The sequence below is a fragment of the Yersinia sp. 2466 StPb PI genome (genome assembly GCF_041538325.1).
GTDB lineage: Bacteria > Pseudomonadota > Gammaproteobacteria > Enterobacterales > Enterobacteriaceae > Yersinia > Yersinia enterocolitica_E.
In genome coordinates, this window is record NZ_JAULSL010000001.1 from 173015 (window position 1) to 288357 (window position 115343).

Consider the following 115343-nt stretch of genomic DNA (forward strand, 5'->3'; position numbering starts at 1 on the left):
GGGTCAACGCTTCAGGGAGTTGAAACATTGCGACGACTGAATAAAGGTCAATTTGATATTTGGCTACGCCGTGACGAGCCTGAACGTCGAGTGCGGGAAAGATCCGCCTTTATGAATCGGCTCTTTCATATTGAGGCGGTTTTAGCTTAATTATCCCGCTCATCTATCAGTAAAATCACCGACACTCATTATTTGCAACAAGCCCCCTAGGCCAGATAAACCTGTTTCCCTGTACGATAATGACTGGGGCCACTCCCCGGATAGATGCAGATAATTTGGGTTGAAAAACGCGATAACTGCAGATTTTTCCATTTATAAATGCAGGCTGTTACAGGTAGCGAAAGTGACAGCAGTGTTCATTCAAGCCTGCTTTTTTTGAAAATCCGAGAAAATAATAACTCAAAAGTTCCCAATCACTCGATTAGTGTACAAACTTTAATATACCGAGTCGGACTTATGTACAAACTTTATTTTTCCAACACAGCGGTTATGCAGAAACAATAAAGTCTGTTCAGTGACGCTAGAATTCGAATAGACTCGATTTTAATGACATTAAAGTTTGTTTTTTAGCTTTATATCAATAAATTGGATTTATTTTCCACCATGCTAATTTGACGTGGCTAGAACGCTGATTGCAGTATTGAAGACAATATTAATTGTTTGTAGTTAGGGTTTATGGTTAGGAAGTTGGTGTAATAAGGATCACTCCAAGTGATCCTTAACTGATTAGCATTACGCCTAATGGGGGTGTTTTTTATTGTTCCCCCCTATATTCCCGAACAAAACTCGGAAAGGTCTACCCCGACACAGATTAACGCCTAAATCCTCCCTCGGCCGAATTTTTTAAAAGACAATAAAACATTTAGAAAGTATCTTGATTAAGGTGCTCATTATTCTGCGTTATCTATCATTAATAACATCATGATAAGAATCGTTATTCACTTCTGGAGAGATTTATGAAGGCGCTTTTACTGAAACAGTTACCACGGTGTAAAGCATTACTGGCTCTGATGGTTGTTGGAGCCTGCGCTCTGCCTCTTGGCTTCCCGACGATCAGTATGGCTGCCGCACCCACGCAGCAACAGACGCAGGTTCCCGGTTACTATCGTATGGCATTAGGTGATTTTGAAGTCACAGCCATCTATGACGGTTATGTAAAGCTGGGTACCAATCTGCTGAAGGATATCAATGAGAAAGATATCCAGACGCTGCTGTCCAGTATGTTTATTGATAGCACCAACGGGGTACAGACTGCGGTAAATGCCTTCTTGATCAATACCGGAACCAACCTAGTCTTAGTTGATGCAGGCACCGCACAATGTTTCGGGCCGACACTGGGTGCTGTGGTCGATAATATTCGTGCTGCGGGTTATCAGCCTGAGCAAATTGATACTGTATTGCTGACCCATCTACATCCCGATCATGCCTGTGGTATTAACAATCAGGGTAAAGCCGCATTCCCTAATGCTACTGTGTATGTGTCAAAAGGGGATGCCGATTTCTGGCTGAATAAAGACGTCGCCAGTAAAGCTACGCCAGAACTGCGCCCAATGTTTGAAAAATCAATGGAATCGGTTGCCCCTTATGCGGCAAACAATAAATTAAAAATTTACACTGCTGGTGACACCTTATTACCAGGCGTCAAAGTGGTGCCAACGCCGGGCCATACCCCAGGGCATACTTCATATCTTTTTACCTCAAAAGGCGACAACTTGCTGGTGTGGGGCGATATTGTACACAGTCATTCCATCCAATTTGCGCGCCCGAATGTCTCTTTAGAATTTGATACGGATAGCAAACAGGCAGTGGCCACGCGCAAAGCTATCTTTGCCACCGCCGCTAAAGACAAACTGTGGGTGGCGGGCGCTCATCTTCCGTTCCCTGGTTTGGGCCATGTCCGGGCAAATAAAGTTGGCTACACTTGGGTGCCGATAGAATACAGCCCGATGATTGAGAAGAAATAAGGCAATAACACTAAACTGACCATAGTGAAATCTATGGTCAGTCTTATTTTATCTGATCTATCATGGAGTTAGTGCGGCATGACTATCAACGCAATGCCTGAAGAATATTATAGGCAGCTTGCACGCGAACAGGATTAGGGTAATTCTTGTTAGCTAACATCACTATGCCAATATTTTCCTCTGGGATGAAGACAATATAAGCCCCAAAGCCATTGGTAGCACCGGTCTTATGCACCCAGGATGCCCGTGTTGCCGGGTGTGCTGGCAGCAATTCCTCAACTTTACGCGGTTTCAACGCGATATCATTGCCACTGTCGGCGATAACCTCCTGTGGGTTGATAGGCCAGTTATACATTTCCCATCCCAACCCCTGGAACATCTCCCCCGCCTGGAAATAGCGAGACTGAGCCGCGATGATGGCTTTCTTTAACTTATCGTTTTCGGCAGGTAGGCTGTCTGGGTCCATATTGGCCTGCATATATCTCACCATATCTTTCGTGGTGGTTTTTACCCCATAAGCTTCCTCACCCAGCATGCCCAATGTAACGCGTACTGGCTGGCCATCCTTATATCCCCATGCATAGCTTGACTGCATCGATTCAGGGACAGTGATAAAAGTATGTGTCAGTTTTAAGGGCTGGAATACATACTTTTTCATGTAGTTTTCGAAGGTTAATTGGCTTCTTTTCACCGCCAACGCCCCGAATAAACCAATACTGGCATTGGAGTAATTGCGCATCACTCCAGGTGCCCATTGTGGCTGCCATTGCTGATAATATTGCCATAATGATTTTTGGTCTGTAACCGAATCGGGCAGTTGAAGAGGTAGCCCCCCCGCAGTGTAGGTTGCCAGATGCAGCATTTTCACATCTTGCCACTGACTACCCGTTAGCTCAGGAGCATATTCCGTCACTGGATCATTAAGGTTCATAATGCCGGTTTGCATGGCATATTCCCCAGCTATTCCGGTAAAGGTCTTACTTACTGAACCGAGTTCAAACAGCGTATTCTCAGTGACTGGGATATCTGCTTTTATATCCGCTACGCCATAGTTAAAAAACTGTGGCTTTCCGTCATAAAATACAGCGACGGCCATGCCGGGGATATTCTGTTGTTCGATCAACGGCTTAAGGGTGTTATTGACGATAGCCGCAACCTGTTGCTCCGTAAGTATGGTTTGTGCCGAGGTATAAAATGGCGAAGTTGCGATAGCGGTAAAGACCAAGGTATTGATTACAGACTTTTTCAACATTAGAAAATCTTCCTTAGATTGATAAACAACAAGCAGTGTGTCTCCTTCTGCGTCGCTGATTTTGCGATGATTGACTATGGATAACAATCGATTATATTTAGTGTTTGATAATAGAAAATCTAACAGATAATCCTATGGTACGCAGTTATATTCCCCTAAATTCACTTCGCGCCTTCGAAGCCGCAGCCAGACAGTTAAGTTTTACTAAGGCTGCTATCGAATTAAACGTTACCCATGCAGCAATAAGCCAGCAGGTCAAAGCGCTGGAACAACGCCTCAATTGCCGTCTGTTTATTCGTATTTCACGCGGATTAGTGTTAACAACCGAAGGTGAGAATCTCCTACCGATCCTTAATGATTCCTTTGATCGTATCGCTGACACGCTAGACCGTTTTTCCGCTGGGGTAATGCGTGAGAAAGTCAGAGTAGGTGTGGTTGGGACCTTTGCAACCGGCTATCTCCTGCCGCGCCTGAGGGATTTTCAACAACGTTATCCACATGTGGATGTTTCACTTTCAACGCATAACAACCGTGTTGATGTGGTGGCTGAAGGGCTGGATTATGCTATTCGCTATGGCAATGGTGCCTGGCATGATACTGAGTCGCAATTTTTATGCGATGCGCCACTTGCACCTTTGTGTGCTCCCTCGTTAGCGGGATGTTTACACCAGCCTGATGACCTGCAAAAATTTACGCTGCTTCGTTCCTATCGTCGCGATGAGTGGTCGGCATGGTTTAGTGCGGCTGGAGGATGTGTCCCTTCACCTTCTCAGCAAATAATGGTGTTCGATTCGTCGGTGAGCATGCTGGAAGCGGCGCAGGCAGAGATAGGCATTGCGCTGGCTCCACCGTCCATGTTTACGCATCTGTTACTCAGAGAACGTATCATTCAGCCCTTTAGCACCACGATTAGCCTGGGTGGGTATTGGTTAACTCGGCTACAATCGCGCACAGAAACTGCCGCGATGCGGGATTTTTCTCTGTGGTTATTATCTGAGATGAAATCTGAACTCAGCCTTGGCAGACCACTAATTTAGCAACCACTGATTCTATTCAGAAACCAGTATACCAACGCTACATTTTGGCAGCGAAGAATATAGGTTTCTGTTATTTCCTCCCTCTAGCACAAATTTCCCTCAGTATTTGTGCCGAATTCAGCATGAAGAGTAAATAGACTATAACGTGGCTGGTATATAGAGAATTGTTACAGATAAAATACATGCATGACTGATAAAATCCCCACCTTAATGATTAGTAATAAAGGCGGGGATTTTACTTTGTTGTTTAAATAGTTATTTATAGGTTACTTGAGTAATCGCGAAAGTTTTTCTTTAATGCAGCAAAAACATAAATTCAAAAATATTTTCCTTTGAGTGCATCCAAAATGATCACCTGAACGTCTCTATCAGAGTAATCAAACACACAACAAGGATATCAACGATGAAACTCCGCTTGCTACCTGCAATGATCGGCTTACTGGCATTCTCGGCTCTGGCTTCTGATGTCGCAGTAAAAGAGACTACGTTAGGACAAGTTTATACCGACAGTAAAGGTATGACCCTGTATACCTTCGATAATGACAAGCAAGACTTGTCCAATTGCTATAAGGATTGTGCCAAGGCTTGGCCACCGTTGTTGGTAAAAGATAATGCCACTCAACTCCCTGGGCTGGATAAAATTAAACGTGCGGATGGTAGTCTGCAATGGGCACTGAACCATCGCCCACTTTATCTCTGGCATAAAGATCTACAGCCTGGGGATATTACCGGAGCGGGCTTTAAGAATATATGGTCACTTGCCCGTGCAGATAGGGCGCCGGTCAAGGTTTACACCACCGATTCCGGCAAGATTTTAGCCAATAAAGACAATATGTCGCTCTATACCTTCTCTAAAGACAGCAAAGGGATATCGGTATGCTATGAAGATTGCGCCGCAAATTGGCCGCCATTAGCAGCCCAAAAAGATGACAAAGCCAGTGCGCCGTTCAGCGTTGTTGCACGTAAAGATGGTACCTATCAGTGGGCCTATCAGGACCAGCCTTTATATTCTTGGATTAAAGATAAACAACCCGGTGATATCACGGGTGATCAGATAAAAGATGTCTGGCATCTGGTTCATCTTTAAATAACGCGTTTGAGGTTATTGTGGTCACAGCAAATGAAGAACTACAGAAACTTTTCTCTCGGGTCAAGCTGAGAGACAGGCAGGCTTTTGAAACCTTATATAGCCAAACTAATCGCAAGTTATACGGCTTGATCATGAAAATTGTGGCTGATCGAGATATTGCCGCCGAGCTATTACAAGAGGGGTATCTCAAAGTCTGGTTTGCTGCTGACCGCAGCCCAACGACTTATCCCTGGGCCTGGATGTGTCAATTAATGCGTAATCTGGCTATTGACCATGTCCGACAGCATGGCCGTCATCATCCTATTTTTGAAGAGGCAGACATGTTATCGGAAGTGGGGAAAGAAGATGAAACCGATACCGCAGCTCACCTTGCCATTTTAAATCGCTGTATTTTTTCGCTGACACAAGAAAAAAGGCAAGCGATAAGGTTGGCTTATATCCATGGTTACTCCCATGAGGAAATTGTTGAACGATTGGCGCGTCCGTTGGGCACGGTCAAATCGTGGATACGGCGCGGTCTAAAGGAGTTAAAACAATGCATGGACACTTAACTCCGGGTCGATATCGCAATTTAGTCATCCGGGAACATCTGGTGAGTCAGTATTTACTTGGCACATTATCCCCCAAAACCAGAAAACGTCTTGAATCTCTGATGGCGGAAGATGAAAGCTGGTATGAGCTGGTTATGCAGTGGCATTCACGTTTAAGTGGACTGGAACCAATGACATCAGATAAGCCCCCTTCATGGGTATGGAAAAATATTCAGACCACATTGGGACAACCAGTAAAACCGGGGTTGTGGGCATGGTTGGGGCCAAGAAAGTGGCCAACATTGTCGCTTGCTTGCGTGGCACTGTTATTGCTATTTTCCAGCACTATGTTGTTTATGGCCAAGCCGCAAGTCGCCATGCCCAGCTATATCGCAGTTATGTCGTCCGCAGAAAAGGCCGACCACTTTGTCCTGATGGCTTACAAAGGTGACAAACCAGGGGAATCAAGTATTCGCTTGAAATGGAATGCCCGTCATCAGTCAACCGATGCAGGAATGGAAACAGCCATGTTATGGGCACGAAATAAAGATACCGGTCAGACGGTGTTATTAGGGCGATTTACTGATTTAACTGTCCCTAAATTACTCACGCCAACGGAATGGAATACTGTCAAAAACAGCAGTGAGCTTTTCATTACGGCAAATAATAATCCTGCAAGCAAGGTTCTGTTCAAAGGTACCTGTATTGAACTGTCTGCTTCAACGGTATAACGATGAGAATAGTTGATGAAAATTAGAAAGTTAATCATTGGCACACTGAGTATCATGGCATCGGCGCTGTCCTACGCCAGCGGCCAATTTCTCGATACTAATATCATCCATCAACCCAACGATGGCGTGGTTCGCGTCTATGGGCCGGGCGGACCTCACACCGCGTTGATAAAAGCCGCAGAGAGTTTTCAGCAACAGACCGGACAACGTGTGGAAATAATCTACGGGCCAGAGAAGAAATGGTCAAAAGATGCCCAGCAACGTGCTGATATTATTTTCAGTGCTTCAGAGCAATCGATGACGGCGTATCTGGAGAATTATCCTTTTGTGGCCAGCAAGGATGTTGTGCCGATGTTTATTCATCCGGCAGTGATTGCAGTAGCAAAAGGTAATCCTAAAAATATTAAGAGTTTTGAGGATCTGATCAAACAACCGGTCAAAATTGTGGTGACCGAAGGTAAAGGAACCTACAACACCTCAGGTACCGGTTTGTGGGAAGATATTGCCGGGCGTTTGGGCCGGCTGGAAGATATCAAACAAGTACGGTCACATATCGTGGCCTATGAGCAGGGGAGTGGTGCTGCATTTAAGGCCTTCCAACGGTTAAAAGCAGATGCCTGGATCACCTGGAGTGACTGGCCGATTGCTAACGCGGATAAAGTCGATATGGTGACTATTGAGCCGGAAAGACGAATTTACCGCGACTTCAATATGGCAATTTCACCGAAAGCAGATATAGGTGCGGCGCAATTCATGGCTTATTTGACTACAACGGAAGGCGCTAAGTTTTTCACCAATGAAGGATGGCTGCGATAGAATTAATTGCTTTATCTGCACAATCCTTAAAAGGCATCTGTCATTATCAAGAACCAGTCCTCGGGCTGGTTTTTCTATTTTTGCGCTGGGGGTTGCGTGCCAGCCAGACTCGGCATGGCGTGGCGCATAATATCTAAAAATGCCCGTAATCTTGCTGGGTAAAAACTGGCATGGGGATAAACCAGATAGATGGGCAAAGGTAATCCGTGCCAATCGGGAGTTAGATGTACTAACCGCCCTTGTGCAAGATCTTCGCTTACCACCCACGTTGAGGCGATTCCTACCCCGACCCCCGCGAGTGCGGCATTACGTAAGGCATACAGACTGTCGGTACTCAATTGTGGCTGGATAGAAAATCGATGTATGTCACCACTCGTCTGATGATTTAGGACGACTTCATTACGGTAAAAGGAGCTTAATGCCAGCCAGCGTAAATCCTGCAATTGGTCAGGATGTAGCGGTAGCGGCTTATCATTGAGCAATTCAGGCGCGGCGACGACAATACGCGGCACCTCGGCCAGCAGAATCGCAATCACCGAAGGATCGGTGACGGCTCCAACTTGAATGGCGCAATCAATACCTTCCACGATGAAATCCGGGCGGCGATCATTTAGCATCCATTCCACAGACATTTTCGGATAACGGCCTAAATAGTCTTTAAGCGGTTTGATTAATTGATCTTGCCCGAACGCGTGCGGCACTAAAACTCGCAGTACTCCTCTGGGCTCGTCCGTGGCCCCGCGCAGGTCATCCTCCATCCTATGCCAGTTTTCAACCAGTGCTTTAGCATGGGAATAGCAGCGTTCGCCATCGTCGGTGAGCTTCATAACATGCGTAGTGCGCTGCAATAATTTCAGACCAAGCAGGCGTTCCAGTGTCTGTAACCGCCGGCTAATCGTCGGCTGGCTTGTACCCAGGCGTACTGCTGCTGCCGATAAACTACCAGCCTCAACGATGCGGATAAATGTCTGCATTAACTCTATACGATCAATGCCAGTCAAACCGAGTTCTATCATACGTTAAGCGTATAACAGTTTTACTCTTTAGGCGACTACCAACACATGTCTACTCAGGCAAAAATACTGACTCAATATCATTATAGGTAGCCGCCATGTCAGCCATTCAAACCATACCAAGTACTTTAGATAGTCCTGAGAAAACCCTTTCCGGCCGGACAGTTCTTATGTTGGCAACCGGCGCTGGGCTTAGCGTTGCCTCAATTTATTATAGTCAGCCATTATTGGGGGTTATGGGTACCGACCTGCATGCCAGTGTAGGTACGGTTGGTATGGTGCCGACACTGACACAGATTGGTTATGCTTTAGGTATCTTGTTGCTCGCCCCGCTAGGTGATCGCCACGATCGTCGGATTGTTATTTTATTGAAAGGTCTTTTGCTTACCGCAGCGTTGCTGTGCAGTGGTTTTATCTCTGGTATCAATGGGTTGTTAGTCACCAGCTTTGTGGTCGGGATTGCCGCAACCATGGCACAGGACATTGTTCCTGCATCAGCGACGTTGGCTTCAGCAGCACAACGGGGCAAGACCGTCGGAACTGTAATGACGGGCTTATTGCTGGGGATTCTACTGTCGCGGGTGCTGAGTGGTTTTGTCGCCGAATATTTTAGTTGGCGGGTGCTGTATATCGGTGCGGCGCTGTCAGTTATTTTTATAACGCTGGTGATATGGCGCGGTTTACCTCGGGTTCCCGCCGCTTCAACACTGAGTTATCCAGCACTACTTATGTCGATGATTCACTTGTGGCTTCAGTTTAAAACCTTGCGCCGTGCGGCGCTATCACAAGGGTTGTTATCGGTCGGATTCAGTGCTTTTTGGTCAACACTAGCAGTGATGTTACAAGATACTTATCATCTTGGTAGTGCTGTTGCCGGTGCATTTGGCCTTGCCGGTGCCGCAGGTGCTTTGGCGGCCCCTCTTGCTGGAGCATTGGCGGATCGCCGTGGACCACATAGGGTTACTTTGATTGGTACAAGTGTGGCAACCCTCTCATTTGCAGCGTTATTTCTTCTGCCGCTATTGCCACTTCAATATCAGATTGGGCTTATGGTCATCAGCGCGATTGGTTTTGATTTCGGCGTTCAGGCGACACTGATAGCACACCAAACCATTATTTACAGCCTGGAACCTGCAGCTCGTAGCCGGCTCAATGCCTTGTTATTTACCGGTGTGTTTGTTGGGATGGCGGTTGGTTCAGCTTTAGGCAGCCTGATGCTGGAAAAAATGGGATGGACTGCTGTAGTTAGTCTGATTACCCTCGCGGGTGCAGCTAGCCTGGTCGTACGCTGGAGCAATCGTAGCGCCAGGTAGCCGTGATTCTGCTCATAATGAGCAGAGAGGATAGTAATTTTGCCAATACAGTTAGCATGTCGGGATGTCTAAGAAAACAGGCACCCCGAGCCGATGTCTTGAGTTCCGTTTTAAAGTGTTAAGCCCAATAGTCAGTTATCAGCCCCAATATCAGTAGGGCTGATTAGCTTTGTAAATAAGCCATGCTCTGGCGAATTTCTCTTTCTATATCAGCTTCAGACCAAATATTTAGTTGTGACGAAAACGGTTCAAAAGCATAAATTCCCTGATAACCCAGACCTTCAAGATTTGCGACTTGTTGCTTACTGTTCAACTTATCTTGCTCGCTGAGCATAATGCGGTCTTCATCAGTCAGTGTGGATTTCAACCTGTTCTCTTCGACGCCGGAAAGGTGTACTAAGCCAATTATATTAACGTCAATATGTGCATCAAACTCGGCCTGAACGATATCACTCAGGTAGTAATGGAAAGTATCCAACACCATTTGGTAGGGGGCAGCCGATGTGCGGATCAGTGATTGTGTTACCAGATGAGAACGCAATGAACTGATTCCAAAGCCTAAAGGCTCAACTAATCCAGTGACTTGATATTTCTTAAACAGGGGGGCAAGTAGCCGCAGTGCATCCAGGGTGTCATGCTCTTTTTGCTCGGCTGAACGTTTGTCACTGGCACTACAGTTTGGGCACAGAATGACTCCGTGACAGTTGATATCCCGTGCCAACTTGAGCATGTTTTCCGCTTCTTGTAGTAGCTCGCCTCGCTGCTCTGGCAGATTGAAATATTGCAATGCATTGATAGTAACAATCTCAATTTGATGTTCATCAGCCAGTGCATTGAGTTGGGCTGTGCTTAGCTCGTCAGTCACTTTTCCACCGGGCATATCATTGCGTAGCTCAACCTTATTTAAGCCACATCTCTTAACCAGACGGAAAAAATTCTCAATACTGAGATTCGGGGCGATTTTGCGATTAATACAGAAACGATCTTGCGCGATGGACATGGTGCTCTGCTCCTGCTGTGGTAAATGCTATATATAGCTCAAGATAAGAACATTTATTTCATTTTAATTAAATAACGAAACATTAATTTTTAGATGTAGTTCAAAAATTAAGCTAAAAAAACGATTCAGCTTTCATTAAGAACTAATAAAATCGAGTTATTGCCGTTGTTTTTTTAACCTTAACAATTTATTTATCGCAAAAGAACGAGATTTTTTAGCCTTTTTGGCACGTTGCGTGGGCTATCTGGCTTTTTTGATGGTGGTGTTAAAGCCTTGCAGGAACTTGCGATACATCGCACAAAACAAAATTTCTAAAAGAAGTTATTTGAAACTTTTTTTTCAATGGAATAGAGTCTGCATGTCGGCTGGTTTTTCGCCTCTCTGGTGGCAGGTCGCCTTGCTGGCTATTTTGGTCCCACCACAAGATAGCCTTTACTGATTGAGCGTATGGTCCGTTAGGAATGAGTGTCAGGTTAAAGCCACTTTGAGCGAACCTTGCGGTAGCAGCTATTGAGAAGAGGGTTAGACATGAAAATCGTGAGTAACTTTATTGGCGGGAAGAATTCCCTGAGTTCCAGCAATCAGACTGCCGAGATTCATAATCCAGCCACCGGTAAAGTCGAAAGCCAGGTTACGCAAAGTACTGCCGAGGAAGTTAATCAGGCTATCGGCGTGGCTCATCAAGCATTTGCCGATTGGTCACGGACTACCCCACTGCGTCGCGCCCGTATTATGTTTAACTTTAAAGCACTGATTGAGCAACATCGTGATGAGTTGGCTGAGTTGATTGTCCGTGAGCACGGCAAGGTTTATTCCGATGCGTTGGGTGAGATCACCCGTGGGCTGGAAGTCGTCGAGTTTGCCTGTGGCATTCCACATCTCTTGAAAGGTGAATATTCCGCAGATGTTGGTACGGGGGTGGATTGTTTTTCCATGATGCAGCCGTTAGGTGTGGTCGCAGGTATAACACCGTTTAACTTCCCTGCTATGGTCCCGATGTGGATGTTCCCCATCGCCTTAACTTGCGGCAATACCTTTATCCTGAAACCACCGGCATTAGACCCGTCAGCTTCTGTTCGTCTGGCGGAATTGTTGACTGAAGCTGGGTTACCGGATGGTGTATTCAATGTTATTCACTGTTCAAATGAGAGTGCAGCCCAACTCTGCACTGACCCACGAATTCAGGCCGTCAGTTTTGTTGGATCTTCTACCGTAGCTGAACATATTTATGCTACTGCCAGTGCACACGGTAAGCGCGTACAAGCATTTGGTGCTGCTAAAAATCAGGCAATTATCATGCCTGATGCTGATTTGGATGCCACAGTAAATGCATTGATGGGTGGTGCATTTGGTTCGGCGGGTGAACGTTGTATGGCTTTGCCGATTGCGGTTGTCGTGGGTGATGACACCGCGGACAAATTAATTGAGAAGTTAAAACCACTCATCACTCACTTGCGAGTCGGCCCTGGCTTGCAGCAAGGTGGTGAAGAAAATGAGATGGGGCCGCTAATCTCAGCCACCCATCAGAAAAAAGTGCTCGGTTATATCGATCAAGGTGTGAAAGAGGGCGCAACGTTAGTCACCGATGGCCGCAATTATAAAGTTGCAGGTTATGAGCAGGGATATTATGTAGGCGGCACTCTGTTTGACCATGTCACGCCACAGATGAAAATCTATCGGGAAGAGATTTTTGGGCCGGTACTGGGTATTGTCAGAGTCCCTGATTACCAAACAGCCATTGATACAGTTAATAGCCATGAGTTTGGCAACGGCAGCGCTATTTTTACCAGTAGCGGCCATTATGCGCGGCTATTTGTGCATGAAGTTCAGGCCGGAATGGTTGGCGTCAATGTTCCAGTACCTGTCCCAATGGCATTCCATAGCTTTGGTGGCTGGAAGCGCTCGGTATTCGGTGCGTTAAATGTTCACGGTACCGATGGCGTGCGTTTTTATACCCGGATGAAAACAACCACTGCCCGTTGGCCTACCGGCCAGCAAACGGTTTCAGAGTACAGTATGCCAACACTTGGCTAATGCTAGTGGGTGTGCCTTGGGTTAATTTCAGTGTTAACAGGAGAGTTATTATGTCTTCACTGCTTGCCAAATGTCAGTTACCGGATGCGGATGGACGTATTCAACACATTTCACCGCAAAATGCGGGTTGGCGTTTTGTTGGATTTGATGTCTATCGTCTTACTGCGGGTAAAGCATTAGTTCTGGACAGTGGTGACAATGAACTCTGTCTGGTATTGGTTGCTGGTGTTGCTTCAGTTTCAACTCTGCACGCTGAATACCCACATATTGGTAAACGTATGAGTCCGTTCGAACGAACACCGCCTTATTCTGTTTATGTCCCACATCATGATCATGTGAAAGTGGTGGCAGAAACTGACTTGGAATTGGCGGTATGCCGTGCCCCTGCACAGGGGCATTTGCCTTCCCGCCTGATTACGCCGGCTGATGTCGGGGTCGAACGGCGCGGTAAGGGGCGCAACCAGCGGTTAGTGCATAATATTCTGCCTGACAGTGAGCCTGCGGACAGTTTGTTGGTGGTAGAGGTCTACACAGACGAAGGGAACACTAGCTCATATCCAAGTCATAAACACGATCAGGAAAATTCTACCGACGAAACTTATCTTGAAGAAACCTATTATCACCAGTTGAACCCTGAACAGGGTTTCTGTATGCAGCGTGTTTATACTGACGACCGTTCACTGGATGAGTGTATGCCTGTTTATAACCGTGATGTGGTGAAAGTCCCCAAAGGTTATCACCCGGTGGCAACGTTAGCAGGCTACGACAGCTATTATTTGAATGTGATGGCAGGGCCGGTACGGTTATGGAAATTTACCTGGGAGAAAGACCACGCATGGATCAACAGCAATAACTATCCGGTTAATAACAGCTAACTTACTCTGGCTAAAGCATATAATAATGGGGCAGGAGGAATCCTACCCATTCTAGGTGTGAGCAGAAATGACGAAAAACAAACAGAGTCTCCTATTGGAGTGTTTACTCTTTCGCGTTATTCAGTGCCAGTGAAACTGCCAATGTTTGTGCCAGACACATAGAGGCTACTTGCGAACGGAAACCGTCAACTTGAGCTTCTCGCACGACAAAACATACATCGCTAAAAGCCGCTAATGGGCTGACCTGGCTATCTGTAATCGCAATCTGCTGTGCACCACTCTTCGCCCCTAATTCCACCAGTTCTAACGCCTCTTGCGCATAAGGTGAATAACTAATGGCGATCACTACGTCTTTGGGTTTCACCATGCTCAGTTGTTCAGAGAACATTCCCCCTAGCCCATCGATCAGAAAAGCACGACGTTCCAGATGGCGTAACGCATAGGTGAGATAAGAAGCAACACTAAAAGAGCGACGTAGACCAATCACATAGATATTTTCAGCATTTTTCAACAAGTTAACTGCTCTCTCCAACTGTTCTGCGCTGGTTTGTACGGCCAGTTGTTGCAGCGCTTGTGCATTTACCATGGTAAATACATTCAGTATTTCTGCCGGACTTTCTGGTGCCGTGCTGCCATCTGTCGATATTTGGCGGAATAACCGTGCTCGCTCAGTATAGTTAACGGTTTCTTCCATCAAATGCTGGCGGAATACCTGTTTCATTTCGTTGAAGCCGCTGAAATTAAAGGCATTAGCAAATCGGATCAATGTTGAAGGTGGTACGTCGGCTTGAGCCGCAATAGAAGCAACCGTATCAAATGCAATGCTATTACTGTTATCCAATATATAACGGGCAACTTGTTTTAAGCGTTTGCTTAACGTCTCATAGCGATGACGAATTTGGTCTTGTAACAATGAAAGTTGAGTAGGGTTATTCATCCATTCGGCCCACGGCAGAGGAAATTTCAGGGGTTATTCCCTTCGTACTTAAAGCTGCAAGGTTGTTAGCTAAGGTTATTCACCCGAATGACTGACATGTGTCAGCTCGTCGAGATGTGTTCGCTTTGGCTGGCTGCAACCCCAAGTTCTTTGAGTCTATCTGACAGTATTCTAACAGGTGGTTGGAAAATTTCATTTATTGATGTCAGTATTTGCTTTTATTTCATCGAAACTTAAATAAATTCACCAAACTATATTAATAGAAATGAATGAAATCTAAAGATATTCCTTTATTAACTTTGATGGAAATCAGGATTTTTTTGGCTTTATGGGGAATAAACAGCGTAGATAGCGGCATAATAGTGGCGCTGAGGCAGTATCACTTCAGCGCCGATAGAGTCGTTTTTAATTCAAATCGCAGGGCGATAGTCACGCCAATAACCGATCAGGGTTTGGTAATTTTGTTTCACTTGTGTCATTAACTCGGCATCATTCAATTCACCTTGTAACCAGTGGCGCGATGCCAGGCCAAAAATGGTCCGGCCGACAGCAAAACCTTTAACCCACGGGGCGTGTGCAGCAGCGGCAAACCCTGCTTTTAATACGGCCTCTGTCGAGTCCAGCCCAAGAATTAATACACCTCGGCAATAGGGATCTTCAGTTTCAATCAGTTTGCCAACCAGTTGCCAGTTTTCTGCCGTTAGCGGCGGCAGCTTCCACCAATCTGGCTGAATGCCTAGTTGATAGAAATGAGCCATAGTTTCAATATAATAGCGCTCATCCTTATCCTTATTATCTTCAGGTAAAATCACTTCCAGTAGCAATTCATGTCCTGATTTACAGCATCCACGATATACATCCACAATCAGCTCATCCTGCTGTTGGCGCAGTTCTGCACGGTCTTGGGGATGATAAAAAACCAGACACTTAACAACATGTTCCAGTGGCCAATCTATTAGCTGGGAACCAATATTACCGTGTTCAAGCCGTAATGGCCTGGAACTAGGTAATTCTATGGGGCGGCCTATCCACCATCCCTGGCCGGTAATGATATTGAGCGCCTCCTGACCATATGTCGTATCAGCCAGAATGCCACTTTTATGCTCCAATCCAGACTCCAAAGCGGCTTGTTGCGCTGCTTGTAGCAACAATGTCTTAAGTTTTGGGATGCGCTCTTCACCAACACCGGCTTCACGGGCCATATCAGCCAATTGTTTGCGGTGGTCAAAGGCAAAAACACAAAGTTCAGGCCACTGTTGCTTACGGGTAGTCACCCGATGTAAATGATTAAGGCGGCTATCCTTGTCAGGGCGTGACACGGAATATTCGCGGCTAAGATAATCATCCAGTTCAATTTTTGTCGGCATCGCTGGAGCACAACCATGACGTGAAACAACTAGCGCCCCACAGGCATTGGCGTAGCGGCAGGCTTGCTCCCAGCCTTCATCATTCAGATAACCGCGCAGCAGGCCAGACATGAAGGCATCGCCAGCCCCTAATACGTTGAGAACCTCGACGCGCACACCAGAATGCAGTTTGATTGACTCCCAACGGGTGGGAATATCCCCTTCAAAAACAGAGCAACCTTGTGCTCCGCGCTTGCAAACCAGTGTCGCTGGCGTGGTTTTACGCACATTTTGCAGGGCTGTCAGCGTATCTGTGCTCCCCCCCGCAATGTGAAATTCTTCTTCTGTACCAACGATTAAATTGAAATGATGCAGTACTTCCTGCAATTCCTGCGTTACTTTTTGCGACTCTATGAAACGCGTTTCACCGTCTCCAAGTGAGGTCAGGCCCCATAATACCGGACGATAATCAATATCGAGCGCTGTGCGCAACCCATACTTATGGGCATATTCCAATGCTTTTAGCACTGCTGCTCGGGTATTCGGATGCGAAAGATGTGTACCCGTGATTGCCAGCGCGCGTGATGAAGCAATATATGTCTCGTCAATATCATCTGGCGTCAGGGCCATATCAGCGCAGTTTTCACGGTAAAAGATCAGTGGAAAAGTCTCTTGATCTTTAATACCCAGAATAACCAGACCTGTCAGCCGTTGTTTATCAGTAATAAGAAAACGGGTATCAGACCCAACACGCTGTAATTCCTCGCGTAGGAAACGGCCCATATGTTCATCGCCAACACGTGCCAGCATGCCTGACTTCAAGCCCTGAATTGCCGTGCCATAAGCAACATTACCTGATGACCCGCCTAAATATTTGGCAAATGTACTGGTATCTTCCAGCCGGGCACCAATCTGCTGCCCATAAAAATCGACGGCAATACGACCGATACATATGACATCCAGTACTTTGTGTTGTGTACCCATCCCCATTTCCTTCTGTATTAAACCAAGCCCCGACAGTGACCGATAAAATAAACCTGTAATGACATTTCTAAAACCAGTATGAGGAATAAAAATTTCAAGTTCAAGATTAAATGAAATTTATTCCCCAGTTGTGTGACGAAGATAAAAGCCTCATATCAGGTCTGAAAATGGGACTTACACCAAAAGCTTAGGCCGGTTATTGGCAGGGTTTTCGAGGTGTAATAAAGAAGAGTTAAAATCAAAATAGTATATTAATATCAATTAATTATGCGTTTTTATTGACGATTGGAAATGAACGGTCGATTGCATGGTAAGAGGGGGACGCGTTATTTCAGTGTTTCTGAGAATATTTGATCTTCATCGCAGAATGAAATGTTTCTTCTGTAATTTGATTTTATGAAAAAAATATTTGTTTATAATCCCTGCTATGTTTCCCCTTACTGTCGTCAGCCAGGCGAAAGCTAACAAGTCTGCTGCTTCTCTCCGGCATATGTATCTTCAGGGGCTGAACGTCACTTGGTCACCATGATGTAGCGCAACAGAGCAAAGGATGGGTAAATGAATAAGATTCGGCTAACCACTGCACAGGCATTAGTCCGGTTTTTGGACAACCAATACCTGCAAGTTGATGGTCAGGAAATCAAATTTATCAAAGGGATTTTTGCTATTTTTGGCCACGGTAATGTGCTGGGAATGGGGCAGGCGTTGGAACAAAACTGTGGCGATTTAGTGGTTCATCAGGGGCGGAATGAGCAAGGGATGGCCCATGCCGCTACCGGTTTTGCCAAACAAAAACTGCGCCAGCAAATTTATGCCTGCACCTCATCCGTCGGGCCGGGCAGCGCTAATATGATTACCGCCGCTGCAACGGCAACGGCCAATCGTATTCCCCTACTATTGCTCCCAGGCGACGTATTTGCATCCCGCCAACCGGACCCAGTGTTACAACAAATAGAACAATCTCATGACCTTAGCATCAGCACTAATGATGCATTCAAACCGGTTAGTAAATACTGGGATCGCATTACGCGGCCAGAGCAACTGATGAGCGCCTGTATTAATGCGATGCGGGTTCTGACTGATCCGGCAGAAACGGGGGCTGTGACACTGAGCTTGCCACAAGATGTGCAGGCTGAAGCCTATGACTATCCTGACTATTTCTTCCACAAGCGAGTTCATCACCTTGACAGACGCCCTGCCAGTGCCGCTATGCTGGCTGATGCCATTGCGTTACTGACCGCCAAACGTAAGCCCATTTTGGTATGTGGGGGAGGGGTGAAATACTCACAAGCCGGCCAGGCATTGCAACGATTTGCTGAATGTTTTGGTTTGCCGTGGGTAGAAACGCAAGCCGGTAAAGGCACTATCAGCTCAGAACATGAATTAAATCTTGGTGGTATTGGTGAAACCGGCTGCCTGGCTGCTAACACATTAGCAAAACAGGCGGATCTGGTGATCGGCGTTGGCACTCGCTATAGCGATTTCACCACGTCCTCTAAATGGTTATTCCAGAATCCAGACGTTTCATTCCTGAATATTAATGTCAGTGCCTTTGATGCCGGCAAATTGGATGGTTTGCAATTGTTGGCTGATGCGCGTGAGGCATTATCAGCATTGCATCAACAGCTTGGCACTACCGGTTATCAAGCCGGATGGGGGGATGAAATTGCTCGCATGCGCGCGGAACAATTAGCTGAAACGCGGCGGGTTTATCAAGTGCAATACCGCGCCGACGATTTCGTTCCTGAAATTAATGACCATTTGGACCGTGAACAGGTTTTTGCTGAATTTATCAATAAAACCGGCTCTTTCTTGACGCAAAGCCAAGTGCTGGGAGTACTGAATAACACATTACCTCCTGATGCCATCATTGTTGCGGCTGCGGGTAGTTTGCCCGGCGATTTACAGCGGGTGTGGCGTACCAAAGGGAGTAACGACTATCACGTCGAATACGGTTATTCGTGCATGGGTTATGAGGTGGGTGCCGCACTGGGTGTGAAGTTAGCTGAACCAGACAGGGAGGTCTACTCATTGGTTGGGGACGGCGCATTTATGATGCTGCATTCCGAACTGGTTACCTCTATTCAAGAGCGTAAAAAAATTAACGTTGTGCTGTTCGATAACATGACGAATGGCTGCATCAACAACCTGCAAATGGAACATGGCATGGACAGCTATGCCACAGAATTCCGCTTTCGTAATGAGGACACAGGCCAATTAGATGGCGGTCTTGTTCCGGTTGATTTTGCCATGCTGGCTGCCGCCTATGGCTGTAAAACATATCGTGTTTCTACCGAGCAACAGCTGATCGATGCATTAACCGATGCCCATTCGCAGGCAATTTCTACCTTGATTGACATAAAAGTGCTGCCAAAGACCATGGTACATAAATACCTGAGTTGGTGGCGGGTAGGGGTTGCTCAGGTTTCTGAAAGTGAACGAACCGATGCAGTGGTTCGTGAGCTGGAAAAAAATATCGCCAAAGCCCGTGATTACTAAGGCTAATTAAGCAGGCAATCAATGCGTTATACCCAATAGCTTTCAACACACAAAATGGCGGTACAGGGATGTGCCGAGTCATGAGGGCTGCCAACGCACCTGCAACTTGCAAGTTGAGCTGGATGTGAAGTCGTAAAACGAGCAGGTATCACCTGCAAACCGAAACTTCATGAGGAAAATAATATGTCGTTAAATATTGGTGTCATCGGAACAGGTGCTATCGGCCAGGATCATATTCGTCGTTGCAGTAAAGTTTTACAGGGCGCTCGTGTGGTTGCTGTAACGGATATCAATCAGCAGCATGCCACTAAAGTTATTCGTGATCTGGGTATTGAGGCGAATATCTATGCCGATGGGCATGAAGTGATTAATGCAAAAGAGGTGGATGCGGTATTAGTCACATCTTGGGGGCCGAGTCACGAAGAGTTTGTTCTGGCAGCCATTGCTGCGGGTAAATATGTATTTTGTGAAAAGCCGTTGGCGGTGACAGCTGAAGGGTGTAAGCGAATTGTAGAGGCTGAAGCCGCCAAGGGTAAGCGCTTGGTTCAGGTTGGGTTTATGCGCCCTTATGATCAGGGTTATCGCGCACTGAAAGATGTGATTACTCGTGGGGAAATCGGTGAACCCTTGATGCTGCATTGTGCTCACCGTAACCCGAGAGTCGGCGAGAATTACACCACCAATATGGCTATTACTGACACATTGATCCATGAGATTGATGTACTGCGCTGGCTGCTGGATGATGATTATGTCTCCGTTCAGGTTGTTTTCCCACGTAAAGCCAAACACGCTAAAGCGCATCTGAAAGACCCGCAGGTGGTGTTATTTGAAACGGCGAAAGGAACGCGTATAGATGTTGAAATCTTTGTGAACTGTCAATATGGCTATGATATTCAATGTGAAGTGGTAGGTGATACCGGTATTGCAAAATTACCAGAACCCTCATCCGTGCTGATGCGCAGCCAGGCACGGCTATCGCATGAAATACTGACTGATTGGAAAGACCGCTTTATTGATGCTTATGATGTTGAGTTACAAGCATTTATCAATGACGTTTTAGCTGAAAAACTCACCGGTCCTTCTGCCTGGGATGGTTTTGCTGCCGCCGTTACTGCGGATGCCTGTATTGCGGCACAGAATAGCGGTGAAATTGTTCCTGTGAGTTTGCCGCCACGACCTGATTTTTATAATAAATAACATCAAACTCTGCTGCCTGTGCGCTAGCTAGCCTGCTGCCGCATAGTCAGGTTTTTTGTTGCAAATGGAGTTTATCTCAAGCTTGCATGTATCTTGCGTGAAACGGGGGAGCGATGAAGATTGCATTTGATGTTGATGTCATTAAAGGCCTTGGTATCAGCAATATGGTTCGTCAAGTGGCAGAATGGGGATATGACTATATTGAACAATCACCGCATCCGCAGTTAAACCCATTTTATAAACACCCAAAAGCGGGCCGCGAAGTTGTTGCTGAATATAAGAAAGTACTAAAAGAAACCGGGGTGCAAATATCTTCCTTTATTGTGGTTTATCGTTGGGCTGGGCCACTCGAGGCAAGGCGGCAGGCTGCGGTGACCAACTGGAAGAGAATGATTGAAATTGCAGTTGAAATGGGTGTCTCTGTAATTAATACCGAACTTTCTGGCGATCCAAATGAGCCAGAAGTTTGCGAAGAGATGTGGTATCGCTCAATGGAAGAGTTATTGCCGATTATTGAGCGGGAAGGGATTCGGGTAGAGATTCAATCTCATCCGTGGGATTTTTGTGAAGAAAATAATGAAACCGCAGATTTAGTGAAATCACTCCGCAGCGATAATGTGAAGTATCTGTATAGCGTGCCCCATACCTTTTTCTACGATAAGGGCAAAGGAGACGTTGCCAGCATGCTGAAATATGCGGGTGTTGACCTTTCTCATGTATTGATTGCAGACACCATGAATCACACCAAGCATTGCCGTTATATTGTGAATCCACCAGGTGTTGATGCGGTTATTCATCAACATGTTGGTATTGGTGAAGGGGAAGTCGATTTCTCTGCCTTATTTCAAACTCTGCGCGATATGGATTTCGCTAATCGCACCTTTAAAGTCGGTGGTGAGTCAATTATTGCGACTTCTCTTTTTGGTTATCCAGAAAAAATGGTGCATCAGGCGGTGGCTACTCGCGAACGTATTGAGCGCGAATTGTTGGGGAAATAAAGTCGCCCGGCGGCCTCAGTTGCAAGTTCTCTTTAAGATTTTAAATAAAAACTTAGCCCAACGTTATTGACGTTGCAGTGAACAACGCCGCAGCTTCAAGCGCCAAAGGTATATTTTCCTGCATTAAAGACGGGCAATTAATCACATTTTAATTGTATTCATCTCTATAAATTGGATGTATCGCAGAGGTTTATTATGAATAAAGAACGTGTGAAGTTAGCAATCGCGCCAATTGGCTGGACCAATGATGATATGCCTGACTTAGGCAAAGAAAATACCTTCCAACAATGTATCAGTGAAATGGCTCTTGCCGGATTTACTGGTTGCGAGGTTGGTAGTAAATACCCGCGAGATCCTAACGTACTTAAACCTATGCTTGAGCTGCGCGGTATGCAGATTTGTAATGCATGGTTTAGCACTTTCTTTGCCGATGACCAGCGGACCAAGACCATTGATGAATTTATTAATCATATGAATTTCCTCCATATAATGGGCGCAAAAGTGATTGGTTGCTCAGAACAAAGTAAGAGCATTCAAGGGACGACGAAGGCAGTATTTGAAGAAAAACCACACTTCACTGATGTGCAATGGCAGCGAGTTGCTGATGGTTATAACGAATTAGCCAAGATTGCGGCAACCAAAGGTATGCAAGTCTGTTTGCACCACCATATGGGGACGGGGATCCAAACTACCGAAGAAATAGATCGTTATATGAGTATGGTTAACGACGATGTATATCTGCTCTTTGATACAGGTCATGCCTATGTTTCTGAGGGCAGCCAGGCGGCGATGCTGGCTATTTTGGAGAAATACCTGCCGCGTATTAATCATGTTCATTTAAAAGATGTGCGGGATGAAATAGTGGCTGATGTGAAAGCGAATAAACTCAGTTTCCTCGATGGGGTGAAAAAAGGCATGTTCACTGTACCGGGCGATGGGGTAATTGATTTCCGTCCGGTATTTAAATTGCTGGATGAAAAAGGCTATCAGGGCTGGATGGTAGTAGAGGCAGAGCAGGATCCGGCTATCGCTAATCCATTTGAGTATGCAGTAAAAGCCCGCCACTATATTAAAGAAACCGCGAGCATTTAGTCATATTCAGTTATGGCAGGGGATAGGCTGATACACTATCCCCTGAGGATTAGGCGGATATCTTGATTCGCCCCATATGATACGCATCGATATATTGGCCCTCGCGAAAAGCAAAGCGTGGGCTGGTACCTTCAATTTCAAAGCCAAACTTGCGGTAAAGCGCGATAGCCGCCAGATTATCGACAAACACTGTTAGCTCAATACGTTGTATATTCAACCAGTTATCACATAAATCAATCATGGCAGTCATTAATACACTGCCGATGCCTTGTCCACAGTAATTTGCATCAACGGCAATACCAAAAGTGGCGACATGCTTACGCCGTGCCCGTTGGTTGGCTTCGACAGTCAATTGCCCAACGATCTCCTCGTCAATACATGCCACCAGGCTATGCATCCCGGCGGGAAAATCTTTAATTCTTTTGGCCCACATCTCTTCAGAAGGTAGGGGAAGCTGTAACGTGTCGCGATAAACCTGTGGATGAGAAAATAACTGCCGCAAAGCGGGATAGTCGGTGAACTCCACATGGCGTATCTGCACATTTTCCATAAACATACCCTTACTCTTACTATTTGAATTACCTAATAAAATAGCGTTTTATTTACCTGAGTCAATAATATTGCAGGTGGTTAGAAAAAACACTTTACAAGTGAGAGTGATAATGATTATCATTGTCGTGCTTTCAGATGAGGCCATCAGTGTTTAGGTGTTCACATTACGAAGGCACGACATTGCTCACATTGCTTCCAGTGTTTACTTAGCCAGCCGGGTGCTGGCTTTTTTTTTGCCTATTTCGCACTGTTTGTTCGCTGCATCATTGGTTCGTAGGCAGTCATATCTCAAGTTCTCTCAACGTTTTCTTTCGCTAATTACTTCAAATTCAAATCATTTGTCTTTCAACTTATTAATCAGTCGAATTTTTTGAACAGAGGAGTGAGTTTTTTACGCTTTCATATTCTCCCGCGACATCTAGACTAAAGAAAACGTTGAGGAGAACTGAACATGATCTATTTACGCAAAGCAGAAGAACGTGGCCATGCTAATCACGGTTGGTTGGACAGTTGGCATACCTTCTCATTCGCTGATTATTACGATCCAGAATTTATGGGGTTTTCAGCACTGCGAGTGATTAACGAAGATGTGATCGATGCAGGTCAGGGGTTTGGTACCCATCCGCATAAAGATATGGAAATTCTGACTTATGTGCTGTCTGGTACTGTCGAGCACAAAGACAGTATGGGTAATAAAGAGCAGATCCATGCCGGTGAATTCCAGATTATGAGCGCAGGTACCGGTATCCGCCATTCAGAATATAATGGCCGTGACGACCAACCGCTGCATTTATACCAGATTTGGATTATCCCCAATAAGACAGGTTTGGAGCCGCGTTATGAACAGCAGATGTTTGATATCCCGCAAGGGCGGCAGTTGGTGTTATCACCGGATGCCCGCGATGGCTCGCTGAAAGTATTCCAGGACATGACACTCTGGCGCTGGGCACTGAAACGCGAGGAGCAGTCCATTTATCAGATTCAAGCAGAGCGCCGCATCTGGATACAGGTAGTCCGTGGTAAGGTCTCTATCAATGGGCATCATGCTGCGGCCAGCGATGCATTCGCTATCTGGGATGAAGCTGCACTTTCTATTCATGCTGATGAAGACAGTGAAATTTTGTTGTTTGATTTACCGCCAGTTTAAGTTTGACCATCTCATACCCTAATAATTCGAGTTGCAGGAAGGCGGCAATTGAGTGAATCCCGATGAGCTTACTCAGGTAAGTGATTCGGGTGAAAGAAAGCAGCCAACGCATATGCAGCTTGAAGTATGACGGGTATATGTAAAAAAGGGTATGTGCATCGCGCCATACCCTTTTCTTTGCTAGAATAGCATCCCATTTACCCAGCCTCAGTTCATTGATAATGAAGAAAAAAAGGCCAGTGCTCCAAGACGTCGCCGATATGGTTGGGGTGACAAAAATGACCGTCAGCCGGTATTTGCGTAATCCAGAACAAGTTTCTGCGCTTTTGCAGAAAAAAATCGCGCTGGCATTAGACGAACTGGGCTATATCCCCAACCGCGCCCCCGATATCCTGTCCAACGCGACCAGTCATGCCATCGGTGTATTGTTGCCGTCATTGACCAACCAGGTTTTTGCCGAGGTTTTGCGCGGCATTGAGAGTGTGACGGATGCACATGGCTATCAGACTATGCTAGCGCACTATGGCTATCAGAAAGAGCGTGAGGAGCAACGGTTAACCTCGTTACTCTCTTATAATATTGACGGCCTAATCCTCTCCGAACGTCACCATACCGCCCGTACATTGAAAATGATTGAGGTCGCGGGGATTCCAGTCATTGAGCTGATGGATTGTATTTCACCGTGTATTGATTTGGCTGTGGGCTTTAATAACTTTGAAGCGGCAAGGCAGATGACGCAGCAAGTTATCGCCAAAGGCCATCGCCATGTTGTCTATTTTGGTGCACGTCAGGATGAGCGTACCGTCATTAAGCAGCAAGGCTATGAGCAGGCGATGCGTGAATCCGGTTTGGTGCCGATGAGCGTGATGACCAGCCGTTCATCGTCATATTCGGCAGGTGCTGAGTTGTTGCGTGAAGCGCAAGCCAGTTATCCACTGATTGACAGTATTTTTTGTACCAATGATGACCTGGCAATTGGTGCTGTATTTGAGTGTCAGCGTCAGGGGTTATCTATCCCTTATGATATGGCAATAGCGGGTTTCCATGGTCACGATATTGGCCAGTCGATGGTACCTAAGCTGGCCAGTGTGCTTACCCCGCGTGAAAGAATGGGGCAAATTGGTGCCGAGCGTTTGCTGGCAAAACTGCGCGGAGAGGCGGTAGCGCCGAGGATGGTTGATGTCGGTTTCACCATCCTCCCCGGCGGCAGTATTTAAATCACAATGGTTTAGCTAAATAACTATTGCTGCCAGATGCTATATCACCATGGCTAATAACAGGCAACCGACCAGGCCGCAGACCGAAATAATGGTTTCCAGCACTGACCATGACTTAAAGGTTTCCACAATGGTCAGGTTAAAGTACTCCTTGAACAACCAAAAGCCCGGGTCGTTGACGTGAGAGAAAATCACGCTACCCGAACCGACGGCAATAACCATTAATTCAGGGCTGGCACCGGTGGTGGCAATGAGCGGTGCCACGATACCGCCAGCCGTAATCGCCGCCACTGTCGCAGAACCTAGCGCAATACGCAGTACGGCTGCGATTGACCATGCCATCAGAATTGGTGATAAACCGCTGCTATTCATCATGTTGGCAATATAATGATCGACGCCACTGTCGACTAAAACCTGTTTGAAAGCACCACCGCCGCCGATAACCAATAGCATCATTGCAATGATTTTGATGGAGTCGGTCACGGTATCCATCACTGATTCCATTGACCGGCCACGGTTTAAGCCAAAGGTGAAAATCGCTATCAATACAGCAATTAAGGTGGCGATCACCGGGTCACCGAAGAACTCCGCATAAGAGAGCACTGGGTGGCCTTTTGGCAAAATCATCTCTGCCACTGCCCGCAATGCCATCAAAATCACCGGAACCAGCGCTGTACAGACACTGACGCCAAAGCTTGGCATCTCTTCATCGGTGAAGGTTTTCGGGTTATACAATCCTTCTGGTACCGGTTTATCAATTCCTTTTAGGAAGCGCGCAAACACCGGGCCGGCCAGAATAACGGTCGGAATTGCCAGTAAAGTCCCGTACAGCAGCGTTTTACCCATATCCGCGTGGAAAATGGTCGCAATAGCCGTTGGGCCGGGGTGAGGAGGTAGAAAACCGTGGGTTACCGACAAGGCCGCGGCCATCGGCACACCGACATACAGCAGTGGGATTCGGGCGGACGCGGCGATACTGAATACCAGTGGCAGCAATAGCACAAAACCCACTTCATAAAACAGCGCAAAACCGACAGTAAAACCGGTCAGCACGACCGCCCACTGAATGTGTTTTTTGCCAAATTTATCAATCAGCGTGGTCGCAATTCGTTGAGCGCCCCCACAATCAGCCAGTAATTTACCGAGCATGGCACCAAAGCCCATAATCAGCGCCAGACTGCCTAACGTTCCGCCAACCCCAGCTTTGATTGAGCCGACGACTTTATCGACTGGCATCCCTTGCATGATACCTACCGCTAGCGCGACCAGTATCAGCGAGATAAATCCGTTCAGTTTGAAACGGATCATCAGTAACAGCAGCATGGCAACGCCAACCGCGACAATGACTAATGGCATAGTATTTCTCCAATAACTTTGGGTATTTCGTTTTTTGTTATGATTTGCGGTCAGCTTCTTTTTATCGTCAGTAGGGTCGGAAGATGGCCTTTGTGATAAAAATCACATCTTCATTTGTTACCGGTATCATGATACCGGTAACATGGTAAAATACGGAACCATAGAGAGCAGTAAAATTCCCATTCTGAGATAGAGATCAACATTATGGCAGGACATAGCATTATCGTGATGGGTGTATCGGGTAGCGGCAAAACCACGGTAGGAGAGGCTGTAGCCCGCCAAATCCATGCCAAATTTATTGATGGTGACGATCTGCATCCTCGTGCCAATATTCAGAAAATGGGCAGTGGGCATCCACTGAATGATGAAGATCGTATGCCGTGGCTGGAGCGTTTGAGTGATGCTGCCTACAGCCTGAATCATAAAAATGAAACCGGTATTATTGTCTGCTCAGCGCTGAAGCGCCGTTATCGTGATCGTCTGCGGGAAGGTAATCCGGGGATGGTGTTTATATATCTAAAAGGCAGTTTCGACGTCATCATGGAGCGATTAAAAGCCCGCTCCGGCCATTTTATGCCAACTGATCTGCTGAAAAGCCAGTTTGACGCGTTGGAAGAGCCAGGTTCAGATGAGCCAGATGTTCTCTGCGTCGATATTGATGCGGATATTGATAACGTGGTGCAGCGTTGTGTATTAGCACTGAAAAGTCGTAACTAAAGTGAGTTTATACCCAAGAGGGCGCGCCCCTCTTGGATTGCGCAATTGAGGCCAACCCTATTTGGTCAAATATGCCCGCACACCATCTAAAAACATCTGCGTAGATAGCATCACCAAAATTAACCCCATCAACCGTTCCAGCGCACTGACGCCTTTATTACCCAGCAGGCGCAGGAACAGATTCGACATCAGCAAAATCGCCGCAGACAACCCCCACGCAATCATCAACGCCAACACTAAATGGCTAATTTGATTAGGATATTGATGCGACAGTAGCATCAGCGTTGCCAGAATCGACGGACCCGCGACTAAGGGAATAGCCAGTGGTACTAAGAATGGCTCTTCCCCAGCCGATAACCCGGTAACGTTACTTTCTGGGGTGGGGAAAATCATCTTAATTGCGATTAAAAACAGAATAATACCACCCGATATCGACACCGTTTCAGTTCGCAGATTTAGGAACGCCAGAATCTTCTCGCCAGCGAATAGGAAAATCAGCATTAATATCAGCGCAATGAGCAATTCTCGAATCAATACGACTCGCCGGCGCTTAGGTTCCAGATGCTTGAGTACCGACATAAAAATCGGCAGATTTCCCAGTGGGTCCATAATCAAAAACAGCAGCACTGTTGCCGCAATCATCTCAGTCATTATTACCTCTAGGGACTGGCGTTTCCCGCCAATCAAAGCCACATATTAGGAAGATTGCTTTGAATCATTCTGGTATCGAATAAATTCACTTGCCACTTTGTCCATATTTTGTAAGGTGGTATCAGGTCTATCTTAGTCAGTCTGCCGTACCCTTACAGCGCGCAGTTATACAAGACAGGCATCCATTAATCGGTGTCACCTTCCAAGGCAGGACAGTAAACATGAAAAATGTTGGTTTTATCGGCTGGCGCGGTATGGTCGGCTCAGTACTCATGCAACGCATGATTGAAGAACGCGACTTTGACGGTATTCGCCCGGTCTTTTTCTCCACCTCGCAACATGGCCAGGCCGCGCCGACATTTACCGGCCAGCAAGGTACGTTGCAAGATGCTTATGATATTGATGCGCTGAGTGCATTGGATATTATCATCACCTGCCAAGGAGGAGATTATACCAACGAAGTTTATCCAAAGCTGCGAGAAATCGGCTGGAAAGGCTATTGGATCGACGCCGCTTCTTCTCTTCGTATGCAAGATGACGCAATTATTATTCTGGATCCGGTTAACCATAGTGTCATTCAACAGGGTTTAGATAAAGGTATCAAGACCTTTGCGGGGGGTAACTGTACCGTTAGCCTGATGCTGATGTCTTTGGGTGGTTTGTTTGCTAATAATTTGGTTGAGTGGGCATCAGTTGCCACTTATCAGGCAGCATCCGGTGGTGGCGCGCGCCATATGCGTGAGTTGCTGACTCAGATGGGTATGCTACATGCTGGCGTGGCTAAAGAGTTGCAAGACCCGGCCTCTGCCATTTTGGATATTGAACGTAAGGTCACTGCTGCAACCCGTAGTGGTACCTTGCCGACTGATAACTTTGGCGTACCGCTGGCAGGTAGCCTGATCCCGTGGATCGACAAACAACTGGATAATGGTCAGAGCCGCGAAGAGTGGAAAGGCCAGGCTGAAACTAACAAAATTCTGAACACCAGCAGCGTCATTCCAGTAGATGGTCTGTGCGTGCGCATCGGTGCGCTGCGTTGCCATAGCCAAGCCTTTACGCTGAAACTGAAAAAAGACGTGCCATTGCCAGAAATTGAGCAAATGTTGGCAACGCACAATGACTGGGTTCGTGTTATCCCGAACGACCGCGAGCTGAGCATGCGTGAACTGACTCCGGCTGCGGTAACCGGTACATTGAATACCCCGGTTGGCCGCCTGCGTAAATTGAATATGGGGCCGGAGTATCTCTCCGCCTTTACTGTAGGTGACCAGTTGCTATGGGGCGCGGCAGAACCATTGCGCCGTATGCTGCGCATCTTGATGTGATTGGTTATTAAGAGTAATAACCATAAAGCCCTGATCTTATGGTCAGGGTTTTTTTATATGATTAACACGGCTTTTTTGTATCCCTCGATGTGTCAGCAACTACGTTGCACGCCACCCGATACGGGCTTCGCACTACAGCAATTGGCTGATATTCAGCTCTTCCATTAAACGATAGTTATCTGAATAATCCACTGGGATGGCAATGACTGCCGGGCCTAATACATCCATAGCTTGATGCAATTTATGGGATAATTCGTCAGCAGATTCTACGGCAAAACCTTTCGCACCAAAGGATTCGGCGTACATTTTGAAATCAATCGGGCCAAAGCTAACTCCCGATGGCCGATGGTATTTTTTCTGCTGCTGTATTTCCACCATGTTGTAACCGTTATCGACCCAAATAATATGCAGTAAATTGCTTTTCAGGCGCACCGCAGTTTCTAGCTCCATACTCGATTGCATAAAACCGCCGTCACCTGATACGGATACGACCTTTTGATGTGGGTTCACCAGTGCGGCGGCAATGGCCCATGGCAGTGCAACACCCATAGTCTGTTGACCGTTTGACATCAAAATTTGACGGGTGCGGAAGCTGTAAAGATAGCGGGCAATCCAGATGTGAAAGCTCCCCATATCGACACATAGGGTCACGTCACTATTAACAATATTCTGCATTGCCCGGACTAAACGCAGCGGATGAATAGCGAAACCACTCATATGGTCAGCCCGGAGGGCCAAGTCTCGTCGTTGGCGGCAGCGCTCTTCCAATACCGCCTGTGTTGCCAATGTTAATATTAACGGGCCATGTATCCGGGGGGCTAATGCATCTATGGTAGCGGCAATATCGCCCAATAACTCTTTTTCCGGTTGATAGGCTGCATCTATTTCGGCGGGTAAAATATCCAGATGTATCAGTGTTGCCTGGCCGTTGTTCCATAGCGCTGGGTCATATTCCACAGGGCTATAACCGATGGTGATAATCACATCGGCTTGTTGTAGTAACTTGTCGCCAGCCTGATTATTAAACAAGCCCACCCGCCCGGCAAAATGATCAAAGTGCGCCTGATCAACCACCCCTGCGGCTTGATAGGTGCTGGTGACCGGTATTTTGCTATGGTGAAGTAAACGCCGAATGGCTTGAGCGTTTGCCGGCTGACTGGCCATCAATCCAAGGAGCAAAATGGGATTTTTAGCGTTGTTAATCAACTTAGCCACGGCAGTAATCTCATCCAAGGGTGCACCGCCATTGTGTGGACATGGTTGATGAATCAATGCCTGGCTGGTCACAGGGTTATTGAGGATATCTTGCGGCAGGCTAACAAAGGCCGCGCCCGGCCGACCAAATTCAGCGGTTCTAAAGGCATTACCCAGGACTTCTGACAGCGCCGCAGAGGCCGTCACCTCCGCACTAAACTTAGTTATCGGGCGAAAAATACTCACAGTATCCATACTCTGGTGAGTTATTTTCAGGCTATCGGCTCGTTTTACCGCGCCGCCCAGTGCCACCACTGGATCCCCTTCAGAGGTTGCTGTTGCCAGCCCGGTGACTAAGTTGGCGCAACCCGGCCCTGAGGTTACCAATGCCACGCCTGCTTTACCGGTTAGCCGGCCGATGGCCGCAGCCATGAAAGCCGCATTCGCTTCGTGGCGCACCACAATCGTTTGAATGCTGGAATCTTCCAGTGAATTAAATACTCGATCAATTTTAGCGCCGGGAATACCGAACACCTGCTTTACACCTTGCTGCTCTAAATGATTAACCACCAGATCAGCCCCGCACTGCCAAGCCTGAGTATGCGTTTCATTGGTCATGATGTGTTGTCCTCTATGGTTGATTTAGCCGCTATTAATTGATGTTTTACCGCCGGTTAACTTTCTACCGCGCGGATGGCGTTATTGAGATTTTGCGGGGAGAGATTGGCCTGGAGAAAATCAGCTTCCTGCGGCAGATCGATTACCAGTTTGGCCACGGTGCCGAAGGTCAGAACACCCTTTTCCAATTGGTAGTCGAGCACATGGCCACCGCCATTGCGGGTGTCAGTAATAAAATGCTCGTGGTAGCCAGCAACATTTATTCCTTGGGTATAGTCTGGGCTGCGAAAACCGATGATCACGCCATTTTGATGGGTGAAATCAAACGTCGGTTGCTCGGAGATGGCTTCAAGCATGGGTTTATAGGGGCGCTGTTGGCAGGGAACGGTGCGGGTTTCAACGTGGCTGAAGGTGCCATCAATACGCAGAGCACAAAACAGATTATCTGTTTTGGTAAGGTCATCAATCACATTATGGAGCTGCTTTCTGCTTATTTTATGTTCGAAACTGCGTTTTTCTGTCGGCTGAAAAAACGTCATTACTGCGAAAGGTGTCTTCTGTTCTGGTTGTGCTGAACGGGCGCTGCCATCGGATCGTAATTGATAAATTTTACTGTTTAGTGCGACTAATTCACCATCAAGATTGTTAAATGTTCCTAATCCAAAATCACCGTGTTTCAGTAGTTCTGCCATGGTGATTTGGCCTTCATAAACCCCACTAATTAGCGCGCTCATTAGTGATGTTTGATAAATAATGCACTCAGAATGCTTTTCTCTATAGGCAATAAAGCTTTTTACAATCTCTTGAGTACATGAACAATGCGATGTTATTGATTTAGTCATCTCTCTCTCCGTCTTACCTGTAACATAAATTATATTTATATTTACGTATAAGGTTGACGCTGAAAGAACATAAGTACCAATATAGGAATCCCACTTTTTTGATATCAATAATATATGGAACTACGTTATCTACGATATTTTGCTGCGGTTGCTTCAGCCCGCCATTTCACCCGGGCGGCTGAAAAGCTGGGTATCTCTCAGCCACCACTAAGTCAGCAAATTCAAAAGCTAGAGCGGGAGATCGGGACACCACTGCTACGTCGGCTCACGCGCGGTGTTGAACTGACTGATGCAGGGAAAGCGTTCTATGTGGATGCCTGTCATATATTGACGCTTACGGATGAAGCGATAGAGCGAGCTAAAAGTATCGCGCGCGGGGAGACGGGTAAGTTGCGGGTAGGTTTTGCCAGCTCGACAGCCTTCCAGCCCTTGGTATTGCGCCTACTCCACGCCTATCGGGATAAATATCCTGAGGTGATATTGTCACCCAGTGAAAAGACCATGCCGGTGTTAATGAATGATTTGCATAACGAACGCATTGATGTGGCTTTTATCCGTCAGCCATGTGATGCCAGTAATGAATTCACCTGTAAGGTGCTGGTGGAGGAAGATATGTTGCTGGTACTGCCCCATAACCATCAGTTGCATCGCTGCCCACAAATCAATCTGCAAGCGATACAGCATGAAAAGCTGATTACTTTCCCTCGCGAAGTGGCTCCCGGATTGTTTGATACCATTATCAGCGCTTGCTACCGTGCCGGATTTAAGCCGGAGCTGGGGCAACAATCCCCCCAGTTGGTGTCTGCCATAGGGATGGTGTCGGCAGGCTTTGGTTTTACTATCGTGCCTCGCTCACTGACAACTATTCAGACGAATAATATTACTTATCATGAGATTGACGATAGTTTGCTAAAAACCAAGATTACACTGGCATGGCGGCGGCATGAGCGCTCTGCCGCGGTACTTAATATGGTGAGTATCATTGCCCGCACGGGTAAGTAATTAACCGTTGTTAACCCTCACTCGCGGTGATAAAGGGCAATTTAAGTGTAATGCGCGTGAATTTATCTGCCTCGCTTAGGGCGGTGACACCATATTCGTTGCCATAGCGGACTTTAATTCGCCGGTCTACCAGATTCATCCCCAGCCCATCGCCGTTTGGTTGCGGTTGATACAAACCAGCATTGTCTTCCACTTCCAGTATCAACGTATTGCCCTCGAGCTTACCGTGCAAGGTGATGCGCCCGTTATTGAACATCTGCGCTATGCCGTGTTTGATGGCATTTTCGACCACGGGTTGCAGGGAAAAAGCCGGTAAACGCGCTTCCATCAATTCATCAGGTAATGAGATCTCAACGGAGAGGCGGTCGGCAAAACGTGCCTTTTCTATTTCCAGATAAGCATTCACATGTTCAATTTCATCGCTCAGCGTGACCACATCATGGCTGCGCTTGAGGTTCTTACGGAAAAATGTCGACAAAGAAAGCACTAGCTTGCGGGCATGGTCTGGATTACGGCGGATTACTACTGACAGGGTATTCAGTGCGTTAAAGAGGAAGTGAGGATTTACTTGCGCGTGCAGTAGCTTGATTTCTGATTGTGCCAATAGCTGTTTCTGTTGTTCAAATTCACCCGCCAGAATCTGGGCGGACAGCAGGTGAGCAATACCTTCACCCAATGTGCGGTTGATACTGGAGAACAATTTACTTTTTGGTTCATACAGCTTGATGCTGCCAATCACCCGATGCTCTTCACCGCGTAGTGGGATAACTAACGTGGAACCCAGTTTGCAATTAGGTGAAATAGAGCAGGTATAAGGGACGGCATTGCCATCGGCATAAACCACCTGATTCAACTCAATCGCCCGGTGGGTATGGTCTGAGGTGATAGCACTCCCCACAAGGTGATGGTCGGCGCCAGTACCGATAAATGCCAGCAGCTTCTCGCGGTCGGTAATTGCCACCGCGCCAACGCCCAGCTCCTCATACAAGATACGCGCCACCCGCATACTGTTTTGTTGGTCAAAACCATGGCGTAGTTGCCCCTCCGCCCGTGCGGCAATTTGTAATGCTTTGGCTGAGAAGGCGGTGGTGTATTTTTCGAAAATAGCCCGCCGGTCCAATAAGATACGCATAAACATGGCAGCACCAATGGTATTGGTGATCATCATCGGCAGGGCAATGTTTCCGACCAACTCGACAGCTTCATGGAATGGGCGAGCAACGGCCAAAATAATTAACATTTGCAGGACTTCAGCGACCAGCGTAATGCCTGCAACCACCAGCGGCTGGAACAGCAAGTCAAGGCGGTTTTTACGTATCAAATAGCTGTGGAGGAAGCCACCCAATAGCCCTTCAGCGACGGTAGACAACATACAGGCGGTGGCGGTCATCCCACCCATGGAGTAACGGTGCAACCCACCCGTCAGCCCTACCAGAAAACCGACCGATGGCCCCCCCAAAACACCACCTAACACAGCGCCGATAGCACGGGTATTGGCGATGGAGTCCTCAATATGCAGACCAAAATAGGTGCCCATGATGCAAAACATGGAAAACGTGAGATAGCACACCAGTTTGTGGGGCAGCCGAATGGTAACCTGCATTAACGGAATAAACAGCGGTGTTTTACTTAACAGATAGGCGATCACCAGATACACACACATCTGTTGTAGCAGGGAGAAAATCAGTTCGGCTTGGCTTACGCCCATATTGATAACCACAAATGCTAATTCTTGCCGCTATTGTAACCACATTTAGCCGCAGAAAGTTTTAACCGTCACCCCTTTTAAGCAAAAAGGGCCTTATATGGGCAAACGTCAGCTCAGTTCCCTGTTTTGGGCATTTCTACTGGCCGATGTTATCCGCACTGTTTTTACGTCTTAACTTAGGGTTTTACGTCATTCACGCACGCCTTACGCCGTTTAAACACTGTTTTTTTTGCTAATTCATATGAGAAAAAATTTCATTAATAGTAAGCCGATTTTTTTGGCGGCCTTTGACTATGCTTATAGTTTGGGTAAGAAAAGTTAACTGACGAGCTTTTACTGTCAGAAAATGAGTATTAGGGCATTAAATCAACTAATTGGTTAATCATTGACCTTAGTCACTCTTTAAACGCTAAATGGATTGCATGATGAAAAGGTCGGTTCTGCTGTCAGAGTTCAGAATTTGGCTCAAAATCATGCCGTTAATCATAGGAAGAAATCATGCCAGTACTTCCCGATCGTCAGGTGATTAATCAGATTATTTCCGGCCATTATGCCGATCCCTTTTCCATTTTGGGTATGCACCAAACTGCGCAAGGGTTACAGATATGCGCTTTGCTGCCAGATGCAAAAGAAGTCTGGCTGGTCGAAACGGAAAGTGGGCGTAACATTGCTCAGTTGACCAGTGAAGACCCGCGCGGTTTTTTCATTGCGAAGCTTCCTCGTCGTAAAAGCCCGTTTCGTTATCAATTAGCGGTTACTTGGCAAGACAGTCCCCAAATCATCGAAGATCCTTATCGATTCGGGACGTTATTGCAGGATATTGACAGTTGGTTATTGGCCGAAGGCACCCATCTACGCCCTTATGAACGTCTGGGCGGGCATTTAATGAGCCTTGATGGAGTCGCGGGGGTCAGTTTTGCCGTTTGGGCACCTAATGCCAAACGAGTGTCTGTGGTGGGGGAGTTTAACTTTTGGGATGGTCGCCGCCACCCGATGCGGTTACGGCGCGAAAATGGTATTTGGGAGCTATTCCTGCCCGGTGTACAAGCCGGCCAGTTGTATAAATTTGAGATAATAGACAGTAATGATCAGGTGCGCTTAAAAGCGGACCCTTATGCATTTGAAGCTCAGATGCGGCCAGAAACCGCCTCGTTGGTCAGCCCGTTACCTGAAGTGGTACAAAATACGCCAGCAAGACAGAAAGCCAATGATTTGCGCTCACCGGTTTCTATCTATGAAGTCCATCTCGGTTCATGGCGCCGCCATACCGATAATAACTATTGGCTCAGTTATGGCGAGTTGGCTGAGCAATTGGTTGAATACGTTAAATACATGGGGTTTACCCATGTCGAGCTGCTGCCGATTAACGAACATCCATTTGATGGCAGCTGGGGTTATCAGCCGCTCGGGTTATATGCACCGACCCGCCGCTTTGGTACTCCGCAGGATTTCAAAGATTTTGTTGCCGCATTCCATACCGCGGGGATTAACGTCATCCTTGATTGGGTTCCCGGCCACTTCCCGAGTGATGAACACGGGCTCATGCAGTTTGATGGCACCTCGTTGTATGAATATGCCGATCCGCGCGAAGGCTATCACCAGGATTGGAATACCCTGATTTATAACTATGGTCGTAATGAGGTCCGTAATTATTTGGCTGGCAATGCGTTTTACTGGATGGAACGTTTTGGTATCGATGCATTGCGTATTGATGCCGTGGCTTCGATGATTTATCGCGATTATAGCCGTGCTGAAGGGCAGTGGGTGCCTAACTATTATGGCGGGCGTGAAAATCTGGAAGCGATTGCTTTCCTGCGTTACACCAATCACACCATCGGCGTTGAGCGCCCTGGCGGTGTGACGATGGCGGAGGAATCGACCGATTTTCCTGGCGTGACATTACCGCCCGATGCCGGTGGATTAGGGTTTAACTATAAATGGAATATGGGTTGGATGCATGACACGCTCAATTACATGCAGTGTGATCCGATTCATCGCAAGTACCACCATAATCTGATGACTTTCGGGATGTTGTACGCCTATACCGAGAACTTTATCTTGCCTATCTCCCACGATGAAGTGGTGCACGGTAAGCGCTCGGTGCTCGATCGTATGCCGGGGGATGCCTGGCAGAAATTCGCCAACCTGCGTGCCTATTACGCGTTTATGTGGGCGCATCCCGGTAAAAAACTGCTGTTTATGGGCTGCGAGTTTGCGCAGGGGCGCGAGTGGAATTTCGATACCAGCCTGGACTGGCATTTACTGGATGATGAAAATGGCTGGCACCGTGGCGTGCAGCGTTTTGTTCGTGACCTGAACCACTGCTATCAACAACATGCGCCACTCTATGAATTGGATTATCAGCCCGATGGCTTTGAATGGCTGGTGGTAGATGACCACGAAAACTCAGTGTTTGCTTTCTTGCGCCGTGATGCGAATGGTGGCGAACTGATTGCCATCAGTAATTTCACACCGGTGCCGCGTTATGACTACCGTGTGGGCATTCCGCAGGCAGGGCATTATCGGGAAGTACTTAATTCTGACTCTGAGTTTTACCGTGGCAGCAATCTGGGTAATCAGGGGGGGATCCATAGCCAGCATGTCGGTAGCCATAACCACGCGCACTCATTGTTGTTAACACTACCGCCACTGTCGACTATTTACCTGTTACGGGAGGGGTAGGATGACTGGCCTTACCCGTGGTTCCCCGACACCGATTGGTGCCCATTTTGATGGGGCTGGGATAAATTTCACGCTGTTTTCAGCCCATGCTGAACAGGTCGAACTGTGTCTGTTTGATGACAATAACCAAGAGTTGAGGATTGCCTTGCCCGCCCGCAGTGGTGATATCTGGCATGGTTATCTGCCTGGAGGTAAACCGGGGCAGCGCTATGGTTATCGGGTCAGCGGGCCATTTGACCCACAACAAGGACATCGTTTTAACCCACATAAATTATTGATAGACCCCGGTGCCCATGCATTAGATCGCAAAGTGGCGGATGATCCAAGCTTGGAGGGGGGGGTTAATCAGCCCGATGAGCGCGACAGTGCTGCCGCCTTACCTAAGTGCATTGTGGTACATGAAGAATATGACTGGCAGGAGGATAAGTCACCGGCTATTCCTTGGGGCAATACCGTGATTTATGAAGCCCATGTACGCGGCTTAACCAAACTGCACCCTGATATTCCGGCTGACCTGCGTGGTAGCTATGCGGCGTTAGCTCATCCCGTCATGATTACCTATTTGCAAGACATGGGCATTACCACACTGGAGTTGTTACCGGTGCAATTCCACGTCGATGAACCTCGTTTACAGAAGATGGGACTGGGTAATTATTGGGGCTATAACGTGCTAGCGTCTTATGCCGTTGATCCTGATTATGCCTCGGGCCGTGACGGCATATCTCCGCTGCGAGAGCTACGGGATGCGGTCAAAGCGTTACATAAAGCGGGTATCGAAGTGATTCTCGATGTGGTGTTCAATCACAGCGCCGAATTGGATATTTTTGGCCCAACCCTGTGCCAGCGCGGTATCGACAATGCTAGCTATTACTGGCTCACTCCTGACGGTGAATACGACAACATGACTGGCTGCGGCAATACGCTGCGGCTTAATCATCCTAATGTCATGCAGTGGGTTATCGACTGCCTGCATCATTGGCTCGATAGCTGCCATGTTGACGGCTTCCGCTTTGATCTTGGTACCGTTCTGGGCCGCACGCCGGCTTTTGACCAACATGCCCCTTTATTTACCGCGCTGGCTGCCGATGAGCGGCTGCGTGCCTGCAAAATGATTGCCGAGCCTTGGGATATTGGTCTGGGAGGCTATCAACTGGGTAACTTCCCTACCGGTTTTAGTGAATGGAATGACCAGTATCGTGATGCGATGCGCCGTTTCTGGTTAAGGGATGACTTACCGCTGGGACTATTTGCTCAGCACTTTGCCGCTTCAAGCAATCTTTTCCAACAGCGGGGGCGTTTGCCTTCCGCCAGTATCAATCAAATTACCGCCCATGATGGTTTTACTTTGCAGGATTTGCTGTGTTTTAACCAAAAGCACAATCAAATCAATGGTGAGGAAAACCGTGATGGCAGTGATAACAATCTTAGTAATAATTTTGGTAGCGAAGGGTTGGTGGCTGATGAGGCTATCTGGCAACGGCGTAAGTCTTGTCAGCGGGCATTGTTGGCCAGCTTATTACTCTCGCAGGGAACGCCAATGTTACTGGCCGGTGACGAGCATGGTCACAGCCAGCAAGGTAATAACAATGCATATTGTCAGAACAACATCCTCACCTGGCTCGACTGGGGCAGTGCGGATCGTTCATTAATGACATTTACCGCCGATCTTATCCGGTTACGCCAGCAAATTCCGGCCCTGATTAAGGACGCATGGTGGCAGGAGGGTGATGGCAATGTGCAATGGCTGGATAGTCAGGGGCAAGTGCTGAGTGATGCAGCTTGGGAACATGGCTGCCAGAAACAGCTGCAAATTCTGTTGTCTCAGCGCTGGCTGGTGGTGATTAACGCCACTGGTCAAGAATGTGAAATACAGTTACCTACGGGGGAATGGGAGGTTATCCCTCCTTTTGGGCCGTCAGATCAGATGGAATCATTCACCGTATGGAACGGAGCCGCGCATGACATTTGCGTGCTCGTACTGAAATCTTAAGGAGTCAGCCATGGTTAAATTCGAAAATAAAGACCCATTGATGTTAGCCAGACAATTACCGAATAAATCTGTAGCGCTGATTCTGGCCGGAGGTCGTGGTTCTCGTCTGAAAGATTTGACCGCCACCCGTGCCAAACCGGCGGTACATTTTGGCGGCAAGTTCCGTATCATCGATTTTGCGCTATCTAACTGCCTGAATTCAGGTATCCGCCGTATCGGTGTCATCACCCAGTACCAGTCTCATACTCTGGTGCAGCATATTCAACGTGGCTGGTCATTCCTCAACGAGGAGATGAACGAGTTTGTTGATTTATTGCCTGCCCAACAACGTTTGAGCACCGAGCATTGGTACAAAGGTACTGCGGATGCGGTTTATCAAAACCTGGATATTATCCGCCGCTATGAGGCGGAATATGTGGTCATTCTGGCCGGTGACCACATCTACAAGATGGATTACTCGCGCATGCTCATCGACCACGTAGAGAAAGGCGCTGAGTGCACCGTTGCTTGTATCCCGGTACCCATTAACGAGGCCAATGAATTTGGGGTAATGGAGGTGGACGAGGATTACCAGATAACGGCTTTCTTTGAAAAACCTGCGAACCCGCCTTCAATGCCTGGACGGCCTGATATGGCGTTAGCCAGTATGGGGATCTATATTTTTAATGCCAATTATCTGTTCAAGTTATTAGAAGAAGATATGAATACCCCTGGCTCTACCCATGATTTTGGTAAAGATTTGATTCCCAAACTTACCGAACAGAAGGCGGCTTGGGCACATCCGTTTGATCTCTCCTGCGTGACCTCCAATGCCGAATTGCCACCTTATTGGCGTGATGTTGGGACATTGGATGCCTACTGGCGGGCCAACCTGGATTTGGCATCGGTTACACCAGAGCTGGATATGTATGACCGTGCCTGGCCAATCCGTACCCATATGGAGCCGTTGCCGCCGGCTAAGTTTGTTCAGGATCGCTCCGGTAGCCATGGCATGACCATGAACTCGCTGGTCTCCGGTGGCTGTATTGTTTCTGGCTCGGTAGTGGTGCATTCGGTGTTGTTCCCTCGGGTTCGGGTGAACTCGTTCTGTACCATTGATTCCACGGTATTGCTGCCTGATGTCAATGTTGGTCGCTCGTGCCGTTTACGCCGCTGCATTATTGATCGCGCCTGTCACATACCTGAAGGGATGGTTATCGGGGAGAACGCCGATGAAGATAGCGCCCGTTTTTATCGTTCGGAGGGCGGGGTGGTGCTAGTGACCCGTGCGATGCTGGCGAAATTAGCCGTCAACGTCAAATAGGGCTATTTTATTTATCCGATAGGTGTCAGGAGTCACGATGCGGGTCTTACACGTATGTTCTGAGCTATTTCCTTTGTTGAAAACAGGGGGATTGGCTGATGTTGTTGGCGCTTTACCTGCCGCACAAATTGCTGAAGGGGCCGATGTTCGGGTCATGCTACCGGGCTTCCCTGATTTGCGTCGTGGAATACCAGACACCGTGCTGGTTAGGGAGATAGACACCTTTGCCGGACGGGTTTCTCTGCGCTACGGCCATTATCAGGGCATTGGTATCTATCTTATTGATGCTCCGGGGTTATATGACCGCGCTGGCAGCCCTTATCACGACCAGTCGTTGCATGCTTACGCCGATAACTATCGCCGCTTTGCCTTGCTGGGATGGATGGCGTGTGAGCTGGCCTGCGGGCTGGATGGTTTCTGGCGTCCCGATGTGGTGCATGCCCATGATTGGCACGCTGGGCTGGCCTGTGCTTATCTGGCGGCGCGTGGTAGACCGGCACGATCAGTATTTACCGTCCATAATCTGGCCTATCAGGGGCTATTTGCCGGGTACCATTTGGCTGAGTTACAACTCCCCGCCGCATTTTTCCAAATGTACGGGTTGGAGTTCTACGGTCAAATTTCCTATCTGAAAGCTGGGCTGTTCTTTGCTGATCATGTCACTACTGTCAGCCCGACCTATGCCAAAGAAATTACCCAACCTGCTTTTGGTTACGGCATGCAAGGGCTGCTGCAAGAACGAGCCAGTCAGGGGCGTTTGACCGGCATCCTCAATGGGGTGGATAGCGCCATTTGGGACCCACAGAGCGATACCTTGCTGCACGCCTGCTATGACATAGAGAACCTGCAGCAGAAAGCGGTGAATAAAGTGCATCTGCAAACCACGATGGGGTTGGAGGTGACGGATAAGAAACCTATTTTTGCCGTGGTCAGTAGATTGACCGAGCAAAAAGGGTTGGATTTGGTGCTGGAGGCTTTGCCTGAATTACTGAAACTAGGTGGGCAACTGGCGGTCTTGGGGGCGGGGGATGCCATTCTACAAGAGGAGTTTTTGGCGGCAGCGGCAGACTATTCCGGCCAGGTTGGGGTACAAATTGGTTATCACGAGGCATTTTCTCACCGAATTATTGCCGGTGCGGATGTGATTCTGGTGCCTAGCCGTTTTGAACCTTGTGGGTTAACGCAGTTGTATGGTTTGAAATATGGCACTTTGCCACTGGTCCGGCATACGGGCGGGTTGGCAGATACCGTGGTGGATTGCGCGCTGGAAAATCTGGCGGATGGCAGCGCCTCGGGGTTTGTGTTTGATGAATGCGATGCGCAGGTATTGGTGCGGGCAATTCGCCGTGCTTTTGTTCTGTGGAGCCGGCCAAAACATTGGCGTCATGTTCAGCGCCATGCAATGGGGTTGGACTTTGGTTGGCAAGTAGCTGCTGGTCAATATCTGTCACTTTATCGGCGTCTCTAGTTGTCGATTTGTTGTAACCACGAATTGGGAAAACCGTTATGACATCACCGTTCAGTTATACCTCACCCGTTGTCAGTGTGGATGCGCTGAAACACTCGATTGCCTACAAATTGATGTTTATTGTCGGCAAAGATCCCTCGATTGCGACTCAGCACGATTGGCTGAATGCGACATTATTTGCGGTACGGGATCGGATGGTAGAACGCTGGCTACGCTCTAACCGCGCACAATTATCACAAGACGTTCGTCAGGTTTACTATCTGTCGATGGAGTTTTTATTGGGGCGAACCCTCTCTAATGCACTGTTATCTATGGGTATTTATGAAGATATCGAACAGGCGCTGGATGAGATGGGCCTCAATCTGTCAGAGCTGTTGCAAGAAGAAAACGACCCTGGGCTTGGCAATGGTGGCTTAGGCCGTCTGGCGGCGTGTTTTCTGGACTCACTGGCAACACTGGCACTACCGGGCCGTGGCTACGGCATCCGCTACGAATATGGCATGTTCAGCCAGAAAATAGTGGATGGCCAACAGATGGAGTCGCCAGATAACTGGCTGGAATATGGTAATGCCTGGGAATTCCCACGCCATAATACCCGCTATAAAGTGCGCTTCGGTGGCCGAATTCAGCAGGAAGGCAGCAAAACTCGCTGGCTGGAAACCGAAGAAATCCTCGCCTGTGCTTATGATCAAATCATCCCTGGCTTTGATACGGATGCAACTAATACACTGCGCTTATGGTCTGCGCAGGCCAGTAATGAAATCAATTTGGGCAAATTCAATCAGGGTGATTACTTTGCTGCGGTTGAAGATAAAAACCATTCAGAAAACGTATCACGAGTGTTGTATCCCGATGATTCTACCTATTCCGGCCGTGAATTACGTTTGCGACAAGAGTACTTTTTAGTGTCGGCGACGGTACAGGATATCCTCAGCCGCCACTGGACCATGCATCAGACGTTCGATAATCTGGCAGATAAGATTGCTATTCATCTCAATGATACTCACCCGGTCCTTTCCATTCCTGAAATGATGCGTCTGTTGATCGACGAACATAAGTTCAATTGGATGGATGCGTGGGACGTGGTGCAGCAGGTGTTCTCATACACCAATCACACGCTGATGACCGAAGCGCTGGAAACTTGGCCAATTGACATGATTGGCAAAATCTTACCGCGCCATCTGCAAATCATTTTTGATATCAATGATCACTTCCTCAAACTGGTGCAGGAACAATATCCGTCTGAACCAGAACTGTTGCCACGAGTCTCTATTATTGATGAAACCCATGGGCGGAAGGTCCGTATGGCATGGCTTGCGGTGATCGCCAGCCATAAAGTTAACGGTGTGTCTGCTTTGCACTCTGAACTCATGGTGCAGTCACTGTTTGCCGATTTCGCTCACATTTTCCCTAATCGCTTCTGCAATAAAACCAATGGGGTGACGCCACGGCGCTGGCTGGGGTTGGCTAACCGACCACTGGCTACGGTATTGGATGAGAGTATTGGTCACAATTGGCGGACTGATCTGAGCCAACTCAGTGAGCTGGAAAAAAACCTCGATTACCCCAGCTTCTTGCAGGCATTGCAAAAGGCCAAGCTGGAGAACAAAAAACGGCTGGCGGCTTATATTGCTGAAAAATTGAATATTGTGGTCAATCCGGGCGCGTTGTTTGATGTGCAAATCAAACGTATTCATGAGTACAAACGACAATTGCTGAATGTGTTGCATGTTATCACCCGCTATAACCGTATTCTCGAAGCACCGAATGAGAAGTGGGTGCCGCGCGTGGTAATTTTTGCCGGTAAAGCGGCATCAGCGTATTACAATGCTAAGCAAATCATTCGATTGATCAACGACGTAGCGAAGGTAATCAACAATGACCCTCGGATTAATAACCTACTGAAAGTAGTATTTATTCCAAACTATAGCGTGAGTCTGGCGCAGTTGATCATTCCGGCGGCTGACCTATCGGAACAGATTTCTCTGGCGGGAACCGAGGCTTCGGGTACCAGTAATATGAAGTTTGCCCTGAACGGGGCGCTGACCATTGGCACATTGGATGGGGCTAACGTCGAGATCCGCGAACATGTGGGTGAGGAGAATATCTTTATCTTCGGCAATACCACCGAACAGGTCGAGGTGCTGCGTAACAATGGTTATAACCCACGGAAATATTACGATGAAGATCCTGAATTGCACCTGGCATTGACGCAAATGGCGACGGGCACCTTTAGTCCCGAAGACCCTAAACGCTATACCAGCCTGTTCGATTCACTGGTTAATTTTGGTGATCACTACCAGCTATTGGCTGATTATCGCAGCTATGTGGATACTCAGGAGCAGGTTGATACGCTATATCGCCATTCGGACGAATGGACGCGCAAGACGTTACTCAATATTGCCAATATGGGTTACTTCTCTTCAGATCGTACCATTGAAGAATATGCCGACGAGATTTGGCATATTAAACCTATCCGGCTGTAGTTATATCCACTGAGCTAATAATAAAAACCCTCTTCAACAGTCAACTGTGAAGAGGGTTTTTTTAAGCAGATCGATGAACTGGATGGGTTATCAGGAAACCAGCGATAATGTCTGTTGTTTCCCGGCCTGCACCTGTGCCAACCATTCGGCAACGCGCTGTTTCTGCGCATCGTCCAGAGCCATACCTAACTTGGTACGACGCCAAATCGCATCATCTAGTTCTACAACCCATTCTTTTTCAACCAGATAGCGTAATTCTGCTTCGTACAAACCATGGCCGAAATGTTCACCCAAGCTTTCGATACTGGTCGCTTCTGCCAAAATTATCTCGCTATGGCTACCATAAGTACGGGTATAGCGGCGGGCCAGCCCTTCAGGTAACCAGTTATAGCGATGGCGCAACTGAACAGTATAGTTATCACGGCTGCCGCCAATATCACCACCCGGCAATGCGCCAGTCTTGGTCCATGCTGGGCCGACATTCTGATAGTAGCCAGACAGTTTTTCCAGCGCGTGTTCTGCCAGTTTGCGATAGGTGGTCAGTTTGCCGCCAAATACAGAAAGCAGTGGTGCTTTACCGTCTTCATCGGCTACATCCAACGTGTAGTCGCGGGTAACAGCTTGCGGTGAATCTGATTCGTCGTCACATAGCGGACGTACACCAGAGTAGGTCCACACGATATCGTCGCGACCCAACTGTTTTTTAAAGTGATCGTTATACACTTTCAGCAGGTAATCGATCTCTTGTGAGTCGATCTTCACCTCTTTCGGATCGCCGTGGTACTCCACGTCAGTAGTGCCGATGATGGAATATTCATCCAACCACGGAATGACGAAAACAATACGATGGTCTTCGTTTTGCAGAATATAGGCTTGTGGCTGATTATGAACCCGTGGCACGACGATATGGCTGCCTTTAATCAAGCGGATGCCATAAGGCGATTTCAGCTTCAGGCCGTCGTCGAAGAATTGCTTAACCCATGGTCCGGTCGCATTTACCAAGCCTTTGGCACGCCAGGTAAAGGTTTTGCCGGTATTCACATCAATGGCTTCAACCATCCATAGACCTTGTTCACGCCAGGCACGGGTTACTTTGGTACGGGTGCGGACTTCACCACCGCGCTCGACCACTTCTTGGGCATTCAGCACCACCAGGCGAGCATCATCGACCCAGCAGTCAGAATATTCGAAACCGCGCACCAATTCTGGTTTCAATACCGATTCTGGTCCAAAACGCAACCCTTTACTGGCAGGCAGACTGGTACGTTTGCCCAAGTGATCGTACAGGAACAAACCAGTGCGGATCATCCAGGCTGGGCGCAGGTGGGGTTGATGCGGCAGACGAAAACGCATTGGGAATGCGATATGCGGTGCCAGTTTCAATAATACTTCACGTTCGGCCAGTGCTTCACTTACCAGACGGAATTCATAGTGTTCCAGATAGCGCAGGCCACCGTGGATAAGTTTGGAGCTGGCGGAAGACGTAGCACAGGCCAAGTCTTGCGCTTCCAGCAGCAGAACGGACAGGCCACGCCCTGCCGCATCCGCAGCGATACCGGCACCATTAATGCCGCCACCGATCACGATCAAGTCTTTGGTTTCCATGCTTCCTCTCTCCAGATGTTCGAAACAGCTCTTTAATGTTCGTTTTCGCTCATGATTGTAATCAAAAACCAACAAACAAGCCAAGAGTTAACCAAAAAAAAACATTCCCCCGTGATGGAGGTAACAGTTTTGTTATCAAAATGTGGGGAAAGTTTGGATTTGGATTTGGATTTGGATTTGGATTTGGATTTGGATTTGGATTTGGATTTGGATTTGGTGATTAGGTTTGGTTGTTCGGTGTTCTGTGGTCCGATTCGGTTGTTAGAGCACTTGAGTTGACTTAACAACCGCACCGGATCACCAAAACTAAAATTTAACGACTAACACAACTCCAATTGAACCTGATGCTGCTCAATAATCTTCATCACACTGGGAGGAGGCATCTGATCGGTAAACAGATAATCAATCAAATTCATATTCCCCAAATTCACCATTGCGTTACGACCAAACTTCGAGTGGTCGGTTACCAGCATCACACAACGGGAGTTCTCGATAATTGCTCGCTTGGTGCGCACTTCATGGTAATCAAACTCTAATAGTGAGCCGTCCATATCAATACCACTGATACCAAGGATGCCGTAATCAAGACGGAACTGAGAAATGAAATCCAGTGTGGCCTCACCAATAATCCCACCATCGCGGGTGCGAACTTCACCACCAGCCAGAATCAGCCGGAAATCCTCTTTAGCCGTCAGCAAGGTAGCAACGTTAAGATTATTGGTCACCACCCGCAGCCCCTTATGGTTCATCAGCGCGTGGGCGACAGCTTCTGGCGTGGTACCTATATCGATAAACAGTGTTGCACCATCGGGGATCTGGCTGGCAACACGCTGTGCAATACGGGCCTTTTCTTCCGACCACATCACTTTACGATCGTTATAGGCGGCGTTAACTGAGCTGGAAGGGAGTGCTGCACCACCATGATGACGATGAATTTTGTTTTGGTCAGCCAAATCATTCAAATCACGCCGGATGGTTTGCGGGCTAACGGCAAAATGTTCTACTAACTCTTCAGTGCTGACGTAGCCTTGTTGGCGTACCAATTCAATAATCGCATCATGCCGCTGCGTTTGCTTCACTATAATCCCCTAATGCGCCTGGTTGCTCAGGCAGTTATTGTGTGGTTCTTTCGCTGTTGCGCGTATCCCAAAATGCCATTAATAACCCAATAATCAAACCTGAAACGTGAGCCGCATTGGCAATCGACAAACCTAAAACATCGAAATAACCGGCAATCAGCCAGAGGACAGAAAAAGCCATTAAACCTCGGGGCAACGAGATACCGCGCTCGGGTGCGCGCTCGCCGGTCAGCCAGACATAACCCATTAAGGCATACACCACACCAGACAGACCACCAAAATTCACACCGCTAAATAGCGATTGCCCCCAGCCACTGAACAGGGCAGATACCACAGTTAATACCAGCAATTTACCGGTGCCAAGCCGTTTTTCCATTTGTCCTGCCAGATACCACCACCACATCAGGTTAAATAAGATATGCAGTAGCGAAAAGTGTAAAAAGCCATGGCTGACCCAGCGCCAGAGTTGTAGATATTGGCTCTCGTCGCGGGGCCAGGCAAGCCATGACATAACGGCCGCATCGCCGACAATTTGCATCAGAATATAGATGGCGATGCACAGTACCATGACACTCAATGTCAGTGGGCCGGCCTGACTGCGCAGCGTCTGCAGGTAGGAAAAGCGCTGATAGGATAAATTTGAGTGTAAATTACCCGATTGCCAACTTGCGGCCTGATAGCGTGGATTGAGGGGATCGAGCAAAAACTGTTCCAGCTCCTGCTGCACCAAGGGCAATTGCTCATCATCGGCAAGCCAGATCTCTGCACCCTGAGTATCAGGCCGAACTTCCAGTACCACATTGCGAGTGGCCATATAATCCACAAAGGCCTGTGCCAGACGCGGATTAGAGATTGCTATTACACGAATCATATTGCCCATTACCGTCTATACCTTTTGTATTTGAGGCCGCAGGGTTGTGAGCTGCCTACCTGCAACGCCAATGATTTTGAGTATAGATATTATGAATGTGATTAAAGTGCTTAAAAATATCACAATCTGGTCGGTTGTGGCGAATGACAAGCTACAAACGGGTAACAAAGTCAGACATTTTCACGAATGATTTCTTGTGGATAGCTTTTGGCCCATGCCTCAAAACCACCATCAATGCTGTAAACCGCCTCAAAGCCCTGCTGGAGCAAATACTGCGCCGCCCCTTTGCTGCTATTGCCGTGGTAGCACATCACCATGACGGGCTGTTCAAAATCTGTTTGCTGCATAAAGGTATGCAGGCTGCTATTGGTCAAATGGAACGCGATGGGTGCATGGCCCGCTTCATAACTCTGTGGATCGCGGATATCGACCAATACGGCGGTATTCTCTTTCAGGCGGCTATGAGCCTGCTCAACACTGATTGTTTCAAACTGTTCCATCTTGCTCTACCTTACAAAAATGCATTTAGAGAGAAAATGCCAAAACACGATTATAATCATTTTTTAGCTGATAAATACCAGACTAACTGTAATGTTATTTTTGTCTCTGATTCCAATTTAATATGTTGTTTTTTTATAGAATTAATAAATTAAATCTATCGTTATTAATATAGGGCGCATGGTTGGTTTAAAATAAAGGCATTATCTATGCTTAACCGCTTATCAAGTGCATAATATCAATCTCAGGCTACTATTTATAATGATAATATTAAGGTGGAGAAAAGGAATGCCAGTTTGAATGCTAATCCGACATTAAAGTCATTGCTGGAATTCGTTAAATATTTCAATGAAGTGGGAATTTTACAGTAAAAACGAAATGAAAAAATTATATAGGCTATATAGTTGTACTTAACTTGTCTTTTCAATCAGTAGGATTGTTGCTTCAATCCCCCAAAGATATTAAAGAGCTAACAGTTATAGCCGATAATATTATTAATATAAAAATATTATCGCCAAAGACCACTGACTGCAATAACATTGGTTTAATGTAAATTGCAGTACAGTGGTAACTTATTGCCATAACAATAAAAATAATCAAACATAACCCATCATCTGTAATAAACGCTGTGCCTGTTGTACGGCTTCCTGGCGGTGAGCAACCCCCAGTTTTTGATATAAATTACGGATATGGGTTTTAATCGTAGTGGCCGCCACTTCCAGCTCACCGGCGATCTGTTCATTACTGTAGCCGGAGTAAATCAGCCCCAATACCTGCCATTCGCGCTGGGTTAGCGGGCTGGTACGGATCAGTTCTGGTACTTGCGGGTGAGTTAGCAGTTTATCGACAAATATCTCATCAAAATGGGCGAATTTATGCCGATGGTGCTGGTTAATATCCTTCAGTATTCGCTGAGCACGATGCTGTTCCAATTCCGGTAACGCGTTAAGTTGAATCAGTTGGCGCAACTGCTGTGCCATAGCTTCACCTTCAATCACGAAATGGCTGATAAAACCGGTGCGGTTAGCCAATGACAGTGATTCAATCAGCGCTTTCTGGGCCTCACTTTTACGTTCGGTTTGCCAATAAAGGATATTACTTAACAACAGATTACGGTTGAGGTCACTGGTTAAACGAAGGCGGCGGGCATTTTCGTTCAGTTCGTCCAATACCACTTCGGCTTCATTAAACCGCCCTAGCATGATCTGTATCCGCGCGATATTACGCCACTGCCCCTGTAAAAAGTGATTATCCGCCATCCCCGGTTTTTCTGCCTGGCGCAGCCAACTTGCGGCGGCGACTTTATCCCCGGTCATCTGCCAGTGAATAACCCGTGGCTTATCGGCATTGGTTATCCAGTCGAGATGATATTGGCTGCCGTGTTGCAGGGCCTCACAACGCTGAATATACATATTGGCGTTATCCAGATCACCACGCGCCAGTGAGCATTTTGCCAGCATCGCCAAACACTGCAATTGCTGTTGGGGTTGGTAATTGACCAGAATCTCAATGCCTTTGCGTGCCGCTTCTTCCGCTTCATCCAGCCGTGACCACGACCATAAAATTTGGGAGCGAATACGCAGCAGGAATTCATGCAACGGCAACTGCTCAAGATGTTGTTCATGAATTAAATCAAAGGCTTTATCTTGCGTTTCATAAGCGGCTTGCAAGAAACCTTGTGCAATCAGGATTTCGCTCTGTTGTAGCAATGCCCATAAGGCATAGTGATAGGCTTCGTGGCGACGTGCCATTTGCTCGGTTTGCTGCATCATGGGCAGCGCACGGCTTAGCTCCCCTTTACAATGATGAACTTCACCAGTTACGGAGGTTGCCACAATACGGCTATAAAAGTTCGCCATCGGCAGATATTTCAGCGCATCAGTTGCCAGTTTTTCGGCTTCATCTGGCTTACCATCATTGATAGCCACCTGAGCACGCAGGGCATCAAATTCAGCGCGTAAAATCTCATCAACAGGGATTTTGCGTTCTTGCATTGCCGATTCAGCGCGCTCGAGCAAGGTATTCACCTCACCATAACGGTGTTGGCTTTGCGCCAGCCAGGCTTGTAGCAGTGCCAGTTCTGGATTCTGCACCAATAAAGAGTAAGGCAGGGCGACTAGACATTGTTCCAGCAGCGCCAACTCACTGTGGTTAAACAGAGTCCAGGCATGTTGCAGCAAGATATCACGTAACATGCCAACATCACCTGCGGCCAATGCATGGTGGATTGCTTCAGCCGGGTAGCCCAACGCCATCCAACCTTCAGCGGCTGCGTGATGCAATTCCGGTAACTCCAACGCCAATTCCCACTGGCAGCGCTGGCGCAAGAAGGTGGCAAATAGCGGGTGGAAGCAGAACCATTCACCACTGTCATCCATACGATGAATAAATAACCCTTGGCGCTCCAACTCTTCCAGCCGTTGCTGACCGTTATCTTCCCCAGTCAGGCGCACAATCAGGGCATCATTCATGGAACGTAATACTGAGCAACGCAGCAGAAAAACGCGGGAATTGCTATCCACCTGATCTAATACTTCATCCACCAGATAGTCTGACAAATGGCTGGCATTTAACCCTGCCAGGCGTTTTGCCGATTTTTGCGCGGATGAGTTTGGCTGACGCGATGACAGTGCTATCAGTTGCAGCGCGGTAGCCCAGCCTTCAACTTCATCACACAAGCGGCTGCTATCACCTTGTTCCAGTGGCACTGACAGGCGGCAATCAAAAAATTGCTGTGCTTCCTGATGATTAAATGCCAGTTGCTGCATGCCTAATTCCAGCAACTGATCACGCACCCGCAGGTTAGCAATTCCCAGCGGTGGCAAGGTGCGGGATAGCAGGATCAGCGTCATATTTTCCGGCTGGTGACGCAGAAAGAAGCGCACAGCTTCATGAACAGCGTCATTGGTAATCAGATGATAGTCATCGATGACCAGATAAAGCGGGCCGTCCCAATCGGACAACTCGATAAATAATTGAGCAAACAGCGCTGAAAGGCTGGCGTATTGATGCTTTTGGCTGAGCGCTTCACTTTTACTGCAATGGCCGCCAGTCGCCAACTGTACCGCAGCAATCAGATAAGAGGCGAAACGCTCTGGTTGATTGTCACTTTCATCCAGTGAATACCACCCGAGATTGGATTGGTCGGCAGCCCATTGGGCGATCAACGTGGTCTTACCATAACCGGCTGGGCAATTGATCAAAGTCAGGCGATAGTTTGCTACACCTGATAACTTAACCAATAGACGGTCGCGTATCACGGTATTTTGCAGCCGTACCGGGCGGCTCAGTTTTGAGGGGATCAGCATGCTGTGTCCGGTTTAACCAATATCCGGTGAGAAGACGTCCTGGCGAGTGATATGTCCATTTGTAATGAAATGTTACAGGCATTCATAAGAGTAATTATTTTTAGCCTCGTAATTAATCAGCACTGCTAAGGTCTGATAACGGCCATGTTATTGCAATAGAGTTAATGTTTCATATGGCTGTAAGTTGCACCGGATCACAATTTTAGCTACGCCCTGCGACTCATCCCCAGCTAATCCCCCGGCAGGATGATGCCCTTGTCAGTTCTCATTGGCAGGATAAGGGTAAAATTACCCCACTCACAGGATAGAGACCCCCTATGTCACAGCCTACGCTTAAAAAGGACGATTTCCTGGCCGCACTGACCCGCCAGTGGCAGCGCTTTGGCCTAACCTCCGCTCAGCAAATGACTCAACACCAATGGTGGGAAGCTGTCAGCGCGGCGTTAGCCGAACAATTGGCGGCTCAGCCTGCACCAGGTAAAACCCAAAAAGTCCAACGGCATGTTAACTACATTTCAATGGAGTTTTTGATTGGTCGTTTAACGGCAAACAACCTGATTAATCTGGGTTGGTATGACCAAGTGGAGGCGTTGCTGGCCGAGCAGCAAATTAACCTGTGTGATTTGCTGGAGCAGGAGACTGACCCTGCATTGGGTAATGGCGGTCTTGGGCGTTTGGCGGCCTGTTTCCTTGATTCGATGGCAACCGTTGAGCAACCCGCCACCGGTTATGGTCTGAATTATCAATATGGTCTGTTCCGTCAATCTTTCAGTGAATGTAAACAACAGGAAGCCCCGGACAACTGGCAGCGCGAGAGTTATCCGTGGTTTCGCCATAATGCGGCGTTGGCGGTTGATGTCGGCTTTGCTGGCAAGTTAGAAAAACTCGCTGATGGCCGCCAGGTGTGGCGTCCGGCCTTCACCTTGCGCGGTGAAGCTTGGGATTTACCGGTGCTGGGTTTTCGCAATGGTGTAACACAGCCGTTGCGCCTGTGGCAGGCTACTCATCAACATCCATTTGATTTAACTAATTTTAATGATGGGAAGTTCCTGCTGGCAGAACAAAATGGCGTTGAAGCAGAAAAACTGACCAAAGTATTGTATCCAAACGATAACCATCTGGCCGGCAAACGTCTGCGCCTGATGCAGCAATACTTCCAATGCGCCTGCTCGGTGGCGGATATTTTACGTAAGCATCATCTGGCTGGTCGTAAACTGGCTGAATTGCCTGACTATGAAGTTATTCAACTGAATGATACCCACCCGACTATCGCTATTCCTGAAATGCTGCGAGTACTGCTGGATGAGCATCAGCTAAGCTGGGATGCGGCGTGGGCGATCACCAGTAAAACCTTCGCCTATACCAACCACACGTTGATGCCTGAAGCACTTGAATGTTGGGATGAAAAATTGGTGCGTAGTTTGTTGCCACGCCATTTTGTCATCATCAAGCAGATCAATGCGCAGTTTAAAAAGGTGGTGGATAAGCAATGGCCTGGGGATGAAGCGGTGTGGGCCAAGCTGGCGGTTCATCATAATAAGCAAGTGAGAATGGCCAATCTGTGTGTGGTCAGCGGCTTTGCCGTCAACGGCGTAGCGCAACTGCATTCTGATCTGGTTATCAAAGACTTATTCCCTGAATACTATCAATTATGGCCAAATAAATTCCATAATGTTACTAATGGTATTACGCCACGCCGTTGGTTGAAGCAATGTAATCCGGCATTATCTGGCCTGATTGATGAAACGCTGAAAGTGGAATGGGCGAATAATCTGGATGCATTAGCTGGGCTTGAGTCTTATGCCGAAGATAAGGCTTTTAGGGGCCGTTATCAGCAGATCAAATATGACAACAAAGTTAAGTTAGCTGAATACGTTAAGCGAACTATGGGGTTGGTGATTAATCCAGACGCCATCTTCGATGTGCAGATTAAGCGGTTGCATGAATATAAGCGTCAGCATTTGAATCTGTTACATATTCTGTCGCTCTACCGCCAGATCCGTGACAACCCGAATCTGGATATTGCGCCGCGGGTGTTCTTGTTTGGTGCCAAAGCTGCACCTGGTTATTATTTAGCTAAGAATATTATTTATGCAATCAATCAGGCCGCCGATAAGATCAACAATGATCCGATCGTCAAAGATCGCCTAAAAGTGGTCTTTATCCCCGATTATCGGGTTTCAGTCGCGGAATTGATGATTCCTGCGGCGGATGTATCGGAGCAGATTTCAACTGCCGGTAAAGAAGCCTCTGGTACTGGCAACATGAAACTGGCACTGAATGGTGCATTGACTGTGGGCACTCTCGATGGGGCTAACGTTGAGATTGCCGAGCAGGTGGGTGACGAGAATATCTTTATTTTCGGTAACACCGTGGAGCAGGTAAAAGCCATTTTGGCGAAAGGCTATAAGCCGCAGAAGTATCTTAAAGCTGACTCGCACCTGAAAAGCATTCTGGATGAGCTGGCCAGTGGTGCGTTCAGCCAAGGTGATAAGCACGCATTTGACATGATGTTGCATAGCCTGTTGGAAGGGGGTGACCCTTATCTGGTATTGGCTGATTTTGCCTCATACTGTCAGGCACAGAAGCAAATTGATGCCCTGTACCGCGATAAGGATGAATGGACCCGCCGTACCATTCTTAACACTGCCCGGGTAGGGATGTTCAGTTCTGACCGTTCAATTCGTGATTACCAATCACGGATTTGGCAAGCCAAACGTTAAGGAGAAGACTGCATGGATCGTAAATCGCTCGATCAAGCAGCGACACTGGCAGGGATAGCCGCCAGCTACATTAATGCTCATGGTAAGCCGCAGGCTATTTTGCCGGAAACCAAGCAGCAGTTGTTGGCGGCCATGGGGCGCACTCAGGTGCCTCAGGACACCTCGACAGAAAATACACCACTACCGGTGGTGAAAGTATTTACTTTTGGTAGCCCAATGCAGCTACCAATGGCGGGTTCAGGCGATTATCACTGGCAATTGCAGACAGAAAAAGGTGAGTTGCACCAGGGGCGTATCAGTGCAAAAAAGACGCTGACATTGCCATCTTCTCTGCCGCAGGGTTATCACCGTTTGATTCTCGAACAAGGGTTACAGCAGTGGCAGTGTTCAATTATTGTGGCACCGAAACGTTGCTATGAGCCAGATGCGTTGCTGGCAGGGAAAAAGTTGTGGGGCGCTTGTGTACAGCTCTATACCCTGCGTTCCGAACGCAACTGGGGGATTGGTGATTTTGGTGATCTCAGCCAAATGTTGGAACAGGTGGGCGAGCGTGGTGGTGCCTTTATCGGTTTGAATCCAATTCATGCGCTGTATCCGGCTAACCCACAGAGTGCTAGCCCCTATAGCCCCTCTTCAAGACGCTGGTTGAATGTGGTTTATATCGACGTGAACCGCGTGGATGAGTTTCAGCACAGTGAAGCGGCGCAGCTCTGGTGGCATCAACCAGCAACGCAACAGACGCTGGCTGAAATTCGGGCTAATGAGTGGGTTGATTATCCGCAAGTTATGCAACTGAAATTGATGGCGCTGCGTTTGGCCTTCCCGTTGTTTACTGCTCGTAAAGTAAAAGATGCGCGGATGCAGGCGTTCCACCAGTTTGTGGAACAAGGCGGTCGTAGTCTGCATCAACAAGCAGCTTTTGATGCGCTACATGCTCATTTAAGTGCGCAAGACCCAATGATGTGGGGCTGGCCGGTGTGGCCAGAAAAATATCGTGATGGGCACAGCAGTGCTGTAGCTGATTTTTGCCGCGAATACGCGAGTGATGTGACCTTCTATCTATGGTTACAGTGGTTGGCCGCCACTCAGTTTGATAACTGTTTTCGCAACAGCCAGACACGAAAAATGCCGATTGGTTTGTACCGTGATTTAGCTGTTGGTGTGGCTGAAGGTGGCGCTGAAACCTGGTGTGACCGCGAGTTATATTGTCTGAAAGCTTCAGTAGGGGCTCCGCCTGATATTTTAGGGCCGCTGGGCCAGAACTGGGGGTTGCCACCAATGGACCCGCACGTCATGGTTGCGCGTGCCTACCAGCCTTTTATCGATTTGCTGCGCGCTAATATGACCAGTTGTGGTGCTCTGCGTATTGATCATGTGATGGCCTTATTGCGTCTGTGGTGGATTCCCTACGGGCAGACTGCCGCCCAGGGGGCTTATGTTAAATATCCGGTCGATGATCTATTGGCGATATTGGCGCTGGAAAGTCAGCGTCATCACTGCATGGTGATTGGCGAGGATTTAGGCACGGTACCGGTAGAGATTGTGGCTAAGCTGCGTGACAGCGGGGTGTATTCCTATAAGGTGCTCTATTTTGAGCATGACAGTGAGAATACCTTCCGTGCGCCACAATCTTATCCGGCACAGGCGATGGCCACCATTACGACCCATGACTTGCCGACCTTACGGGGCTATTGGCAAAGTGACGATCTGACGTTGGGGAATAAGCTGGGGTTATATCCAGACCAACAGATATTGAAGCAGCTTTATCTTGATCGGGAACGGGCCAAGCAAGGATTATTGGAAGGGTTACATCACTATGACTGTGTGCCAAAGAAGGTAGGCCATAAAGCGTCACTCCTCTCGATGAGCCCAGTCCTTAACCGGGGATTACAGCGTTATGTTGCTGACAGCGCCAGCGCATTACTGGGTTTGCAACCGGAAGATTGGTTAGATATGGCGACACCGGTAAACATCCCCGGAACCAGTGAGGAATATCCGAACTGGCGGCGTAAATTGACCTCGACCTTGGAAGAGATGTTTGCTGACAGTCAGGTTAATCGTTTATTGAAGGATTTGGATAAGCGGCGCAAGAATGTGTCGGCGGGATGATAAGGGAGGGAATCTCTCAGTAGGCTGCCAATAAAGTGCTCGTGGCGGAGAGAACAGGCAGATCGTAAAGACTCCATCAATACGTCGATGTAGGCTCGTGCCGCGCCATCCCTGGCGCGGACGCTTTACTCTTCTACCTATCCTCGCCGCTCCAGATTGAGTCATCTGGTTTTGTCAGCATTAAGAACAATATTATTCATTGGTGTTACAGCAAGGCAGCAAGCGAACAAATCCCGATGAGCTGACATCAGTCAGTGATTCGGGTGAGCGAGCGAAGCTAACACCGCTGTAGCACCAAGGACGCAGGACAATTAGTAATAGCAATGCTCAATTATTAGCCAAAGTTATTGGTGTTACAGCAAGGCAGCAAGCGAACACCGCTGTAGCACTAAGGACGCAGGACAATTAGTAATAGCAATGCTCAATTATTAGCCAAAGTTATTAGCCAAAGTCATTGGTGTTACAGCAAGGCAGCCAGCGAACAAATCCCGATGAGCTGACATCAGTCAGTGATTCGGGTGGGAGAGCGAAGCTAACACCGCTGTAGCGCCAAGGACGCAGGATAATTAGTAATAGGAATGCTCGCCGCGCTGATGCTCGGTCAAATCCCTCACGCCTTTCAATTCTGGGAATTTCTGCAACAGCTCTTTTTCGATGCCTTCTTTCAATGTGACATCAACCATAGAGCACCCGTTACAGCCACCGCCGAATTGCAGGATAGCCAATGCATCTGGTGTGATCTCCATCAATGTTACACGGCCACCATGCCCGGCCAGTTGCGGGTTAATCTGCGATTGCAGAACATATTCAACCCGCTCCATCAATGGTGCAGTATCATCAACTTTACGCATTTTGGCATTAGGCGCTTTCAGGGTAAGTTGAGAGCCTAGTTGGTCAGTGACGAAATCGATTTCAGCGTCGTCCAAATAAGGCTTGCTCATTTCATCAACATAGGCAGATAACTGCTCAAATTTCAGTACAGTATCTGTTGCTTCGACCGCATCCGGTGGGCAGTAAGACACGCCGCATTCAGCGGTGGGTGTTCCGGGGTTGATAACAAATACCCGGATTTGGGTGCCTTCTTCTTGATTTGCCAACAGTTTGGCAAAATGAGATTGTGCTGCGTCTGTTATTGTGATCATGGCATCTGCTCAATAGTTGACTATTCTTGTCGGTTATAATACGCCCATTGCTAGGGTGACTACAAGGTTCGGCAGATACACCACACCTGTAATGAGGCAATCCCCTCGGACCAGAGTAGATCGGCAATCTCATTCAGTGTACTGCCCGTTGTTACGACATCATCCAGCAGAGCAATATGTTGGCCGCGAAGAGACTGTGTACAACGAAATATCCCCCGCATATTTTTACGTCGCGCGGTAGCTTTCAATCGCTGCTGCGGTGGTGTAGCCCGTACTCGCTGTAACGTCATATTACTGTAGTGGCAGCCAAGCCAGTGTGCCAATGGCCGTGCTAACAGGTCTGTTTGGTTATAGCCGCGCCGCCAACAGCGCCTGCGGTGTAAAGGCACACTAATGATTCTTTCTGGCCTGATAACCTTACCCTGACGGTAGGCATCAAGCCAGCGTAACAATAATAAACGGGCCAGTACCGGAGCCAACGGTGTGACGCCGTTAAATTTGAACTTTTTTATCAGCCCGTTCAAGGGCGGAATATAATCACTGACAAAGGTCATACTCGCCCAGCGGGGTGGTGCGTTAAGGCAGCGGCCACAAGGTAATGCCGGGTTAGTGCAGGGCAAGCCGCAGCGAGGGCAACAGGGCGGTAATTTAGGTAAATGCTGGTTGCAATAACAACAAATGCCATGCCTGGGATGATATAACCGCTGCCGGCATAGCCAACACTGGCTGACGATTGTTAGCATGTTTATCTTCCTTGATAAGTGATGTATGACGCGGCTAAGGCAACAGGATATTAACGTATGAAACAACTGTATTGGAACATCTGCGGTGAAGGTGATTGCGATCTTGTGCTGCTGCACGGATGGGGGCTGAACGCCGAAGTCTGGCATTGCATAATTGATAGACTCGCGCCGCATTTTCGTCTGCATTTGGTGGACCTCCCCGGTTATGGGCGCAGCAAAGATTTTGGTGCGATGCCACTGTCTGATATGGCGGCAATTGTCTTACAACAAGCACCACCGCGCGCCTTGTGGCTCGGTTGGTCGATGGGCGGGCTGGTGGCCAGTCAGATAGCTTTGACTCAACCAGAGCGCGTGCGTGGGCTGATAACTGTCTCCTCCTCGCCATGTTTTACTGCGCATGATGAATGGCCGGGGATTCGGCCGGAAGTCTTGGCTGGTTTTCAGCAACAGTTAAGTGAGGATTTTCAGCGTACCGTTGAGCGTTTTCTGGCATTGCAAACTTTGGGGACGGAAAGTGCACGACAGGATGCCCGTTTATTGAAAGCGGTGGTGCTACAACACCAGATGCCAGAGGTGGAGGTGTTAATCGGCGGGCTAGACATTCTGCGTACTGCAGATTTACGACCCGCACTGGCCAAATGCACTCTACCTTTGTTGCGTATTTATGGTTATCTGGATGGGCTGGTGCCGCGGAAAGCGGCTTCGTTATTAGATAGTGCCTGGCCGCAGAGTCAATCGGTGGTGATGAAGGGAGCAGCTCATGCCCCTTTTGTTTCTCATCCTGATGATTTTTCAAAATTACTTATAGATTTTTCAGCACATGTTGACGCTAAAATCACACTGGAATAGCTAACTGCCACAGATTTAAGGCCTTAGCACATAGAGATGAATGGAATTTAATGCGTAATTTAATGGCTAAATATTAAATTTACTTAATAATTAAGAAGGTTCAAATTGGCGCATCCCCGCGCACTGGTATGGGGAGAGCCTTTTCTTTAGAGGTGTGGGCGGCCACTGCGCGTGGCGTAACATCAGCCAACTGTCTTGAATTAAATCAATATCATCTTTGTTTTTCTTACTGTTTTTATACGCATTAACCCTTCACTTGTGAGGTATTCGGTATGCATTTATTGAAAAATCTGGCTATTGCTCTGGTTGTGACCGGGGTTTCTTTTGGCGCGATGGCGGCGAAAGAAATTACTAAAGAAGAAGCGAAGAATTACGAGAAGATTGGCACCATCACCACGTCGGGTCAGGCAACATCGCCGATGGATGTGAAAGAAGAGCTGTCGAAAATGGCGGATGAGAAAGGCGGTAAGTATTATGTGATCATCGCCGAGCGTGAAAAGAAGAAATTTGACGCTGATGCCGATGTTTATAAGTAATAAAAAGGCAGAGATGCCCATCGGGCATCTCTTTTTGTAACTTAATGATGATTTTTTATTTTATAAATCACAGTGTTACATTTATTTTTTCCTTCAGGGCAGCTCTTGCAACTGCCCGTCAGGCACCCACTATTATCTTGCTCAATGCGTTCAACCTTGCCCATTGCCGTCAGCCTTTCTAGCATGGCCTCAACCAGGGGTAAAGGTGTTGCCAATTGCTGGCTTAGTTGACTCGCTCCCACACTACCACTGAGCGCGATGGCATCGCGTAATTGGAGTAGGCTCGCCATCATGCCTCCTGTTGTAACAAAAGCGGTTTGTTAATGGCAATCATTGCTTGCACTCTGACAACAGCTCGCAGGTTTACTGTTTTGCAACCTGACAGTTACCCGGCTCCGCGCGCGGCGCAATCCAAACAAGATCAATGCATTAATCACCATAACCACCGCAATAATCATTAGGCTTTGTTGCGGGTGCTGGTGAAACGTGGCGGCTTGGTAGAACAGGGTTGCCAGTGAGTAGGCCACATTTAACCCCCACAATATTGAGAAGGTCATCCAGCCGCGGCTGGTTTCCCGAGCGATAGCCCCCATGACTGAGACGCAGGGCACATAGAGCAACACAAATATCAGGTAGCTATAGGCAGCAATACTGGAACCGAATTTACTGCTCATCATGCCCATCGAACCGGCTGCCATTTCACCATCACCTTTGCTGGCTTCAATGGGATTGGATAACACGCTAAGGCTAAAAGTATCTTTTAAGCCCTGCCAGGTAGTTTTAACCGCCCCGACCAATTCGCCCGGTAAGTTGAAGCTCTCGGCATCAAAGGGTTCATTCTTAATCTGCTCTGCGGTATAGAGAGTATTGAGTGTCCCTACCACCACTTCTTTTGCCATGGCGCCGGTCACTAACCCCACGGTTGCCTGCCAGTTATCGCCATGAACACCCATGGGTGCCAGCAGTGGCGTCAGCACTTTACTGACTGAGGCCAGTGCTGAGTCATTGATGCTATCTACCGGTTTGCCACTGAAAGAGAAGCTGTTCAGGCCGCCGATGAAGATACTGGCAATGACAATCACTTTCCCTGCGCGCAGGACAAAACCTTTTAACCGTTGCCAGGTTTGCAATAATAAACTCTTTAGATGGGGCACATGATAAACCGGCAGTTCCATCACAAAGGGTGAGGCTTCGCCACGCATAATGGTGTATTTCAGCACCAGCCCAGTGAGGATGGCGACCGCGATACCCAATAGATAAAGAGAGAAAACGATACTGGCCCCATCCTGACCGAAGAATGCCGCCGCGAAGACGGCAAAAATCGCCAGCCGTGCGCCACAGGACATAAAGGGTGCCATCATGATGGTTATCAGGCGTTCGCGTTGCGCATCCAGTGTTCGTGCACCCATGATCGAGGGCACATTACAGCCGAAACCGACAATCAGTGGTACGAAGGATTTACCCGGTAACCCCAGCGCCTGCATCAGCCGGTCCATAACAAATGCGGCTCGGGCCATATAACCGGAGTCTTCCAAAAAGGAGAGAAACAGGTACATCATGCCAATTTGTGGCACCAACGGCAGCACGGTATTAATCCCGCCCCCCACGCCTTGAGCGAGGAAGATGGTTAACCACTGTGGGAAATGCAGCGTATAACCCACCCATTGCAACCCCTGAATAAAGATAGCCGCAGAGCCGATATCAAATATGGGTTGCAACGCCCCACCGATATTGATGGCTAAGACAAACATTAAATACATGACAAACAGAAAGATCGGGACACCTAACCAGCGATTAAGGATCACTTTATCAAGCGCTTGTGTCAGGCGGTTCGGTTCCGCTTGCTGCGAGTTACCGACCACATCACAGATGCGGGCAATACTTTGATAGCGGGCATCGGCTATCACCAGCTCGGGATCTTCGTGTTGGCTTGCTCGCAGATTTTCACGCGCTAGCGCCACGATTGAGGGCGCTATGCCTGCACGTGCCAGGCTATAGATATCACCTTCCAATATTTGCAGTGCCAGCCAACGGCGCTGCTGTACCGGCCAGGACTCAGGCATGGCCTGTACCAACTTATCTACTTCACTGAGTAGCACTGGCGGGTAGTTAACCAAAGCCTTAAAGGGAATCGGCTGAAGTTCATCAATACTGCTTTTTAATTCATTGATACCCTGCCCGCGAGTGGAGACCAGCGGAATAACCGGGCAACCTAACTGCTGAGATAATGCCTTGATATCAATATCGATATGTTGGCTTTTGGCAATATCCAACATATTGAGCGCCACAATACAGGGAATACCCAATTCAACCAGTTGCAGTGTCAGGTAGAGATTGCGCTCCAGATTCACCGCATCAATGACATTAATCAGCAGGTCAGCTTCACCACTTAGAATGTAGTGACAAGCAATTTGCTCATCCAGCGAGGTTTGCTCAGAAATGGTGGTCAGGGAGTAGGTTCCCGGCAGGTCAACCAATGTCACTTGATGTTGCGCGGTAGTGAAATGGCCTTCTTTGCGCTCCACCGTAACCCCGGCCCAGTTCCCCACCCGTTGGCGGGCACCGGTTAACTGGTTAAAAAGGGTGGTTTTACCTGCATTGGGATTGCCGATCAGGCCGATTGTGAGTGCTTTCATGATCCAACGTGATATTAGTAAATTAAAATCAGACTACGCAGGGGGGCTTTGACACGCAGCCCGGCAGCCAAAATAGGATGTTGACCCGCAATATTAGGGTTGCAAGTCCAGCGTAAGCAGATCTAAGTCTTTTTTCCGTAGCACCAGACTGACGCGGCGGGTCTCTATCTGAATGGGGTCACCTAATGGCGCGAGGCGGACAACATTAAACGAAGAGCCGGGCAGCATACCCAGTGACAATAATTTCTGCCGGTAAGCCGGGCTGATTTCAGGCGAGAAACCAACAATTTTATAGGAACGCTGCGGGATAAGATGCATAGGTGCCTCTTGTTATTACGTTATTGGCGTACCAAAATTCAGAGTGATATGACTCTAAAAGGTAATAGATAAAATAATAATAGTAAGAATCGTTTTCATATTCAACTAAGGTGAAATACTCAAAGGTAAGTATTCGTTACTATTTCATTTTTATATACCCGTCATACTTCCATCTGCCTGTGTGTTGGCTACGCTCACTAACCCGAATCACTTACTCATGTAAGCTTATCGGGATTATCTCGCTTGCCGCCTTCCTGCAACTCGAATTATTTAGGGTATAATTAATGAGTCTGATTTTTATTTATGCTTGTTTTACCATCAAATTAACATAATCGCAAATGAAAATAATGAGTTAAATCAGTTAACTGAATGTTTCCATTATGCCCTGTTAGGGCAGTTAAATACCGATTGTTAACATAATTAATTCACTCACATTTTAATAAAATAACATTCGGATTTTAATTAACTCACAGAATGTCTTCATAATTATTTATAAATTAGAGTGAATAATTGACGAAATTAACCCTCATGTTAAATAGATTGTTAAATTAACGCCGATTTAATCATGATGTAAACGTCATTTCGCAGCAGAAAAGAATCGCGTGCTAATTAATTTAAAAGATAAATCTTCAGCTTTATAGAAGAAAAGGATATGAGAGGAAATATTAAAGATGTCGCGATAATTTGAAACAAAAACGTAAATGAAAAAAGGGCCACCAACGTGGCCCTGAGTAGAGATATCAGCGTTTTTTAAATGCCGCCGCCAGTGCATCACTCATGGCGCTGTTGCTACCAGAATTACTGTCTGCCCGGCCCTTGGCTGCTGGGCGACTGTTCGCATCATTGCTGTTACGAGGCTGGCTGGCACCACGATTGTCATTACGACCATTGGCGCTGCTATTCGCACTATTAGCGCCATTGTTACCACGACGCGAGCCGCCTTCACCAGGCTGTTCATCAAGGCGCATGGTCAGGGCAATGCGCTTGCGTTGCAAATCCACTTCCATGACTTTCACTTTGACGATATCCCCGGCTTTCACCACCTTATGTGGGTCATCGACAAACTTATCCGCCAGTGATGAAATATGTACCAAACCATCCTGATGAACACCAATATCAACAAAGGCACCAAAGTTGGTCACGTTAGTGACCGAGCCTTCGAGGATCATGCCCGGAGTCAGGTCATTGAGCGTCTCTACACCTTCAGCGAAGGTTGCAGTTTTGAACTCAGGGCGTGGGTCACGGCCTGGCTTTTCTAACTCGCGTAGAATATCGGTGACCGTCGGGACACCAAATTGCTCGGTGGTGAAATCACGCGCATTAAGATTACGCAGCGCGGTAGCATTACCCATTAGGTCCTGCAATGCCTGTTCAGTTGCAGCCAAAATGCGCTCAACAATCGGGTAGGCTTCTGGATGCACGGTTGATGCGTCCAGCGGGTTATTGCCATGATTGATACGCAGGAAGCCGGCACACTGCTCGAAGGCTTTCGGCCCGAGGCGGCTGACTTTGAGCAATTGCTCACGGTTATGGAAGCGGCCATTCTCATCACGCCAGCTAACAATGTTTTGCGCCATCATGCGGGTTAAACCCGCAACCCGGGTCAGTAACGGCACCGACGCGGTGTTTAAATCCACACCCACGGCGTTTACGCAGTCTTCCACTACTGCATCCAGCTTTTTCGCCAGTTGGCTTTGGCTAACATCATGTTGATACTGGCCGACCCCGATAGATTTCGGGTCAATTTTTACCAGTTCAGCCAGTGGATCTTGTAACCGCCGGGCAATAGACACTGCACCACGGATGGAGACATCCAGATCTGGGAACTCCAGCGCCGCCAACTCCGAGGCGGAGTAAACCGAGGCTCCAGCTTCGCTGACAATCACTTTTTGCGCGGTGACTGCCGGATACTGTTGCTGTAGCTCGACAAAGAAACGCTCGGTTTCCCGCGATGCCGTACCATTCCCGATAGCCACCAGTTCAACCTGATGCTTGATGCACAGGGCGGCCACCACGGCGGCGGCTTTGGCAGCCTGCCCGGTATGAGGGTAGATGGTATCAAAGGCAACCAGCTTGCCGGTAGCGTCCACTATCGCCACTTTTACCCCTGTACGCAGGCCTGGATCAAGGCCCATGGTGGCGCGCATGCCGGCTGGGGCTGCCATCAACAGATCTTGCATGTTACGGGCGAATACGTTGATTGCTTCATCTTCGGCTCGTTCGCGCAGGGTACTCATCAGCTCGGTTTCCAGATGCATCAGCACTTTGATACGCCAGGTCCAGTTGACCACCGCTTTGCGCCAACCGTCTGCTGGCGCATTATTCAGCCGCAGGTCGAGATGGTTAATAATTATCTGCTCGCCCTGACTTTCGCGCGGCGGTTCGTCAAACTGCGGATCCGGATTTAGCGCCAGTTGCAGCACACCTTCATTACGTCCACGGAACATTGCCAGTGCGCGGTGAGAAGGGACTTGGGCGATAGGTTCGTGGCTGTCAAAGTAATCGCGGAATTTAGCGCCTTCCTGCTCTTTGCCTTCCACCACTTTTGCTACCAAATGGGCATTTTTCCACAAATACTGGCGCACTTTCGCCAGTAGGGTTGCATCTTCTGCAAAGCGCTCCATCAGGATATAGCGTGCACCATCCAGTGCCGCTTTCGTATCTGCAACACCTTTATCGGCATCAACATAAGCGAGAGCAACCTGTTCTGGCTCTTGCTGTGGGTCATGCCATAAACTGTCCGCCAATGGTTCCAGACCGGCTTCAATCGCAATCTGACCACGGGTGCGGCGCTTCGGTTTATAAGGGAGATATAAATCTTCAAGCTCAGTTTTACTCATGGTGCCATTGATGGCACCGGCCAACTGCTCAGTGAGATTGCCCCTTTCTTCAATTGATTTAAGAATGGTTTGGCGGCGCTCTTCGAGTTCACGCAGATAGCCCAAACGACTTTCCAACTGGCGCAACTGGGTATCATCCAACCCGCCGGTAACTTCCTTACGATACCGCGAAATAAACGGCACGGTATTACCTTCATCAAGCAGGCGGATAGCAGAGATAACTTGCTCCGGCCGCGCCTGTAGTTCGCTTGCAATAATGCTGCTCAGTTGTTCATTCATAAGTCTGATGTCAAGTCTGATAGTGAGTAGGAAAAATGGCAGAAGATAGTTATACGGATTGCCCGGATAAATTGCCAGTAGAGCGGCAGCAGAGCTTGAGGTAACGTGGACTTATCGGTAAAAAGTTAGGGTATAGTAGAAGCATCAATGCCAAAGGGATAATTATATGGCGAAAAGTAATTACATTACCCGCGAAGGCTGGCAGGCGCTGGATCGTGAATTGCATTATCTGTGGCGGGAAGAGCGCCCGGTGGTAACACAGGCGGTGTCTGAAGCCGCAGCAATGGGTGACCGTTCGGAAAACGCTGAATATATCTATGGTAAGAAGCGGCTACGAGAGATTGATCGCCGGGTACGCTTTTTGACCAAACGCCTTGAGGTGCTGAAAGTTGTCGACCCTGACCCGCGTCAGGAAGGAAAAGTCTTTTTTGGTGCCTGGGTGCGGGTAGAAAATGAATTAGAAGAGCAGCGCATCTTTCGCCTGGTTGGGCCGGATGAGTTTGATCCGGCAAAAAAATGGATTTCTATCGATTCACCGGTTGCCCGTGCCTTAATTGGCAAGCAGGTGGAGGATGAGGTGACGGTTCAGACACCAAATGGTGAAGCAACCTACTGGATATTAGAGATCCGCTACCGCCCATTTGACGAAAGTGTTGATAATTAGGCACAACAATAAGCTTTGTAACAATTTCGACTAGAATGTATACCATAAAAAGCTGTCTGTTATACACGTCATACTTCAAGCTGCATGTGTGTTGGCTTCCTTCGTTCACCCTCCGTCACTGACTCATGTAAGTGACCGAGGGCTCGCTCAGTTGCCGCCTTCCTGCGACTCGAATTATTTAGGGTATAAAGTAAGTTTTTTTAACAATGTACAGGTTCGAGCAATACGGCCTTTGGGAGTAATAAAATGCAAGAGAATCACAAGATTCTGGTCGTTGATGACGATATGCGCCTGCGCGCGCTGTTGGAACGTTACCTAACAGAGCAAGGTTTCCAGGTGCGCAGCGTTGCCAATGCTGAACAGATGGATCGCTTGCTGACCCGTGAGTCTTTCCACCTGATGGTGCTTGATCTGATGTTACCGGGTGAAGATGGTCTATCTATCTGCCGCCGTCTGCGTAGCCAAAGTAACCCGATGCCGATCATTATGGTGACGGCTAAGGGTGAGGAAGTTGACCGTATCGTCGGATTGGAAATTGGTGCTGACGATTATATTCCTAAGCCATTCAACCCCCGAGAATTACTGGCCCGTATTCGTGCGGTGTTACGCCGTCAGGCTAACGAGCTACCGGGTGCACCTTCACAGGAAGAAGCAGTGATTGCGTTTGGTAAGTTCAAACTCAATTTAGGCACGCGCGAGATGTTTCGTGAAGATGAGCCTATGCCACTGACTAGCGGTGAGTTTGCGGTGCTGAAAGCCTTGGTGAGTCATCCACGTGAGCCGTTGTCACGCGATAAGCTGATGAATCTGGCCCGAGGTCGCGAATACAGTGCGATGGAGCGTTCCATCGACGTACAGATTTCACGTCTGCGGCGTATGGTCGAGGAAGATCCGGCGCATCCGCGCTATATCCAAACTGTATGGGGCTTGGGCTACGTATTTGTACCGGACGGCAGTAAAGCATGAGGCGATGGCGCTTTTCTCCACGTAGCTCATTTGCCCGAACCTTATTACTGATTGTGACCTTGCTGTTCGTCAGTCTGGTCACCACGTATTTGGTGGTGCTGAATTTCGCCATTTTGCCCAGTTTGCAGCAGTTTAACAAAGTGTTGGCGTATGAAGTTCGTATGCTGATGACTGACCGGCTGCAATTGGAAGATGGCACGCTACTTGAAGTCCCGCCGGCGTTTCGGCGTGAGATTTACCGTGAATTGGGGATTTCGCTTTATACCAATGCTGCGGCGGAGGAAAGTGGCCTGCGTTGGGCACAGCATTACAAATTTCTCAGTGATCAAATGGCCCAACAATTGGGTGGGCCAACCGATGTTCGGGTCGAAGTTAATAAAAACTCCCCTGTTGTCTGGCTAAAGACGTGGTTATCGCCGGATATTTGGGTACGAGTGCCATTAACTGAGATCCATCAGGGCGATTTCTCGCCACTGTTCCGTTATACCCTGGCAATTATGTTATTGGCTGTAGGGGGAGCCTGGCTGTTTATCCGTATTCAGAATCGGCCATTAGTTGAGCTGGAGCATGCCGCTTTGCAGGTGGGTAAAGGGATTATTCCGCCACCGCTACGGGAGTATGGTGCGTCAGAGGTGCGTTCGGTTACCCGGGCATTTAACCAAATGGCCGCCGGCGTGAAGTTGTTGGCGGATGATCGGACCTTGCTGATGGCTGGGGTTAGCCATGATTTACGCACGCCGTTGACCCGTATTCGTTTGGCGACTGAAATGATGAGTGAAGCCGATGGATACCTTTCTGAGTCAATCAATAAAGATATCGAAGAGTGCAACGCCATTATTGAGCAATTTATCGATTATCTACGTACCGGGCAGGAGATGCCGACAGAGTCGAGTGATTTGAATGCCGTACTCGGTGAAGTGATCGCGGCTGAAAGTGGTTATGAGCGGGTAATTGAGACTGATTTGTGTGCAGGTGAAGTGCTGGTGGATATCCATCCATTATCGATTAAGCGTGCGTTGGCCAATATGGTGGTGAATGCGGCGCGTTACGGTAATGGCTGGATAAAAGTCAGTAGTGGCACTGAGCTACAGCGTGCGTGGTTCCAGGTTGAGGATGACGGCCCTGGTATCAAGCCTGAAGATTTGAAGCATCTGTTCCAGCCTTTTGTGCGTGGCGATAGCGCGCGGAGTACCAGTGGTACTGGACTGGGCTTGGCGATTGTGCAGCGGATTATTGATGCCCACGCCGGTTCGTTGGATATCGGTACCAGTGAGCGAGGCGGTTTACGGATCCGGGCGTATATTCCGTTGCCGTTAGATATGAAGGCGAAGCCACCTGCGGTAGTGTGAGTTTTATTTTGGTTATTTAGTATGGTGATCAGGTTCGGTTGATATGAGTTAAGTGCCTAATTTACCTCCGTAGCCTCAACCGAGCAGGAGGGCAAGCCGGCCCTCCTGCACCTGCGGCTTGCGCGAAATATTGCCCTACGGGTAAACCGCCTACGTCTTTCGTGCTGACGAGCCAGCGCGATTCGCTCCTGCTCAAGCGCGCTTTTCGCGGGCGTCCATGCCCGCTCACTTTACCCTCATTCCTTGTCGGCAATATTCCTGATTGCGCTCAACGTCAAAACCATCATTTTTTGCTGTTGATTTCCTCTTTTGACTTTCAAAGCACATTTGAGCTGCCGAATGAAGAGTGAAGGTAGGACGCGAGGCAGGGAAGCCGAGCGAGCCGTGCTTGAGCAGGAGCGAATCACGGCGGTCCGTGAGCCGAAACGATGAGTGAGGGAACCCACGCAGTGGGCAGGCGATACGTGCGAAGCGCGGGATTCCACAAGGGTGCGCGCCCGCACCCTTTGGCGGTTGAGGCAACGGAGACAAGTTAATCACTGAACTCATATCAACCGACCCGGATCACTGAACAACTAATAATGAACACCCGACCCCGATCACTCATCCACCAAACCTGATCTAATCCATTTTTGATTGGCGAAAAACAAAAGGGACACAAATGTGTCCCTCCCATAATCATTACAAAATCAACGCTAACTTAGAGCTTTGGCCCTGCGCTAACCAATGCAGCACCTGCTGGGGTATCAGTATACTTATCAAAGTTAGTGGTAAAACGCTTCGCCAGATCTTCGGCTTTCTCTTGCCACTGTGCCACATCAGCGTAAGTGTCACGAGGATCGAGGATCTCTGGGTTCACGCCCGGTAATGCCGTTGGCACCGCCAGATCAAAGATTGGCAGAGTGAAGGTTTCTGCTTTATCAATCTCACCGTTCAGAATGGCGTCAATGATGCCACGGGTATCCTTGATAGAAATACGTTTGCCAGTGCCATTCCAGCCAGTATTGACCAGATAGGCTTGTGCGCCCACCGCTTGCATACGTTTAACCAGCACTTCTGCATATTGTGTTGGATGCAGCGACAGGAAAGCTGCACCAAAACAGGCTGAGAAGGTCGGTGTTGGCTCAGTTACACCGCGCTCAGTACCAGCCAGTTTAGCGGTGAAGCCAGACAGGAAGTGATACTGGGTTTGATTTGCTGTCAGGCGTGATACTGGTGGCAATACACCAAAGGCATCAGCAGTCAGGAAGATAACCTTAGTGGCATGACCCGCTTTAGAAACCGGTTTAACGATATTTTCAATGTGATAGATCGGGTAAGAAACACGGGTGTTTTCCGTTTTGGAACCATCATTGAAATCAACGGTACCATCGGCCAGTACTACCACGTTCTCCAGCAAGGCATCACGCTTAATAGCATGATAAATATCCGGTTCTGCCTCTTCAGATAACTTGATGGTTTTGGCGTAGCAGCCACCTTCAAAGTTAAATACGCCGTCATCATCCCAACCATGTTCGTCATCACCAATCAACTTACGTTTCGGATCAGTCGACAGCGTGGTTTTACCGGTACCAGACAGACCGAAGAAGATAGCCACATCGCCTTTCTCGCCGACGTTGGCCGAGCAGTGCATGGAAGCAATGCCTTTCAGTGGCAGCAGGTAGTTCATCATCGAGAACATACCTTTCTTCATTTCGCCGCCATACCATGTGCCGCCAATGAGCTGCATACGTTCTGTCAGGTTAAAGGCAACAAAGTTCTCGGAATTCAGACCTTGCTCTTTCCAGTCTGGGTTGGTGCATTTAGCGCCATTCATGACGATAAAATCAGGCTCGAAATGGGCCAGTTCTTCGTCTGATGGGCGGATAAACATGTTTTTGACAAAATGAGCCTGCCACGCGACTTCAGTGACAAAGCGAACTTGCAGGCGAGTATCGGCGTTAGCACCGCAGAAAGTATCAACAACAAACAGACGCTTACCGGACAGTTGCTCGGTTACCAACCCTTTCAAGTGGCTCCAGGTTTCCTGACTCAGTGGCTTGTTATCATTTTTGCCTTTGCCCTGATCGGCCCACCACACGGTATCTTGAGTGATGGCATCGCGGACAATATATTTATCTTTTGGCGAGCGGCCGGTAAAAATCCCGGTATCTACCGCTATTGCTCCTGTGGTGGTGAGGATTCCGCGCTCGTATCCTTCAAGCGTGGGTTTGGTCTCTTCCTGGAACAGTAAATCATAGCTTGGGTTGTAAACAATCTCGCTGACGTTATGGATGCCATAGGCGGCGAGCTCCTGCGGGGTAATTCCTTTAACACTCATGTCATAACTCCTGGATCGTCAATTTTCTACCAGCGATTGTAAATCCTCATCTCTGATTAACAGCGATAGCTATCAAATATTTCAACATATGACCTATTTTTCGCTAGGTTATGAGAGATAGGACACGGATTGTCGCAAGTATGAAACGCCAGAAGAAATAGCTGGGCACGAGTCAGCACCCAACCAATCATTATGCTTATTAATGAATTTGTTCTGAGGAAGTGCTGTTACCACTCTTTAATGAGGCGATATCAACGGCATCAAACAGGTAGTGATTGCCGCAATACTCACAATGCATATCAATATTGCCATCTTGTTCCAGCATTTCGGTGATGTCATCTTCCGACAGTGTGACTAATGCATCAGCACAACGCTCGCGGGAACAGGTGCAGCAGAAACTGACGTTTTGCGGCTCATATAACGTCACTTCTTCCTGATGATATAAACGATACAGCACTTCATTCGCTGGCAGCGTAAATAGCTCCTCAGCTTTGATGGTAGTGGTAAGCTGTGCCAGGTGATCAAACTCATCTTCATTACGCTCTTCGGCTGGTAACACTTGCAGCAACATCCCGCCCGCAGCGGCTTTACCTTCCACACTGCCGGTACGAATAAACAGGCGTGTTGGTAATTGTTCCGACTGCATAAAGTAATTTTCCAGACAGGCGGCGATAGTCTCCCCTTCCAGTGCGACCACACCCTGATAGCGCTCGCCCTTTGCCGGGGTGATAGTGATAACCAGATAGCCGTTGCCGACCATCTCTTTCAGTGTGCTTTCATCGCTGATTTCACCTTTAAAGCGGGCGACACCCCGCATCTGCTGCTGGTTATTACCGTTAATCACTGCCAGTGACAATGGGCCATCCCCTCCTTGTAACTGCACGGTAATATCACCATCAAACTTGAGCGTGGCGGTCAGTAAACTGGTTGCGACCAACATCTCACCCAACAGTTTTTGTACCGCTGGTGGGTAATCATGATTGGCTAATACTTGCTGGTAGGTTTCATTGACTGAAACCAGCTCACCGCGCACAGCATGGTTAGCAAACAGATAGCGGTGTAATTGGTCGTGATTAGACATGGTTTTCTCTCTTTCTGGCTGCAAGCAAAGCCGTCATCTTTCAAGTTGCAGGTGTGTGGGCTGCCGTCCTGCATGTTGAAATCTATAGGGTTTACTCAGACTCGCCTTGTTTAAATTTGATCAGGTTGCGACGCTCTTTTTTATCCGGCCGTCGGTCAGGATGTGGCATGGTCAGGGCATTCAGTTTACGCGCCTGTGCCACCTTATCGCGATTGGCAATACTGGCTTCAGTCTCTTCATACAATGCCTGTGCTTCGCTTGCACCACGGCGTTGACCGTGTAATGCCAATACCCGCACCGTGCGTTCATCATTGCCCTGACGCAGGCGGATTTCAGCATTCAGTTCAACCAACTTGCTCGGTTTACCGCGCTGGCCGTTGTAGTGGACTTTACCGCCATCCACCATTTCCCGGGCGATTGCTCTGGTTTTATAAAACCGGGCTGCCCAAAGCCATTTATCCAGCCGAACCGATTCGTCAGAAACTGCTTTATCCTTCATGAATACTCCTGCCTGTTATCTCCGTCATATTTCACGTCGCATGCGTGTTGGTCGCCTTGTTGCAACGCGAATTATTTAGGCTATAGGGCTAAACATCTTTTTAGTCACCACGTAACTGTAGCGCGGGTAATAGCTTACGGTAATCATTGATTGCAGGGTGGCTGTGAAATGCTTTGTCAGCACAACTGGAATCCGGGTTTTCTATACCCAGACAGTAGCGGATACCGAATGTGCGCGCGGCATCCAGAATCGTTTCACTGTCATCGACGAATAAGGTTCTGGCCGGATTCAGCCCGGTATGCTGCGCGACAGCTTGCCACAGTCGTTGATCTTCCTTCGGATAACCAAATGTATGGGTGGAAAGTAATAAATCAAGGTGCTGGTCAAGTGCAGTATGCTCAATTTTGACTGCCAGACTGTGTGGATGGGCGTTGGTGAGCAAAATGGTTTGTAACCCTTGCTGGCGTAAACTGGACAAAAACGGCTCAGTATCCTGGCGCAGACGAACCCGGTTACCCGCAGCCGTGGTCATGGCGTAAATATCTAAGTCCAACCGTTCACTCCAATAATCGAAGCAATACCAGTTTAAGGTATGTTGCACTGCCAAGTATTCATCATGAATAATTTTGTGGGCCTGCTCCAGCGGGATCCCTCGGTGTTGGCTAAGGGTTTCCGGCACCTGCTTTAGCCAGAAATGGCTATCGAACTCCAAATCCAACAGGGTGCCATCCATGTCCAACAGCACGGTATCAATCTCTTGCCAATTAAATTCTGGGGGCATAGCGGCTCCACAATCACATTATTTTTATGCAAACAAATAATACGGGTTACAACGAATACCAGCGCCATCAGGGTGATGTCCCGATAACAGCCACAGATAAAGTTAGCCTAGCATATCAAAGTTACAGAGCCAGCCAGAGATGAATGATATGGCCTGAAAGAAAGCTAACGCAGGAAAGGCGCAGGAGTGAGGGTCTGGTTAAAACAATTATCATAATAGCGTTGAATATTATCCATCCGGTTACGGTTTCGTAGTATCCGTTGAATTAATAAAGTGATATTCACGGCCAGACAGGCAATCAGTATTAGCAGCAATAGGCTGGTACCCAGATAGCGGCCGAGTGTGACGATATCCGGCTCACTGTGTAGCGCGATATGCCGTGTGCCATTGGCATCAATGGTGATATTGGTAATGATGCCTTCTGCCTTAAACTGAGTATTAAGTAGCAGCCCGGAGAGCCGTTGTAATTCCCGCCACTGCTCCAGTGCGCTGTAATCAAACATGGGGACGGCAGGGGCAGGGTGATTAACTAACTGCTTACCTTCATCACTGGTTAGCAAGAAGCCACCCGGCGGCGGGCTATTTAATGCTTCAGTTGCCAAATGCGTTTCACGATAAACAAACGATGAGGTAGCGGTTTTAACCAGACTTTCCAGGGTATCGGCACTGACTGGGCGCAACAGCACATTCATCCCTTTCAATGTGCCAGATTGTGCTCGTTTAACCAGCCCCGGCCAATTCTTGGCATTACCTAAGTTAACCAAGGCATTTTTCAGGCGGACACAGTCGCTATCTCCACCGCATAATGCCTGTGTTTTTAAAACGATATCTGCAAAATCATTCAGTAAAATCATGCCAGATTTTTCAATGGCGGTTGCCAACTGTGGGTTGACGTTGGCACCAGTACCTTGCGGATGCAACTGCTGATTGACTGTTGCCACCAGTGCGGCGGCTTTTTCAATGGTGTCAGATTCAGGTTGTGGCAGTGGTGCTGCGTTATTCCAATAGATCCCAGAACAATCAAACGGCGTAAAAACAAAACTATGCGGATTTTGAGTATTCGGCGGGACATAACACATACCGGTACCCTGAGCTTTCAGCATATCGCCGATGCGCAGAGGCATTTTATCCAGAGCTTCAACACTAGTAACTTGCTGGCTTTGTGCGCCTTGCAACCAGGCAATACTCAATTTCAATGGCAAGCTGAGCGGCACATAGATTAGCAATAACACCATTATTAACAGTGAGCCGGCAATAAGCGTCAGGTTTTTCCCCCAGCGCTGTAACGGGAAATGTTTCATTTCGTCATGCAGGGATAAAAAAGGCCCCTGACGCACGACCTGACGGTTGAGATAGATATCAATGTTGGTTTTCTTGCCCAGGTCATGAGCAAAATAGGGCCCCCAATGGGCCGGATAAATCAGGTCGACAATCCCGAGCGAGATGTTATTCATCTGCCCTTGGTTCGATTCACCAAACAGCCCCCAGCGCTTTGGCGTACCGCTCAAGCAATGGACTTCACGCAAATCTTTTTCAGATAACGGGCGGAACATATTCCAGCATGCCCAACCGGTTAACGTTATCGCCACAATAATCAGCCAGGGCAGTGTAACCGCCGGACCGGTGAGTGCGAAAAACAGTAATAACAATGCCAGACAGATCGCAGCGGCTTCTTTTAAGCCATTAGCACCATGTAAGGCATATTCTTCGGGTGTTTCCTTGCGGATATTCAACAGCTCTATATGTTCGCTGTCCGCTTTGCGGATTGAGGCATTTTGCGCTGGAGAAGGCAAGATAGGCTGGTAGCTATTCTCAGCCTGGTGATTTTTAAGCGTATTCCCATTAAGGGAGATCACCAAAGGAATCGTCTGCGTTTGGATAAGTTCTACGTCATTATCCTGAGCGATATATTGTTCCCACGAAGCCGGTAGGTGAACTTCAATCGAATCAAGGTAATAACGCCATTTATTGGGTTCGTCACTCGCCACGCCGTAGCGGGTGATGGCGCGGGTAACCGAATAAACATTTTCGCTTTGTGGAGTTAGAGTCAGCTTTGCTGGCGCAAGATTGCTGTTCGTCAGTGTGCGGGTGTCAAAAGTTGACTGGGATTTGAATCCGAGCTTCTCTTGCTGACCGAGCAGATAATTCTCAATATTAACCCGTTCTTCCGCGGTGAGTTTACGGTGAATAGGTTTAGCGAACGGCAGTATTGCAGTTACGGGGGCGGGGTGGCGGAATCGGAACCACCATAACAAACCTACCGCGATCAGACTGGTCAACAGTAAGGCCAATATTAAGACTATTGTGCTCATCCCATCCCCATCCGAGCGCCTCTGACTTACGTCAACTCTATGAAAGAATGCATATTATGCGTAAAAACAGTACCAAGGCATATAACAGAGTCATTCAGTGAACTAGCATTTTACACGCTATTATTCATCAAAAAACCTAATGCAAGTGCTCTTAAACTGCCCGTAGATTGATAAGGATAGCAAGGCTAAAACAGCGGTAATATCAGCATAATCCTATTTTCAAACACATTTTTTAACGTGTGTTGAGTGAGGGTAGGATGAAATTTAACCGGTTGAATCTTGACTAAACTCGACGTCATGTTAAAAACAGGTAAATTATATCTAACTGAGATTGCGATAAAGGTTCTCACTAACGCACAATGTGATCAAGTTCTAATAAATTCCAGTATAAAGTGTTGGGTTAATCGTTATCGGCAAAAAGTGGCTTACTAAGTAACCATAAAATAGCTCTGGTTATCCTGATGCAAGTCCGATAGGCGGTGAGTATTTAAATTGGGGCTATCATGAAACACCTGCAAAAACCTAAAATTCTTAAAATAGAAACGGTTGCCCACTCCCGCTTGTTTACTGTTGAAGCGGTGGATCTGGAGTTCAGTAATGGCGTACAACGCGTTTATGAACGAATGCGGCCATCAAACCGTGAAGCGGTGATGATAGTGCCGATTATTGGCGATGATCTCCTGCTGATTCGTGAATATGCCGTGGGTATTGAAGAGTATGAGCTGGGCTTCCCCAAAGGGTTGATTGATCCGGGCGAAGGTGTGCTGGAGGCGGCGAATCGTGAACTGATGGAAGAGGTTGGCTTTGGTGCTAAAAGCTTTGATTATCTCAGTAAGCTGACGATGGCTCCGTCCTATTTCTCTAGCAAAATGAATATTGTTATTGCTCATAACCTCTATCCACAAAGTCTGGAGGGTGACGAGCCGGAACCCCTGCCACAAGTCCGCTGGCCGATCGCCAATATGATGGCACTGCTGGATGAGCCTGATTTTCGCGAGGCCCGTAATGTTAGTGCCCTTTTTCTGGCTCAGGCATTTCTTAATAAGTAATGGTCAGAGATAAAAAAGCCGGGACTCTGTTACGAGCTCCCGGCTTTTATATTGGCGCTGCTCCGTCTTGATACTCAGGCCATCAGCGTTTACAGAACAACTCCATCAGAACAACTCGTGAGTCTGCCCGTTATCCATTAGAGTCGTCCCTGCTTCATGTACTGAATACTCGGTGGGTTGTGTCCCCTCGATAAAGTACTCTGAACGACTGCCTGGTCCGCCACTGGATAACTTACCCGTCTGCTTATCAATCACTACGCTGACAATACCCGGCGGTGGAGAAACCGGTTTTTCTGGCAAACCTTCAAGGGCCGCTTTCATAAAGTCATCCCATGCAGGTTGTGCACTCTTCGCCCCACCTTCAGCACCAGAGATCTGATCTGATATGGCCCCTGATGCAGAGCTGCGGCCTAAGTCGCGGCGATGGTCATCGAAGCCAATCCAGACGGAGGTCACGGTATCCGGGCCGTAGCCAGAGAACCAAGCATCTTTTGAGTTGTTAGTGGTACCGGTTTTACCGCCAATATCCTTGCGTTTCAGGTCACGCCCGGCACGCCAGCCGGTACCCATCCAACCCGGTTCCCCGAAGATATTTGAGTTCAACGCATCACGAATCAAAAAGGCCAACGGCGTGCTTATCACATGGGGTGCGTATTGCTGGTCACCGTTGAGCTTGGCCTGTTCGGGCGTCACTTTTTCTAACTCAGGCATTGGCACATTACTGGCGTTATTGTTCTGCGAGGTGGCGACGTTTTCGATGTTATCATCAGACAGAACAACTGAGCGCTGAGTGTCACCGTAAATAACCGGTAAGTTACACTCTTCACAGACAATCTTCGGTTTCTCTTCGAACAGCACATTGCCCACATCATCAGTTATCTTGGTGATGAAATAGGGATCGACCAGATAGCCGCCGTTTGCCAACACGGCATAACCACGGACTAACTGCAATGGCGTAAAGGAGGCGGAACCTAATGCCAGGGATTCTGAGTGCACAATATTTTGTGCTGGGAAACCAAAGCGTTGCAGGTATTCAGCCGCATAATCCACACCCATGGCACGCATTGCCCGCACCATCACCACGTTCTTCGATTGACCTAAACCTTGGCGTAAACGAATTGGGCCATCGTAAGTCGGTGGTGAGTTTTTTGGCCGCCAATCGGTACCTGCACCAGCATCCCAGCGCGTAATTGGCAGGTCATTGAGGATGGTTGCCAGCGTCAGACCTTTGTCCATTGCCGCGGTATACAGGAAGGGTTTGATATTCGAACCGACCTGGCGTAGTGCCTGTGTCGCACGGTTAAATTTACTTTGGTTAAAGTCAAAACCGCCGACCAGCGCTTTAACCGCACCATTGTTTGGATCGATAGAAACCAAGGCTGAGTTAACGTCCGGCACCTGTGCCAGCCACCAATTATCTTCTACTTTTCTTACCCAAATCTGCTGGCCAGGCTGCACCACATCGGTCACTTGTTTTGGTGTTGGCCCTTGGGCGTTATCCGATTTAAACGGACGTGCCCAACGCATGCCGGACATTGGTAAGGTCACGTTGCTGCCATCTGCCAACAGTGCCGTTGCTTGCGTCGTATTAGCTTCGGTCACCACCGCAGGCAGCAGTGGGCCATAGACCGGCAAGGTTTTCAGTGAATCGATAATCTGCTCGCGGCCCCATGCGCTTTCGCCCACTTTCCACAACACATTGGACGGGCCTCGATAACCATGGCGCATATCATAAGCCAGCACATTGGCACGCAATGAGTCGACCGCCGCCAACTGGAGCTTTCTGGTTATGGTGGTATAGACCTGATAGCCGTCGGTATAGGCATTCTCACCGTAACGCTTAATCATCTCCTGCCGCACCATTTCTGACAGATAAGGTGCTGAGAAGGCGATTTGCGGAGCATGGTAGTTGGCAACCAGATCTTCACTGCGCGCCTGATCGTACTGCGCCTGGGTGATGTACTTTTCATCCAGCATACGCGAGAGCACTACGTTACGGCGTGCCACTGCTCTGTCATGTGAATAGAGCGGGTTGAAGGTGGATGGCGCTTTTGGCAAACCGGCGATCATCGCCATCTGGCTGAGGGTCAACTCATTGACTTCTTTGCCGAAATAGACCTGAGCTGCCGCACCGACACCATAGGCACGGTAGCCGAGATAAATCTTGTTCAGGTACAGCTCAAGGATTTCATCTTTGGTCAGTAACTGTTCGATACGAATGGCCAGAAAGGCTTCCTTGATTTTACGTATCAAAGTCCGTTCCGGGCTTAAGAAGAAGTTGCGAGCCAATTGCTGGGTAATGGTACTTGCCCCTTGTGAGGCACGCCCAGAAACCATAGCAATTGAGGCAGCACGTAGGATCCCAACCGGGTCCACACCGTGATGCTCATAGAATCGGCTATCTTCCGTAGCAATAAATGCATGCACCATTTCTGGTGGAATTTGTTTTAATGTCAACGGGATACGGCGTTTTTCACCGTATTGAGCGATCAATTCGCCTTCGGCGCTATACACCAACATAGGTGTTTGCAGCCGGACATCTTTCAGCGTGGCAACATCGGGTAGCTGTGGCTCAATATATTTGTACAGGCCAAATATCGAGGCTGCTCCCAGTAAAATGCAACACACTGTAAGGATCAAAAAATACTTTACGAACTTCACCTGAGATTTCCCATTCAATGTCAATTGGGCAGTTTATAAACAACCGCGCCGTAGTATAAAGGCAAGCCCGTAACATGGATACGTTCTTTTATTGTCTCTCGACATGGAGGTCGACAAAGATGTACTCACAATATTGGCAGGTTGGGCTAGATATTCAAATAGATGCTATACGCGCTTTGGCTGTTGTCAGACGCCGCTATGGCTGGCAACTGCGCTACTGGTGGCATCAAACCTTACCTTCTGGCGTTTTGCGGGAGGGTATTTTACAACAGCCAGATATGGTTAGCGACAAACTCAAATTATTGCGTAAACAATTACCAAAACATATTTCATTACGTATCGCATTGCCCGCACAGCGCATATTGCAACACACTATTCCGACACCGGACCGGCGTTTACGCGAACCGCAGCGTGATGGTTTTATCAAAGCCGCAGCAAGTAAGGTCTTTCCGCTCGGCAGTCAGGCTTTAGCCCTCGATTATCGTAGTGAAACCACAGCCAGTAGTGAGTTAATCATCACCGCCGCCCGTCAGTCAGAAGTTCAGCAATGGCAGGCGTGCTTGCATCAAGCGGGTTTACCTTCCGATATGATTGATATTACCCCCTGTGCTCTTCGTTATATGGCGATGGCGGCAGGATTATCGGGACCATATTGGTTGGTTCACCGTTTGGAGAGTGAGTGGCTGTGGGTGTCATCGGCTGACATGCCGTTTGACTTTGGTGTGGTAGCAGCCGACTCAGAGGATGTAGCACCAGGCCAGCCGCCTACTACATTCAATCCATTACCGACGTTGCTGAGACAACTTCAGGCGCGTTATCCCGAGCAGAGTGGAATACCGATAACGGTGTATTACAGTAATGTGGTGGATGATGCCCCGGTTGAAAATACCACCGGCTGGTCACCCTTTACGGCTTTTGCCCAGTATCAACCGCCACTGCCGCCATCCCCCGCTGCATTTATTCTGGCCGGAGGGCTGGCATTACGCCCGGCAGACGACTGATGTATCAAGTTAATTTTTCGTTATGGCGTGCAGAACGTCAATCATCCCGTTACCGTTTTTGGCGCAATCTAGGTTTATGCCAATGCCTATTTTTAGCCATCCTACTGGTTGTAATACAACTGCAATCACGGGTAGTAAATTTCAGCCAACAAATCCGTCTGGCAGCGCTATCCCAGCAGCAAATAGCCTTAGGCCAGCACCATCAAGAGGTGCAACAGGCAATGGCACAACTACGGCATCGGGAACAGCTCGCTCAGATTTATCGTCAGGCCCACCAACTTGCCCAGCGATATTCAATATTATTGCAGCAGCTATCGCAGCAAATTCCAGATAGCTGCTGGTTGGTCAGCCTGATACCACAAGGCGATAAGGTGGTTTTTGAGGTAATTAGCCAGAGTTATGCCGCAATTAATCTCTTTGTAGTGCGTTTAGGCCGCTCGCCTCTCTTCACAACAGTGCATTTACAAAAAATTGCTCAGCAGGATGACGGTAATTTTCGCTTTGCGGTTTGGGCCGACTGGCAGGACAGAGATAGTGATGAAAGAGGTAGTGATGAATAAGCGGCTGCAACATTGGATGGATAGGCCGGGTTGGCAAATCTTGATAGGGCAGTGGGTTTTTCTTGGGCTTTTAAGTGTAATGGCTTATGGCATGTTATTACGTCCTGCATGGCAACAGCAGAGGCTCACCGCAGATAAGATTATTCAACATCAGCAACAGGTTGATCATCATCAGGCGGCTTTGGCACCGTTACCCTCACTTTCTCTGGTTCGTCAGCAAATGATGGTATTGAAAGAAAGGGAGGCATCGTGGTTGTCACTTGATAGTTCAATGGCCCATCTGACCGATGAATTGATTGCCCCGTTTGGCGGGCAAGTCATTCGCTGGCAGCGACAATCCGGGCCAGTTGGCGAGGCCGCAGTGGATTCCATAAGGCACCAACAGTGGCACGCTACTCTGCGGGTCAATTTCTATGGATTACTCCATTTATTTCGTCAACTAGCCGAAATCCCCACCCCTGTTCAGACCCAGCTGGTTGAGATTAATAGTGATAATTCCGTACTGTTGGTGAAATTAAGCCTGAAAGAATATCTCGCAGGTGGCGTCAATGAGTAGCGGCAAAGGGAGCACGGTATGGGGCCTCTAAAGATAGTCTCTCTGATAATCGTATCACTGGCACCTGTGGCTTATGCCGACCCCTTATTGACCGCCACAGGGCGTAATCCTTTTCAGGACCTATCAGCACAGCCATGTGATGGTGAGCGGGAGAAACTCACTCATTGGCGATTACAAGGGGTTGTCAGGGGAGGAGATTACTCTTCTGGTTGGATACTGCGGCCAGAGGGCCGCTGGCAGAAGCTAGTGGTCGGCTCACGGCTATTGTCAACTTGGCAAGTTACCCATATTGGCTCACGGCAGGTGAGCCTACAGAATACTGGCTTAGTTGGCTTTTGCTCTGGATTATCGGAGCCAGAGGTGCTGCTGATGCACTAACTAACGGGTTGTTTTAGATAATTATTATCATCACTAAAGAGCTTAGCTGGGCAGCATAAGCACTCTTACCGTTTCAAATATACAGGACATAAAAGGAATTAGTCTGATGAATGTTTCTACTACGAAAACCCGGAGTGGGCTTACCCCAACACTCAGTGCTGGGGTGATGATGCTGCTGCTGGTATTACTCACAAGTCGTGCCTTTAGCGCAAAAAGTGGGCCGCCGGTAACCCTGGAGTTTCAAGATGCGCCGATAGCGGTAGTGTTGCAGGCACTGGCGGATTATCAGCAACTGAATTTAGTCATTGCCGCTGGGGTTGACGGTAATCTCAGCCTGAGATTGGCGGATGTTCCGTGGGAGCAGGCTTTGGCGATTATTTTGCGTATGGGCCGTCTGAAAGTAGAGCGCGAAGGGTCGGTAATGATGGTTTTTACCGAACAGGAGATACAAGAAAGACAGCAACGGGCGGAACAGAAAGATGCATCTGAGTCCCTAAATAATTTCTCACTGGCCTTGCAGTATGCTGATGCTGAACAAGTTGCCGACAGTTTGACTCTTCCTGAAGGTGGGTTGCTATCGCCACTGGGTAGCGTAGTGGTAGATAAACGTACTAATACATTATTAATTCGCGATACTCCCGCCTCTTTAGCACTATTGAAAAGTTGGCTGGCAGAGATGGATTTGCCTTTACAGCAAGTGCAGTTAGCGGCACACATCGTAACTATGAGTCGGGAAAATTTGCATGAACTTGGTGTGCGTTGGGGTATGGACGAAGCAACGCAGCCCCGTGCGCTGAGAGTGAATAATTTTAATGTGAATTTGCCACTCCCCAATAGCGCCCTCAGCGCTGGATTCAATGTTGCCCGTATCGGCGGGCGTCTGCTGGAACTGGAATTGAGCGCGCTGGAGCAAGAAAATCAGGTTGATATTATTGCCAGCCCTCGGCTGGTGACATCCCATCAGCAAACTGCCAGTATCAAGCAAGGTTCTGATATTCCTTATACGGTCTCGCGGGGTAAAAAAGGGGTGCCTACTATTGAGTTTAAAGAGGCAGTATTAGGGATGGAAGTGACACCGAAAATACTGCGTAATGGCAAGATTACTCTAAACTTGAAAATCAGCCAAAATATGCCCGGAATGGCAATTAAACGCGGAGATAGTGAAGCTTTATTAATAGATAAGCAGGAAATAAAAACCCAAATAACCGTAAACGATGGGGAAACTATTGTGCTTGGGGGGATTTTCCAGCAAAAAAATAGTCAGGGAATTAATAAAGTGCCCATCCTGGCCGATATCCCTTGGCTGGGCGCGCTGTTCAAACAAGACACCCAACAACAAAGTCGGCGGGAGTTAGTGATTTTCATCACGCCAAGGCTAATCAGTGCTTGAGCCTTATGGGGGGGTGTTTTATGAAAACAGACCAATCTTGGTGACTTTCTGCAACTTTTTGTGTGATAGGAGGCTTCTAAATTTGACGCTGCCTCCGATTTAGCTTACAAGGGTTACCGAATTGAGCTCCGAGGTTTTAATAACGTTGATACGCCGATAAAAACGTATGGTTTCCCTCCCACGACGTGTACAACGATTTATTCGGTTGCCAAACTACCAGAAGTGCTGAGATAATTTTCCGTCTGATCTCGCACTATCGCTCATGAGGTTTCAGTTTAGGTCCCGCCGCTGATTTGATTGGCGGGGCGGGTTATCATTAACGAATAGTCTTAGTAATACCAAAAACATGGCAGAGAAACGCAATATCTTTCTGGTTGGGCCTATGGGTGCCGGCAAAAGCACTATTGGTCGTCAGTTAGCTCAGCAACTCAATATGGAGTTTTTCGACTCTGATCAAGAAATTGAGCGACGTACCGGAGCTGACGTGGGCTGGGTATTCGACGTGGAAGGCGAAGAAGGTTTCCGCGATCGTGAAGAAAAAGTTATTAATGAACTGACGGAAAAACAAGGCATTGTTCTGGCAACCGGTGGTGGCTCTGTTAAATCCAGAGAAACCCGTAACCGTTTGTCAGCCCGTGGCGTTGTGGTTTATTTAGAAACTACAATCGAGAAGCAGTTGGCCCGTACACAGCGCGACAAAAAACGTCCGTTGTTGCAGGTTGATGCGCCTCCACGTGAAGTGTTAGAAGCACTGGCAAAAGAACGTAATCCGTTGTACGAAGAAATTGCAGATGTCACCATCCGCACTGACGATCAAAGCGCGAAAGTTGTTGCTAACCAGATTATCAACATGCTGGAAAGTAACTGATTTTAGCATTTTACTAATGCCTCCGGGCGTAAGTTAAGAAGGTTACTGAGCGCGACATGGAGAAGATTACTGTCACGTTAGGGGAACGTAGTTACCCCATTACGATTGCTGCCGGATTGTTCAATGATTCGGCCTCTTTTGCGCCACTAAAGGCGGGTGACCAGGTAATGCTGGTAACTAACCAAACGCTGGCTCCACTCTATCTGGATTCGCTCCGGGCAGTGTTGGAACAAAGTGGCATTAAAGTTGATCAGGTGATTTTACCTGACGGTGAGCAGTACAAATCTCTGAGTGTTCTGGAGCAGGTATTTTCTGCCCTTCTGGAAAAACCGCATGGTCGTGATACTACACTTGTTGCCTTAGGTGGCGGTGTAGTAGGCGACCTGACCGGTTTTGCTGCGGCTTGCTATCAGCGCGGCGTTCGCTTTATTCAAGTTCCTACTACCTTACTGTCTCAGGTGGATTCCTCTGTCGGTGGCAAAACCGCAGTAAATCATCCACTGGGCAAGAACATGATTGGTGCGTTCTATCAACCAGCATCGGTAGTGGTTGACCTTAATTGCCTTAACACTCTCCCTTCGCGTGAGCTTGCCTCCGGGCTGGCTGAAGTTATCAAATATGGCATTATTCTTGATGCGGCTTTCTTTGATTGGTTAGAAGATAATATCGATGCATTACTCGCACTGGATATGTCAGCGTTAGCTTACTGCATCCGCCGTTGCTGCGAATTAAAAGCCGATGTTGTTGCTGCCGATGAACGTGAAGAGAGCGGTATGCGCGCATTACTCAATTTGGGCCATACTTATGGTCATGCTATTGAGGCTGAAATGGGCTATGGCGTCTGGTTACACGGCGAAGCCGTTGCTGCGGGAATGATGATGGCAGCACACACCTCCCGTCGATTAGGTCAGTTCTCAGCCAGTGATGTTGAGCGTATCAAACAACTACTGTTACGAGCCGGTCTGCCGGTCTGCGGGCCGCAGGAAATGACACCAGAGTCTTATCTGCCGCATATGATGCGGGATAAAAAAGTGCTGGCAGGCGAGCTTCGTCTGGTACTGCCAACGGCTATCGGTAAGTCAGAAATCCGTAGCGGTATTGCACATGACATGGTGTTAGCATCTATCACGGATTGCCAGTTATAAAAATGGCATAAGTACGATATTATTCCTTTGCTGCGGGCTGTTTATACCCTAAATAATTCGAGTTGCAGGAAGGCGGCAAGCGAGAGAGCCGATGAGCTTACATAAGTGAGTGATTTGGGTGATTGAGCGTAGCCAACGCACATGCAGCTTGAAGTATGACGGGTATAGCCTGTTTGCAGTCAGTAAAATCAATCAGCCAGATCGCAGTGATCAATGCGGTGGGCTTTTGCCTCTAGTTGGAGGGTTTAGATGGATGATTTAAAGCCGGAAGACGATCTGAAACCAGATAGCAGTGACCGTCGTCCTACACGTGCCCGTAAGTCCTCGGCCGGACCTAAGCTTGCTGTTTCACGCCAACACATCATGATTGGTATCGGCATTTTAGTGCTTTTGTTGATCATTATCGCCATCGGTTCAGCCCTGAAAGCCCCGACTGAGCATGAAGCATCCCAGCAAAACCCGAATGTTGATGCAGCGAGAAATATTAATCTGTCTGATTCATCTTCACTCACTAGCGGCAATAACACTCAGCCCGGTGTAGCAAACAATGCCAGCGACGGTCATGATGCCAATGGCGTGAAGAACTCGGCTCAGCCACAGGATATTAGTGCTCCGCCAATTTCGCCAACGCCAACTGAAGCTTCAGTGCCGCCTTCGGCGAACAGCCCGACTCAGCGTGTTGAATTGCCAGGCAATATGTCTGATGCACTTTCTCAAACTCAGGGGCAGGTTGATACCTTGTCTCAGAATATGAACGACGGTCAGACATCCACCTTGCCGACGGCACCTGCAACGGTTTCTGGTTCAAAAGGGGCTAAAGCACCGGCACCGGCTACGGGTGAAACCATTACCCACCCGTCGCAGAAACAAGCTACGACAGCAGCTAAGCTGCCAACCAGCAACCATAAAAAACCGACCACCGTGGTTTCTCCAGCGGCATCTGCGGTGACCAAATCAGGTTCCGTTGGCAGCAGTAGTACCTTAAAGAATGCACCAGGTAACCATTTCACGTTACAACTGAGCAGCGCATCACGCTCAGACACATTGAATGCCTATGCTAAACAGCAAAAATTAACTGACTATCATGTCTATGAAACTAAACGTGATGGTAAACCTTGGTATATTTTAGTAAGTGGTAACTACCCCTCTTCTGCTGATGCAAAAAGGGCCATCACGACGCTACCAGCCGATGTTCAGGCGAAAAAACCGTGGGTTAAACCTGTACAACAAGTGCAGCAAGACCTTAAAAAATAAATCATTCTTATTTGTGCGCTGATGTGCTGTTTGAAACAGAGTACAATCTGCGGCTCTGAATTATTAAGTAGCTAACTGACGGCATGAAGAAAAACCGCGCTTTTTTAAAATGGGCTGGTGGGAAATATCCGCTGGTTGATGACATACGACGCCATCTTCCAGCGGGAGACTGCTTGATAGAGCCATTCGTCGGTGCGGGTTCGGTGTTTCTTAACACTGAGTATGAGTCTTACATACTGGCCGATATCAACAGCGATCTTATCAACCTCTACAATATCGTGAAGGAACGCACTGATGATTTTGTGCGTGACGCCCGTGTTTTGTTTACGGGCGACTTCAATAAATCCGAGCAGTTTTACCTACTGCGTCAAGAGTTTAACGCCAGTACTGATGCTTATCGCCGCGCATTATTATTTCTCTATCTGAATCGCCATTGTTATAACGGCCTGTGTCGTTATAATTTGAGCGGTGAATTCAATGTGCCTTTTGGTCGTTATAAAAAACCTTATTTCCCTGAGGTAGAGCTTTATTGGTTTGCTGAAAAATCGCAAAATGCGGTATTCGTTTGTGAGCATTATCAGGAAACTCTCTTAAAAGCAGTGCATGGGGCGGTAGTTTATTGCGATCCTCCGTATGCGCCATTGTCAGCGACGGCGAATTTTACGGCATATCACACCAATAACTTTGGCATTGTGGATCAACAGAATCTGGCTCGTCTGGCTTATCAACTTTCGGCCGAAAGCAAGATTCCAGTTCTGATTTCTAACCACGATACAGAGCTGACGCGCAATTGGTATCATCAGGCGTCACTGCATGTGGTGAAAGCGCGCCGTACTATCAGCCGTAATATTCTTGGTCGTAGTAAAGTGAACGAGCTTTTGGCGCTGTATAGCTGAGCGGGAATGCCGCTCGGTAAAGATTCAAACCCAATGGTTTATGAAATAGAACCCCTGACGTAGATGCGCCATCTGTCAGGAAGATGTTTTATAGAACAAAGAGATACGTTTGGAGACGCGGATGAAAAAGTTTTTAATTGCCCCATCTATTCTGTCAGCCGATTTTGCCCGTTTGGGTGAAGATACCGCCAAGGTGCTCGCGGCCGGGGCTGATGTTGTGCATTTTGATGTGATGGACAATCATTACGTTCCTAATCTGACCATCGGGCCGATGGTGTGTCAGGCCCTGCGTGACTATGGTATTACCGCGCCGATTGATGTGCATCTGATGGTAAAACCGGTTGACCGTATCGTCCCGGATTTTGCCAAAGCGGGTGCCACGTATATTTCATTCCATCCCGAAGCCTCTGAACACGTCGACCGTACCTTACAACTGATCAAAGAGAATGGCTGCAAGGCGGGCTTGGTGTTTAACCCTGCTACGCCGCTGAGTTATCTTGATTATGTAATGGATAAGCTGGATGTCATCTTGTTGATGTCAGTTAACCCCGGTTTCGGCGGCCAGTCATTTATTCCTGAAACACTGAATAAGTTACGTCAGGTACGTAAATTGATTGATGCCAGTGGCTATGACATTCGCCTGGAAGTGGATGGCGGGGTGAAAGTCGACAATATTCGCCAGATTGCGGCGGCTGGTGCTGATATGTTTGTAGCGGGTTCAGCTATTTTCAGCCAACCGGATTATGCTGCGGTGATTGATGCTATGCGCAGTGAGCTGGCGATGTCTGCTCATGACTAAATTCGATACTATCCGTGGTGTGGCGTTCGATCTGGACGGTACATTGGTTGATAGCGCACCAGGCCTTGCCAGTGCTATTGATATGGCGTTGCAGCATCAAGGCTTACCGGTTGCCGGTAACGCACTGGTATCCACCTGGATTGGCAATGGTGCTGATATTTTGGTCGAGCGTGCGTTACGCTGGGCAGGTCATGAGCCGGATGCTCAGTCAGTCACACATACCCGTGAGCTGTTTGATCACTATTATGCCAAAACGGTTGAACAGGGGAGCCAGCTATTCCCGCAAGTGAAAGCTACGCTGGCTCAACTGGCAGCCCATGGTTTGCCGATGGGGCTGATTACCAATAAGCCGACGCCGTTTGTTGCTCCTTTGCTGGCATCACTGGGTATCGCAGATTATTTCTCAGTAATTATTGGTGGCGACGATGTGGTAGTGAAAAAACCGCATCCGGCCCCGCTCTATTTACTGTTAGCTAAACTTGGCCTTCGCGCCAGCGAAATGCTGTTTGTCGGCGATTCGCGTAATGACATTATGGCTGCGCAGGCCGCGGGTTGCCCTTGTATTGGGCTGACCTATGGATATAACTACGGCGAAGCTATTGCCACCAGTCACCCCGATTGCGTGCTGGAGCATTTTGCCGATCTGTTGCCCGCCATCGGGCTGTCGTCTTTAAAAGATCAGGATGTATAAAATGAGTAAACCCACTGAATTAACCACTGTATCCAGTAAACCAATCAAGCCTATCGTATTTAGCGGCGCGCAACCGTCCGGCGAATTGACCATTGGCAATTACATGGGTGCGCTGCGTCAGTGGGTACAGATGCAGGATGATTATGAGTGCATTTATTGCATCGTTGATCTGCATGCCATTACTGCCCGTCAAGATCCGGCGCAGTTACGCAAAAGAACCTTAGATACGTTGGCGCTGTATCTGGCTTGCGGTATCGATCCGAAAAAGAGTACGATTTTCGTTCAGTCCCATGTGCCTGAACACTCTCAGCTAAGCTGGGCGCTGAACTGCTATACCTATTTTGGTGAATTGAGCCGAATGACTCAGTTCAAAGATAAGTCAGCCCGCTATGCTGAAAACATTAATGCCGGTTTGTTTGATTATCCTGTATTGATGGCGGCGGATATTTTGCTCTATCAAACTAATCAGGTGCCAGTCGGTGAAGACCAGAAGCAACATCTGGAGCTGAGCCGCGATATCGCTGGTCGATTCAATGCGTTGTATGGTGATATTTTCAAAATCCCTGAGCCGTTTATTCCGAAAGCCGGTGCGCGGGTAATGTCTTTGCTAGACCCGACCAAAAAGATGTCTAAATCTGATGACAATCGCAATAACGTCATTGAACTGCTGGAAGATCCGAAATCGGTGGTTAAAAAGATTAAGCGCGCGGTGACGGACTCAGACGAGCCAGCAGTTATCCGTTATGACGTAGAAAAGAAAGCCGGTGTTTCTAACTTGCTGGATATCTTGTCAGGTGTGACGGGTCAGTCAGTTCCTGAGCTGGAAGTACAGTTTGAAGGCCAGATGTATGGTCATTTGAAAGGTGCCGTGGCGGATGCTGTCTCGGGCATGCTGACAGAGCTACAGGCGCGTTATCACACTTATCGTGAAGACGAGGCTTTCTTGCAGGAAGTGATGCGTGAAGGGGCTGCCAAGGCGCGTGCTCGCGCGCAACAGACATTAGCTAAAGTGTACGACGCTATCGGTTTTGTCGCCCATCCGTAAGACTCAATAATATGAAGGGGGTTTGCCCCCTTCATCAGCAAGGTTTCCTAACCCACCTTTTCTACCTGTTCCGCTGTTTTGCTGTGATCAGTACTGGAGAACCAATTCAGTTTTTCACGTAAACGGACCACGCTACCGACGATGATCAGGCTAGGGCTGTTGACCTGCTGGGACAGTAATCCCAATTGGCTCAGTTCGCCGCTGACTACACGTTGATGCCGCGAGGTGCCATTTTCCACCAATGCCACAGACGTGGTAGCCGGCATCCCATGTTGAATCAGTTGCTGCTGAATTTCTCCCGCCTGGGATAACCCCATATAAAACACCAGCGTTTGTTTCTCTGCCGCCAGATTGGCCCAATCTAATTGAGCGTCTTTTTTGGCATGACCGGTAATCAAACGCACACTTTGCGCATGATCACGGTGAGTCAGGGGTATCCCGCTGTAGGCGGAGCAGCCGGAAGCTGCGGTAATTCCCGGCACTACCGAGAACGGAATCCCCGCTTCTGCCAGTGTTTCCAACTCTTCGCCGCCACGGCCAAAAATAAACGGGTCACCACCTTTCAAGCGTACCACTCGTTTACCCTGCTGTGCCTGTTGCAATAGGAGCTGATTGATACTTTCTTGCGGAACGCAATGGTAGCCGGACTCTTTTCCGACAAAAATCCGCTCGGCATCGCGCCGTACCAGATTCATCACCTCATCAGACACCAACCGGTCATACACCACCACGTCTGCTTGTTGGATCTGCTGTAACCCTTTTAACGTCAGCAAACCGGCATCTCCCGGCCCGGCACCCACCAGAACCACCTCACCGCGATCACTCAGCGGCGCATTGAACAGATGCTCAATATGTTGTTCGATTTGTCGCTGATCGTCGTTAGCCAATGATTGCGCCAGGCGGTCGTGAGTAAGCAGTTTTTCCCAAAAGCGGCGGCGATCGGCCATCGCGGTAAAATGTTGCTTCACCCGCTGGCGCAAATTGCCCGCCAATTGTGCCAATTGGCCCAAATGCTGTGGCAACATTGCCTCGAGTTTTTCGCGCAGCAAGCGCGCCAATACAGGGGCTTTACCGCCGGAAGATATCGCTATCATAATCGGCGAGCGATCAATGATGGACGGCATGATAAAGCTGGTGCGTTTCGGGTCATCCACCACATTGCAGAACACCCGCTGTAGATTGGCGCTCTGATAGACCAAGGCGTTGACTGCCACCTGATCAGTTGCTGCAATCACCAGCCACTTCTCTGCCAACAAATCCGGTACAAATTCGCCGCAGACTAATGTGAGCAGCCCCTGTTCCGCCCAGTGGTGAAACTGTGGCGTAAACTCACAGGCATTGACGGTAATTACCGCACCCGCATCCAGCAGCAAGCGAGCCTTGCGTTCGGCAACTTCACCACCGCCGACCAACAGGCAGGCTTTATGTTGCAGTTGGCAGAAAATCGGGAAGTAGTCCATCGGCAATCCTTCAGTCTAGGGGCGGAAGTGGCTATTGATAAGTTCAGTGATTGAAGGGGCGACCATACCTCGTGGCGCTTCGATGGTTTACACCGAATGGCTCCAACGGCACGTTTCCCCTTAATCAATATTCTCAGTACGTTACTGTTTCACAGCTTGCGGCGCGTTAACTGCCGCAGGTTGCGGGCGGTTTTCCCGTGGTGTGGCATACCAGTAGCCAAGGCCCATAAAGACTGCGCCTGACAAGGTATTACCCAGGGTTACCCACAACAGGTTGTGACCGATGCCACTTAAGGTGTAGGCCTCGCTATGATTACCAAACCAAGACAGGGCAAACAGTGTCATGTTGGCGACAGAGTGCTCGTAGCCTGAGGCAATAAAGGCCAGTAAACACCACCAGATAGCGATAAATTTGGCGGCACCCTCCACACGGATTGCCATCCAGATCGCCAGACAAACCAGCCAGTTACATAATACACCTTTGAAGAATAAGGTCATAGCGGGCGCAGAGGTTTTTGCTAATGCCGCGGTGTGTACCAAGCTGGTATCCACCGACAGCAGGTTACCGCCACCGTAGTAATAGAGCAGAGCCACAAAAACGGAACCCAGTAGATTTCCCAGCCAGGTTTGTGGCAATACTGCCCACATCTGGCTGGATTTGATGGTGCCGGCCTTCACACCGAAAGTCAGGAACATGGTGTGACCGGTGAACAACTCGGAACCCGCAATAATGACCAACGTCAGCGCCAGGCCGAAGGTGGCTCCCATTACCAGTGGGCGGTAAGCAGGATCGATTAGGTTACCCAGTGTGAAAATCAGAATAATGCCAAGGCCGACGTAGGCACCGGCCATTGCTGAGCCAATCCAGAAACCCAACGGGCTTTCTTTTGATAACTTGACGATGCGAGCCGCGTTGGCGGCGCATTTGTTGATCGTATCTGTATACATACTCATACCTGTGATCGAGAGTTATTTTATGGTTATCTGGTACTGACCGGATAACTGTTATTTATCACGCTTTGACTTGCACCATGCCGTCGCGAACTCGCACGTCATAATGGGCAACTGAGCGACTTTCATCTTCCAGACAGAAACCATCATGCAGGCGGAAGTGTTGCTTTTTCAGCGGACTGGCCACCCATAGATCACCTTGATGTTCAGCAATCAACCCGCGTGATAACACACTGGCCTGTGCGAAGGGATCTATATTGCTAATGGCAAAGAGTTGTTCGTCAGCATAAGGGCGGAAAACCGCGACATGCTGCTCACCGATCAAGCCGCATACGCCGCTACCGGGTAAAATATCGTTTAATGGACAAAGTGGAATCCACTGGCTCATACGTTATCCTCCAATTCCAACACCCGGACTGGGATACGCTCATCTGGGCGCGCTGGGCGATGTTGTTCACGTTCAGGTACCACTTGTACATTCGGGTCGCGTAGCGGGCTGTTAATGAAGTGGGCAAAACGAACCTGTGCTGCCGGGTTCTCAACCGTCACTTTCCATTCACAGGTCACTTTGTCGCGTAGGCGGGCAATATCGGCTTCCAACTGGTCGTTAATAGCTAACTTGTCGTCGAGGATCACGGCGCGCAGATAATTAATGCCGCCTTCCAGACTTTCCAGCCAGACGGAGGTGCGTTGCAGCTTATCGGCGGTGCGGATGTAGAACATCATAAAGCGGTCGAGGTAGCGCATCAGGGTCTCTTCATCCAGATCCGCTGCCAGCAGGTCAGCATGACGTGGCTTCATACCGCCGTTACCACAGACATACAGGTTCCAACCATTTTCGGTGGCGATAATTCCGACATCTTTACCCTGAGCTTCCGAACATTCACGGGTACAGCCGGAGACGCCAAACTTCATTTTATGCGGTGTGCGAATGCCTTTGTAACGATGCTCCAGCGCCACACCAAAGCCGACGCTGTCGCCGACACCAAAGCGGCACCAGGTACTGCCAACGCAGGTTTTTGCCATACGTAGGGCTTTGGCATAGGCGTGTCCGGTTTCAAAACCGGCTTCAATGAGTTGTGCCCAGATAGCGGGCAGGTCATCTTTTTGCGCGCCAAACATCCCCACCCGCTGAGAGCCGGTCAGTTTGGTATACAAATTATAGTGTTTGGCGATACGGCCAATGGCTAACAGGCCATCCGGTGTGATTTCCCCGCCCGGTGAGCGAGGGATAACCGAATAGGTACCATCTTTCTGAATATTACCGAGGAAGTTGTCATTGGTATCCTGCAACGGCGTGTGTTGCGGCTCTAAGATATACTCATTCCAGCACGATGCCAGCAGTGACCCTACGGTTGGCTTACATACTTCACAACCGTAACCTTTACCGTATTTCTCCAGCAAGGCATCGAAGGACTTAATCCCTTCAACCCGAATCAGGTGATATAACTCTTGGCGCGAATAGGCAAAGTGTTCACACAAATGATGGTTAACTTCAATGCCTTGCTTACTCAGTTCGGCATTCAGTACCTGGGTGACCAGCGGAATGCAACCGCCACAACCGGTACCGGCTTTAGTGGCGGATTTCAGTGCGGCAACGGTGTGGCAACCCTGGCCGATAGCCTGAATGATGTCGCCTTTAGTCACATCAAAACAGGAACAGATTTGCGCGCTGTCCGGTAGCGAGTCCACGCCCATTGCCGGTTTGCTACCCGCATGGGCCGGCAGAATCAGGCTGTCCGGGTTTTCTGGTAATTCGATGTTGTTCAGTGCCAGTTGCAGCAAGTTGCCATAATCGGTGGTATCACCCACCAGCACTGCCCCTAACAGGGTTTTGTTATCTGCGCTAACCACCAGACGTTTATAAATTTCTTTACTTTCATCCAGATAAACGTAGCTACGAGCACCCTCAGTGCGGCCATGAGCATCACCAATCCCACCGACATCCACGCCCAGTAGTTTCAGTTTGGCACTCATGTCGGCACCGTGGAAGGCGTTTTCGCGGCCAAGTAGATGGTCTGCGGTGACCTGCGCCATTTTATAGCCCGGCGCGACTAAGCCAAAGGTGCGCTCTTGCCATGAGGCACATTCGCCAATGGCGTACACATCAGGGTCGGAGGTTTGGCAATAATCATTGATAGCAATACCGCCACGGCGCGCGGTGGCTAAGCCGCATTGGTGTGCCAGTTTGTCTTGTGGGCGGATACCGGTGGAGAAGACGATAAAATCTACTTCTAACTGGCTACCATCGGCAAACAGCATGGTTTTGCGGCTGTTTTGGCCTGAATGAATAATTTCTTGGGTATTTTTACCTGTATGGACTCTGACCCCCATGCGTTCAATCTTCTGGCGTAGTTGGTCACCCCCCATCGGATCAAGCTGTTCGGCCATTAATACCGGTGCAAACTCAATGACATGGGTTTCAACGCCAAGGCTTTTCAGGGCACCAGCGGCTTCCAACCCTAACAGCCCGCCGCCGATAACCGCGCCACGTTTGCTACGGCGAGTACAAGACTCAATCGCATTCAGATCTTCAATGGTGCGATAGACAAAGCAATCTTGCCCTTCACTGCCTTTAATCGGCGGGATCCACGGGTAAGAACCGGTCGCCATAATCAGCTTGTCGTAATACAGCGTACGGCCACTGTTGGAATGGATCACTTTCTCGGTGCGATTAATAGTGATGGCACGTTCGCCAACCAGCACTTTTACACCGTGCTTTTCATAAAAGCCTTCACGAACCAGTGATAACTCTTCCGCAGTGTGGTGGGAGAAGTAAGAAGAAAGATGTACCCGGTCATAAGCGATGCGCGGTTCTTCGCAAAATACGGTTATCTCAAATTGGTCTTTATCTGCTTTATCTAATAAGTCTTCGATAAAGCGGTGGCCGACCATACCGTTGCCGATGATGGCAAGTTTGACTTTGCTCATTTTTGCCTCAATTTTTAATTTTCTACGCTTACAGTAATCCTCCCTACACCGCACTTCTTGATGTAAATCAATTTGCTTTCCATATACCTCTAAGGTGGTAGATGGATGATTTTTAACGATTTTTGATAAGTTGCGGATTTCATTCATCTTTAGCTGAAAGGTTTCAGTTTTAGATTTTAAATGACGGAAAAGAAAATCGGGCAGCATACTGTTGGTCGGGTAAGCTAAAGCAAATAGCTTTTGGTTATGACCAGAATATAAAAGGGATCATGGAGGCATCGATGACAACGCAATCCTTACCAAATCACTTACTCACCACTATCAATAATGTGCGGCTTGCCGGGCAAGCGGGCTTTTGGCAGATAACTATCGCGGAGGGCAAAATCAGTGCTATTAGCCCGCAGCCGGAACAGCAGACGGTTGGCGCCGGGGTGCTGGATGCGCAAGGTGGGTTGGCATTGCCGCCTTTTATTGAGCCACATATCCATCTGGATACCACCCAAACGGCCGGGCAACCGAGCTGGAATCAGTCAGGTACTCTGTTTGAGGGGATTGAGCGCTGGGCAGAGCGCAAAGCCTTGCTCACGCGCGAGGATGTTAAACAGCGGGCATGGCAGACGTTGAAGTGGCAAATCGCCAATGGTATTCAGCATGTCCGTACCCATGTGGATGTTTCCGATCCTAGTCTGACGGCACTCAGTGCGATGTTAGAGGTAAAAGAAGAAGTCAGCCCATGGGTGGATATGCAGATTGTCGCTTTCCCACAAGAGGGGATTCTCTCTTATCCCGACGGTGCCGCGCTGTTGGAAGAGGCGCTGCGACTGGGAGCTGATGTGGTTGGGGCCATCCCACATTTTGAATTCACTCGCGAATATGGTGTTGAATCTCTGCATATCGCCTTCGCCTTAGCACAGAAATATCAGCGGCTGGTAGATGTGCATTGTGATGAAATTGATGATGAGCAGTCACGTTTTGTTGAAACAGTGGCGGCCTTGGCGCACCGGGAAAATATGGGGGCGCGCGTTACCGCCAGCCACACCACAGCAATGCACTCCTATAATGGGGCTTATGCTTCCCGGCTATTTCGTCTGTTGAAAATGTCCGGTATCAACTTTGTCGCCAATCCATTAGTGAATATTCATTTACAAGGGCGCTTTGATACTTATCCGAAACGGCGTGGTATTACGCGGGTTAAAGAGATGTTGGCGGCAGAAATTAATGTCTGCTTCGGCCATGACGATGTATTCGACCCGTGGTACCCGCTAGGCACTGCCAATATGCTGCAAGTCCTGCATATGGGGCTACATATTTGTCAGTTGATGGGGTATAGCCAAATTAACGATGGGCTGAATCTGATAACCACCCACAGCGCCAGGACAATGCATTTATCTGATTATGGCTTGCAGCCAGGTAATAGCGCTAACCTGATTATTCTGCCCGCAGAAAATGGGTTCGATGCCGTGCGGCGACAGGTGCCAGTGCACTATTCCATTCGTCATGGAATGGTGATTGCCAAAACCCAGCCAGCCGAAAGCCGCATATATCTGGGGCAGGAAGAGGTAGTGAATTTTAAATAGGCGCTGCCCTGCAACCGTGATGGCGGCAGGGCAGTAAAACCGATAAATCAGTCAGTCACATGGCCGTGGCTGCGGTGCTTGGTAAAGAAGCCCAGAATCAGACACATCACAAACACTGCCAGGTACAGGCCGTTTGCTGTTGCCAGCGCGGCATGAACACCACTGTTGGCGACAATCGGGCCAGTCACCACGAAGGTCAGCATGGTACCGACAGTACCGCAGGTCAGGATGAAGTTAACCAGTTTTGGCGAAGAGACTTTGGTTTGCAATGAACCCAGAGTAATCAGTGTGGTGTAAATTGCACTGGAAACAAAACCCAACGCCAGAATGTAGTAGCTCAGGTATTGTGGGTTATCGGTGCTGACAAACAGATACATAGCCAGTGTTGCCAGTGCCGCCAGTACAGTTACGATGCGTTGTAGGTCAAAGAAGCGCAGGATAAAGCTGAACACCCACATCCCAATCATATAAGAGATCCAGAAGTTACTGACCAGTTGGCCAGCCTGACTGATATCCATATTGAAAGTTTTGGTGGCGTATTCCGGTACCCACTGGATAAAACCAAGTTGGCCAAGGATATAGCACAATGCGGCAATCGACAGGAACAGCACGCCAACCCCCCATTTCTCTTTCGCGACCGGTTTGCTTTGATCAGCGGCTTTGTGGCCCAGAACTGGGAACTCAGAGCACAGTGTTAGCACAAAAATACCGACATACAGCAGGCCGATACAAGCGTACACCCAGTACCATTCGATATGGCGTGCCAGCAGCATTGCGGCGGCGACAGGGAAAATCATCCCAGCCATACTGAAGAACGAATCGGTAAACAGCAGGCGTGAACCGCGCTGACGCCCCTCGTACATATGGGTTATCAGGAAGGTACCAATCGACATGGTTATCCCGCTGACCACCCCGAGGATGAACATGCTGATTGAGAAGACCATTAGATTATGGCCAACCATCAATCCGGCGATAGCAATCAACATCAGAATAAAGCCAAACACCAACTGGCGTTTTAATGGAATGATTTCCATTAACCAGGCATTGAGGAAGATGGAGATTAAAATACCCGCGTTAAGGAAAGTAAATGTGTTACTCATACTGGCAATAGGCAGATTGAAATACTCTGCGATATTCCCCATCACCATCCCGGTGACAATAACTAACGCACCAGTAAGGGCGTAAGAGAAGTAACTGATCCAAGTGAGCCGAATGCGATTGCTGTTATTCATAAATAGGCCTGTGCGTCAGTATCAAATAAATAAAGAGTTAAAGACAGATAATTGCTAAAAACGGACATAGGGCTAAAAGGAGGTCAAACCGGTTTTCAGCACTAAGGCGGCGGATCCTAGCACAGGCATAGTGAGTTTTTGTGATTTACATTCAACTTTTAATGTAATGACTGAAAAGCAATTGCGAATAATAGTGAGCCGTCACAGATTACGATGCGGCCTCAAATGATAAAGATTCTTAATTCTATTAAAGTGTGGGTCGTGTTAAGGTTGCTTCAGGTATGATTTGCCCCGCTTGTAGATCAGTAAAAACTCATATACCGGTCGCCCTTCAAGATACAGGAGTGTTGGCAGCCCTTGCTCAGCCCAGTCACTTAGTTATCTAAGCTGCAGGGGATTTGCTCGGTTGCCGTCTACCTGCATCTCAAAGTAACTTGGGTATAAAACTATTAATAAAACAGATAATTAATCCGCCTTACTTTCTTTTTTTCATCGATATAAAGGAATTTATCGTGATGAGAAGCGTGAACACCGATGTAACACCAACGGCGATAGGCTGCCGTTGAGCCAAATTCTTTATCAAAGAAGGCGCTTTTCTGCCTGGTTGGGGATAGCGGCGATCCTGATGTTATTTATCGCTCCGGTGGTTTCAGTTTCACTGGCGCTTTCGTATGAGCAAAAAACCATCTCAACGATGAGTGTGAGTGCTGCTAAGGCCAATTGTGCTATGGATATGGCGCATCACGCTGACCATCAACAGAGCCAGGCAACGGCCCAACATAGCAATACCGCACAGGCCGGAGGCGGTCATGATGGCATGATGATGGATCATGCAGCTTGTGGTTATTGTGTATTACTGACTCATTTGCCCCTACTGAATACAGCTTCCAAAGCGGATATTCGCTCTGCACTACTGTTAGCCGAGATCCCTCCGCCGTTATTTATCTATTGGTTAATTATTCAAGATACCTATTCAGAGAGCCAACCACGCGCACCACCTGCCTTTTATTCCTGATAATCCGATAAAAAATAAAAACCTTTTTTCTGGTGTGGATAAATACTCACCGGAGTAATTTGTATTGCCCAAGGAATAATTATGTCTGGCAAGAGTAAAACCTATAAAAAAACATTATTAGCATGCGCAGTAACCGCTGCTTTTTCGGTATTTGCCTTAAATACCGTTGCCGCTACGCATGATCATCTGATGACTCATGATCCGGTGGCGAATAACACCATCAACGATAGCGGTGATAAAAAACTCAATGATGCTGATGTCATAACTGTTACTGCGCCCCTTCATTCGCCGCTGGTTATCGTGACCTCGCCTAAAGCGCCGCGCCAACCTGTTCCCGCCAGTGATGGGGCTGACTATCTGAAAACTATCCCCGGTTTCTCGCAAATCCGTAATGGGGGTACCAATGGGGATGTGGTGTTCCGTGGCATGTTTGGTTCACGGATAAAAATTCTGACAGATGGTGGGGAAACACTGGGGGCCTGCCCATCAAGGATGGACGCGCCCACATCCTATATTTCACCAGAGAGTTTTGACCTGCTGACCGTAGTGAAGGGACCACAATCGGTGTTGTGGGGGGCTGGTGCTTCCGCCGGTACTATTTTGTTTGAGCGGCAACCCCCTCACTTTGACCAGGCGGGCATCAAAGGGAATGCCAGTCTATTGGTGGGCTCTAATGGTCGCTGGGATAAAAATCTCGATACCAGTTTAGGTAACGAGCAAGGCTATTTGCGCATGATGGGTAATCAGTCTCAGGCTGGTGATTACAAAGATGGCAATGGGGCGCGGGTGCCCTCGAAATGGGATAAATGGAATGCCGATATCGCCGTGGGCTGGACACCAGACAGCGATACGTTGCTCGAGCTAACGGCGGGTAAAGGTGACGGTGAAGCAAGGTATGCCGGGCGCGGTATGGACGGTTCCCAGTTCTTGCGCGAGAGTCTGGGCGCACGCTTTGAAAAAACAAATATCGGTGACGTGTTGGATAAAATTGAAGCCAAAGTCTACTACAATTATGCCAATCACATTATGGATAACAATACCTTACGCACACCACCGATGATGGCGATGTCCAGTAATGTGGACCGGCGCACGATGGGGGGCCGGGTCATGGGCACTTGGTTGTGGCGGGATCTGAAATTGGAGGCGGGTACTGATTTGCAAACCAATACGCACCGTAAAAATAAACAAGGCCATTGGGATAAAGATGCTCGCTTTACCAGCAACGGCTTGTTTAGCGAACTGACCTGGAGTGCCAGCGATCAGGATAAACTGATTACCGGTGCCCGCATTGACCATCATGAAGTCACCAATTATGCCCGTGCTTTTCAACCGACACGCTCTGCAACGCTCCCCGCCGGTTTCATGCGTTTTGAGCATAATCTGGCTGACTTACCCGTGATGTGGTACGCCGGTTTGGGCCATACGCAGCGTTTTCCTGATTATTGGGAGCTATTTTCGCCGACGTTCGGGCCTGTTGGCTCCAGCAGTGCTTTTGAGGGAGTGAAGAGTGAAAAGACCACTCAACTTGATATTGGCGCGCAATACAATGGTAAGCAGCTCAACAGTTGGGTCTCTGCTTATCTTGGTCGGGTCAATGATTTCATTTTGTTCAAGTATGACCCGAACAATCTGCGCATCAGTCAGGCAGATAATATCAACGCAACTATTATGGGGGGTGAGATGGGGGCCGGCTATGCCTTTAACGACAATTGGAAAGCTGACGCCAGCCTGGCTTATGCCTGGGGGAAAAATACCAGTAATCATCGTCCGTTGCCGCAAATCCCTCCCCTTGAAGCACGGTTAGGATTGACGTTTGAAGCAGGGGATTGGAGCAGCACGGCATTATGGCGGTTAGTCAGCAGCCAGCACCGGGTCGCGATTAACGAAGGGAATGTGGTAGGTAAAGACTTTGCTGATAGTGCGGGCTTCGGTGTGCTGTCTGCCAATGTGGCTTACAAGGTTACAAAACAAGTCAAAGTCAGCACTGGTATCGATAATCTACTGAATAAAGCGTACAGCGAGCACCTCAATCTGGCCGGTAATAGTGGATTTGGGTACTCGGCTAATACGTCGTTGAATGAGCCGGGTCGAACTCTTTGGGCAAAGTTGAATGTGACGTTTTAATAGAGCGACCCTTGGTACGTGAAGCAATAGGGGTGTTAGGCACGCAGTCGCATCACTTATTCATGTGAGTGATGCGGGTGATGAGCCTCTGATAAGGTTTATTCTGTGCCAGCAACGCCAATAACATTCGCTATCTTCATGAACGAAAAGAGAGATAAGCAGGAAAGAGCGATAACTTGCCACCGGGGCTGACTAGCGGAGTTGTTTCGGTGGCATAACAGAATCGCGCATAATAATTGTTGGCGGGAAACTGGCACTGGGGAGCTGCGGATTAATCAACAACTGGGTGGCGAATTGCGCCATTCCAACAATCGGGAAATGCAGACTGGTTAATGCCGGACTAACAAAAGGAGCGCGTTCGCCACTGTCATAGCAAATCAATGAAATGTCCTGTGGCACCTGCAAATGGTGTTTATTAATAGCCAACAGCGCGCCGATTGCCATTTCTTCGTTACAGCAATAGATAGCGGTTGGTAGGCGAGGCCGCTTTAAGATCTCGTCCGCGCGTTGATAGCCACTTTCCAGATCGTAAACGCCTTCCACACAGGCGGTAGGTTCTAAACCTGCGAGTTGCATGGCATCCAAAAAACCCTGACGGCGTAACACACTGGAATAGCGCTGAGAAGAGCCACTGATACAGGCAATATGACGGTGGCCTGCATCGATAAGTACCTGAGTCGCCATCTGACTCGCATGCCGGTGATCAAAGGTCACACAGCGGGATTCAAGACCGGGAACCATCCTGTCTAATAACACAAATGACCGGCCTGCCGCTGCAAGTTGTTGCAGTTTCTCGTCACTGAGAAAACGTACATGGAGGATTAAACCATCGCAGCGTAAGTTATACAGGCGCTGAATTGCCTGCCACTCTTTATCAGCATTATCCCGCCCTTGGGTGACCAATAACTGCTTACCCTGTGATTCTGTTTCGGTTTGTACGAAGTCCATCAACGCGCCAAAAAAGCCACCGCGATATGAGGTTGTCACCAACCCCAAGGTATTACTTTGGCTGGAAGCCAGTGCACGTGCGGCAGGGTTTGGGGTGTAACCCAATACCGCGACCGCTTGTTCAACCTTTTCGCGGGTCAGGGTTTTGACATTGGTATCACCGTTGACCACGCGGGAAACCGTAGCGCGGGAAACCCCGGCTAATACCGCGACGTCTTCCAGTGTAACCATTTCATGCTCCTGTTTAGGCTAAAAGTAACCCTTGGCTATTGAGGCCGCAGGGGGTTAGCGGCGTTCGTGACTCACTCCAGACCGCAGCAATCAGCATTCAAATCTGCCGATTGGTCACCCGAATCGCTTGATTGCGCAAGTTCATCGGGATTTGTGCGGGTTATCTGGCTATAACGCCTATAGCGTTGGGTATAAAGTCAGAACCCGCAACAATAGTTAATTTACCATCACAGTTCTGTGAACTGAGGCAAGTAAGGTTTATTTACCTGTAGAACTTCCTCCAATAGTGGCTGAGCAATGCTGGCGTTAGCAATCAGTGGGTTAGTCACTAACGCTAACAAGGCACTACGACGGTCACCGTGAACCGCAGCTTCAATAGTCAGGCGCTCGTAGGCTTTTACTTGCTGGGTCAACCCATGCATAGCAACAGGTAATGGGCCGAAGGTGAGTGGGTGTGCACCTTGTGCATCAACAATACAGTTAGTTTCTACTACTGAGCCGTCAGATAAGCCGCGAATTGCACCCCGGTTTGTTGTATTGACAACAAGTTGCGTACCTAAATTATTATGAATGGCACGAATAAGTTCCAGTGCAACTTCAGAATAAAATGATCCGCCACGGAAGCTGAGTTGCTCTGGTTTACTGTCCAAATGCGGATCAGCGTACAGCTCGAATAGCTCTTTTTCTACCTGCATAACTTGTTCCGCACGGGTGCCACGCTCGGCTGCTGCGGCCATCTCTTCTGCCAACATATCCTGAGTCTGATAGAAATAGCGATGATACGGACAAGGAATCGCCCCCATTGCCCGCAGGAACTCTGGCGGCCATGGTGCTTCCTTAATGCTGTTCATGGTTAGTGAGGCCCCGTCACACAACATGTCCAGTACCTCGGCGGTAACATCTTTGCCACGTTGTAACACCTCATGCACCCACACCATATGATTTAGCCCGGCAAAGCGCAGTTGGATATCTTCATAAGGTGCGTGGAGCAAGTTGGCAATCATATGGTGCATGCTGATTGGGACATTACACAAGCCGATGATTTTCGCTTTGCTATAACGTGTCACTGCTTCAGTAACGATACCGGCTGGATTGGTGAAGTTAATGATCCAGGCATCCGGCGCTAACCGCTCAACTCTGGCGGCAATATCAAGCATCACCGGAATGGTACGCAGAGCTTTGGCAAACCCACCAACCCCGGTAGTTTCCTGCCCAAGCAGGTTATATTTCAGCCCTAAACGTTCATCCGCGGCGCGTGCAGGGAGTTGGCCGACACGGAACTGTGTCAGGACAAAACTGGCTCCGGCAATCGCGTCATCCAGTGAGAAGTGAATGCTGACTTTTACATGCTCTAGCCCATGCCGGTCCAGCATTCTTCGGGTTAATGCAGCAATGATTTCCACTTTTTGACGGCCCAATTCGACATCAGCCAGTGCCAGTTCAGTGACCGGTAACTGGTCAATACGCTGAATCAGCCCATCAACCAACTCCGGGGTATAGCTACTACCGCCACCGATAATGGCAATTTTAAAGGTTTTCATCATTTGGCTTCCATATAGATTAATTAGAAATGAGAGCGCTCTCATTTGAAAGCAGACTAGCGATTAACCAAAAACAAAATGAGATGTTTCTCTCAAAAATGGCAGATAAGATAAAGGAAAATAAACAAGACGTGATCCCTATAGCAGAATTCCACTGTTGCCTGGGAGTGCGGGAATGGTTTAATTTGGCTAATTAATCATCATGGTGCGGTTTAACTGCTGAAGAGGCAGCTTTTCAGCCTAAATGCGCATTCTGTTACGTAAAATTCCGTAAATGGGTGGCATTGCGCGGGTCAGCTCTCTAGAATCAAAGCGCTTTTCCGTTGTTCGCATCCTACAGAAAGGAACCGTTAATGTTTAAACGTACTTTAGTGACCTTCATTGCACTTTGTTCCCTTAGCGCCGTGGCCCCCGCAGCGTTTGCTGCCGGTGAGCCTCATGTGTTGTTAACGACGTCAGTTGGGAATATTGAGTTGGAACTCAATAGCCAGAAGGCCCCGGTTTCAACACAAAACTTCGTTGATTATGTTAACAACGGCTACTACAACAACACTATTTTTCACCGTGTTATCCCTGGTTTTATGGTTCAAGGTGGTGGTTTTACTGCTGACTTCAAACAGAAAACTGCTAAAACACCAATCAAAAATGAAGCGGATAACGGCCTGCGCAACCTGCGTGGCACCATCTCTATGGCCCGTACTGCTGATAAAGACAGTGCTACCAGCCAGTTTTTCCTGAATGTGGCAGACAATGCCTTCCTTGACCACGGCCAACGTGACTTCGGTTATGCGGTGTTCGGTAAAGTGGTTAAAGGGATGGATGTGGTAGAGAAGATCTCCCAGGTTCAGACCGAAAATGTCGGCCCGTATCAGAATGTGCCGGTTAAACCTATCACTATCCTGTCAGCGAAAGTTTTACCTTAATCGCTGGTTACCAGCCTTCACGTTAAACCTCGAAGGCTGGTTTACAACCAAGCTGTCTTTTGCTTGCTGCCCACCTGCAACGCACGTTCTTTGGGTAACAGTCGCATTGCTGTCATAAATTAATCCGTTTGCCCGAATCGGGTGCTTATAATCAATTATCTGTCTCTAACGTAAACGTGATGGGGTGAAGGTTTATGAGTGAAACATTGCTTATCGCGAAGGTGCCGCCGGCACAGGATTTAGTGATTTTATCGGCTCTGGCTAACCGTCATGGCTTGATTACTGGCGCGACCGGCACGGGTAAAACAGTCACCCTGCAAAAAATGGCTGAGCAATTTTCCCGTATTGGTGTGCCGGTATTTCTCGCCGATGTGAAAGGGGATTTATCTGGCATTGGGGCGGAAGGGGTTGATTCGGAAAAACTCCAAACCCGACTGGCAGCGATAGGTGTTACGGATTGGCAGCCACAAGCTTGCCCGATTGTGCCGTGGAATATCTTCGCTGAAAAGGGTCATCCGATCCGTGCCACTATTTCCGATCTTGGCCCGCTGCTGCTAGGGCGTCTGCTTGATCTGAATGACGTGCAAAGTGGTGTGTTGCAACTGGTATTCAAAATTGCCGATGACAACAACCTGCTGCTGCTTGATATGAAAGACTTGCGGGCTATCGTGCAATATGTTGGTGACAACGCGAAACAGTTCCGTACGCAATACGGCAACATCACGCCGGCCTCAATTGGTGCTATCCAGCGTGGTTTACTGGCTTTGGAAGAGCAAGGTGCCAATCAATTCTTTGGCGAGCCGATGCTGGATATTCACGATTTAATGCAAATCGACAGCCATGGGCAGGGAGTTATCAATCTGTTAGCGGCTGATCGGTTAATTAATCAGCCCAAACTGTATGCGATTTTTCTGTTGTGGTTGCTGGCTGAACTTTTCGAGCAACTTCCTGAAGTGGGTGATGTTGATAAACCTAAGCTGGTGTTTTTCTTTGATGAAGCCCATCTGTTGTTCAGTGATGCGCCAACGGCGCTGGTGGATAAAGTTGAACAGGTGGTCCGGCTGATTCGCTCGAAAGGGGTCGGCATCTATTTTGTGACGCAAAATCCATTAGATATTCCCGATAAAATCCTCGGTCAACTGGGCAACCGGGTACAGCATGCTCTGCGTGCCTTTACCCCACGGGATCAAAAAGCAGTTAAAGCTGCAGCTCAGACTATGCGCGCGAATCCGGCATTCAGTGCCGAACAGGTGATTACCGAATTGGGGGTTGGCGAGGCTCTCATCTCTTTCCTTGATGAGAAAGGGCGGCCTAATGTGGTCGAGCGGGGTATGGTTATCGCGCCACAATCAAAAATGGGCGCATTGGATGCGGCAGCGCGTAATCACGCCATCAATCATTCCCCACTATATGGTCGTTATGAAGAGGGGGTGGATCGCGAGTCTGCTTATGAGAAATTATCTGCGGGTGGATTCTCTACCATGGGGGATGCAGCGCCCGGAGGGGGGGCGGCTTCTCAGCCGTCAACCGATCAGCAGGGTAGTGCGGGCGGTGGTTTGATGGATGGGCTGAATGATTTACTGTTTGGTTCTACCGGCCCGCGCGGTGGCAAACGTGATGGTATCGTCCAGACGGCAGCTAAGAGCATGGCGCGGGACTTGGGGCGACAAATTTTGCGTGGTGTCTTGGGGTCAATTACCGGTGGGCGTAAGCGTTAACCTGATTTTTTGGATATGAAATGCTGCTATTGATCGATAATTACGATTCGTTTACTTACAACCTCTACCAGTATTTTTGTGAGTTGGGTGCTGAGGTGGTGGTTAAACGTAATGATGAGGTACAACTTGCTGATATTGAAAAGTTATCACCCTCACATTTGGTGATTTCGCCTGGCCCTTGCACGCCCAATGAGGCCGGAATTTCTTTAGCGGCCATCAACCATTTTGCCGGAAAGTTACCGATACTGGGTGTTTGCTTGGGGCATCAGGCACTAGGGCAGGCTTTTGGCGCACGTGTAGTGCGAGCGCGGCAAGTGATGCACGGTAAAACCACGGCTATTTGCCATAATGGTCAGGGGGTTTTTCGGGGGCTTAACCAACCGCTGACCGTGACCCGTTATCACTCTTTGGTGATTGCGACCGACTCATTGCCAGACTGTTTTGAACTGACCGCCTGGACGGAACATGAGGGAGTGATGGATGAGATTATGGGTATCCGTCATCGCACCTTGTCATTGGAGGGGGTGCAGTTCCATCCTGAGAGTATCCTCAGCGAGCAAGGTCATCAATTATTAGATAATTTCCTTAAAAATTAGCTGGTTGAGTTGTATTTATTATTTAATTATTTTTTTTGTTTGCCTGATTGTGATTTTTTATGCATATTTTGTGATTATATTTTCATATACCAATAATTGGTAACTCAATGGATTATACCCAAAGTAATTGGAGTTGCAGATAGGCAGCCCGCAAACGAATCCCGCTGAGCTTACACAGTCAAGTGATTCAGGTGACAAATCTGTCGGGAACAGATTTGAACGCTGCTTGCAGCGGCCTCGAAGAGGTGAGGCCCAGGGATGGGCCGAATAATGCGTGCAGCTAACAACCCTGTAGCTTCAAGTGCGAAGGGGATATCAGGGTGGACAGTATAATGGCGGATAAGTTAGCAGTAACTCGCAGTACATTCGATCAGGTTATTTTGCCTGTTTATGCACCAGCACAGTTCATTCCGGTAAAAGGGAAGGGCAGCCGAGTGTGGGATCAACAAGGCAAGGAATATATTGATTTTGCTGGTGGAATTGCGGTTACTGCTCTGGGGCATTGCCACCCGGCGCTGGTAGCGGCATTGCATCAGCAAGGTGAGACGTTATGGCATACCAGTAACGTTTTCACTAATGAGCCTGCACTTCGTTTGGCGCAAAAACTGATTGATGCCACCTTTGCGGATCGCGTGTTTTTTGCCAACTCGGGTGGCGAGGCAAATGAAGCGGCCTTTAAGCTGGCTCGTCATTATGCCATTGAACGTCATAGCCCCTATAAGACTAAAATCATTGCTTTCCATAATGCTTTCCATGGCCGCACCTTATTTACTGTATCGGTGGGTGGTCAGCCCAAGTATTCCGATGGTTTTGGCCCGAAACCTGCCGATATCATCCATGTGCCGTTTAATGATCTGGCTGCGGTGAAAGCCGTTATGGATGACCATACTTGTGCGGTGGTACTCGAACCCATTCAGGGAGAAGGGGGGATCACCTCTGCGACGCCTGAATTTCTACAAGGGGTGCGGGCTTTATGTGATCAGCATGATGCGCTGCTGGTATTTGACGAAGTACAAAGCGGTATGGGGCGTAGCGGCAAGCTGTTTACCTATATGCATTATGGTGTGACGCCAGATATTCTGACCACGGCGAAAGCCTTAGGTGGTGGTTTCCCTATCAGTGCGATGCTAACCACGGAAGAAATTGCGTCGGTAATGGCGGTGGGAACTCACGGCACCACCTATGGGGGCAATCCTCTGGCCTGTGCCGTCGCTGAGGCTGCTCTGGATGTGATTAATACCCCTGAGGTACTTAATGGTATTGAACAGCGCCACAGCCTGTTTGTGCAGGCGCTGCAAGAGATCAATAACAAGTATCACCTGTTTGACGATATCCGTGGCATGGGGTTATTGATTGGTGCCGAGTTAACGCCGCAATACCATGGCCGTGCGCGCGAGTTGCTGATGGCTGCGGCGGCTAATGGCTTGATGGTCCTCAATGCCGGGCCAAATGTGTTGCGGTTAGCCCCTTCATTAGTGGTGGAGCTGGATGATATCAAACAAGGAATGGCGCGGTTAGAGCAAGCCATCGCCAGTCTGGTCCAGGATTAACTCAATTATGGAGAGGTATTTTGCCTCTCCATTGCTATACATGCTCCCGTAATCTCTGACTGCGCCAAATACCGTGATGGGGTTGTTGTTGCCAAGCCATGGCAGACACCGTATGCATCACGCTTAAGTGTGACAAAACCCGGCGTAAATTACGTTCCAACTCAGAAATTTGTGTGTCCGGTGTGACATCCGGCATCTGCACGAAATCGTTATTCCCCTCGCTGTTGTCTGACTCCAGCCGTTGCTGGCATTGCTGAATGGCTATCTCACAGAGTTGTAAATAATCTGCCGCCAGTTCGACGCTGAGCTGAATGTGATATTTACCTGGTACTGAACTCCCCAAGGGATAAGCCCGCGTCAGGATAGTCATCTCATTGATATGCCCAACAATCAACTCACTGTGAGTGGCCCATAATCGCATATCTGCCAAATATTTTGAGTTGAACCCCGGCTCTTGCATCGCCTGATTTAAGGAGCTTAACACGGTGTTACTGGCCTTATTTACTTCAATGCGTTTATAGGCCAGTTGGTTGATATCAGGCTCAGGCGTCAGCAGCAAGCGCAAAATCTTCTGATATGCCTCTAGCGCCTGATGGGCATTCTTACGCAGTAAACCGCTCTGCCACTGAGGCCACAGCCATAGGGCGCTGGCAAAGGCCAATGCGCAGCCAATTAAGGTATCTAGCAATCGCGGAACCAAGAAGTCAGCGCCTTCTCCGGTCAATAATTGCAAGATATAGACTGCGGTTATGGTTCTGCCAACAACAGATAGCCCGTAGTTTTTACGTTGAACCAGATAAGCGGCAAGGGTAATGAGCAGCATAATGCCAAGGGTGGCACCCTCTGGCATTGGCAGATGCAATAGACCAGCGGCCAATATCAGCCCAATCAAGGTGCCGAGTGCACGGTGATGGATTCGTACCTTGGTGGCGTTATAACCGTTCTGCGTTACCAGCATCACAGTAAGCAAAATCCAATAAGGTTTGGGTAGATGAATTAAGTTACCGATATAGCTACCTGCTGCCAGTGTTACGCCCAGACGAGCCGCTTCCCGCAGTGCACCTGATTTGAACGACAGATAGCTGATCAACGCCGGCCAGAAAGGTTGTGGTTGTTGGCTGGACATCAGGTCACGGTCATACAGTGGTCGCCGGTCACTCAATAGCTGGGTCACGTGGCTGATATGGTAGTAGTAGAATTGTGCGACCGGGTTGTCTGGGTGTGCCTGTGCGATGCTTGCCAGTTCTGTCAGACCATCATCGGCAGTGAAATGCTCATCAGCATGGTGGTGATAGAGAATGTCGTTGGCGATGCTGCGCATTTGAGCTGAGATTTTCTGGCAATTACGGCGTATCACGCTATCAATCTGTGTCTGCTCCATTAACTCTTGTGCTTTTTCTGGCTGAATCAGGGCCGCAGTAATGTGCTCTTGCAAATCGAGAGCCATTTGGAACAATCCCAACAACCGTTTCTGTTCTTTCTTCGTGGTGTTATGAATCAGATTAAATTGCTGATAAAGCTGATTAATCTTGTCCATAATCGCCTGTTGTCTGTCCAGCAGCGGCGGTATCGATTTTTCCGGCTCAAGGTGCTGAGCAAACAGGCTGTATTTGGTGTCACAATAATCGGCTAGTAAGCGATAAAGCTGACTCAAAGGTTCGCGAATCGGTTGATCCTTGCAGAGTCGGAACCATAACCCGTTAAACACCCCATACCACAGTGTCCCTACGGCACACAGCAACGGGGCTTGCCAGATCGGAGCGCGGCCCACCATGCTGAGGCTGAAAATAGCAGCAATCAGTGCCGCGGGTAACAAATGGCCATTCAATTGGCTAATCGCCCCACTCACTCCTAGAACTAATGCCAGGCTGAGCATGACAGCAGGCAACGGAATACCCCATAGCAGCAGTTGCTGGGTTAGGAAGCTACTCACAGTAAACAGCGCGCCGCCGACCAGCAGACGCCGGAAAAAATGTTGGTGTGGTGTATCCAGTGAGGCAATGTTGCAACAGGCGGGTATCAGAGAAAACATCAAGCCCAGCCGAAGTTCGCCGAGAGCGAACCCTAATGCTGCAGGCAGGCAGAGCACTAATGTTTGGCGTAGTGCGTAATTAACTTCAGGATGATAAATAAGCCGTTGCCATTTCATAAAGGCCCCAGAAATTTATTGATCACAAAAGATTAAAAAACTGATGCCGACAGTATCGGCACCAGTTTAGGGGGAATTAACGGGTGCCGTAGACGACAATCGTTTTACCGTGTGCGGAGATCAGGTTTTGATCTTCCAGCATTTTTAGTATCCGCCCCACGGTTTCGCGGGAGCAGCCAACTATCTGACCAATTTCCTGGCGGGTAATTTTAATCTGCATCCCATCTGGGTGGGTCATGGCATCAGGTTGTTTTGCCAGATTAAGCAGCGTTTGTGCAATACGCCCAGTCACATCAAGGAAAGCAAGGTTGCCCACTTTCTCAGATGTAATCTGTAAGCGACTCGCCATCTGTGAAGATAGGCGCATTAAAATATCTGGATTGACCTGAATCAGCTGACGGAATTTTTTGTAAGAAATTTCAGCCACTTCACAGGCGGTTTTTGCTCTAACCCAGGCGCTACGTTCTTGGCCTTCTTCAAATAATCCAAGTTCGCCGATGAAATCTCCCTGATTAAGATAGGAGAGAATCATCTCTTTACCTTCCTCATCTTTGATAAGCACCGCAACGGAGCCTTTCACGATGTAGTAAAGCGTTTCGGCCTTTTCACCTTGGTGAATCAGCGTACTCTTCGATGGATATTTGTGGATATGGCAATGAGACAGGAACCATTCGAGAGTCGGGTCTGTTTGTGGCTTGCCGAGAACCATTCGCTGTTATCCTCTGTTGTTATCGCTGCCTAACATAACAGGGCTCAGAGTTCCCTGTACGGCGTGCTTATAAAATACACTTTCTCGTAGCATATTAATTTGCTCAACTGCCGAAAGGTATAGCCAAGATACGTACCGGGTAGAAACCCTCCACTGAGTATTGAGAAGCTACCCTATTTAATTCTAGAAACAACACTTTCGGTTCTGTTTGTAGCACAGGATGAAGCCAGTGTCTTGTGTTGTATCGCTTCAGCATGATGAACATCGGGTTACATTGCCAGTTTGTAAATGAAAGGGTAGTCTGGATCAGAAAATTTAACCGGGAGCAAGAGTTATGCAGGCACGTGTAAAGTGGGTTGAGGGGCTGACATTTTTGGGTGAATCGGCATCAGGTCATCAGGTGTTGATGGACGGTAATGCTGGAGACAAAGCACCGAGTCCGATGGAAATGTTGTTAATGTCAGCAGGCGGTTGTAGCGCGATTGATGTGGTCTCTATTTTACAAAAAGGCCGCAATGATGTGCGTGATTGCGAAGTGACATTAACCTCGCAGCGTCGCGAAGAGGCACCGCGTCTATTTACGCAAATCAACCTGCATTTTATTGTCAGCGGCAAAGGTCTGACCGACAAAATTGTGGAACGAGCCGTTGAGCTGTCAGCAGAAAAGTATTGCTCCGTCTCACTGATGTTGGGTAAAGCGGCGACGATTACCCACAGTTTTGAGATCCGTGACATCGCCTAAGCAAACCCTTCGTACTTGAAGCTGCAGGGTTGTTAGCTGCGTTCGCGCACCCGAATCACTTACTTATGTAAGCTCATCGGGATGAGTTCGTTTGCCGCCTACCTGCAGCTCCAATTACTTTGGGTTGGGATAGAGTCAAATTATTTTTCTCTCTCTCCAGCCATTGCTATACTGCGGCTTCAAGAATGAAGGAGATTAACCGATTTTCTCCCCTTCCAGCAACTGCTGCACTAGCGGCGCCATAATCAGCTCCATTGCCAGCCCCATTTTTCCGCCGGGTACCACCAATGTATTGATATTAGAGATAAATGATCCTTGCAACATCGCCAGTAAGTAAGGGAAATCAATTTGATCCAAACCCCGGAAATGAATAACCACAAAGCTTTCATCCAGTGACGGAATCGCTTTGGCAGCAAACGGATTTGATGTGTCAACGGTTGGCACGCGCTGGAAGTTGATATGAGTGCGTGAGAACTGCGGCGTAATGTAGTTGATATAATCATCCATGGAGCGCACTACGGAATCCATCACCGCTTCACGCGAATGGCCGCGTTCGCCGGTATCGCGTACTAATTTCTGAATCCACTCCAGATTGACGATAGGTACCACGCCCACCAACAGATCGACGTGTTTCGCCACATCATGATGTTCAGTCACCACGCCGCCATGCAGCCCTTCATAAAACAGCACGTCGGTGGGTTGTGGTAATGCTTCCCACGGGGTAAACGTGCCGGGAATTTGGTTGTATGGCACCGCTTCATCATAGGTATGTAAATACTTACGTGAACAGCCAGTGCCGTGTTCACCGTATTCCGACACACTTTGCTCCAACTGGCCAAAGTCATTGGCTTCGGGGCCAAAATAGCTGATATGTCGGCCTTGATCTCGTGCTTTACGGATGGCTGCATCCATCTCAGGGCGGGTATAGCGATGGAAACTGTCACCTTCAATTTGCGCTGCGCGAATATTCAATTGCTGAAAGATCTTACGGAACGCCAGGCTAGTGGTGGTTGTCCCTGCGCCACTTGAGCCGGTAACGGCTATAACCGGATGTTTAGTCGACATATTAGCTGTAACTCCATGGGGGTTAGATCTTCAGTGACTGGGCTGCAATCGCCTGTTTTTTTATCGTTGATGATTATTTTTAGGGCAAAGTGGCGGGCTTGTCACCCTGTTTCAGCCAATGTCTTCGTAACAGCGAGAGGACTATTGCTGCTCTTCTGCTCCGGCGCGAAATGCGCTGCGCGGCATAATATTGATGGTTTCATGTAATTCGGACCACACCAATATGGCTTCACCGCTGATCAACTGGCGGCGCACATCCTCGACTTTTTGCGCTAATGAGCGCTCATGCTCGCCGTAATCGGTACCTTCACGTAACACAAAGGCTTCAAGTAAGTTATCCAGCGTTTCACCGTCAACTTGCTGCCAGGGAACTATCATTGCTGTTGCTCCAGATAAGGGGAAAGCCAGGCCGGAATACGTTGTTCCAGCCACATTTGTGGGTGTTTCAATGAGCCACTGACGAAACCAACGTGACCGCCATGTTCGGTTAACTGATAGTCAATATTGGCCGGTAACTCGCTGAGATCCGGGATAACTTCAGCCGTCATAAACGGATCATCTTTGGCATGAATGATCAGCAGCGGAGTCGTAATCTGCGGCAATAGCGGCAGGGCGCTGCAACGGCGATAATAATCAACGGCATCATTAAAACCATGAATTTTAGCAGTAATGACATCATCAAAATCTCTGATTCGCCGCAACCCTTTCAATTGAGCCAGATCCAAAGGCAGACTTCCGGGGTAATGCAAAAGCTTACGCGTGGCATTTAACTTTAGTTGGCCCAGTAAATAATGCTGATAGACCCGGGAGAAACCGTGCTCCATACGATTAGCACAGGGTTCAAGCATCAGTGGTGCTGACACCACCACTGCGGCCTGCAACAGGCTATCTTGGCCTTGCTCTGCCAAATACATCGCCAGCATATTGCCACCCAAAGAGACCCCGACGGCGGCGGTTGGCACCTGGCCATAGCGCTCTCGAAGCCAGCGGAGAAAGAAGCGAGCATCTTCTGTTTCACCGGAGTGATAAATGCGTGACTTACGATTTGGCTCTCCACTGCATCCACGAAAATGCATCACCACACCGAGCCAGCCTTTGGCTTGCCATGCACTTA

General features: G+C 48.4%; 92 protein-coding genes (2 of these 92 running past the window's edge). 52 read left to right on the forward strand and 40 right to left on the reverse strand.

Going from position 1 to position 115343, the window contains the following annotated elements:
* Positions 1–150: the 3' portion of a hypothetical protein gene (locus Q2T72_RS00685; RefSeq protein ID WP_372569837.1), read on the forward strand. 183 nt of this gene lie to the left of the window's left edge; 150 of the gene's 333 nt are visible here — the last part of the coding sequence; the start codon falls outside the window, past its left edge; it ends in the stop codon at positions 148–150.
* A gap of 806 nt (positions 151–956) precedes the next feature.
* Positions 957–1964 (forward strand): MBL fold metallo-hydrolase, encoded by a 1008-nt coding sequence (locus tag Q2T72_RS00690; protein ID WP_083161321.1) that lies wholly within the window; start codon positions 957–959, stop codon positions 1962–1964.
* An 85-nt stretch (positions 1965–2049) separates the two neighbouring features.
* Here the strand turns inward: Q2T72_RS00690 and ampC are convergent, their stop codons facing one another.
* Entirely contained in the window at positions 2050–3216 is a 1167-nt protein-coding gene (gene ampC / locus Q2T72_RS00695; protein WP_372568474.1) for a class C beta-lactamase, read from the reverse strand.
* Positions 3217–3350: 134 nt separating this feature from the next.
* Between ampC and ampR the strand changes: the two genes are divergently transcribed.
* The 5 genes from ampR to Q2T72_RS00720 all read left to right on the forward strand — a co-directional run bounded on the left by ampR (position 3351) and on the right by Q2T72_RS00720 (position 7420).
* Positions 3351–4253, forward strand: coding sequence for a LysR family transcriptional regulator AmpR (ampR, locus tag Q2T72_RS00700; RefSeq protein ID WP_083161317.1), 903 nt, complete (start codon positions 3351–3353; stop codon positions 4251–4253).
* Positions 4254–4656: 403 nt separating this feature from the next.
* Entirely contained in the window at positions 4657–5340 is a 684-nt protein-coding gene (locus Q2T72_RS00705) for a hypothetical protein (RefSeq protein ID WP_083161315.1), read from the forward strand.
* Positions 5341–5360: 20 nt separating this feature from the next.
* Positions 5361–5894, forward strand: a complete 534-nt coding sequence (locus Q2T72_RS00710; protein ID WP_083161313.1) for an RNA polymerase sigma factor — start codon at positions 5361–5363, stop codon at positions 5892–5894.
* The gene (locus Q2T72_RS00715; RefSeq protein WP_083161311.1) at positions 5879–6604 is read left to right on the forward strand and encodes a hypothetical protein; all 726 of its coding nucleotides are present in this window, start codon (positions 5879–5881) and stop codon (positions 6602–6604) included. Before Q2T72_RS00710 ends, Q2T72_RS00715 begins: the two co-directional genes overlap by 16 nt.
* Positions 6605–6619: 15 nt before the next feature.
* Positions 6620–7420: a substrate-binding domain-containing protein gene (locus tag Q2T72_RS00720; RefSeq protein ID WP_372568475.1), complete on the forward strand. Its 801-nt coding sequence runs from the start codon at positions 6620–6622 to the stop codon at positions 7418–7420.
* A 74-nt stretch (positions 7421–7494) separates the two neighbouring features.
* Here the strand turns inward: Q2T72_RS00720 and Q2T72_RS00725 are convergent, their stop codons facing one another.
* Positions 7495–8436: a LysR family transcriptional regulator gene (locus Q2T72_RS00725; RefSeq protein WP_372568476.1), complete on the reverse strand. Its 942-nt coding sequence runs from the start codon at positions 8434–8436 to the stop codon at positions 7495–7497.
* A gap of 95 nt (positions 8437–8531) precedes the next feature.
* On the opposite strand from Q2T72_RS00725, the gene Q2T72_RS00730 reads away from it, so the two are divergent.
* Positions 8532–9746 carry an MFS transporter gene (locus Q2T72_RS00730; RefSeq protein ID WP_372568477.1) on the forward strand — a complete coding sequence of 405 codons (1215 nt, stop codon included), beginning with the start codon at positions 8532–8534 and terminating at the stop codon, positions 9744–9746.
* A 163-nt stretch (positions 9747–9909) separates the two neighbouring features.
* Here Q2T72_RS00730 and Q2T72_RS00735 read toward each other — a convergent pair whose 3' ends face one another.
* The gene (locus tag Q2T72_RS00735) at positions 9910–10746 is read right to left on the reverse strand and encodes a TIM barrel protein (protein WP_372568478.1); all 837 of its coding nucleotides are present in this window, start codon (positions 10744–10746) and stop codon (positions 9910–9912) included.
* Between the two features lie 528 nt (positions 10747–11274).
* Between Q2T72_RS00735 and Q2T72_RS00740 the strand changes: the two genes are divergently transcribed.
* Positions 11275–12780: a CoA-acylating methylmalonate-semialdehyde dehydrogenase gene (locus Q2T72_RS00740; RefSeq protein ID WP_372568479.1), complete on the forward strand. Its 1506-nt coding sequence runs from the start codon at positions 11275–11277 to the stop codon at positions 12778–12780.
* Between the two features lie 50 nt (positions 12781–12830).
* Positions 12831–13655 carry a 5-deoxy-glucuronate isomerase gene (gene iolB, locus Q2T72_RS00745; RefSeq protein WP_372568480.1) on the forward strand — a complete coding sequence of 275 codons (825 nt, stop codon included), beginning with the start codon at positions 12831–12833 and terminating at the stop codon, positions 13653–13655.
* A gap of 103 nt (positions 13656–13758) precedes the next feature.
* Here iolB and Q2T72_RS00750 read toward each other — a convergent pair whose 3' ends face one another.
* The gene (locus Q2T72_RS00750) at positions 13759–14592 is read right to left on the reverse strand and encodes a MurR/RpiR family transcriptional regulator (RefSeq protein WP_083161297.1); all 834 of its coding nucleotides are present in this window, start codon (positions 14590–14592) and stop codon (positions 13759–13761) included.
* 410 nt (positions 14593–15002) lie between these two features.
* Positions 15003–16922 carry a 5-dehydro-2-deoxygluconokinase gene (gene iolC / locus Q2T72_RS00755; RefSeq protein ID WP_083161295.1) on the reverse strand — a complete coding sequence of 640 codons (1920 nt, stop codon included), beginning with the start codon at positions 16920–16922 and terminating at the stop codon, positions 15003–15005.
* Positions 16923–17480: 558 nt separating this feature from the next.
* Here iolC and iolD point away from each other — a divergent pair.
* From iolD to iolE, 4 genes are all read left to right on the forward strand, one after another.
* Positions 17481–19421, forward strand: coding sequence for a 3D-(3,5/4)-trihydroxycyclohexane-1,2-dione acylhydrolase (decyclizing) (gene iolD / locus Q2T72_RS00760; protein ID WP_372568481.1), 1941 nt, complete (start codon positions 17481–17483; stop codon positions 19419–19421).
* Positions 19422–19604: 183 nt separating this feature from the next.
* Positions 19605–20618 carry a Gfo/Idh/MocA family protein gene (locus tag Q2T72_RS00765; protein ID WP_083161291.1) on the forward strand — a complete coding sequence of 338 codons (1014 nt, stop codon included), beginning with the start codon at positions 19605–19607 and terminating at the stop codon, positions 20616–20618.
* Positions 20619–20731: 113 nt separating this feature from the next.
* Positions 20732–21616 carry a sugar phosphate isomerase/epimerase family protein gene (locus Q2T72_RS00770; RefSeq protein ID WP_083161289.1) on the forward strand — a complete coding sequence of 295 codons (885 nt, stop codon included), beginning with the start codon at positions 20732–20734 and terminating at the stop codon, positions 21614–21616.
* A 195-nt stretch (positions 21617–21811) separates the two neighbouring features.
* Entirely contained in the window at positions 21812–22708 is an 897-nt protein-coding gene (gene iolE, locus Q2T72_RS00775) for a myo-inosose-2 dehydratase (protein WP_083161287.1), read from the forward strand.
* Between the two features lie 49 nt (positions 22709–22757).
* Here iolE and Q2T72_RS00780 read toward each other — a convergent pair whose 3' ends face one another.
* Complete coding sequence (locus tag Q2T72_RS00780; RefSeq protein WP_083161285.1) at positions 22758–23258, reverse strand: GNAT family N-acetyltransferase; 501 nt, start codon at positions 23256–23258, stop codon at positions 22758–22760.
* A 453-nt stretch (positions 23259–23711) separates the two neighbouring features.
* Here Q2T72_RS00780 and Q2T72_RS00785 point away from each other — a divergent pair, with 453 nt between their 5' ends.
* Together Q2T72_RS00785 and gntR are read left to right on the forward strand one after the other, a co-directional pair.
* Positions 23712–24407 (forward strand): pirin family protein, encoded by a 696-nt coding sequence (locus Q2T72_RS00785; protein ID WP_372568482.1) that lies wholly within the window; start codon positions 23712–23714, stop codon positions 24405–24407.
* Between the two features lie 221 nt (positions 24408–24628).
* Positions 24629–25624, forward strand: coding sequence for a gluconate operon transcriptional repressor GntR (gene gntR, locus Q2T72_RS00790; protein WP_372560295.1), 996 nt, complete (start codon positions 24629–24631; stop codon positions 25622–25624).
* Between the two features lie 39 nt (positions 25625–25663).
* Here the strand turns inward: gntR and gntT are convergent, their stop codons facing one another.
* Complete coding sequence (gene gntT, locus Q2T72_RS00795; protein WP_372560296.1) at positions 25664–26980, reverse strand: gluconate transporter; 1317 nt, start codon at positions 26978–26980, stop codon at positions 25664–25666.
* A 204-nt stretch (positions 26981–27184) separates the two neighbouring features.
* Between gntT and Q2T72_RS00800 the strand changes: the two genes are divergently transcribed.
* The gene (locus Q2T72_RS00800; protein WP_083161277.1) at positions 27185–27697 is read left to right on the forward strand and encodes a gluconokinase; all 513 of its coding nucleotides are present in this window, start codon (positions 27185–27187) and stop codon (positions 27695–27697) included.
* Positions 27698–27754: 57 nt separating this feature from the next.
* Here the strand turns inward: Q2T72_RS00800 and Q2T72_RS00805 are convergent, their stop codons facing one another.
* Positions 27755–28348 (reverse strand): YhgN family NAAT transporter, encoded by a 594-nt coding sequence (locus Q2T72_RS00805; RefSeq protein WP_005186017.1) that lies wholly within the window; start codon positions 28346–28348, stop codon positions 27755–27757.
* A 221-nt stretch (positions 28349–28569) separates the two neighbouring features.
* Here Q2T72_RS00805 and asd point away from each other — a divergent pair, with 221 nt between their 5' ends.
* Positions 28570–29673, forward strand: a complete 1104-nt coding sequence (gene asd, locus Q2T72_RS00810; protein WP_083161275.1) for an aspartate-semialdehyde dehydrogenase — start codon at positions 28570–28572, stop codon at positions 29671–29673.
* A 132-nt stretch (positions 29674–29805) separates the two neighbouring features.
* Here the strand turns inward: asd and alsS are convergent, their stop codons facing one another.
* A complete protein-coding gene (alsS, locus tag Q2T72_RS00815; RefSeq protein ID WP_372568483.1) occupies positions 29806–31485 on the reverse strand; it encodes an acetolactate synthase AlsS in 1680 nt (559 codons plus the stop codon).
* A 56-nt stretch (positions 31486–31541) separates the two neighbouring features.
* Complete coding sequence (gene budA / locus Q2T72_RS00820; protein ID WP_083161271.1) at positions 31542–32327, reverse strand: acetolactate decarboxylase; 786 nt, start codon at positions 32325–32327, stop codon at positions 31542–31544.
* Positions 32328–32441: 114 nt separating this feature from the next.
* Between budA and Q2T72_RS00825 the strand changes: the two genes are divergently transcribed.
* Complete coding sequence (locus tag Q2T72_RS00825; protein ID WP_372568484.1) at positions 32442–33329, forward strand: LysR family transcriptional regulator; 888 nt, start codon at positions 32442–32444, stop codon at positions 33327–33329.
* 10 nt (positions 33330–33339) lie between these two features.
* Here the strand turns inward: Q2T72_RS00825 and Q2T72_RS00830 are convergent, their stop codons facing one another.
* Complete coding sequence (locus Q2T72_RS00830) at positions 33340–35037, reverse strand: sensor histidine kinase (RefSeq protein ID WP_083163957.1); 1698 nt, start codon at positions 35035–35037, stop codon at positions 33340–33342.
* A gap of 498 nt (positions 35038–35535) precedes the next feature.
* Between Q2T72_RS00830 and glgB the strand changes: the two genes are divergently transcribed.
* Genes glgB through glgP form a run of 5 tightly spaced genes read left to right on the forward strand, consistent with a single transcriptional unit; the run spans position 35536 to position 44966 of the window.
* Positions 35536–37719, forward strand: coding sequence for a 1,4-alpha-glucan branching protein GlgB (gene glgB, locus Q2T72_RS00835; RefSeq protein WP_102970495.1), 2184 nt, complete (start codon positions 35536–35538; stop codon positions 37717–37719).
* A 1-nt stretch (position 37720) separates the two neighbouring features.
* Complete coding sequence (gene glgX / locus Q2T72_RS00840) at positions 37721–39709, forward strand: glycogen debranching protein GlgX (RefSeq protein ID WP_372568485.1); 1989 nt, start codon at positions 37721–37723, stop codon at positions 39707–39709.
* 10 nt (positions 39710–39719) lie between these two features.
* The gene (glgC, locus tag Q2T72_RS00845) at positions 39720–41012 is read left to right on the forward strand and encodes a glucose-1-phosphate adenylyltransferase (RefSeq protein WP_083161267.1); all 1293 of its coding nucleotides are present in this window, start codon (positions 39720–39722) and stop codon (positions 41010–41012) included.
* 37 nt (positions 41013–41049) lie between these two features.
* Positions 41050–42480, forward strand: a complete 1431-nt coding sequence (gene glgA, locus Q2T72_RS00850) for a glycogen synthase GlgA (protein WP_372568486.1) — start codon at positions 41050–41052, stop codon at positions 42478–42480.
* Positions 42481–42518: 38 nt separating this feature from the next.
* Positions 42519–44966 (forward strand): glycogen phosphorylase, encoded by a 2448-nt coding sequence (gene glgP / locus Q2T72_RS00855; protein ID WP_083161263.1) that lies wholly within the window; start codon positions 42519–42521, stop codon positions 44964–44966.
* 90 nt (positions 44967–45056) lie between these two features.
* On the opposite strand, the gene glpD is transcribed toward glgP, so the two are convergent.
* The 5 genes from glpD to malT all read right to left on the reverse strand — a co-directional run bounded on the left by glpD (position 45057) and on the right by malT (position 52327).
* On the reverse strand, positions 45057–46571 hold the full coding sequence (gene glpD / locus Q2T72_RS00860; protein ID WP_372568487.1) for a glycerol-3-phosphate dehydrogenase: 1515 nt from the start codon (positions 46569–46571) through the stop codon (positions 45057–45059).
* A 320-nt stretch (positions 46572–46891) separates the two neighbouring features.
* On the reverse strand, positions 46892–47650 hold the full coding sequence (locus Q2T72_RS00865; protein ID WP_083161259.1) for a DeoR/GlpR family transcriptional regulator: 759 nt from the start codon (positions 47648–47650) through the stop codon (positions 46892–46894).
* Between the two features lie 34 nt (positions 47651–47684).
* Entirely contained in the window at positions 47685–48521 is an 837-nt protein-coding gene (glpG, locus tag Q2T72_RS00870) for a rhomboid family intramembrane serine protease GlpG (protein ID WP_372569838.1), read from the reverse strand.
* A 170-nt stretch (positions 48522–48691) separates the two neighbouring features.
* Positions 48692–49021 carry a thiosulfate sulfurtransferase GlpE gene (gene glpE, locus Q2T72_RS00875; protein ID WP_083161257.1) on the reverse strand — a complete coding sequence of 110 codons (330 nt, stop codon included), beginning with the start codon at positions 49019–49021 and terminating at the stop codon, positions 48692–48694.
* Positions 49022–49615: 594 nt separating this feature from the next.
* On the reverse strand, positions 49616–52327 hold the full coding sequence (malT, locus tag Q2T72_RS00880) for an HTH-type transcriptional regulator MalT (RefSeq protein ID WP_083161255.1): 2712 nt from the start codon (positions 52325–52327) through the stop codon (positions 49616–49618).
* A 317-nt stretch (positions 52328–52644) separates the two neighbouring features.
* On the opposite strand from malT, the gene malP reads away from it, so the two are divergent.
* Entirely contained in the window at positions 52645–55050 is a 2406-nt protein-coding gene (gene malP, locus Q2T72_RS00885) for a maltodextrin phosphorylase (protein ID WP_372568488.1), read from the forward strand.
* A gap of 12 nt (positions 55051–55062) precedes the next feature.
* Positions 55063–57159 carry a 4-alpha-glucanotransferase gene (gene malQ, locus Q2T72_RS00890; RefSeq protein ID WP_372568489.1) on the forward strand — a complete coding sequence of 699 codons (2097 nt, stop codon included), beginning with the start codon at positions 55063–55065 and terminating at the stop codon, positions 57157–57159.
* A 566-nt stretch (positions 57160–57725) separates the two neighbouring features.
* Here the strand turns inward: malQ and nfuA are convergent.
* Together nfuA and gntX are read right to left on the reverse strand one after the other, a co-directional pair.
* A complete protein-coding gene (gene nfuA, locus Q2T72_RS00895) occupies positions 57726–58301 on the reverse strand; it encodes a Fe-S biogenesis protein NfuA (RefSeq protein ID WP_083161247.1) in 576 nt (191 codons plus the stop codon).
* Between the two features lie 59 nt (positions 58302–58360).
* Positions 58361–59044, reverse strand: a complete 684-nt coding sequence (gntX, locus tag Q2T72_RS00900) for a DNA utilization protein GntX (protein WP_083161245.1) — start codon at positions 59042–59044, stop codon at positions 58361–58363.
* Between the two features lie 57 nt (positions 59045–59101).
* On the opposite strand from gntX, the gene bioH reads away from it, so the two are divergent.
* Both bioH and Q2T72_RS00910 read left to right on the forward strand, forming a co-directional pair.
* Positions 59102–59893, forward strand: a complete 792-nt coding sequence (gene bioH, locus Q2T72_RS00905; RefSeq protein ID WP_372568490.1) for a pimeloyl-ACP methyl ester esterase BioH — start codon at positions 59102–59104, stop codon at positions 59891–59893.
* Between the two features lie 272 nt (positions 59894–60165).
* The gene (locus tag Q2T72_RS00910; RefSeq protein ID WP_372568491.1) at positions 60166–60429 is read left to right on the forward strand and encodes a YdgH/BhsA/McbA-like domain containing protein; all 264 of its coding nucleotides are present in this window, start codon (positions 60166–60168) and stop codon (positions 60427–60429) included.
* A 41-nt stretch (positions 60430–60470) separates the two neighbouring features.
* Here the strand turns inward: Q2T72_RS00910 and Q2T72_RS00915 are convergent, their stop codons facing one another.
* The 4 genes from Q2T72_RS00915 to Q2T72_RS00930 all read right to left on the reverse strand — a co-directional run bounded on the left by Q2T72_RS00915 (position 60471) and on the right by Q2T72_RS00930 (position 66502).
* Entirely contained in the window at positions 60471–60719 is a 249-nt protein-coding gene (locus tag Q2T72_RS00915; RefSeq protein WP_083161241.1) for a FeoC-like transcriptional regulator, read from the reverse strand.
* A gap of 30 nt (positions 60720–60749) precedes the next feature.
* Positions 60750–63065: a Fe(2+) transporter permease subunit FeoB gene (feoB, locus tag Q2T72_RS00920; protein WP_083161240.1), complete on the reverse strand. Its 2316-nt coding sequence runs from the start codon at positions 63063–63065 to the stop codon at positions 60750–60752.
* Between the two features lie 93 nt (positions 63066–63158).
* On the reverse strand, positions 63159–63383 hold the full coding sequence (gene feoA / locus Q2T72_RS00925) for a ferrous iron transporter A (protein WP_005186094.1): 225 nt from the start codon (positions 63381–63383) through the stop codon (positions 63159–63161).
* 740 nt (positions 63384–64123) lie between these two features.
* Positions 64124–66502: a Tex family protein gene (locus tag Q2T72_RS00930; RefSeq protein WP_372568492.1), complete on the reverse strand. Its 2379-nt coding sequence runs from the start codon at positions 66500–66502 to the stop codon at positions 64124–64126.
* A 166-nt stretch (positions 66503–66668) separates the two neighbouring features.
* On the opposite strand from Q2T72_RS00930, the gene greB reads away from it, so the two are divergent.
* The 3 genes from greB to envZ all read left to right on the forward strand — a co-directional run bounded on the left by greB (position 66669) and on the right by envZ (position 69481).
* Positions 66669–67166 carry a transcription elongation factor GreB gene (gene greB / locus Q2T72_RS00935; RefSeq protein ID WP_005186101.1) on the forward strand — a complete coding sequence of 166 codons (498 nt, stop codon included), beginning with the start codon at positions 66669–66671 and terminating at the stop codon, positions 67164–67166.
* A 246-nt stretch (positions 67167–67412) separates the two neighbouring features.
* On the forward strand, positions 67413–68132 hold the full coding sequence (ompR, locus tag Q2T72_RS00940; RefSeq protein ID WP_004709363.1) for a two-component system response regulator OmpR: 720 nt from the start codon (positions 67413–67415) through the stop codon (positions 68130–68132).
* Positions 68129–69481, forward strand: a complete 1353-nt coding sequence (envZ, locus tag Q2T72_RS00945) for a two-component system sensor histidine kinase EnvZ (protein ID WP_083161238.1) — start codon at positions 68129–68131, stop codon at positions 69479–69481. Before ompR ends, envZ begins: the two co-directional genes overlap by 4 nt.
* A 700-nt stretch (positions 69482–70181) precedes the next feature.
* On the opposite strand, the gene pckA is transcribed toward envZ, so the two are convergent.
* The 5 genes from pckA to Q2T72_RS00970 all read right to left on the reverse strand — a co-directional run bounded on the left by pckA (position 70182) and on the right by Q2T72_RS00970 (position 76474).
* Positions 70182–71801, reverse strand: a complete 1620-nt coding sequence (gene pckA / locus Q2T72_RS00950) for a phosphoenolpyruvate carboxykinase (ATP) (RefSeq protein WP_083161237.1) — start codon at positions 71799–71801, stop codon at positions 70182–70184.
* Positions 71802–72000: 199 nt separating this feature from the next.
* Entirely contained in the window at positions 72001–72882 is an 882-nt protein-coding gene (gene hslO, locus Q2T72_RS00955) for an Hsp33 family molecular chaperone HslO (protein WP_372560316.1), read from the reverse strand.
* 91 nt (positions 72883–72973) lie between these two features.
* Positions 72974–73381, reverse strand: a complete 408-nt coding sequence (gene hslR, locus Q2T72_RS00960; RefSeq protein WP_083161235.1) for a ribosome-associated heat shock protein Hsp15 — start codon at positions 73379–73381, stop codon at positions 72974–72976.
* A 100-nt stretch (positions 73382–73481) separates the two neighbouring features.
* Positions 73482–74162 carry a GMP/IMP nucleotidase gene (gene yrfG, locus Q2T72_RS00965; RefSeq protein WP_083161234.1) on the reverse strand — a complete coding sequence of 227 codons (681 nt, stop codon included), beginning with the start codon at positions 74160–74162 and terminating at the stop codon, positions 73482–73484.
* A gap of 164 nt (positions 74163–74326) precedes the next feature.
* Positions 74327–76474 carry an intracellular growth attenuator family protein gene (locus tag Q2T72_RS00970; RefSeq protein WP_372568493.1) on the reverse strand — a complete coding sequence of 716 codons (2148 nt, stop codon included), beginning with the start codon at positions 76472–76474 and terminating at the stop codon, positions 74327–74329.
* 503 nt (positions 76475–76977) lie between these two features.
* Between Q2T72_RS00970 and nudE the strand changes: the two genes are divergently transcribed.
* Positions 76978–77523 (forward strand): ADP compounds hydrolase NudE, encoded by a 546-nt coding sequence (gene nudE, locus Q2T72_RS00975; protein WP_083161230.1) that lies wholly within the window; start codon positions 76978–76980, stop codon positions 77521–77523.
* A 105-nt stretch (positions 77524–77628) separates the two neighbouring features.
* Here the strand turns inward: nudE and mrcA are convergent, their stop codons facing one another.
* Complete coding sequence (gene mrcA, locus Q2T72_RS00980) at positions 77629–80184, reverse strand: peptidoglycan glycosyltransferase/peptidoglycan DD-transpeptidase MrcA (RefSeq protein WP_083161228.1); 2556 nt, start codon at positions 80182–80184, stop codon at positions 77629–77631.
* Between the two features lie 119 nt (positions 80185–80303).
* On the opposite strand from mrcA, the gene pilM reads away from it, so the two are divergent.
* The 12 genes from pilM to trpS all read left to right on the forward strand — a co-directional run bounded on the left by pilM (position 80304) and on the right by trpS (position 90767).
* On the forward strand, positions 80304–81185 hold the full coding sequence (gene pilM / locus Q2T72_RS00985; RefSeq protein WP_372568494.1) for a type IV pilus biogenesis protein PilM: 882 nt from the start codon (positions 80304–80306) through the stop codon (positions 81183–81185).
* Positions 81185–81745 carry a PilN domain-containing protein gene (locus Q2T72_RS00990; protein ID WP_372568495.1) on the forward strand — a complete coding sequence of 187 codons (561 nt, stop codon included), beginning with the start codon at positions 81185–81187 and terminating at the stop codon, positions 81743–81745. Before pilM ends, Q2T72_RS00990 begins: the two co-directional genes overlap by 1 nt.
* Positions 81738–82301: a pilus assembly protein PilO gene (locus Q2T72_RS00995; RefSeq protein ID WP_193784849.1), complete on the forward strand. Its 564-nt coding sequence runs from the start codon at positions 81738–81740 to the stop codon at positions 82299–82301. The genes Q2T72_RS00990 and Q2T72_RS00995 overlap by 8 nt, the downstream gene beginning before the upstream one ends.
* 18 nt (positions 82302–82319) lie before the next feature.
* Positions 82320–82679 carry a pilus assembly protein PilP gene (locus Q2T72_RS01000; RefSeq protein ID WP_372568496.1) on the forward strand — a complete coding sequence of 120 codons (360 nt, stop codon included), beginning with the start codon at positions 82320–82322 and terminating at the stop codon, positions 82677–82679.
* A gap of 169 nt (positions 82680–82848) precedes the next feature.
* Positions 82849–84069, forward strand: a complete 1221-nt coding sequence (gene hofQ / locus Q2T72_RS01005; RefSeq protein WP_102970572.1) for a DNA uptake porin HofQ — start codon at positions 82849–82851, stop codon at positions 84067–84069.
* A gap of 346 nt (positions 84070–84415) precedes the next feature.
* Positions 84416–84937 carry a shikimate kinase AroK gene (aroK, locus tag Q2T72_RS01010; protein ID WP_004702222.1) on the forward strand — a complete coding sequence of 174 codons (522 nt, stop codon included), beginning with the start codon at positions 84416–84418 and terminating at the stop codon, positions 84935–84937.
* A gap of 56 nt (positions 84938–84993) precedes the next feature.
* Positions 84994–86082, forward strand: a complete 1089-nt coding sequence (aroB, locus tag Q2T72_RS01015) for a 3-dehydroquinate synthase (RefSeq protein WP_372568497.1) — start codon at positions 84994–84996, stop codon at positions 86080–86082.
* A gap of 249 nt (positions 86083–86331) precedes the next feature.
* Entirely contained in the window at positions 86332–87336 is a 1005-nt protein-coding gene (locus tag Q2T72_RS01020; RefSeq protein WP_372568498.1) for an SPOR domain-containing protein, read from the forward strand.
* Positions 87337–87419: 83 nt separating this feature from the next.
* Positions 87420–88232: an adenine-specific DNA-methyltransferase gene (gene dam, locus Q2T72_RS01025; RefSeq protein ID WP_083161216.1), complete on the forward strand. Its 813-nt coding sequence runs from the start codon at positions 87420–87422 to the stop codon at positions 88230–88232.
* A gap of 121 nt (positions 88233–88353) precedes the next feature.
* Positions 88354–89031 carry a ribulose-phosphate 3-epimerase gene (gene rpe, locus Q2T72_RS01030; RefSeq protein ID WP_042568757.1) on the forward strand — a complete coding sequence of 226 codons (678 nt, stop codon included), beginning with the start codon at positions 88354–88356 and terminating at the stop codon, positions 89029–89031.
* Positions 89024–89722, forward strand: coding sequence for a phosphoglycolate phosphatase (locus Q2T72_RS01035; RefSeq protein WP_083161214.1), 699 nt, complete (start codon positions 89024–89026; stop codon positions 89720–89722). Before rpe ends, Q2T72_RS01035 begins: the two co-directional genes overlap by 8 nt.
* Before the next feature lies 1 nt (position 89723).
* Positions 89724–90767: a tryptophan--tRNA ligase gene (trpS, locus tag Q2T72_RS01040; protein WP_372568499.1), complete on the forward strand. Its 1044-nt coding sequence runs from the start codon at positions 89724–89726 to the stop codon at positions 90765–90767.
* Between the two features lie 47 nt (positions 90768–90814).
* Here the strand turns inward: trpS and cysG are convergent, their stop codons facing one another.
* From cysG to nirB, 4 genes are all read right to left on the reverse strand, one after another.
* The gene (cysG, locus tag Q2T72_RS01045; RefSeq protein WP_083161210.1) at positions 90815–92227 is read right to left on the reverse strand and encodes a siroheme synthase CysG; all 1413 of its coding nucleotides are present in this window, start codon (positions 92225–92227) and stop codon (positions 90815–90817) included.
* Positions 92228–92368: 141 nt separating this feature from the next.
* Positions 92369–93175, reverse strand: a complete 807-nt coding sequence (gene nirC, locus Q2T72_RS01050; RefSeq protein WP_083161208.1) for a nitrite transporter NirC — start codon at positions 93173–93175, stop codon at positions 92369–92371.
* 64 nt (positions 93176–93239) lie between these two features.
* Positions 93240–93566 carry a nitrite reductase small subunit NirD gene (nirD, locus tag Q2T72_RS01055; RefSeq protein WP_050087415.1) on the reverse strand — a complete coding sequence of 109 codons (327 nt, stop codon included), beginning with the start codon at positions 93564–93566 and terminating at the stop codon, positions 93240–93242.
* On the reverse strand, positions 93563–96109 hold the full coding sequence (nirB, locus tag Q2T72_RS01060; RefSeq protein ID WP_083161206.1) for a nitrite reductase large subunit NirB: 2547 nt from the start codon (positions 96107–96109) through the stop codon (positions 93563–93565). Before nirB ends, nirD begins: the two co-directional genes overlap by 4 nt.
* Positions 96110–96390: 281 nt before the next feature.
* Here nirB and Q2T72_RS01065 point away from each other — a divergent pair, with 281 nt between their 5' ends.
* Positions 96391–97686: a cytosine deaminase gene (locus Q2T72_RS01065; RefSeq protein ID WP_193784747.1), complete on the forward strand. Its 1296-nt coding sequence runs from the start codon at positions 96391–96393 to the stop codon at positions 97684–97686.
* 47 nt (positions 97687–97733) lie between these two features.
* On the opposite strand, the gene tsgA is transcribed toward Q2T72_RS01065, so the two are convergent.
* Positions 97734–98918: an MFS transporter TsgA gene (tsgA, locus tag Q2T72_RS01070; RefSeq protein ID WP_050087416.1), complete on the reverse strand. Its 1185-nt coding sequence runs from the start codon at positions 98916–98918 to the stop codon at positions 97734–97736.
* Between the two features lie 625 nt (positions 98919–99543).
* On the opposite strand from tsgA, the gene Q2T72_RS01075 reads away from it, so the two are divergent.
* On the forward strand, positions 99544–99933 hold the full coding sequence (locus Q2T72_RS01075) for a DUF2946 domain-containing protein (protein WP_372568500.1): 390 nt from the start codon (positions 99544–99546) through the stop codon (positions 99931–99933).
* A gap of 189 nt (positions 99934–100122) precedes the next feature.
* Positions 100123–102057 carry a TonB-dependent copper receptor gene (locus Q2T72_RS01080; RefSeq protein WP_372569839.1) on the forward strand — a complete coding sequence of 645 codons (1935 nt, stop codon included), beginning with the start codon at positions 100123–100125 and terminating at the stop codon, positions 102055–102057.
* A gap of 192 nt (positions 102058–102249) precedes the next feature.
* Here Q2T72_RS01080 and Q2T72_RS01085 read toward each other — a convergent pair whose 3' ends face one another.
* Both Q2T72_RS01085 and Q2T72_RS01090 read right to left on the reverse strand, forming a co-directional pair.
* On the reverse strand, positions 102250–103236 hold the full coding sequence (locus tag Q2T72_RS01085) for a LacI family DNA-binding transcriptional regulator (protein WP_083161198.1): 987 nt from the start codon (positions 103234–103236) through the stop codon (positions 102250–102252).
* Positions 103237–103463: 227 nt separating this feature from the next.
* Positions 103464–104777, reverse strand: a complete 1314-nt coding sequence (locus Q2T72_RS01090) for a 6-phospho-beta-glucosidase (protein WP_372569840.1) — start codon at positions 104775–104777, stop codon at positions 103464–103466.
* A 353-nt stretch (positions 104778–105130) separates the two neighbouring features.
* Between Q2T72_RS01090 and ppiA the strand changes: the two genes are divergently transcribed.
* The 4 genes from ppiA (at position 105131) to Q2T72_RS01110 (ending at position 109564) form a co-directional block, all read left to right on the forward strand.
* A complete protein-coding gene (gene ppiA / locus Q2T72_RS01095) occupies positions 105131–105700 on the forward strand; it encodes a peptidylprolyl isomerase A (protein ID WP_083161196.1) in 570 nt (189 codons plus the stop codon).
* A 194-nt stretch (positions 105701–105894) separates the two neighbouring features.
* Positions 105895–107418 carry a helicase HerA-like domain-containing protein gene (locus Q2T72_RS01100; protein WP_372568501.1) on the forward strand — a complete coding sequence of 508 codons (1524 nt, stop codon included), beginning with the start codon at positions 105895–105897 and terminating at the stop codon, positions 107416–107418.
* Positions 107419–107438: 20 nt separating this feature from the next.
* Positions 107439–108014, forward strand: a complete 576-nt coding sequence (locus tag Q2T72_RS01105; RefSeq protein WP_083161192.1) for an aminodeoxychorismate synthase component II — start codon at positions 107439–107441, stop codon at positions 108012–108014.
* Between the two features lie 332 nt (positions 108015–108346).
* Positions 108347–109564, forward strand: a complete 1218-nt coding sequence (locus Q2T72_RS01110; RefSeq protein WP_372568502.1) for an aspartate aminotransferase family protein — start codon at positions 108347–108349, stop codon at positions 109562–109564.
* 34 nt (positions 109565–109598) lie between these two features.
* Here the strand turns inward: Q2T72_RS01110 and Q2T72_RS01115 are convergent, their stop codons facing one another.
* Together Q2T72_RS01115 and crp are read right to left on the reverse strand one after the other, a co-directional pair.
* Complete coding sequence (locus Q2T72_RS01115; protein ID WP_372568503.1) at positions 109599–111713, reverse strand: YccS/YhfK family putative transporter; 2115 nt, start codon at positions 111711–111713, stop codon at positions 109599–109601.
* 76 nt (positions 111714–111789) lie between these two features.
* Positions 111790–112422 (reverse strand): cAMP-activated global transcriptional regulator CRP, encoded by a 633-nt coding sequence (gene crp, locus Q2T72_RS01120; RefSeq protein ID WP_005186183.1) that lies wholly within the window; start codon positions 112420–112422, stop codon positions 111790–111792.
* A 334-nt stretch (positions 112423–112756) separates the two neighbouring features.
* Here crp and Q2T72_RS01125 point away from each other — a divergent pair, with 334 nt between their 5' ends.
* Positions 112757–113164 (forward strand): OsmC family protein, encoded by a 408-nt coding sequence (locus Q2T72_RS01125; protein ID WP_004391459.1) that lies wholly within the window; start codon positions 112757–112759, stop codon positions 113162–113164.
* Positions 113165–113359: 195 nt separating this feature from the next.
* On the opposite strand, the gene Q2T72_RS01130 is transcribed toward Q2T72_RS01125, so the two are convergent.
* The 3 genes from Q2T72_RS01130 to Q2T72_RS01140 all read right to left on the reverse strand — a co-directional run.
* Positions 113360–114229, reverse strand: coding sequence for a phosphoribulokinase (locus Q2T72_RS01130; protein WP_083161186.1), 870 nt, complete (start codon positions 114227–114229; stop codon positions 113360–113362).
* 141 nt (positions 114230–114370) lie between these two features.
* Positions 114371–114607 carry a YheU family protein gene (locus Q2T72_RS01135; RefSeq protein ID WP_032906589.1) on the reverse strand — a complete coding sequence of 79 codons (237 nt, stop codon included), beginning with the start codon at positions 114605–114607 and terminating at the stop codon, positions 114371–114373.
* Positions 114604–115343, reverse strand: the 3' portion of a protein-coding gene (locus Q2T72_RS01140; protein WP_372569841.1) for a hydrolase. It continues 241 nt past the right edge of the window; 740 of the gene's 981 nt are visible here — the last part of the coding sequence; the start codon falls outside the window, past its right edge; its stop codon occupies positions 114604–114606. The genes Q2T72_RS01135 and Q2T72_RS01140 overlap by 4 nt, the downstream gene beginning before the upstream one ends.

Excerpts from the sequence above, each read along its gene's own strand:
- Q2T72_RS00690 (WP_083161321.1), top strand. The coding sequence starts at position 957 with ATGAAGGCGCTTTTACTGAAACAGTTACCACGGTGTAAAGCATTACTG.
- ampC (WP_372568474.1), bottom strand. The coding sequence starts at position 3,216 with ATGTTGAAAAAGTCTGTAATCAATACCTTGGTCTTTACCGCTATCGCA.
- ampR (WP_083161317.1), top strand. The coding sequence starts at position 3,351 with ATGGTACGCAGTTATATTCCCCTAAATTCACTTCGCGCCTTCGAAGCC.
- Q2T72_RS00705 (WP_083161315.1), top strand. The coding sequence starts at position 4,657 with ATGAAACTCCGCTTGCTACCTGCAATGATCGGCTTACTGGCATTCTCG.
- Q2T72_RS00715 (WP_083161311.1), top strand. The coding sequence starts at position 5,879 with ATGCATGGACACTTAACTCCGGGTCGATATCGCAATTTAGTCATCCGG.
- Q2T72_RS00720 (WP_372568475.1), top strand. The coding sequence starts at position 6,620 with ATGAAAATTAGAAAGTTAATCATTGGCACACTGAGTATCATGGCATCG.
- Q2T72_RS00725 (WP_372568476.1), bottom strand. The coding sequence starts at position 8,436 with ATGATAGAACTCGGTTTGACTGGCATTGATCGTATAGAGTTAATGCAG.
- Q2T72_RS00730 (WP_372568477.1), top strand. The coding sequence starts at position 8,532 with ATGTCAGCCATTCAAACCATACCAAGTACTTTAGATAGTCCTGAGAAA.
- Q2T72_RS00735 (WP_372568478.1), bottom strand. The coding sequence starts at position 10,746 with ATGTCCATCGCGCAAGATCGTTTCTGTATTAATCGCAAAATCGCCCCG.
- Q2T72_RS00740 (WP_372568479.1), top strand. The coding sequence starts at position 11,275 with ATGAAAATCGTGAGTAACTTTATTGGCGGGAAGAATTCCCTGAGTTCC.
- iolB (WP_372568480.1), top strand. The coding sequence starts at position 12,831 with ATGTCTTCACTGCTTGCCAAATGTCAGTTACCGGATGCGGATGGACGT.
- Q2T72_RS00750 (WP_083161297.1), bottom strand. The coding sequence starts at position 14,592 with ATGAATAACCCTACTCAACTTTCATTGTTACAAGACCAAATTCGTCAT.
- iolC (WP_083161295.1), bottom strand. The coding sequence starts at position 16,922 with ATGGGTACACAACACAAAGTACTGGATGTCATATGTATCGGTCGTATT.
- iolD (WP_372568481.1), top strand. The coding sequence starts at position 17,481 with ATGAATAAGATTCGGCTAACCACTGCACAGGCATTAGTCCGGTTTTTG.
- Q2T72_RS00765 (WP_083161291.1), top strand. The coding sequence starts at position 19,605 with ATGTCGTTAAATATTGGTGTCATCGGAACAGGTGCTATCGGCCAGGAT.
- Q2T72_RS00770 (WP_083161289.1), top strand. The coding sequence starts at position 20,732 with ATGAAGATTGCATTTGATGTTGATGTCATTAAAGGCCTTGGTATCAGC.
- iolE (WP_083161287.1), top strand. The coding sequence starts at position 21,812 with ATGAATAAAGAACGTGTGAAGTTAGCAATCGCGCCAATTGGCTGGACC.
- Q2T72_RS00780 (WP_083161285.1), bottom strand. The coding sequence starts at position 23,258 with ATGGAAAATGTGCAGATACGCCATGTGGAGTTCACCGACTATCCCGCT.
- Q2T72_RS00785 (WP_372568482.1), top strand. The coding sequence starts at position 23,712 with ATGATCTATTTACGCAAAGCAGAAGAACGTGGCCATGCTAATCACGGT.
- gntR (WP_372560295.1), top strand. The coding sequence starts at position 24,629 with ATGAAGAAAAAAAGGCCAGTGCTCCAAGACGTCGCCGATATGGTTGGG.
- gntT (WP_372560296.1), bottom strand. The coding sequence starts at position 26,980 with ATGCCATTAGTCATTGTCGCGGTTGGCGTTGCCATGCTGCTGTTACTG.
- Q2T72_RS00800 (WP_083161277.1), top strand. The coding sequence starts at position 27,185 with ATGGCAGGACATAGCATTATCGTGATGGGTGTATCGGGTAGCGGCAAA.
- Q2T72_RS00805 (WP_005186017.1), bottom strand. The coding sequence starts at position 28,348 with ATGACTGAGATGATTGCGGCAACAGTGCTGCTGTTTTTGATTATGGAC.
- asd (WP_083161275.1), top strand. The coding sequence starts at position 28,570 with ATGAAAAATGTTGGTTTTATCGGCTGGCGCGGTATGGTCGGCTCAGTA.
- alsS (WP_372568483.1), bottom strand. The coding sequence starts at position 31,485 with ATGACCAATGAAACGCATACTCAGGCTTGGCAGTGCGGGGCTGATCTG.
- budA (WP_083161271.1), bottom strand. The coding sequence starts at position 32,327 with ATGACTAAATCAATAACATCGCATTGTTCATGTACTCAAGAGATTGTA.
- Q2T72_RS00825 (WP_372568484.1), top strand. The coding sequence starts at position 32,442 with ATGGAACTACGTTATCTACGATATTTTGCTGCGGTTGCTTCAGCCCGC.
- Q2T72_RS00830 (WP_083163957.1), bottom strand. The coding sequence starts at position 35,037 with ATGGGCGTAAGCCAAGCCGAACTGATTTTCTCCCTGCTACAACAGATG.
- glgB (WP_102970495.1), top strand. The coding sequence starts at position 35,536 with ATGCCAGTACTTCCCGATCGTCAGGTGATTAATCAGATTATTTCCGGC.
- glgX (WP_372568485.1), top strand. The coding sequence starts at position 37,721 with ATGACTGGCCTTACCCGTGGTTCCCCGACACCGATTGGTGCCCATTTT.
- glgC (WP_083161267.1), top strand. The coding sequence starts at position 39,720 with ATGGTTAAATTCGAAAATAAAGACCCATTGATGTTAGCCAGACAATTA.
- glgA (WP_372568486.1), top strand. The coding sequence starts at position 41,050 with ATGCGGGTCTTACACGTATGTTCTGAGCTATTTCCTTTGTTGAAAACA.
- glgP (WP_083161263.1), top strand. The coding sequence starts at position 42,519 with ATGACATCACCGTTCAGTTATACCTCACCCGTTGTCAGTGTGGATGCG.
- glpD (WP_372568487.1), bottom strand. The coding sequence starts at position 46,571 with ATGGAAACCAAAGACTTGATCGTGATCGGTGGCGGCATTAATGGTGCC.
- glpG (WP_372569838.1), bottom strand. The coding sequence starts at position 48,521 with ATGATTCGTGTAATAGCAATCTCTAATCCGCGTCTGGCACAGGCCTTT.
- glpE (WP_083161257.1), bottom strand. The coding sequence starts at position 49,021 with ATGGAACAGTTTGAAACAATCAGTGTTGAGCAGGCTCATAGCCGCCTG.
- malT (WP_083161255.1), bottom strand. The coding sequence starts at position 52,327 with ATGCTGATCCCCTCAAAACTGAGCCGCCCGGTACGGCTGCAAAATACC.
- malP (WP_372568488.1), top strand. The coding sequence starts at position 52,645 with ATGTCACAGCCTACGCTTAAAAAGGACGATTTCCTGGCCGCACTGACC.
- malQ (WP_372568489.1), top strand. The coding sequence starts at position 55,063 with ATGGATCGTAAATCGCTCGATCAAGCAGCGACACTGGCAGGGATAGCC.
- nfuA (WP_083161247.1), bottom strand. The coding sequence starts at position 58,301 with ATGATCACAATAACAGACGCAGCACAATCTCATTTTGCCAAACTGTTG.
- gntX (WP_083161245.1), bottom strand. The coding sequence starts at position 59,044 with ATGCTAACAATCGTCAGCCAGTGTTGGCTATGCCGGCAGCGGTTATAT.
- bioH (WP_372568490.1), top strand. The coding sequence starts at position 59,102 with ATGAAACAACTGTATTGGAACATCTGCGGTGAAGGTGATTGCGATCTT.
- Q2T72_RS00910 (WP_372568491.1), top strand. The coding sequence starts at position 60,166 with ATGCATTTATTGAAAAATCTGGCTATTGCTCTGGTTGTGACCGGGGTT.
- Q2T72_RS00915 (WP_083161241.1), bottom strand. The coding sequence starts at position 60,719 with ATGGCGAGCCTACTCCAATTACGCGATGCCATCGCGCTCAGTGGTAGT.
- feoB (WP_083161240.1), bottom strand. The coding sequence starts at position 63,065 with ATGAAAGCACTCACAATCGGCCTGATCGGCAATCCCAATGCAGGTAAA.
- feoA (WP_005186094.1), bottom strand. The coding sequence starts at position 63,383 with ATGCATCTTATCCCGCAGCGTTCCTATAAAATTGTTGGTTTCTCGCCT.
- Q2T72_RS00930 (WP_372568492.1), bottom strand. The coding sequence starts at position 66,502 with ATGAATGAACAACTGAGCAGCATTATTGCAAGCGAACTACAGGCGCGG.
- greB (WP_005186101.1), top strand. The coding sequence starts at position 66,669 with ATGGCGAAAAGTAATTACATTACCCGCGAAGGCTGGCAGGCGCTGGAT.
- ompR (WP_004709363.1), top strand. The coding sequence starts at position 67,413 with ATGCAAGAGAATCACAAGATTCTGGTCGTTGATGACGATATGCGCCTG.
- envZ (WP_083161238.1), top strand. The coding sequence starts at position 68,129 with ATGAGGCGATGGCGCTTTTCTCCACGTAGCTCATTTGCCCGAACCTTA.
- pckA (WP_083161237.1), bottom strand. The coding sequence starts at position 71,801 with ATGAGTGTTAAAGGAATTACCCCGCAGGAGCTCGCCGCCTATGGCATC.
- hslO (WP_372560316.1), bottom strand. The coding sequence starts at position 72,882 with ATGTCTAATCACGACCAATTACACCGCTATCTGTTTGCTAACCATGCT.
- hslR (WP_083161235.1), bottom strand. The coding sequence starts at position 73,381 with ATGAAGGATAAAGCAGTTTCTGACGAATCGGTTCGGCTGGATAAATGG.
- yrfG (WP_083161234.1), bottom strand. The coding sequence starts at position 74,162 with ATGCCCCCAGAATTTAATTGGCAAGAGATTGATACCGTGCTGTTGGAC.
- Q2T72_RS00970 (WP_372568493.1), bottom strand. The coding sequence starts at position 76,474 with ATGAGCACAATAGTCTTAATATTGGCCTTACTGTTGACCAGTCTGATC.
- nudE (WP_083161230.1), top strand. The coding sequence starts at position 76,978 with ATGAAACACCTGCAAAAACCTAAAATTCTTAAAATAGAAACGGTTGCC.
- pilM (WP_372568494.1), top strand. The coding sequence starts at position 80,304 with ATGTACTCACAATATTGGCAGGTTGGGCTAGATATTCAAATAGATGCT.
- Q2T72_RS00990 (WP_372568495.1), top strand. The coding sequence starts at position 81,185 with ATGTATCAAGTTAATTTTTCGTTATGGCGTGCAGAACGTCAATCATCC.
- Q2T72_RS00995 (WP_193784849.1), top strand. The coding sequence starts at position 81,738 with ATGAATAAGCGGCTGCAACATTGGATGGATAGGCCGGGTTGGCAAATC.
- Q2T72_RS01000 (WP_372568496.1), top strand. The coding sequence starts at position 82,320 with ATGGGGCCTCTAAAGATAGTCTCTCTGATAATCGTATCACTGGCACCT.
- hofQ (WP_102970572.1), top strand. The coding sequence starts at position 82,849 with ATGCTGCTGCTGGTATTACTCACAAGTCGTGCCTTTAGCGCAAAAAGT.
- aroK (WP_004702222.1), top strand. The coding sequence starts at position 84,416 with ATGGCAGAGAAACGCAATATCTTTCTGGTTGGGCCTATGGGTGCCGGC.
- aroB (WP_372568497.1), top strand. The coding sequence starts at position 84,994 with ATGGAGAAGATTACTGTCACGTTAGGGGAACGTAGTTACCCCATTACG.
- Q2T72_RS01020 (WP_372568498.1), top strand. The coding sequence starts at position 86,332 with ATGGATGATTTAAAGCCGGAAGACGATCTGAAACCAGATAGCAGTGAC.
- dam (WP_083161216.1), top strand. The coding sequence starts at position 87,420 with ATGAAGAAAAACCGCGCTTTTTTAAAATGGGCTGGTGGGAAATATCCG.
- rpe (WP_042568757.1), top strand. The coding sequence starts at position 88,354 with ATGAAAAAGTTTTTAATTGCCCCATCTATTCTGTCAGCCGATTTTGCC.
- Q2T72_RS01035 (WP_083161214.1), top strand. The coding sequence starts at position 89,024 with ATGACTAAATTCGATACTATCCGTGGTGTGGCGTTCGATCTGGACGGT.
- trpS (WP_372568499.1), top strand. The coding sequence starts at position 89,724 with ATGAGTAAACCCACTGAATTAACCACTGTATCCAGTAAACCAATCAAG.
- cysG (WP_083161210.1), bottom strand. The coding sequence starts at position 92,227 with ATGGACTACTTCCCGATTTTCTGCCAACTGCAACATAAAGCCTGCCTG.
- nirC (WP_083161208.1), bottom strand. The coding sequence starts at position 93,175 with ATGTATACAGATACGATCAACAAATGCGCCGCCAACGCGGCTCGCATC.
- nirD (WP_050087415.1), bottom strand. The coding sequence starts at position 93,566 with ATGAGCCAGTGGATTCCACTTTGTCCATTAAACGATATTTTACCCGGT.
- nirB (WP_083161206.1), bottom strand. The coding sequence starts at position 96,109 with ATGAGCAAAGTCAAACTTGCCATCATCGGCAACGGTATGGTCGGCCAC.
- Q2T72_RS01065 (WP_193784747.1), top strand. The coding sequence starts at position 96,391 with ATGACAACGCAATCCTTACCAAATCACTTACTCACCACTATCAATAAT.
- tsgA (WP_050087416.1), bottom strand. The coding sequence starts at position 98,918 with ATGAATAACAGCAATCGCATTCGGCTCACTTGGATCAGTTACTTCTCT.
- Q2T72_RS01075 (WP_372568500.1), top strand. The coding sequence starts at position 99,544 with ATGTTATTTATCGCTCCGGTGGTTTCAGTTTCACTGGCGCTTTCGTAT.
- Q2T72_RS01080 (WP_372569839.1), top strand. The coding sequence starts at position 100,123 with ATGACTCATGATCCGGTGGCGAATAACACCATCAACGATAGCGGTGAT.
- Q2T72_RS01085 (WP_083161198.1), bottom strand. The coding sequence starts at position 103,236 with ATGGTTACACTGGAAGACGTCGCGGTATTAGCCGGGGTTTCCCGCGCT.
- Q2T72_RS01090 (WP_372569840.1), bottom strand. The coding sequence starts at position 104,777 with ATGAAAACCTTTAAAATTGCCATTATCGGTGGCGGTAGTAGCTATACC.
- ppiA (WP_083161196.1), top strand. The coding sequence starts at position 105,131 with ATGTTTAAACGTACTTTAGTGACCTTCATTGCACTTTGTTCCCTTAGC.
- Q2T72_RS01100 (WP_372568501.1), top strand. The coding sequence starts at position 105,895 with ATGAGTGAAACATTGCTTATCGCGAAGGTGCCGCCGGCACAGGATTTA.
- Q2T72_RS01105 (WP_083161192.1), top strand. The coding sequence starts at position 107,439 with ATGCTGCTATTGATCGATAATTACGATTCGTTTACTTACAACCTCTAC.
- Q2T72_RS01110 (WP_372568502.1), top strand. The coding sequence starts at position 108,347 with ATGGCGGATAAGTTAGCAGTAACTCGCAGTACATTCGATCAGGTTATT.
- Q2T72_RS01115 (WP_372568503.1), bottom strand. The coding sequence starts at position 111,713 with ATGAAATGGCAACGGCTTATTTATCATCCTGAAGTTAATTACGCACTA.
- crp (WP_005186183.1), bottom strand. The coding sequence starts at position 112,422 with ATGGTTCTCGGCAAGCCACAAACAGACCCGACTCTCGAATGGTTCCTG.
- Q2T72_RS01125 (WP_004391459.1), top strand. The coding sequence starts at position 112,757 with ATGCAGGCACGTGTAAAGTGGGTTGAGGGGCTGACATTTTTGGGTGAA.
- Q2T72_RS01130 (WP_083161186.1), bottom strand. The coding sequence starts at position 114,229 with ATGTCGACTAAACATCCGGTTATAGCCGTTACCGGCTCAAGTGGCGCA.
- Q2T72_RS01135 (WP_032906589.1), bottom strand. The coding sequence starts at position 114,607 with ATGATAGTTCCCTGGCAGCAAGTTGACGGTGAAACGCTGGATAACTTA.